Raw genomic sequence first — 114,318 nt, forward strand, 5'->3', positions numbered from 1 at the left:
GATCAGCGCATATTCAATCGCTGTGGAACCGGCCCGGTTCTTCAAAAAACGCGTCATCAATGTCGGCATTGTACGCTCCTTCGCCTCTCCGAAGACGGCTGCCCCATAATGGCCGTCATCAAGTTCGGATGGCTGAAGCATAGTCGGCAGGCATTGTAGGCCCCTTAACAATCAGGGTTAATGAAGCGTTGCCTGATAAATTCCACCTCCAATGGGGCACAAGGGGCAGCTTTGCGGCAAGCTTAATGCTTCTTTCACCAATCCTCTTCATTATTTGCTAGGCATATTACGGGGGTCGTAGAGTGGCGCGTCGGTTTTTCTCTTCGGAAAAGTTGCGGAAGGCATTGGCCTTGGCAGCGATAATGCTGTCTTCGGCCGGAGTTCAGGCCGCGCATGCGGAAGAATATATCAAGCTTGAAACAAGTCGGGCACGCATCCTTCGCCTCGCCCGCCCCGCTGATACGGTGGTGATCGGCAATCCGGCTATTGCGGACGCTGTCGTTCAGGATTCCCAGACCATCGTACTGACCGGCAAGGATTTTGGCGTTACCAATATCGTTGTCATGGACAAGCAGGGCGAGCCGATCATTGATCGGGAACTCGTTGTCTCCAGCAATGGGCGGGGCACCACCCGCGTCTATCGCCGGGCAGAGGTCCAGACCTTGTCTTGCACGCCCTATTGCGAAAAAGCTTCGACCAAGATCGGCGACGATAAATAAGAGCTGTCGCTAAAATCCCGCATGTGCCGTTAATACTCTTTCAGGTTGTCCTGATGTATTCCTACGCCATGTTTTAAACCGGCATGGTTTGGGTGGGGCATGGCATTCAAGAATTCCCGTCGGCACTGGCGAGGAGAAGAATATTCGTGGCTATGTGCCGCCTTTCGGCGCGTGCGGCTGTTTGGCCGGGCGCGCGACGGCGCGACAGCAATCGAATTCACACTTCTGATCATTCCGTTCCTGCTTATCGTTTTTTCGACCATCGAAACGGGTATGAATTTCACTGCCCGACAGGTGTTGTGGAATGCCACGCAGAATGTCGCGCGTCAGATCCAGACCGGGCAGATCAAGGGAAGCGATCTCACGCCGACCAAAATCCAGACCATGCTCTGCGACCAGATCCAGTTCATGGTGAAGGCCGGTTGTGAGGGACTGTCGTTCAATCTTGGCACCTATTCCGGCTTTTCCACGGTGCCGACCACCGGCATTTTGACTGCTGATGGCGATCTGACGCGCACCGGCATCACCGGCACCAACGGCACCTCGACCATCAACCAGCTCAATGTGCTCTATCGCTGGCCGGTTCTGACCAACATTCTCTATCTGACCGACAGCGCCGATGCGAAACGCGGCACCATGCCGTTGTTCTCCACGCTGACATGGCAGAACGAGCCGTTTCCCAACTGACGACGAATATCGGGTTGCGGCCCGGACTGGACCTTTATCGCCATGCGAACAGCACTATTCCGGTTGTTACAAAATTTCCTGCGCGACAGGCGCGCTGTCGGCGCGGTCGAATTTGCGCTGATCGCTCCGGTCCTGCTCGTGATTTATCTTGGTTCGACCGATCTTGCCGATGGTCTCGACGTCAACAAGAAGGTGTCACGATCCGCCAGCAGCCTGGCCGATCTGGTTACGCGGCAGATTTCGGTTTCGGCCAGTGACGTCGACGATATGTTCGCCATTGGTAGCGCATCGCTGCTGCCTTACAGTCGGACAAGCCCGAAGATCAGGGTAACGGCCCTGAAAGTCACCAAGGCGCAATCATCGAACACCTATACCGTGACGGTCGACTGGTCGCGTGCGAATGTTGCAAACTTCGCTGCCTTGGCTGGCAGCAAAGGCGATCTTCCCGCTGCGCTCATCGCGACCGACGCCTATTTTATCAAGGTTGATGTGGAGCTTGACTACAAGCCGCTCAACTCATGGATATCGACCAGCATTCCCATGAGCGAGACCTATTATCTCTCTCCACGCTATACCAACACCATTCCTTGTAGCGGGTGCTGAAGCGTTCTTTCGCGTATTCCCCTTGGCAATAGGGGCAAAACCCAACATATAGAGGGAAAGGCCAGACCTTCCCTTCAGGATTTGCTTTCAATGCCAGAATTGCCAGAGGTAGAAACCGTTCGCCGCGGCTTGCAACCCTTCATGGAAGGGGCAACCATCGAACGTGTCGATCAGAACAGACCCGATCTGCGCTTTCCTTTTCCAGACCATTTTGTGGAACGCCTGACCGGGCATCGGATCGAGGCGCTCGGTCGCCGTGCGAAATATCTGACGCTTCATCTCGATGACGGTCTTTCCATCATCAGCCATCTCGGCATGTCCGGTTCGTTTCGCATCGAGGCCGAAGACGGCGGGGATACGCCCGGCGCTTTCCATCACGAGCGATCTAAGAACAGCGCCCATGACCATGTGGTGTTTCATCTGTCGCGTCCCGGCGGTTCAGGTGCGCGCATCATCTATAATGATCCGCGCCGTTTCGGCTTCATGTTGTTTGCGGAAAAAGGCGCGCTCGACACGCATCCATTTCTGAGCGGTCTCGGTATTGAACCAACCGGCAATCTTTTGTCGGGAGCGATACTGGCGGAACTGTTTCAGGGGCGGCGCACGCCGCTCAAGGCAGCACTTCTCGATCAGCGGCTGATTGCCGGTCTCGGCAATATCTATGTCTGCGAGGCGCTGTGGCGTTCCGGTCTGTCGCCCATGCGCGCAGCCGGGGCCGTAGCGGGCGATGCGGTGCTTATGGAGCGTCTGGCCAGCGATATCCGCACGGTGATTGCCGAGGCCATTGCGGCGGGCGGGTCGAGCCTGAAGGATTACATTCAGGCCGACGGGGCGCTTGGCTATTTCCAGCATTCCTTCTCGGTCTATGGGCGGGAAGGGGAACCATGCCGCAACCCGGCGTGCAACGGTACCGTCGAGCGCGCGGTCCAGGCGGGACGTTCGACTTTTTTCTGTGCGTTCTGCCAGACATAAGACCTTGCCAAACGGGGATGGCCGGTCCACCTTGCCGCCCGGAAATTGAAGCTGTCATGGTATCGGCCTTATGGGCCGTGAACCGGATAGCGATGCCTGATGAAGGAGGAGCAGAATTCCATGGCTTATGAAACGATCATCGTCGAGACGCGCGGCAATGTCGGGCTTATCCGCCTCAATCGTCCGCAGGCGCTCAATGCGCTCAATCGGGGTGTGCTCAATGATTTGACGGATGCGCTCGCGATTTTCGATGCTGATGACAAGATCGGCGCCGTGGTGCTGACCGGTTCTGAAAAGGCTTTTGCTGCTGGCGCCGACATCAAGGAAATGCAGTCCATCGACTTCGTCGATGCCTATCTGCAGGACATGTTCGCCGATTGGCAGAAGGTGGACCGCACGCGCAAGCCGATCATCGCTGCCGTTTCCGGTTATGCGCTTGGCGGCGGCTGTGAGCTGGCCATGATGTGCGACTTCATCATTGCAGGCAGCAATGCCAAGTTCGGCCAGCCGGAAATCACGCTCGGCGTCATTCCGGGCATGGGCGGCTCGCAGCGCCTGACCCGTTTCGTCGGCAAGTCCAAGGCGATGGATATGTGCCTGACCGGCCGCATGATGGATGCGGCGGAAGCCGAGCGCTCGGGCCTCGTTTCACGGGTCGTCGAGCCGGAAGTTCTGCTGGAAGAAACTTTGAAGGCTGCCGAGCGTATTGCGTCCTTCTCGCGTCCTTCGGTTCTGATGGCCAAGGAAGCGGTGAACCGCACCTATGAAATGACGCTGAGCGAAGGACTGCGCTATGAGCGCCGCCTGTTCCATTCGCTTTTTGCGACGGAAGACCAGAAGGAAGGCATGGCGGCATTTGTCGACAAGCGCACGCCATCCTTCAAGAATCGATAAGACGGATAGCGCATCGGGCGGTGGTTACCGCTGCCCGATGCGGTATTCAGGGCTGGATGGAGGCTGGTTCAGAGGGCTTGAAGGCCCGCGCGCAGGCGCAAAACCGGCTTTTTGATTGATAGTCGCGGCAGAATCCTCGTTGACGTGAGGGCAAAGCTGATCTATAAGCCCGCCACGGATCGGCGGCCACCCGGGTTTTCTAGGGATTTCGGCTGCCCTAGAGGTTTTGTGCCCGGCGGTTTAAGCCCCTGGCTAGCTGACAGAAAAAGAGAGGCATTTATGGCCAATACTCCTTCGGCCAAGAAGGCAGTGCGCAAGATCGCTGCCCGCACCGAAATCAACAAGTCGCGTCGCTCGCGCGTTCGCACTTTCATCCGCAAGCTGGAAGACGCTCTTCTGAGCGGCGACAAGCAGGCTGCGGAAGTCGCATTCAAGGCTGCTGAGCCTGAACTGATGCGCTCCGTCACCAAGGGCGTGATGCACAAGAACACTGCTGCTCGCAAGGTGTCTCGCCTTGCCAAGCGCGTGAAGGCACTCAACGCCTAATTATTGCCTATTTTTATAAGCAAGTTCTGAAACCCGGCTCATTGTTAGCCGGGTTTTCTTTTTTTCGGGCTTCTTGCAGCTTTCTGCTCAACGTAAGGTCGCAATTTTTTCGCATATTTTTCAATGTGAAGAGGCAAGTTTACGAGGTTTCAGAATGTTACTACCGGGTAATTTTCGATTGTAATTTCAATCATTTGCGTAACATTTCGCAGAGTTATCCACAGGGGCCGGATGGGACTCGGAAGGCCGTTTGAGTCAAGCAGATTTTTAAAAATTATTTTTCAGGCGGAACAGATCAGGACCATCTAATTTGACCACGTAGAAAACACATTGAATCCAAAGGTGTTAATTCGCTGGCGTCCGATTCCCGGTCTATCGCGCTGCCCTATGCAAGGGGTTTCATGAAAAAAAACTGGCAATCCTAGGCTTGCTCTTTACGGCGGCCCTTCGCTAAAGTCAGGTCATCAAGAGGGGTGGGCCACCGGCCCGGAGTTAGCGCTAATTGCTGTCGAATGTCAGCGTGGATGTTGAATCCGCGAGCGCTATTTTCTGGTCTCCAAGGTCCTCTTTCTTTCGGGTGATTGCTTATCATTCAATGACCGGGCCATTAACTGGCCATTAACCGGAAAGTCGTTTTGGACAGATGGCGGGCAATTGAGTGGTTGTCGTGGAAGGGGTTCCGGGCAATCAGCCTTCGGTGAACAGTTGTATGAGTCGTGCGCGGGTAACCGGAAAGGAGTCTTTCGGTTTGGACCTGTCGGGTCCGATTGAGTTTGTGTTTGGTCCGGTGTTGCGGGCCTGAGTGTATGAGTGAGTACCGCCGGCGTTGAAGGACGACAGATCTGGAACGACGAGCTGGAAAAAATGACAAGCGCCGGAAAATGGCGCGTACGAATGTGAAGGCAGGCGAGACGATGGCAATGACGAGCGGCAAGGCGACGGCAACGATGGGTGATGATGCACATGCGAACCGTATCCATGGATCTTCTGCTACCGGAAATGACAAGAGCCTGACGAACATGGACGCTGCAGTCAGCGAAGAGGCTTTCGAGCGCCTTACGGCAAAGCTGAAAGCCCGTGTGGGCAGCGAAATCTATTCGAGCTGGTTCGGCCGGTTGAAACTTGACGATATTTCCAAGAGCATTGTGCGCCTGTCGGTCCCGACAGCTTTCCTGCGCTCCTGGATCAACAATCATTATTCTGAACTCCTGACCGAACTCTGGCAGGAAGAAAACGCTCAGATCCTGAAGGTCGAAGTCGTTGTGCGCGGCATGAACCGCGTGGTTCGCAGCGCAGCGCCGGCAGAAACGACGGAATCGGCTGAAGCCAAGCCTGTCGTGGCTCCGCGCGAAAAGATGATGTTCCCGGTCGGCCAGTCCTTTGCCGGTCAGCATATCGGCGACAAGCGCGGTTCTGCCGTGGTCGCAGAATCGGCTGCCGCTTCGGGCTCGATTCTCGGCTCGCCGCTTGATCCGCGTTACACGTTCGACAGCTTCGTCGATGGCGCATCGAATCGTGTGGCGCTTGCCGCCGCCCGCACCATTGCGGAAGCCGGTTCCAGCGCTGTGCGTTTCAACCCGCTTTTCATTCATGCATCGGTGGGTCTCGGCAAGACGCATCTTCTTCAGGCCATTGCAGCCGCAGCGCTGCAGCGTCAGGAAAAGGCCCGCGTCGTTTATCTGACCGCTGAATATTTCATGTGGCGCTTTGCGACCGCTATCCGTGACAACAATGCGCTTTCCTTCAAGGAACAGCTGCGCGACATCGACCTTCTGGTCATCGACGACATGCAGTTCCTGCAGGGCAAGTCCATTCAGCACGAGTTCTGCCATCTCCTGAACACGCTGCTCGACAGCGCCAAGCAGGTCGTTGTTGCCGCTGATCGTGCGCCGTCGGAACTGGAATCACTCGACGTCCGCGTCCGTTCGCGTCTTCAGGGCGGCGTTGCGCTTGAAGTGGCCGCACCGGATTACGACATGCGCGTTGAAATGCTGCGTCGTCGTCTGAACACGGCACAGGTTGAAGATCCGAGCCTCAACATTGGCGACGAGATTATTTCGCACGTCGCCCGCACCGTCACCGGCTCGGGCCGTGAGCTGGAAGGCGCTTTCAACCAGCTTCTGTTCCGCCAGTCCTTCGAGCCGAATCTGTCGATTGACCGCGTGGATGAGCTGCTCGGCCATCTGACCCGCGCAGGCGAACCGAAGCGCATCCGCATCGAGGAAATCCAGCGCATCGTGGCGCGCCATTACAATGTTTCGAAGCAGGATCTGCTTTCGAATCGTCGTACCCGCACCATCGTGAAGCCGCGTCAGGTGGCGATGTATCTCGCCAAGATGATGACGCCGCGTTCGCTGCCGGAAATTGGCCGTCGCTTCGGCGGACGCGATCATACGACCGTGCTGCATGCCGTGCGCAAGATCGAAGATCTGGTGGGTGCCGACACCAAGCTGGCACAGGAACTGGAGCTTCTGAAGCGTCTCATCAACGATCAGGCTGCGTGATTAATACGACAGTTGCAAATTCGTCAGGCCGTGGCGAAACGGGTGATTTTCGAGTACCGGAGCGGAGCATACTTAAAGGTACGTGAGCGCCGGAGCACAGGAAATTGCTCGTTGCAGCCCGGCATCACGAAGAATGCAACTGTCGTGTTACAGAAGCTTCCCCGCTATCAACCGCGGTTATCAACAAAAAGCCCGGGCCCTGTCGCAATACGACACGGCCCGGGCTTGCTTTTCTCCTTAAAAATCTGCCACTTTAACGGACCTTTCTGGCGCCTTTGGTGCCTTACCGACGAGGGCCGCTGCCCGTCAGATGCAAGCGCCTTGTCCTAGCGAGCGAGTGCGTTTGAACATGCGTGTTACCCTAGAGCGATCGAACCTTCTCAAATCTCTCAACCACGTCCACCGCGTCGTGGAGCGTCGCAACACGATTCCGATTTTGTCGAACGTGCTTTTGCAGGCCGAAGGAGCAAGCCTTGCCCTCAAGGCGACCGACCTCGACCTCGAAGTGAACGAAGCAACCGCGGCCATGGTCGAGCAGGCGGGCGCGACGACGGTCCCGGCACATCTGCTCTACGATATCGTGCGCAAGCTGCCCGATGGCGCGGAAGTCATGCTGTCCACCAATCCGGATGGCGGCTCCATGTCGGTTATTTCCGGTAAGTCGTCCTTCCGCCTCCAGTGCCTGCCTCAGTCGGATTTCCCGGAACTGACGGCCGGATCCTTCACCCATTCCTTCCGCATCGAAGCGCAGGCGCTGAAGCGCCTTATCGACCGCACCCAGTTTGCGATCTCGACGGAAGAAACACGCTATTATCTGAACGGAATCTTCTTCCATGCTATCGAAAGCGACGGCGCTTTGAAGCTGCGCGCTGTGGCGACCGACGGTCACCGTCTGGCCCGCGCTGAACTGGAAGCCCCATCGGGAACGGAAGGCATGCCGGGCATCATCATTCCACGCAAGACGGTTGCCGAACTGCAGAAGCTGGTTGATGCGCCTGATGTGGTGGCAATGGTGGAACTGTCGGACGCCAAGATCCGCTTTACGGTCGGCTCCGTGGTGCTCACCTCCAAGCTCATCGACGGTACCTTCCCGGATTACCAGCGCGTCATTCCATCCGGCAATGACAAGAAGCTCACCATCGGGCGCCAGGAATTTGCCGCATCCGTCGATCGTGTTTCGACCATTTCGAGCGAGCGTGGCCGTGCGGTCAAGCTTTCCATCGCTGATGGCCAGCTGACGCTGACGGTCAACAATCCCGATTCGGGCAGCGCAACGGACGAGCTGGCAGCGGATTATGATTCCGATCCGCTGGATATCGGCTTCAACTCCAAATATCTGCTGGATATCACCAGCCAGCTTTCCGGTTCGGATGCTGTCTTCATGCTGGCCGATGCCGGTTCGCCGACACTGGTGCGCGACACCGGCGACGAAGATGTGCTGTATGTTCTGATGCCGATGCGCGTCTAGGGCTGGGATATTTCGACTCTGGCGGCCTGCAAATGGCGTGATTTTTCGCTTCCGGTGCTTCACGTACAGTATGTACGCTGCGCTCCGGTTCTCAAATCCCACCATTTTCGGCATGCCATAGCCAAAATCTCGTCAGCCCCGGCATCTCGCTGGAAGAGGCCTCTCAAAGAACCCGATTGTGGATATAAAAGACGATATAACAAGTCGCCCCGACCGGGTTTCGGTCCGGCGGCTTAAGCTTACTGATTTCCGCAATTATGCGGAACTCTCGCTGCCGCTTGGCCCCGGCCATGTGGTGCTGACGGGCGAGAACGGTTCGGGCAAGACCAATCTCATTGAAGCGCTTTCCTTTCTGTCGCCGGGACGCGGTCTTCGCCGGGCGTCTTATGACGATGTGGCGCGGGTCAACGGTCCGGAGGGACAGCAAGACGGCTTTGCCATCCACGCATCACTGGATTGCATGATCTACGGCGAAGCCGAAATCGGCACGGGAACGGCGGGCGGCGGAGAAGGCGGGCGCAAGGTTCGCATCAACGGCGTTGCAGCCTCTGGCGACGAGCTTCTCGATTATGCCCGCATCCTCTGGGTCGTTCCTTCCATGGACGGGCTTTTTACCGGTGGCGCGTCGGACCGGCGGCGTTTCCTCGATCGCATGGTCCTCGCCATCGATACCGGGCACGGCAAGCGTGTGCTCGATTATGAAAAAGCCATGCGCAGCCGCAACCGACTGCTCAGCGAAGGCAATAATGACGACCGCTGGCTCGATGCCATCGAAAGCCAGATGGCGGAGCTTGGCACCGCCATTGCCGCAGCGCGCGCAGAAGCCATGCGGCTGATTGCGGCCATGATAGAGCGCCTTCCGGCGGAAGGTCCTTTTCCGAAGGCGGATTGTTTTCTGGAAGGGTCGCTGGAACAGCGGATCGGCCTCGAGGCGGCGCTCGATCTGGAAGAGGATTTCCGCCGCATCCTGCGCGACGGGCGCATCCGGGATCGCGCGGCAGGCCGCACGCTGGATGGGCCGCACCGCACCGATCTCATCGTGCAGCATAGGCCGAAAGCCATGCCAGCCGCCCTGTGCTCGACCGGCGAGCAGAAGGCATTGCTCATCGGTTTGATACTGGCCCATGCGCGCCTGACGGGCGAATTGTCCGGCATGGCCCCGATTCTCCTTCTGGACGAAATCGCCGCGCATCTCGATTCAGGCCGCCGCGCTGCTTTGTTCGGCATTCTCGACGATCTCGGCGGGCAGGCCTTCATGACCGGCACCGACAGGGCGCTGTTCGATACGCTTGGCGGCGATGCGCAGTTTTTCAGTGTTGCAGGCGGCGTTCTCACCAAGAGCTAAATTATCCGCTGACAGCATCGTCGCGGAGGCATATGTTGGCCATCATGAATGCACCATCCAGACCATTTTCGTCCGAAGAACTTGAACGCTATGCGCGCCATATCGTGCTGCCGGAAGTCGGTGGCCCCGGCCAGCAGAAGCTGAAGGCAGCGCGTGTATTGGTTATTGGTGCGGGTGGTCTCGGAGCGCCCGTGCTGCAATATCTGGCGGCTGCGGGCATCGGGACGCTCGGCATCGTCGACGACGATACGGTGTCGCTGTCCAATCTCCAGCGTCAGGTCATCCACGACACGGAAAGCGTCGGTCAGGAAAAGGTCGAGAGCGCGCGAAACGCCATTGCGCGCATCAATCCGCATGTGACGGTCGAAGGCCATGCCCTGCGCCTCAACGCGGACAATGCCGAAGCGCTGATTGCCGATTACGATGTGATTGTTGATGGCTCCGACAACTTCACAACGCGCTATGTGCTGGCGGATACGGCGGCCAAAGTCGGGCGACCGCTGGTAACTGGCGCGATGGGCCGCTTTGATGGCACGGTGACAGTGCTGATGCCTTATCTGACCGGTTCGGACGGCACGCAAAATCCCTCCTATCGCGATCTCTTCCCGGAAGCGCCGCCGCCGGGAACCGTCCCCACCTGCGCAGAAGCGGGCGTGCTGGGCGTGCTGCCGGGCGTGATCGGCAGCTTGCAGGCAATGGAAGTGATCAAGCTCGTCACCGGTATCGGCGAATCGCTGGTTGGTCGTTTGCTGCTCTATAACGCGCTGTATGTCCGTTTCGAGACCATTCGCTACAAGGCGCGTACGCCCAAATGACCACGCTCCGCATTGTGGCCATCAATCAGGATTTCGCCCGCTGGGACGAGCTTCTGAAACTCATCCGCGACAGCTTTGCCTATATGGACGGCGTGATCGATCCGCCGTCTTCCGCGCATCTTCTGACTGCGGAAGGACTGAAACAAAAGGCCGGGGAAGAGACCGGCTTTGCAGCCCTGATTGGCGAAGAACTGGTGGGCTGCGTTTTCATCAAGGAGAGAAGCGATAGCTTCTATCTCGGCAAGCTTGCCGTTGCGCCCGCCTTCGAGGGGCAGGGAATCGCTCGCGCCCTGATGCAGCGTGCGGAGGCTGAAACTTTCGCGAAGGGCAAGCCGGCGATTGAATTGCAGGTGCGTATCGAACTGACGCGCAATCGGGCGGTGTTTGAAAAGCTCGGTTATTGCAAGATCGCGGAAACGGCGCATCCCGGCTATACGCGCACGACCTCCATCACCTTGCGCAAGGAGATCGTGCAGGGATAGGTGGTGAGACGACCGGCAGCCAGTAGCTGCCGATCCTCCAATCTGAAACGTCAATACTGCGTATTGCGGTCGACGATGTGCTCCAGCGTGCCATTGCGCTCGAAGGCTTCAATCTGCCGGATGATCTGCGGCACCAGTGCCGTTGCTGACGAGCTTGCCGCTGCATGCGGCGTGATCGTCACTCTCGGATGATCCCAGAGCGCGCTTGTGGTCGGCAACGGTTCCTGATTGAACACGTCGAGCGATGCTGCCGAAAGCAGCCCGCGGTCGAGCGCCGCCAGAATATCAGCCTCGTTTTGCAAGCCGCCGCGACCGGCATTGATCAATACTGGCGCGCCGAACGGTCCGTCGCTTTTCAGCTGCGCGAACATCGACATGGACAGGATGCCCTTGGTGTCTGGCGTGAGCGGCAGCAGACAGACGAAAATATCGGCGGTCTTGAGAAAAGCGCCAAAACCGTCACGACCGTGATAGGTTTTCACGCCAGCGATTTCCTGCTGGCGGCGGCTCCAGCCGGTCACGTTGAAACCCAGTGCTTTCAGCTTTTCAGCCGCATCGCGGCCCAGCACGCCGAGCCCCATAATGCCGACCGTCACCTCATGGGCGGCAGGCTGGCGGCGATCTTCATGCCAGACATGGTTCTGCTGCTGCTTGCGATAGCGCGATCCCAGACGGTGATGATCCAGCACCTGCCAGACCACATATTCGGTCATGCGCATGGTCAGGTCGTCGGAGATGATGCGCACCAGCGGCACATCGGGAATACGGTCATCGCGGAACACGTGGTCCACGCCAGCGCCAAGCGAGAAAATGACTTTCAGGTTGGGCAGATTGGCGAGTGAGCCGGGCTTCTGCTTCCATACGAGAGCGTATTTGACGGAAGGATCATTCTCGGCGCGTTCGGTCACCACGGGGCGATCCGGCGCATTGTCCTTGAATGTCTTCAGCCAGATTTCCGGGTCCCAATCGGTGATCGCCAGAAGAATATTGCCCTTATCATTATTGGTCATTGTCTTACTCCTCCCTCGGTCGCCTCCATATGGAAGGCTGCCGCCATCAACGCCTTGGTATAGTCGGTCTTGGGATTGGCGAAGACATCCTTCGCCGTGCCATATTCTACCGCCTTGCCGTTGCGCATCACCAGCACATCATTGGCCAGTGCCCGCACCACTTTGAGATCGTGGCTAATGAAAAGATAGGCGAGATCATGCTTCTTCTGCAATCCACGCAAAAGATCGACCACTTGCGCCTGCACGCTCATGTCGAGCGCCGAGGTTGGCTCATCCAGCATGACGAAGCGCGGGGTCAGCACCATGGCGCGCGCAATGGCGATGCGCTGGCGCTGGCCGCCGGAAAATTCATGCGGATAGCGGAAGCGGGTTTCGGGGTCGAGGTTCACTTCCTGCAGCGCTGCCACGACACGCGCATCGCGGTCGTCGGCGGAGAGCTTAGGCTCATGCACCAGCAAGCCTTCGGCAATGATATCCGCAATGGTCATCCGCGGAGAAAGCGAGCCGAACGGGTCCTGAAACACGATCTGCATTTCACGGCGCAGCGGGCGCATATCCTTGAAGCTGAATTTCGCGATATCGCGCCCTTCAAAGCGAATATCGCCCTTGGATGAAATCATCCGCGAAAGGGCAAGGCCAAGCGTGGTCTTGCCGGACCCCGATTCGCCGACGACACCGAGTGTCTGACCGGCACGCAGATTGACATCAATCCCGTCCACCGCCTTCACATGGTCGACGGTCTTGCGCATGAACCCCTTCTTGATCGGGAACCAAACGCGGATATCCTTGCCTTCCATCACCGTTTTTGCCGCCGGATCGGCAGCGGGCGGCTCGCCCTTCGGTTCGGCGGCAAGCAGGTGCTTGGTATAGGGATGCTGCGGATTGTCGAAGATGTCCTTGGTTGGACCAGCCTCAACGATCTTGCCCTTGCTCATCACGCAGACCTTGTCGGCGATCTTGCGCACGATGCCGAGATCGTGGGTGATGAACAGCATCGACATGCCTTGCGCGGCCTTCAACTCGGCAAGCAGCTTCAAAATCTGCGCCTGCACGGTCACATCGAGCGCTGTGGTTGGTTCGTCGGCGATCAGCAGTTTCGGCTTGTTGGCCAGTGCCATGGCGATCATCACGCGCTGGCGTTGCCCGCCCGAAAGCTGATGCGGGAAGGCCGACAGGCGTTTTTCCGGCTCGCGAATGCCAACCTCGTTCAGAAGCTCCAGCGTGCGCGCCCGCGCCTGGGCGTCGCCCATGCCCTGATGCACACGCAGGATTTCGCCGATCTGCCGCTCGACGCTATGCAGCGGGTTGAGCGAGGTCATCGGCTCCTGAAAGATCATGGCAATGTCATTGCCGCGCACACGCCGCAATTCCGGCTCGGAGGCCTTCATCAAGTCCTTGCCGTTGAAAAGGATTTCACCGGAAGGGTGGCTTGCCGCCGGATAGGGGAGAAGCTTCAGCACCGACAGGGCGGAGACGGACTTGCCCGAGCCGGATTCGCCGACCAGAGCCACGGTCTCGCCTTCGGCAATGTCGAAGGACACACGGTCGACGGAAATGCGCTCTTCGCCGTTCTGGCGAAACGCCACCGACAAGTCGCGGACGGACAGCAGGGTTTTGTTGCCTGATTCGGACAGGGATCCACTCATTGACCCACTCATTGAAATGCCTTTCGCGGATCGAATGCGTCGCGTGTCGCCTCGCCGATGAAGATCAGGAGCGACAGCATGACCGAGATGACCACGAAGCCGGTAATGCCGAGCCAAGGTGCCTGAAGGTTGTTCTTGCCCTGCGCCAGAAGTTCGCCGAGCGAGGCGGAGCCTGGCGGCAGGCCGAAGCCAAGGAAGTCGAGCGAGGTGAGCGTGGTGATCGAGCCGTTCAGGATGAAAGGCAGGAAGGTCAACGTCGCCACCATGGCATTGGGCAGAAGGTGACGCCACATGATGGTGCCGTTCTTCACGCCAAGTGCGCGCGCTGCATTCACATATTCGAAGTTTCGGGCGCGCAGGAATTCAGCGCGCACAACGCCGACGAATGCCACCCATGAGAAGAGAAGCATGATGCCTAGCAGCACCCAGAAGCCCGGCGGCAGGATCGCTGCTATGATGAGCAACAGATAAAGCACGGGGATCGACGACCAGATTTCGATGACGCGCTGGAAGATCAGATCGACCCAGCCGCCGAAATAGCCCTGAACCGCGCCTGCCGTCACGCCGATGATGGCCGAGAAGAAGGTGAGGATCAGGCCGAACAGCACCGAAATGCGGAAGCCGTAAAGCGCGCGCGCAAAGACATCTCGCGCCTGATCGTCGGTGCCGAGCAGGTTGAAATTGCCGAAACGGCAATTGGGATCGCTAACGCCTTGCGCATAGCGCTGGCAGCGCTCCTCGGCGGAATAGAGCCAGAAGGGCTTTGAAGGTGCTGCTTCCGGGATTTCGTTATTCACGGTGTTGTAGGAATAGCGAATGGGCGGCCAGAGCGCCCAGCCATTATTGGCGATTTCTTCCTGTATCACCGGATCGCGATAATCGGTCACGGCATAGAAGCCGCCGAATTTCTCTTCCGGGTAATCGACAAAGACCGGTGTCAGCAACTCGCCCTTGTAGGAAACGAGAATGGGGCGATCATTGGCGATGAATTCGGAGCAAAGGGCGGCGATGAGCAGAAACAGGAAAACCCACAACGACCAGTAACCGCGCTTGTTGGCCTTGAAATTCTGCCAGCGGCGGCGGTTCAGCGGTGATAGCCATGGCCTTTTCACTGGCTTGACGGTGGGGGTGAGGGCAGCGTCTGTCATCACACGTCCCTCCGGTCGAAATCAATGCGCGGATCGATCCACGTATAGGTCAGATCGGACAGAAGCCCGACAAGCAGTCCGATCAGCGAGAAGATGAAGAGATTGGCGAACACAACCGGATAATCGCGGTTGATGACCGACTGATAGCCGAGCAGGCCAAGACCGTCGAGCGAGAAGATGGTTTCAATCAAAAGCGAGCCGGTGAAGAAGGCCGAGATGAAAGCGCCCGGAAAACCGGCGATGACGATCAGCATAGCGTTGCGGAAGACGTGGCGATAAAGCACCTGATTCTCGGTGAGGCCCTTGGCGCGCGCCGTTGTCACATATTGTTTGCGGATTTCTTCGAGAAACGAGTTTTTCGTCAGAAGCGTCGTGGTAGCGAAGGCCGAAAGCACCAGCGCTGTGACCGGCAGAACCATGTGCCAGAGATAGTCGCCGATTTTGCCCCAGAACGACATCTGCGCAAAGTCGGGCGAAGTGAGACCACGCAGCGGAAACCAGTCGAAGAACGATCCGCCCGCGAAAAGCACGATCAGCAGAATGGCGAACAGGAAGCTTGGGATAGCGTAGCCGACGATGATGACCGCGCTGGTCCAGGTGTCGAAGCGCGTGCCTTCCTTGATCGCCTTGCGAATGCCGAGCGGGATTGAGATCATATAGGACAGAAATGTCAGCCACAGGCCGAGCGAGATCGAAACCGGCATCTTTTCCTTGATGAGATCGATCACGCTGATATCGCGGAAATAGCTGCGCCCGAAATCGAAGCGCAGATAGTTCCACAGCATCTGGCCAAAACGCTCAAGCGGCGGCTTGTCGAAGCCGAACTGCTTTTCCAGATCGGCGATGAATTGCGGGTCCAGCCCCTGTGCGCCGCGATATTTCGAGTTGACCGAGCTGCTATCGACAGCGCTTTGACCGAAATCGCCGCCACCGCCGGAAAGGCGATCAAGCGCGTCGCCGCCCTGACCGGAAAGCTGCGCGATCACGCGCTCGACCGGACCGCCGGGGGCGAACTGAACAACGGCGAAGGAAATAGCCATGATGCCGAAGATGGTCGGGATCATTAAGATCAAGCGGCGGAGGATATAAGCGCCCATCAGCTTGGCTCTCTCGTTAGATCCGGGTTTCTCTTATGGCTTACCAACAGCTTTTGCCTTTTCTTCTTCTATCCACCACAGCGTCTCAACCGGAAAGCCATAATCGGGCTTCGGTTCCTTGAAACCGAACCGGTCCCAATAGGCCACGAGATGATTCGCTGTTGTCCAATTTGGAATCCAGTCGCGCCGGATACGCAAGTACCGATCAAGCACTCTGATCGTAGCGACAAGATCGTCCCGGGTCGAAACCTTTCCGGCATCGTCGATCAGGGCGTCGATCACCGGGTCAGCCGTGCCGGGCAGATTATAGCTTCCCGGCGTTTTGGCCGCTTGCGAACCGAACATGCTGGCAAGCGATTCGCTGGTCGGGGTTGCGCCGAACAGCATGGCAAGGCCAACCATGTCGAACTGGAAATCCTGCAAGCGCGCCTGGTATTGGCTCGCATCCACCAGCCGCAAGGTTGCATCAATGCCGATTGCCCGTAGTTTCTGGATGAACGGATTGTAGACGCGGGTGAAGGCTTCGGAATCGCTGAGGATTTCAAGCGCGAATTTTGAACCGTCCTTGTCGTGGAACTGGCCGTTGCGCCGCTCGAAACCAGCTTCTTCCATCAGCTTGATGGCGCGACCGAACTGAGCACGGTCGCGGCCCGTTCCATCCGAAACCGGCATGGTGACAGCCTCGCCGAATACGGCATCGGGAAGCTTGCCGCGATAGCGCTCCAGCACTTTCAATTCATCGGGGGAGGGCAGGCCCTTGGCCTGAAAATCCGACCCGTTGAAGCTCGATTGCGAACGCTCATAGGTCTTGAAGAAAAGGGTCTCGTTGGTCCATTCGAAATCGAAACAGAGACTGATCGCCTCGCGCACGCGCGGGTCGCGGAAACGCTCGCGGCGCTGGTTCACCGCCCAGGCCTGCATCAGCGGGCTTTTCTCTTTCGGGAAGGTGCGCATGATGACTTTCTTCTGCTGAATGGCCGGGAAGTCGTATCCCGTCGCCCAGTTCTTGGACACGCTTTCCGAACGGAAATCGATGTCGCCTTTCTTGAAGGCTTCAAATTCCGGCTGGCGGTCGCGGAAGAACTCTATGTGGATGCGGTCGAAATGGCTGGAGCCGCGCCGGACCGGAAGATCCTTGGCCCAGTAATCCTCAACCCGGTCATATTCGATGAATTGACCGGCGGCGAAATTTCCGACCTTGTAAGCGCCGGAACCGAGCACCGGCTCCATGGTCGTGGCCTCAAAATTGCGGTCCTTGAACCAGTTCTCCGACAATATGGGCAGCACCACCGCATCGAGAATGGCATTGGGGCCGCGATCTGCCGCAAAGCGCAGGCGAATATCGTTTTTTCCGGTCAGCTCCACCTTTTCCAGTCCAGTGAGCGACTGGCGTATGATGGGGTGGCCCTTTTCCTTCAACACCGTATAGGTGAACAGCACGTCTTTTGCCGTTATGGGCGAACCATCGTGGAAGCGCGCTTCCTTGCGCAGCTTGAAGGTGCAGGTCTGTCGATCTTTCGACAGCGTGGCGCTTTCTGCGATCAGCCCGTAGACGGAATCCGGCTCATCGAGAGCGGGCACCATCAGGCTGTCATAGGTCAGCTCCATGCGCGGGGGCGCATCGCCTTTGAAGGTAAAGGTGCTGAGCGTGTTGAAGGTCTGCGTGTTCTGGTTCCAGACCCAGCTTGCCGGGGCAAACTTGAATGTGCCACCTTTCGGCGCATCTGGATTGGTGTAGTCAAAATGGGTGAAATCGCTGCCATATTTCAGTTCGCCAAAAGCGGACAGGCCGTGCAGAGCTTTGCCGGTTGGCACCTCCGCAAAGGCGGTGGCGATGACACTTTGGCCCGGCAGGCAGGCCGCGACTGCAGCGCTGCCCGAGACCCCCAGAAAATGGCGGCGGTTCATGCGAAGCATCGTCATTCTTCGTACGCCTCTATTCGCTGCCGGTCTTGAGCTTGGCTGCCTTCGCGGGATCAACCCACCATGAGAACGGATCGATACCCATATAATCCGGCTGCTTTTCAGGCATGCCGAATTTGTTCCAGTAGGCCACATTGATGTGGTCGGAATACCATTGTGGAATAACGTAATAATTCCACAGCAGCGCACGGTCGAGCGCATGGCTTGCGGCCACGAGTTCATCGCGGTCCTTGGCGTAGATCACGCGGTCGATCAGCTTGTCGATGGCCTCGCTTTTGATACCGGCATAGTTGCGGCTGCCTTTGAAATCGGCGGCCTTGGAGCCCCACATGTCGCGTTGCTCATTGCCGGGAGAGGCGGTTTGCGCGATGACCGAGGTGATGACGTCATAGTCGAAATCACTGACGCGCGCCTGATATTGCGCGGTATCGACAATGCGCACTGTCGCATTGATACCGATCTTGCGCAGGCTCGCTGCGAACGGATTATAGATGCGTTCGTCGGTCGGGTCCTTGCCGAGAAACTCGATGGTGAACGGATTACCCTTTGCATCAACAAGCTTGTTGCCCTGCAATGTCCACCCCGCTTCCGAAAACAGCTTCAAGGCCGTGCGCAGATTATCGCGGGTTGCCTGCGGCGTGTCGTAAACAGGCAGCTTGAATTCCTTGGTCAGGGCATCTGCGGGCAGCGAATCCTTCACCGTTTCAAGAATGGCCTGTTCTGCCGGGGTCGGCGGGCCGCTCAGCTGTAATTCGTTGCCAGCGAAATAGCTGTTGATGCGGCTGTACTGATTGAAGAACAGAAGTCGATTCATGGATTCGAAGTCGAACGCATAGGTCAGCGCTTCGCGGACTTTCGGGTCCTTGAACTTGTCGCGGCGCATATTCAGGAAATAGCCCTGCATGCGACCGACAGCATTGAACGGGAAGGACTTCTTGATAACATCGCCGCGCTGAACAGCCGGGAAATTATACTGCTCCGCCCAGCGCTGGGCGCGGTTTTCGTTGCGATAATCGTATTGACCGCCCTTCTTGAAGGCTTCCCAGGTTGCGTCTTCATTGAAGTAATATTCGTAGACCACGCGGTCGAAATTGTTGCGGCCGACATTCACCGCAACATCCTTACCCCAGTAGTCGTCGACGCGCGCCCAGGTGATGGAGCGTCCCGGCGAAACACTGTCGATCTTGTAGGCGGAAGAACCCAGCGGAATTTCCAGCGTCGGGCGGGTGATATCACGCTGTTTGCCCTGCGCGTCCTTACCTTCCCACCAATGTTGCGGCAGCACTGCAAGCTGGCCCATGATCTGCGGCAATTCGCGGTTGCCCTTTTGGCTGAAGTTGAACTTCACCTCATGATCGCCGGTCTTTTCCGCACTTTCCACGTCGCCATAATATTTGTTGTAGAGCGGGGACTGCTTCTTCAGCACATTGAAGGACCAGATCACGTTTTCGACGGTGATCGGCTGGCCGTCATGCCATTTGGCGTTCGGATTGAGCTTGAACTTCACCCAGGAATAATCTTCCGGATACTGAAGCGCCTCGGCAATGAGCGGATATTGCGTCGAACTCTGATCCAGCGAATCCGTCATCAGCGTATCGTAGAGCATGCCGCCGCCGAAGTCGGACAGGCCTGCTGCGGGAACGCCTTGCACCACGAACGGGTTGAGGCTGTCGAATGTGCCGACCGCGACCTGATTGAGCGTGCCGCCCTTCGGCGCATCGGGGTTCACATAGTCATAATGTTTGAAATCGGCTGGATATTTGGGCTCGCCGAGCAGGCTGGAAGAGGCGCGCCATTTGGGTTCTGCATCGGTCGCATGGCTTGACGACATTGTGCTTGCAAGCATGGCAACCGCAAATGCACCCGCCCAAAACGCTTTCATCCAGTCTCTCCGTTTCTGCTTCGGATCATCTGTATGAGTCTTATGGGTTTTTGCGGAGGAAGAAAGGCACCGGCGCAATAAATTTCAGGCGCAAATAAAAAAGCCGGGTCGAAACCCGGCTTTTCGATGTTCTTGCGATGCTTAGTTCGCTGGTGCGGCTGGCTTTTCGCCTTCCTTGGCTGGCGCTGCATCCGCAGGTTTGGCGTCGCCGCCAGCCGGTGCAGCATCTGCCGTCGGCAGTGGTGCCGGATTGTCGGAAAGCGTGCGCAGATAGGCTATCAGATCGGCGCGCTCATTGTCCTTCTTGTCACCCGCAAAGCCCATGGCCGTGCCCTTGACGAAAGCCTTCGGCGAGGTCAGGAACTTGTTGAGGTGCTCGTAGTCCCACTTGTTGCCACCGGCGCCAAATTCCTTCATGGCGGCCGAATAGCCGAAGCCTTCGACGGAAGCGGCAGGACGGTTCAGCACATCCCAGAGATGCGGACCCACCTTGTTTGCGCCGCCCTTTTCGCCCGTATGGCAGGCCTGGCAGCGCTTGAAAACTGTTTCACCGCGCGCAGGATCGGCGGATTGCAGCAATGTTGCGATAGAAACTTCTTCCTTGGCCGGTGCAGCTCCCCCTTCACCGGTCGCAGCTTCCGCCGCCTCGATTGCAAAGCCGGGCTTCTCCGGTGCAGGCGAGTGAAACAGCGCATCGGACAGGATGCCCGTCGTCATGACAACGAAAACCGTTGCCAGAAAAGCCATGATAAACTTGTTAGTCCGCGTTGAATTCATCGCCGGTCAGCGCTCCCTCTACCAAAACGCTCTCCCCGAGAACGCTCTCCTCAGCCGACATGCGCACCTCATATGAGGTTGCAATTCTCTCCGCGGCATCGGGCGGAAACTAGGTCTTTTACCAGGGCGATGCAACACCTATAAGGGTAACCAGACCCGTGACTTTTTGACACTTTTGCAGCATTTACAGTGCAGATAAAACTCCTCTAAGGACGGTTACGATCCGGCGAGACAACAAGAGGCGAGCATGCTTCAGACCCTAAAGACCCTCACACTTATTCCGGCAAGACTGGCCGCTACGCGCCTGCCAAACAAGCCGTTGGCCGATATTTGCGGCAAGCCGATGATCGTGCATGTGGCCGAAAGGGCTGCCGCCGCGAAGCTCGGGCGCGCCGTTGTCGCGACCGATAGTGAGGAGATTTTCGCAGCCGTTACCGCTCATGGTCACGAAGCCGTCATGACGCGCACCGATCACGAATCGGGTTCGGACCGTATCTATGAAGCATTGTTGAAGCTCGATCCGGCTGGCGAGATCGATGCCGTGGTCAATGTGCAGGGCGATCTGCCGACCATCGATCCGGATATCATCCGTCGTGCATTGCTGCCGCTCGAAGACGGTCCGGCTGATATCGCGACGCTTGGCGTCGAGATCGAGGAAGAATCGGAAAAGACCAATCCGAGCGTGGTGAAGATCGTCGGCTCGCCGCTGGCTGGCAGCTCACGTCTGCGCGCACTTTATTTCACCCGCGCCACGGCACCTTATGGCGAAGGCCCGCTCTATCATCACATCGGCCTCTACGCCTATCGCCGGACGGCGCTGGAGAAATTTGTGAAGCTCGGGCCGTCGCCGCTGGAAAAGCGCGAAAAGCTTGAGCAATTGCGCGCTTTGGAAGCCAGCATGCGCATCGATGTCGAGGTGGTGAAAACGGTGCCGCTGGGCGTCGATACGCCAGCCGACCTTGAGCGCGCCCGAGCAATTTGCAGTCAAATGGGAGCTATTTGACGTGGCATAAAGGCGGCGCAAAAGATTCTTGTCGCAAAGGGTCTTTGACAAGTTTAACAACCAGGAAAGCCCCGCGAGTGAGGGGCGTTTGAGAAAGTACGACGACGATGAAAACCAACCGGATTTCTTTTCAGGGTGAAGCGGGTGCCAATTCCGATACGGCGTCACGCAACATGTTTCCCGGTATGGAGCCTTTGCCGTGTCCGACTTTTGAAGACGCTTTTAACGCAGTCGAAACCGGCGCTGCCGATCTGGCGATGATTCCGATCGAGAACACGCTGGCGGGCCGCGTCGCGGATATTCATTATCTGCTGCCATTGGCCGATATGCATATTGTTGGCGAATATTTCCTGCCGATTCATTTTCAGCTGATGGTGCTTCCGGGCGTCAAGCGCGAAGAAATCAAGACGGTACACAGCCATATTCATGCGCTGGGCCAGTGCCGCAAGGTCATCCGCCAGAATGGCTGGAAGCCTGTCATTGCTGGCGACACGGCGGGCGCTGCCCGTCTTGTTGCCGACACACAGGACCGTTCAATGGCTGCCCTTGCGCCGCGTCTGGCCGCCGATCTCTACGGTCTCGATATTCTGGAAGAAAATGTCGAGGATGCGGAAGATAATGTGACCCGCTTCGTCGTTCTTTCGAAGGAAAAGCAATGGGCCCCGCGCCCGGAAAACGGCGAACGCATCATGACGACGTTCGTCTTCCGCGTGCGCAACGTTCCGGCAGCGCTTTACAAGGCGATGGGCGGCTTTGCCACCAACGGAGTCAACATGACCAAGCTTGAGAGCTATCAGATCGGCGGGCGTTTCATTGCCACGCAGTTCTATGCCGATATCGAAGGGCATCCGGAAGACCGCAACGTGCAGCTTGCTTTGGAAGAACTCGAATTCTTCTCCAAGGAAGTGCGCATTCTTGGCGTCTATAAGGGAAGCGACATTCGCGGCACGCAGTTGTTGGCTGCCGAGTAGTTCAGAAAATATCGGGCGGAATCAGTTTTCCGCCCATGCCTTGATCAGATGGGTTGCGATGGCGCCGGATGGCGGCACCCGCAGCCCATTTTCATGTGTGCCCGCCAGCATGCTGTGGACTTCCTGCTTGCCGAACCAGCGTCCGTCTTCCAGTTCCGAACGGTCGATGGTGAAGTCGTCGGACAGCACTTCGGCATGGCAGCCGATCATCAGCGAATAGGGAAACGGCCAGGGCTGGCTGGCGTGATAGCCGACGCGACCGATGGCAAGCCCCATTTCCTCCTGGCTTTCACGACGAACTGCCGCTTCGATGGTTTCGCCATGTTCGATGAAACCGGCAAGGCAGGAATAGGAACCGGCAGCAAAATGCGGGCTGCGCGCCAGAATGCATTTGTCGCCGCGCACCGGCAGCATGATCGCCACCGGATCGGTGCGCGGAAAATGCTCTGCCCCGCAATTCGGGCATTGGCGCTTGGCGCCACCGGCCCGCATTTCGGTCTTTGTGCCGCAACGCCCGCAGAAACGATGGTTGTTGTGCCAGGCGGTCAGCGCGGCCGCCTGCGCCAGCGCGCCAAGCAGATCGGCTGAAACCAGCCCTTCCATATAGATGCTCCGATAGTCCTGTGCCCGGAATGGCGCTTCCAGAGTTTCAGGATCAATCGGCGCCATCAGGGCGACGAGCGGCGCGCCGTCCTGAAGCCCCAGAAACACCGGCTCATGCAGATCGGGCGCAAAATCCCTGGCTTCGCTGAAGCGGAAGAGTGCGCGGGGCGTCTTCTCATCGGTGTAATCGAGCAGCAGCTTGTTGCCGCCCAGCACCATGACGCGGGTTTCAGGCAGCTCCAGCGCGGTGAAGGCCTGATCGTCGTGACGCTTTTCGGACTGGCGGTCGATGCGGTTGCCGCCAAAGCCGACAAGGCGGCTCGGTTCGATTTCCGGCAGGTCGTAGAGGCGGAAAGCCATGATGCTCTCGAATATATGTTTGATCGGATGGGGGAGGTTACAGCGCCGCGCGAATGTCGGCGATCAGCTTGCGGGCGTCTTTTTCGTCATAGGTCTCACGCGTGCCATGGCCCCAGACGGGGCCGGGCCATCCGGCATCACCTTCGTTGCGGGCGATGACATGCAGATGAAGCTGACGCACGATATTGCCAAGGGCACCAGTGTTGATCTTCTGGCATTCGGTGACCGTCTTCAGCGCCTGTGCCACCAGTCCGGCCTCGAAGGTCAGGATTGTCTGGTCGAGCGGTGTCAGATCGTGAATTTCGGAAAGATTGGCCCTGCGCGGCACGAGGATAAGCCACGGCCAGCGGCGGTCATTCATCAGTCGCAACTCGCAAAGGCCGAGCACGGCGACGGAAAAAGTGTCGGCATCAAGCCGTTTGTCGAGTTCGTACTGTGTCATGTGCTGATTCTTACCAGTTTTTTTCGTTCTGCGCTTGCTTTTTGCGCCGCGATTGACGATATGCAGCGTGGGAGGTTGGTGGTGGACGAGCCACTCGCCAACCGGGTCAGGTCCGGAAGGAAGCAGCCCTAACGAGCCAGGCACGGGTCGCCGTGCCAGCCTCCCACCCTTTTCTCATTCGCCATTTTTCCTGGCTGTCTGGCGGCTTTTGATGGCCCTGTTGATGGACAGTGTCCGTTGTTGACGTCGCTCATAGGTCCGGTCCAAACTGGCGGTCGAGAAAAAAGCGTAACAGGAAGAACGGAAGGGTCGCCATGGATACGAAATCCGCTGGCATAGCTGCCGATGGGGCCTATCGCGTTCTCGCCCGCAAATATCGTCCGCAGAATTTCAACGATCTCATCGGCCAGGAGCCGATGGTGCGCACGCTCAAAAATGCTTTTGAGACGGGACGCATCGCGCAGGCCTGGATGCTTACCGGCGTTCGCGGTGTTGGCAAGACGACGACAGCGCGCATTCTGGCGCGGGCGCTCAACTACAAGACCGATACTGTCGATCAGCCGACCATCGACCTCTCTGTCCCCGGCGAGCATTGCCAGGCGATTATGGAAGGCCGCCATGTCGACGTGATCGAGATGGATGCCGCCTCGCATACAGGCATCGACGATATTCGCGAGATTATCGAGCAGGTGCGCTATCGCCCGGTCTCGGCGCGCTACAAGGTCTACATCATCGACGAAGTGCACATGCTGTCCAATCAGGCCTTCAACGGCCTGTTGAAGACGCTCGAAGAGCCGCCGCCGCATGTAAAATTCATCTTCGCCACCACCGAAATCCGCAAGGTGCCGATCACCGTTCTGTCGCGCTGCCAGCGCTTCGACCTTCGTCGCATCGAATCGGGCACGCTGGCGCAGCATTTGCGCCGCATTGCGGAAGCCGAGCAGATCGAAGTCGACGATGCGTCGCTCGCCATGATTGCGCGAGCCGGTGAGGGCTCCGCCCGCGATTCGCTATCGATCTTTGATCAGGCCATTGCGCATGGCGCCGGTCAGGTCAGCGCGGAAGCCGTGCGCTCCATGCTGGGGCTTGCCGACCGCGCGCGGATCATCGACCTGTTCGAAATGCTGATGCGCGGCGATGTGGCTGCCGCTCTCACCGAGTTTCGTGCCCAATATGATGTCGGTGCCGACCCTTCGGTGGTGCTGACCGACCTGGCGGACTTCAATCATCTCGTGACACGCCTGCGCTTCACGCCCGATGTGGCGGAAGATGTGTCGCTGTCGGAAGATGAACGCGTGCGCGGTCGCGATTTTGCGCAAAAACTGTCGGTGCGCGTGTTGTCTCGCACCTGGCAGATGCTGCTCAAGGGCATTGCGGAAGTCGATACGGCGACCCGTCCGGTGCAGGCTGCCGAAATGTTGCTGATCCGTCTGGCGCATGCGGCTGATTTGCCGACGCTGGACGAAGCCTTGCGCGGCCTCGAAAACGGTTCTGTTTCCGCTGGGCGTCCGCAGCCTTCGGGCAATCCTCGCTCCAATGGCAACGGCGCGCCGGAAGCGCGTTTCGCCGCCGATGCCGTCGGTTCGGCCTCCATGGCATCCGCCTCGGGCGGATCGGCCACGGCCATGCGTATCGTGGAAACGGCTCCGCAACCGGTTCAGCCGCCTGCTCCGCAGCCAATTGCCGAGAGCACGCCGCAGCCTTCCGTGCCGGTCAACAGCCTGAACGACATCGTTGCGATGGCCGATAAGCATCGCAACATGCAGTTCAAGATTCTGGTCAAGAACTGTGTGCGTCTGGCGTCCATCGCGCCTGGACGTCTTGAAATCGGTCTGACCGACGATGCGCCGAAATCGCTGCCGAGCGAAATTGCGCAACATTTGTTGAACTGGACCGGTATTCGCTGGGTGGTGACTGTGGCGCGTGATGTTGCGAGCCAGACCGTTGCCGAAGCGGAAACGGAGCGGCGCGACAATCTCGTGACTGATGCCCGCGCCGATCCGGATGTAGCAGCTATTCTCGCGGCCTTCCCGGGCGCGAAAATCACCGACGTGCGCATTGCCGTGGCGGAACAGAACGATGACGAGGACATTGACCTCGACGCCGTCGCTGAAGTGCCCGGCGAGCCGTCTGAAGACGACTGAATTATCGAAGACTATGGAGTAAACCCATGCGTGACATGATGGGCATGATGAAGCAGGCGAAGGAATTGCAGGCCAAGATGAAGGCCATGCAGGACGAAATCGCCAATCTTGAAGCCACGGCCTCTTCTGGCGGCGGTCTGGTGACGATCACCTTGTCCGGCAAGGGCACCTTGTCGGCGCTGAAGATCGATCCGTCACTGGCCAAGGAAGACGAGGTGGAAATCCTCGAAGACCTGATCATCGCGGCGCATAACGATGCCAAGGCAAAACTGGAAGCTGTGATGGCTGAAAAGACGCAGTCGCTGACGGCGGGGCTTCCGATTCCTCCGGGTTTCAAGCTGCCGTTTTAAGGCAGTAGGGGAATAAGGGAATAGGGGAGTATGTTTGGTCGGCTGATTGCCGCCATGTCGCATATTCCCTCATTCTCCTCCCCCCTACTCACTTATTCCCCTATTCCCTTACTCCCTTAAGAAAATGTCCAAACGAATCGCCGGTCCTGAAATTGAACGTCTGATCCAGCTTCTGGCCCGCGTACCGGGTCTGGGGCCGCGTTCGGCGCGCCGTGCGGCGCTGCATCTCATCAAGAAGAAAGAAGCGCTTCTGGTGCCGCTGGGCGGCGCCATGCAGGAAGCTGCCGAGAAAGTGCGCATCTGTTCGTGCTGTGGCAATGTGGATACGTCCGATCCCTGCACCATCTGCACGGATGAGCGCCGCGATCCCACCACGCTGATCGTGGTGGAAGACGTGTCCGATCTCTGGGCACTGGAACGGGCGGGCACGATGAATGTGCGCTACCATGTTCTGGGCGGTCGCCTGTCGCCGCTCGATGGCATCGGTCCCGACGATCTCAACATCAAGGGGCTGGTGGAGCGCGTCGCAACCGGCGAGATCAAGGAAGTGATTCTCGCGGTCAATGCGACCGTCGAAGGTCAGACCACCGCGCATTACATTACCGATCAATTGGCGAATTTCGAGGTTCGCGTTACGCGTCTCGCTCATGGCGTGCCGGTGGGCGGCGAACTCGATTATCTGGATGAAGGCACGCTGGCTGCCGCCTTGCGAGCAAGAACCACCCTTTAGAGCATTTCCAGCAAAAGTGCGTAGCGGTTTTGCGTAGGATAATGCGTAAAAACAAATGGATAGAGCGGTTCCACGATTCCGTTTTAACCGGAACCGCTCTAGTTATTCAGGAGAAAAACATGGCAGCAAGCCGTTGGAAGCATGCTTTGAAAACTGCTCTGGGTCTTGCCGCCATTCTTGCTGTTTCTCTTGCTGTCGCAGCGCCCTCCAAGGCGCAGGTCGAAGGCCAGTATCGCAACTGGATCGAGCGGGATCTCTGGCCTGAAGCAAAATCAGCGGGTGTTTCCCGCGCCGTCTTCGATCAGGCTTTTGCGGGTGTGACGATCAACTGGAAATTGCCCGATCTGGTCATCCCCGGTGAAAAGCCGTCAACGCCGAAAGAGCAAAAGCAGGCAGAATTCGGCGCGCCGGGCAAGTATTTCAATGCCAAAACCATGGCGTCGGTCACGAGCGGCGGTCAAGCGCGCTATGGCCAATATGCCAGTCTTCTGAAACGCATCGAGCAGAAATATGGTGTACCGGGGCCGATCGTTGTTGCGATCTGGGGCCGGGAATCCGGCTTCGGCACGGTCAAGATTCCCTACAATGTGTTTGACGTTCTGGGCACAAAGGCCTTTATGGCGACGCGCAAGGACATGTTCCGCAAGGAGCTGATCGCTGCGCTCGAAATCGCGTCCAAAGGCTATATAGACGAAAGCGCCATGAAAAGCTCCTGGGCTGGCGCTCTTGGACAGCCGCAATTCATGCCGACGTCCTATCTCAAGCACGCCGTCGATTTCGACGGCGACGGCAAACGCGACATCTGGAATTCCGTGCCGGATACGCTGGCTTCTATCGCCAATTACCTGAATTTGCATGGCTGGCAGAAGGGGCGCGACTGGGGTTTCGAGGTCAATGTCCCACAGAGCGTGTCATGCTCGCTGGAAGGCCCCGATCAGGGTAAGCCGATTGCAGAATGGGCCAAGCTTGGCATCACCCGCGTCAACGGCAAGGCGTTTCCATCGGGTGAAATGAAGGGCGAAAGCTTTCTGCTCATGCCCGCCGGTCGCTTTGGTCCCGCCTTCATCGTGAGCCCGAATTTCTACGTGCTCAAGGACTATAATATGAGCGATCTCTACGCGCTCTTCATTGGCCATGTCGGTGATCGCATTGCTTATGGTGCGGGAGATTTCCAGCAGTCTTGGGGCAATGTCGGCACGATGTATCGCTCGGATATCGCGGCGATGCAAAAGCGCTTGCAGGCCCTTGGTTATGATGTTGGCAAGCCGGATGGATTGCCGGGCTTCAAGACGCGCCGCTCGATTGGTCTTTGGCAAGCAAAGAACGGCGTGGCTTCGACTTGTTTCCCCCAGCCTGAATTACTGCGTCAGATACGCTGACCGGAATCGGCGACGAGCACATCGGCAAAGGCCTGAAGCGCCTTTGTTTTGTAGCGGTCATTGTGCAATAGCATGAGAAACTGGCGTTGCGGCAGGGCAAAGTCCGCCTTGACGAGCGTGCCGGCGGCAAGGTGAGGCGCCGCTACCAGTTCGGAGATGGCGGTGACATAATCACCGGAGCGCACTGCCGAACAAATCGCCTCATTGGACGGTAGTTCCAGCGCTACATTCAATCGTGCGGGGTTGTAGCCGCTGGCGCGCATCGCATCTTCGAAGACGCTGCGCGTGCCCGAACCCTGTTCCCGCAAAATCCATTTTCCTTCAAACAGTCGGTCCCAGGAAAGGCGGCCCGCGCCGCTCCATGCGTGGTCGGGGCGTGCCACCAGAATAAGCTGATCGGTTGCCACCTTGCTGATGGAAAGCGATGCGGCTTGTACGGAACCTTCCACCAGACCGATATCGGCTGCACCCTCTTGCGTCGCCTCGGTCACGCTTTCCGTATTGCCCAGTGTCAGGCGCACCTCGATCATCGGATAGGCGCTGTGAAATCGCGCCAGAAAGGGCGGTAGCCAGTAGCTTGCGATTGTCTGGCTGGCGTGGATCGAAAGAATGCCGCGCTTGCCGCCGCCAAATTCCGACAGCATTCGTTCGGCCGAGCGTGCGCGCGCCAGCGTTGCGCGCGCTTCATCAAGGAACAAACGTCCGTCGCCAGTCAGTTCGATGCGGCGACCGATACGGTTGAACAGTGTCGCGCCATAACGTTCTTCAAGCGTGCGGATCGCGGAACTGACCGCCGAAGGCGTCAGATGCAGCACCTCGGAAGCTCGTGTCAGGTGTTCGCGCTCCGCTACTTCAATGAAAATACGCAGTTGTTCCAGTGTCATAGTCTACACCATTCGATTTTATAGAACGATTTATGCCATATAATGAAATGGATTGAACAGGGAAAGTAAGGCATTAAATCGGAATGGAATTCTCTTTCGATACGAAATGCCGATAATGACATACTCAAAAATCCAAAACATCCTTCCCGGACTTGCACTCAGCATCGGTGTCGCCGCAGTGGCCATCGGTCTTGAGAAAATCGAGGCGCATTATGCCGGCAGAGCGTGGCTCGAAGCGCTGGTGATTGCCATTCTGCTCGGCACGATGGTGCGCACTTTCCTGCGCCCCGGCAAGCAGTTCAGCAAAGGTATCGGCTTTTCGGCAAAGATGATTCTGGAAATCGCCGTGGTGCTTCTCGGCGCATCCATCAGCGTCAGCGCGGTGATCGCCGCCGGTTCCGGTCTAATTCTCGGTATTGCCTGCGTCGTGGTGGTGGCGATAGCGCTGAGCTATGGCATTGGGCGACTGCTGAAGCTGCCGCATCGCATGGCTGTGCTGGTGGCTTGCGGTAATTCAATTTGCGGCAACTCGGCCATTGCGGCAACAGCGCCGGTCATCGGGGCTGAAAGCGAGGATGTTGCCGCCTCCATCGCGTTTACGGCAATTCTCGGCGTGGTCGTGGTGCTGTGCCTGCCATTGTTGGTGCCGCTGCTCGGCTTGTCTCATACACAATATGGTGTGCTCGCAGGGCTGACAGTCTATGCCGTGCCGCAGGTGCTGGCCGCGACAGCTCCGGTTGCGACGATCAGTGTACAGCTCGGTACGCTGGTCAAGCTGGTGCGGGTACTGATGCTCGGTCCGGTTATTCTGGCGTTGGCTGTGCTTGCGGGCAACAAGGATGCGGGTGCAAAGCCGGGCTTTTTTCAGCTGGTGCCGTGGTTCATCCTGGGCTTTCTTGCGATGATGGCCCTACACTCACTGCATCTCATTCCAGAAACACTGCTTCCCGGCATTCAATATGCCTCGACGCTGCTCACCATCATTTCGATGGCCGCGCTTGGTCTTGGTGTTGATGTCCGCTCTGTCGCGCAGGCTGGCGGGCGCGTGACATTGACGGCGGTGCTTTCGCTGTTGTCGCTAGGTGTCATCAGTCTCGGGCTGATTCATATGCTCGGGGTTAGTTTGACGGAAACAGCCCCGCCTCGGTGAGAGACAGGGCTGTTTCCTGAACAGAGGTCAGCTGATCAATCAGAACTTATAAGCGACGCCGAGACGAATATCGTTCGAATTCATCTTCTCGTTGGCCTTGATACCGGGAACGGCGAGATCAAGATTGCGTTTGCCGAAATCGGTGTAACGATATTCGAAGCGCGTGACGATATTGTCGGTGACTGCATAGTCAACACCGCCGCCGATAGTCCAGCCGGTCTGTGTCTTGGACTGCGAGATGAGCTGCGTGCCCAGAATATGTGCCTTGTCACCAATATTGCCGAAAGCCGCACCGCCAGCAATGTAAGGCAGGAACCGGTCAAAAGCGTAACCCACACGTGCGCGAGCGGCGCCAGACCAACGCAATCGTGTCTTACCTGATGTCAGGTCTCCATAGGGGATGGTTTTGCCAACCGATGTCCCCGTGAAGTCACCGTCGATGCCCAGGATTACATCTGTTCCGGTGTCAAAATTATAGCCTGCATAGATGCCGCCCAGAAAACCGTCCATATTTCCTTTGGAAGTGTAGGATGGTTCCATTGAGAATTTGGAAGACGCCCAACCATAGCCGACCTGTCCGCCGATGTAAGCGCCACTCCAGTTGAAGTTCGTGGCAATAGGAGCGGCTGGTGCCAGAGGCGTTTCCGGAATGATGACATCCGCCGCATGGGCGCTAGAGGCCAACAAAGCTAAAATTCCGGACGCGATGATGGAAATCCTTGTACCCAATATATTTCTCCTAAATATAGAATAGTAAGTATAAGCAATAATTTGAGATAAATCGAATTATAGAGAGAGTCAATTGAATTTTAGAGATAATTAAAACAGGATAATTCTGATATTTACTAATTTTCGGAATTTAAAGCCTGTCATAAATTGGGATATTGCATGCTGGTGATGATATTCCATCTTCTGGTGAACATGATTATATTTCTTGGGCGTTCATAATGCGGGCAAGGGTGCTGCGTCCGAGGTCGCTCATGGCTGGATTGGAGCGCCGATAATACCAGACCAGGCCCATGGCTTGCTGGAAAGCCCAGGCTGCGCCACGCTTCCACTCGACAGGTGTCGATTGAAGTCGCGCTCGCGCAATTTCCCGTCTTTTGCTGTCGAAAAGATGCCAGAACGCGATGAGGTCAAGCGCAGGATCGGCGGGTCCGAAGCTTCCGCAGTCCAGCACGCCGACGAGGCGTTCACCTTGCACCAGCAGATTGGCTGGGATGAGATCACCATGATTCATCACATCAGGATCGATTTTGGGCAGCAGGCGAAGACGATCCCACTTGCTTCGTAAGCGCGGCACATCGAGAAGACGCTCGCTGTTTTTGAAGCAGACGTCCATCCAGTCATCGTGATCCGCCAGATTGCCGCCTCTGCCCAGGCGATCGAATGTCTGGCCTTTGGTATCGATGGTCCGCAGCGTTGCGATGAGATGAGCAATGTCGAGCGCGAAAGCATTTGAGGCCGCAAGTCCATCGGGCGTGGCGACATCGCCGTCTATCCAGCTTTGTAACGACCAGTGCATCGGATAACGGGATGTGGGGCGTCCGATTGCGATTGGGCGAGGCGTTGCAAAAGGCGAATGTTCCGCAAACGCCCTCATGGCCAGTATTTCGCTATGCAGCATATTGGCGCTTTCGCTCGTATCCATCATGCGCAAGGGAAAGCGGGCAGCAACGGATGTTCCGATCCGGAAGATTGCATTGACCGTACCAACCGTTCCCACCTGCTCAACAGGGGTGCCGCTATATTCCGGGAACTGGCTGCTGATTGCCGCGCGAGCGATAGTGGCGTCAATGTGGATTTGGTCGCTATGCATTTATCCGGCCACGCTTCTTTTCAAAAGGCTGTGGCGAAGCCTAGCACATCCAAGCCAAGGCGCAGGTTTGGAGCGCAAAGAAAAAGCCCGCCAGAAGGCGGGCTTTTCCATGTTTGTCAGAAGAGAAAAGATTAGTTCTTTTCCTGCTTCTTCAGAGCGGCACCGAGGATGTCGCCGAGCGAAGCGCCGGAGTCGGTCGAACCGTACTGAGCAACAGCTTCTTTTTCTTCAGCGATTTCGAGCGCCTTGATCGAGACCTGCAGCTTGCGGGTCTTCTTGTCGAAAGCGATGACGCGAGCGTCAACCTTCTGACCGACCGTGAAGCGTTCCGGACGCTGTTCTTCGCGATCACGCGAAAGATCCGAGCGGCGGATGAAGCTTTCCAGGTCGTGATCGACCAGGCGAACTTCGAGGCCACCATCGGTAACAGCGGTCACTTCGCAGGTTACAACGGCGTTCTTGCGCAGGTCGCCAGAAGCTGCTGCTTCGCCGACCTTGTCGCCGGAAAGCTGCTTGATGCCAAGCGAGATGCGTTCCTTGTCGATGTCGACGTCGAGAACGACAGCCTTGACCACTTCGCCCTTGTTGTACTCTTCGATAACCTGTTCGCCTGGACGGTTCCAGTCGAGATCGGAGAGGTGAACCATGCCGTCAACGTCGCCGTCGAGACCAATGAACAGGCCGAATTCGGTCTTGTTCTTGACTTCGCCTTCAACAACGGTGCCGGTCGGGTACTTCTGAGCGAACGTCGTCCACGGATTGTCGAGGGTCTGCTTGAGGCCCAGCGAGATGCGGCGCTTGACCGGATCAACTTCGAGCACAACGACTTCGACTTCCTGAGTGGTGGAGAGAATCTTGCCCGGATGGACATTCTTCTTGGTCCACGACATTTCGGAAACGTGGATGAGGCCTTCGATGCCCGGCTCGATTTCCACGAATGCACCGTAGTCGGTGATGTTCGTGACGGTGCCGGTGATCTTTTTGCCGATCGGGTACTTCGCGCCGATACCATCCCAAGGATCGCTCTCGAGCTGCTTCATGCCGAGCGAGATACGATGGGTTTCCTGGTTGATGCGGATGATCTGCACCTTGACCGTCTGGCCGATGGTGAGGATTTCCGACGGATGGTTGACGCGGCGCCATGCCATGTCGGTAACGTGCAGGAGACCGTCGATGCCGCCGAGGTCAACGAACGCACCGTAATCGGTGATGTTCTTGACGACGCCTTCAACAACCTGACCTTCTTCAAGGTTCTGGACGATTTCCGAACGCTGTTCCGCACGGCTCTCTTCAAGAACGGTACGACGCGAGACAACGATGTTGCCGCGACGCTTGTCCATCTTGAGGATTTCGAACGGCTGCGGGACGTGCATGAGCGGGGTGACGTCGCGGATCGGACGGATGTCGACCTGCGAACGCGGCAGGAAGGCAACAGCGCCGTCGAGGTCGACGGTGAAACCACCCTTGACCTGATTGAAGATCACGCCGTCGACGCGCTCGCCATTGGCGAACTTCTGCTCGAGCTTGACCCAGCTTTCTTCACGGCGTGCTTTTTCGCGCGAGAGAACAGCTTCGCCGAGAGCGTTTTCGATACGCTCGACGTAAACTTCAACTTCATCGCCCGGCTTCAGCGTGCCGTCTTTGCCCTTTGCGCCGAATTCCTTCAGCGGTACGCGGCCTTCGACCTTCAGACCGGCGTCGATGATCGCCATGTCCTTTTCGATGGCGACGATGCGGCCCTTGACGACATAGCCTTCAGCAAGATCGTTTTGCGCGAAGGATTCTGCCAGCAGGGACTCGAAATCTGCGCGGGAGGGGTTGGATTGAGACATATATACTCCTGATGCATCCGGAAAGTTCATCGGATGCGGCGCCGGGGGTTCGTGTTGTACACTGTCCGACCTCGGCTCCGTCTTTGCAGACAACCGGCGCGTGGAACGCGAAGTCAGACTATTCATTATTCGGCACGACCTTTCTCGAAAACTGTTTTACAACTTTCGAGGCCATGCTCTATCAGAGCAGCCTATATAGGGCCGATCTGGCATTTTTCCAGCATTTCCGGGGCAAATTCAGCTCAAAGAGCCGTAAAAAGCCTGATCATCATGCCTTGTGACGCGCGAGAGCCTCGTCGATGAGGTTTTTCGCCGCCAGAAATGCCGCTTCTATACTCATTTCGCTTGTATCAAGCAAGTGCGCGTCTTCAGCAGGGCGCAACGGAGAATCAGTGCGGTTGGTGTCGCGCTGGTCGCGCTTCTTCAGATCGGCGAGAATTTCGCCAAGATCGGCAGTGCCGCCCTTCGAAACGATCTCGTCAAAACGCCGCTCCGCCCGCACTTCCGGCGAGGCCGTGACGAACAGCTTTATCTCCGCCTTGGGGCAGACCACGGTGCCGATATCGCGGCCGTCAAGAACGCTGGCCGGAAGGGCTGCCGCAAAATGGCGCTGAGCTTCGACAAGCGCACGCCGCACGGCTGGCATGATCGCCACCTTGGATGCGGCCTCGCCGATATCATGTGCAGACAGGACGGTCTTGTCCATTTCGCGCAGATCGAGATGGCGTGCGGCATCAGCGGCCAGCAGCTCATCGTCGAGCGGCAGGTTCTTGTCGAGCAGCGCCTTGGCGACCGCACGATAGGTCAGCCCGGTGTCGAGATGCGGTATGCCGTAATGCGTGGCGATGCGCCGGGCAAGGGTTCCCTTGCCCGAAGCTGCCGGTCCGTCGATGGCGACGATGAATGGCTTCATTCGGCTTCGCTCGGCTCGATCTTCGCACCCATCCCCGTCATGAGGTCCATGAATTCCGGGAAGGAGGTTGCAATCATCGTGCTGTCGTCAACCGTCACAGGCTTTTCCGATGCGAGGCCCATAACGAGGAAGCTCATCGCGATACGGTGATCGAGATGGGTTGCGACGACACCGCCGCCGAGCCCCTTGCCGTCCGGACGACCGCGAACGGTCAGCGACATTTCGCCTTCCGTGCAATCGACACCATTGACTTCAAGGCCGCGGGCAACAGCTGCCAGACGATCCGATTCCTTGACGCGCAGCTCATCGAGCCCGTCCATTACCGTTTCGCCTTCAGCGAAACTCGCGGCGATGGCCAGCACCGGATATTCGTCGATCATCGAAGGCGCGCGTTCCGGCGGAACGGTGACGCCCTTCAGCCGGGACGATTTCACGCGCAGATCGGCGACATCTTCACCGCCGGCAAGGCGTTCATTGAAGACTTCAATATCCGCGCCCATTTCCTGCAAGGTGAGGATCAGGCCCGTGCGGGTCGGGTTCATCAGAACATTGCGGATGGTGACATCCGAACCTTCGACCAGCAGTGCCGCTACCAGCGGGAAAGCCGTCGAGGACGGGTCGCCCGGAACATCGATGGTCTGGCCGATCAGCTTGCCCTGTCCGGTGATGCGGATATGGCGCACGCCGTTCTTGTCTGTTTCGACGGTCAGGTCGGCGCCAAAGCCTTGCAGCATCTTTTCAGTGTGGTCGCGGGTCATGACCGGCTCGATAACCGTTGTGACGCCCGGCGTATTGAGGCCGGCCAGCAGCACAGCCGATTTCACCTGCGCGGACGCCATCGGCACGCGATAGGTGATCGGATTGGCGACGCTCGGTCCAACGAGGGTCAGCGGCATGCGATCGCCATCGGTCGACTTCACCTGCACGCCCATCTGGCGCAGCGGGTCGAGCACGCGACCCATCGGGCGGCGTGACAGGGAAGCATCGCCGATAAAAGCGGTAGTCATGTCATAGGTGCCGACGAGGCCCATGGTCAGGCGCGCACCGGTGCCGGCATTGCCGAAGTCGAGCGGGGCTTCCGGCTCGAGGAGGCAGCCATTGCCGACGCCATTGATGATCCAGACGTCGCCGTCCTTTTCGATCTTGGCGCCCATCGCCTGCATGGCGCGGCCGGTATTGATGACGTCTTCACCTTCCAGCAGGCCGGTGATGCGGGTCTCGCCCGATGCCAGGCCGCCGAACATGAAAGAGCGGTGGGAAATGGACTTGTCGCCCGGAATGCGAATTTCGCCGACCAGTGCCTCCGAGCGGCGGGCGACTGCGGGTTTCGGGGAAGCGGAATGGGACATGGATTTTTCACTGTCGCATTTTTGGCGCGAACACGCGCCGGGATTAAGAGATAAGCGGGGCTTCACTAGCATAGTAATAGTGAGCGGTCATCCGCGAATACGCCGCTGATACGCTGCCGAACGCAGCTATAAGAAAGAGTCTGCGTCATTCGGAGTCTTTCGCTTTGACAAATGCGCCAAATTGCGTTTATGCACCGAACAACACAGTTAAGGCGCGCACCACCCACTTTTCTCGCTATGCAACGGGCTCCGGGGTATAATAAGAACCATAGTGGTGGCCTGAGAAGCTCAGCAGGCGCGTTTTTGAAATGAATTTATGCCCCCTTTATAAAAGTGGCCACGCGCCACGGGCGTAACGGGAATAAAACTCACGAGGCTCAACGTGGCAAAAGCTGAACTTGGTACCAAGCGCATCGACCCGGAAACGGGCAAGAAGTTTTACGATCTGAATCGCGATCCGATCGTTTCGCCTTACACCGGCATCTCCTATCCGCGCTCCTATTTCGACGCGAATGCAGAAGCGCGCGTCGTTGAAGAGGAAGCCGAAGAGGAAGAACTGGATACGGCAATGGAAAAGCCGGATTTCGTTTCTCTCGAGGATGCCGACGACGAAGCGAAGGGCGGCGGCGACGATCTGCCGGATATGGGCGACGACGACGACGTTGATCTGGGCGACGACGATGACGACACCTTCCTCGAAGAAGAGGAAGATGAGGACGACGATATGTCGGGTATCCTCGGCGGTGGCGTCGGCGGCGACGACGAAGAAGGCTGATCCTTCGGGAATCGCTTCGATTTTTTGGAATTGTGGACAGGGCAGCTCACGAGCTGCCCTTTCTTTTTGGCGTGATGGTTGAGCGCTTTCCACAACCTCCGGCGGCGGAGGTGAGCATTGGGCGAAATTATTTTCGCAGATGTGAAAAGAGTTGCGATTTAGCTCTTGATCTTCTGGCAAACGCCATTTAATAAGCCGCCACACCGGGCAGCAAGTTCTGCCTGGCCCACCTCGAAAGAGGTCTGATGGGGCCATAGCTCAGCTGGGAGAGCGCCTGCATGGCATGCAGGAGGTCAGCGGTTCGATCCCGCTTGGCTCCACCAAATTTCCTCCGAAATGAATGACCATCTTTCGCTCTCTGCCGGAGAGTTTTCTGTCGTTCAGGCTTCGTCTTTCGTCATTTTTTTGTCCGCTAGATCAATTCATGCTCGACTTTATCGTGGAAGCATATACTGACTAATATGTTACAGTATTTTCGCGATGTCATTTAGATGAAACGGTTACCTGATTTCGACGGTCTTCGGTTTGTATTGTGTCTTGGGATCGCATTCTTCCATTATTCTTTCCGGGTATCCGTCGACAATGAGGCGGTGCATTCTGTTATATTAACATTTGCTTATTTTACGGATATCTTTTTTATTCTGTCTGGATTGTTTCTGGCTCTTCGCTCCAATTATGATTGGAATTTCGTCCGCTACGTGTCTTTCGTCGGCAAGCGGCTTGCGCGAATCTATCCGTTACATGTGGCTGCCTTTTCCTGTTTCGCCCTGATGTCGATACTGGCGGCTGCGGGGCTGTTTCACCCGTCGGTGCCGCCAAACATGAACTGGCGTGACGGGCTGGCTCAATTGCTGCTTGTACATAACTGGGGGCTGGGAAAGAGCTTTTCCTACAATTATGTCAGCTGGTCTCTCAGCGCCTTGTTCCTGATGTATCTGTGCTTCCCGCTGTTCGACTGGCTCTGCAAGCGCTTCGGTGACTGGGTGCTAGTCCTGGTCATCGCGGCTCTGCTTGGGGGCGAATATGCGGCGCGGGTGTTAGAAACACCGTCCCTGACGCGGGTGCAGTTTGCCGATCTTGGCGTTTTCCGCGTCTTGCCGTCCTTCCTGTTTGGCATGTGGCTTGCGCGGCAGAAGCATGGCGATTTGCCAAATGGCTTCATCAAACTCGCTCTGGCGGCCTGTCTGGTGATCTTTCTGTTCTATCATCCGGATAGCGGAATTCCGAACACGGCAACGCTTGAAGGGCCATGGCGGCTCGTCTTTCTCTATTTCAGCATCTATGTGCTTTTTGCGGCCAGTCGACAGAATCTCTACACGCCGCTGCAATGGAGCGGCTTCGTGAAAATGTCACGCTACAGTTTCGGCATTTTCATTCTCCACCCGCTGGTCGGCGTGGTGTTTTTCAAGCTGGTTCCCGGTAGTTGGGGGCAAACGACCATCGGTGCGATTGTGCTGATGAGCTTGGCCGTCCTTGCCAGCATCGGTACCGCTATCGTCGCATGGCATCTGTTTGAAAATCCGGTCCATCGCTGGGCGGTGCGACGCATCGATATGTGGGCGGACAACAGAGCGAAAACGCAAGAGTGATGCGCCGACACGACGCATGGCTGTGAAAAAACATGGACCTGTCGGGAAGTCTCTTTTAGAAATCTCAGGCGGCGCGGCTCGTAACCGGACATTGGCTGCGCCTGTGTAGGGAGGAATGATGAGCACTGAGGGAGTTTCCACGCAGTTTTCGCAAGACCATCCGCTGTGGCAGCCCGATGCGCAACGCATCGCAGCCAGCACGCTGGAGCAATTCCGCATTCGCGCTGAACAGCGCACCGGCCTTGACCTGCCGGATTATGCGGCGTTGCATCGCTGGTCGGTGGAAGATCGCGCTGGCTTCTGGACGCTCATCTGGGATTTCTGCAATGTCATTGGCGAGCGTGGCGAAACGGCCCTTGTCGACAAGGGACATATGCGCGAGGCGAAATTCTTCCCCGGAGCACGTCTCAATTTCGCGGAAAATCTTCTGCGCCAGCAGGGCCGGGACGACGCGATTGTCTTCCGCGGCGAAGACAAGGTCGAACGTCGCCTGAGCTGGAACGATCTGCACGCGCTGGTTTCAAAGCTCCAGCAATTCATGCTGTCGGAAGGCGTGGAACCCGGCGACCGCATTGCCGGCATGATGCCCAATATGCCGGAAGCGGTTGCGCTGATGCTGGCTGCCAGCTCCATCGGTGCCGTCTGGTCGTCATGCTCGCCGGATTTCGGCGTGCAGGGCGTGCTCGACCGTTTCGGCCAGATCGAGCCAAAACTGTTTTTTGCTTGCGATGGCTATTGGTACAATGGCAAGCGCATCGACGTGGCCGACAAGGTCGCGCAGGTAACGGCAAAGCTGCCTGGACTGCGGCGATCGGTGATCGTGTCCTATCTAGGCGAGGCGGAAGCCGTCGCGCAGAAAGCCGAAAAGGGCATTGCACTCGACGAAGCGCTGAGCGCCTTTGCCGCCAAGCCGGTGGAGTTCACGCGTCTGCCTTTCGATCATCCTATCTATATTCTGTTTTCGTCCGGCACGACCGGCATTCCAAAATGTATCGTCCATCGCGCCGGCGGGGTGCTGTTGCAGCATCTGAAGGAACAGCAGCTCCATGCGGATATCCGTGAAGGCGACCGCTTCTTCTACTTCACCACATGCGGCTGGATGATGTGGAACTGGCTTGCCTCTGGCATTGGTTCCGGGGCCACCTTGTTGCTCTATGACGGCTCGCCGTTCTATCCCGATGGCAATGTGCTGTTCGATTATGCTCAGGCCGAAGGCATGACCTATTTCGGCACGTCGGCGAAATTTATCGATGCCGTGTTGAAAGCCGGTCTGAAGCCCGGTGAAACACACGATCTTTCGGCACTGCGTACTGTATCGTCCACTGGCTCGCCCTTGTCGCCGGAGGGCTTTGCTTTTGTTTATGACGCCATCAAGCCGGATGTGCATCTTGCGTCCATTTCAGGCGGAACGGATATCGTGTCCTGCTTCGTGCTGGGCGTGCCGACGGAACCCGTTTGGCTGGGCGAAATTCAGGGCGCGGGCCTCGGCATGGCGGTCGATGTCTGGAACGATGACGGCCAGCCGGTGCGCATGCAGAAAGGTGAACTGGTCTGCACGAAGGCGTTTCCGTGCATGCCGCTGCAATTCTGGAACGATCCGGACGGTGCGAAATATCAGGCGGCTTATTTCGAGCGCTTCGATAATATCTGGTGTCATGGCGATTTTGCGGAATGGACAGAGCATGACGGTATCGTCATCCATGGCCGTTCGGACGCAACGCTGAACCCCGGTGGCGTGCGTATCGGTACTGCGGAAATCTACAATCAGGTCGAGCAGATGCCGGAGATCGCTGAGGCGCTCTGCATCGGTCAGGACTGGGACAAGGATGTCCGGGTTGTGCTCTTCGTGCGGCTTGCCGCAGGTGTGGCGCTCGATGACGATCTGAAGGCGCGGATCAAGACCAAGATTCGCACCGGCGCGACACCGCGCCATGTCCCGGCAAAGATCGTTGCGGTTGCGGATATTCCGCGCACCAAATCCGGCAAGATCGTCGAGCTTGCCGTTCGCGATATCGTGCATGGTCGCGACGTGAAAAACCGCGAGGCGCTGGCCAATCCGGAAGCACTCGAGCTTTATCGCGACATTACCGAGCTTCAGGAGGATTGATCTGATCAACCTCCAACTGCTTGGAATTGCCGGATAACATGCGCAACAAAATTGCGTTATCCGGCAATAAATAGCCACAGAACGCCGCGTAAAGCCATTGCCTATTTGGCCGCCACGGGACACTCTGACCAAACATAACCGTCTTGCGAAAGGCGGATACCGGGCAGAACTTGTGGAGGACGAGTATGTTTGCTTCGGGCATGAATTTCGGTCTTGGCGAGGAGATCGAAGCCCTTCGTGATACTGTGCGCCGTTTCGCTGAAAGCCGCATTGCGCCGCTTGCCGCCGAAACCGACCGCAATAACGCATTTCCCATGCATCTGTGGCGTGAACTGGGTGAGCTTGGTGTGCTCGGCATCACCGCGCCGGAAGAATATGGCGGCGCGGGTCTGGGTTATCTTGCCCATTGCGTGGCCATGGAAGAGATCAGCCGCGCCTCGGCCTCGATTGGCCTCAGCTATGGCGCGCATTCCAATCTCTGCGTCAATCAGCTCAAGCGCAATGGTTCGCCTGAACAGCGGGCGAAATATCTCCCAAAGCTCATTTCCGGCGAACATGTCGGCGCGCTCGCCATGTCTGAGCCGGGGGCCGGTTCCGACGTTGTTTCGATGAAACTTCGCGCCGAAAAGCAGGGCGACAGATACGTTCTTAACGGCAACAAGATGTGGATCACCAACGGCCCCGATGCGGATGTGCTGGTGGTCTATGCCAAGACCGATCCGGCGGCTGGCTCGCGCGGGATCAGCGCATTCATCGTAGAAAAAGGCTTCGCTGGTTTCTCCACGGCGCAAAAGCTCGACAAGCTCGGCATGCGCGGTTCCAACACCTGCGAGCTGGTGTTTGAAAATTGCGAAGTGCCTGCGGAAAATCTGCTGGGCGAGGTCGGCAAGGGCGTCAATGTGCTGATGTCCGGTCTCGACTATGAACGTGTAGTGCTGGCGGGCGGTCCACTCGGCATCATGGCGGCCTGTCTCGATGTCGTGGTGCCCTATGTGCATGAGCGCAAGCAGTTCGATCAGCCGATTGGCGAGTTCCAGCTGATGCAGGGCAAGCTTGCCGACATGTATGTGACCTTCAATGCCTCGCGCGCTTACACCTATGCGGTGGCGGCGGCCTGCGACCGGGGTGAGACGACGCGCAAGGATGCGGCGGGCTGCATTCTCTATACGGCGGAAAATGCGACCCAGATGGCCTTGCAGGCAATCCAGTCGCTGGGCGGTAACGGCTATATCAATGATTATCCGACCGGGCGTCTGCTGCGCGACGCCAAGCTTTACGAAATCGGTGCAGGCACGTCGGAAATCCGGCGTATGCTGATCGGACGGGAATTGTTTCAGGAGACCCGTTAATGCCGGTTCTGAAATCCGAGATATCGACGCGCGGCGCGACCTATCAGGCCAACCGCAAAGCCATGCTTGAGGCCATCGATATCGTTGCCGAGGCGTCTCGCCTTGCCATCGATGGCGGTGGTGAGAAAGCGCGCGAGCGTCATGTTTCTCGCGGCAAGCTGCTTCCCCGTGACCGCGTTGCGCAATTGCTGGATCCGGGATCGCCCTTTCTGGAAGTTGGATTGACGGCGGGGCACGGCATGTATGGCGGCGCTGCGCCATCCGGCGGCATCATTACCGGCATCGGGCGCGTATCGGGTCGCGAATGCATGATCGTCTGCAACGATGCGACGGTGAAAGGCGGCACCTATTACCCGGTAACCGTGAAAAAGCACCTGCGGGCGCAGGAGATCGCGGGCGAGAATCGCTTGCCCTGCATCTATCTGGTTGATTCCGGCGGGGCTAACCTGCCCAATCAGGACGAGGTATTCCCGGATCGCGACCATTTCGGACGCATCTTTTATAATCAGGCGCAGATGTCGGCGGCGGGCATTCCGCAGGTTGCCGTGGTCATGGGGTCATGCACCGCAGGCGGTGCTTATGTGCCCGCCATGAGCGACGAGACGGTGATCGTGCGCAATCAGGGTACGATCTTTCTGGCCGGTCCGCCGCTGGTTAAGGCCGCAACCGGTGAAGTGGTGACGGCGGAAGATCTCGGCGGCGGCGATGTGCATACAAGGCTGTCCGGCGTGGCCGATCATCTGGCCAATGACGACGCCCATGCCTTGCAGATTGCGCGCGCCATCGCGGCCAATCTCAACAGCGAAAAACGCTCCTTCATTCCGAAGGGCGACGGTGCTGCTCCGCTTTACGACCCGGAAGAACTGCTCGGCGTGGTTTCTGCCGATACGCGCATTCCCTATGATGTGCGCGAAGTGATCGCGCGGCTGGTCGACGGCTCGGACTTCGATGAGTTTAAGGCGCGCTATGGCACCACGCTGGTTTGCGGTTTTGCCAGCATCTACGGCATGCCGGTCGGGATTATCGCCAATAATGGTGTGCTGTTTTCCGAAGCGGCCACCAAGGGCGCGCATTTCATCGAGCTTTGCTGCCAGCGCAATATTCCGCTGATTTTCCTGCAAAATATCACCGGCTTCATGGTCGGGCGCAAATATGAGGCCGAGGGCATTGCCAAGCATGGTGCCAAGCTGGTGACAGCTGTGGCAACGGCCAATGTGCCGAAAATCACCATGCTGATCGGCGCATCCTATGGCGCAGGCAATTACGGCATGGCGGGGCGGGCCTATTCGCCGCGCTTCTTGTGGACCTGGCCGAACAGCCGCATTGCGGTGATGGGCGGCGAACAGGCGGCGGGCGTGCTGGCAACCGTCAAGCGTGACGGGATTGAACGCACCGGCGGAACATGGTCGGCTGAAGAGGAAGCGGAGTTCAAGCGTCCGACACTCGACATGTTCGAGCGCCAGAGCCACCCGCTTTATGCCTCTGCGCGGCTTTGGGACGATGGCGTTGTCGATCCGCGCAAGTGCCGTGAAGTGCTGGGACTGTCGCTTTCCGCAACGCTGAACGCGCAGGTCGAGCCGACGCGTTTTGGCTTGTTCAGAATGTAGGGAGGTAATCAGATGTTTGGGAAAATACTGATTGCCAATCGCGGGGAAATAGCTTGCCGGGTCATCCGCACTGCGCGTGAATTCGGTATCGCCACGGTGGCGATTTATTCGGATGCGGATGCCAATGCGCTCCATGTGGAGATGGCCGACGAGGCCGTCCGCGTCGGCCCGGCGCTTTCGGCGCAAAGCTATCTCAATATCGAGGCGATCATCAAAGCCGCACTGGAAACCGGCGCAGAGGCAATCCATCCGGGCTATGGCTTTCTCTCGGAGAATGCCGGGTTTGTCGACGACGTCGAGGCGGCGGGTCTCACCTTCATCGGCCCATCTGCAAAAGCCATCCGCGCCATGGGGCTGAAGGACGCTGCCAAGGCACTGATGGAAAAAGCCGGTGTGCCGGTTGTGCCGGGCTATCACGGCGACAATCAGGATGGCGCTTTCCTTAAAAGCGAGGCGGACCGTATTGGTTATCCCGTGCTGATCAAGGCACGCGCATGCGGCGGCGGCAAGGGCATGCGCCGCGTCAATCAGGCGGCGGATTTCGCAGCAGCACTGGACAGCGCGCGCCGCGAGGCGGAAGCCTCTTTCGGTGACAGCGCGGTACTGGTGGAAAAATACATGACCAAGCCGCGCCATATCGAGGTGCAGGTCTTTGGCGATGATCACGGCAATGCGGTGCATCTCTTCGAGCGCGATTGCTCACTGCAACGTCGCCACCAGAAGGTGATCGAGGAAGCGCCAGCGCCCGGCATGACGCCGGATATGCGTGCGGTCATGGGCGAAGCCGCGGTGAAGGCCGCACTGGCCATTGGCTATTCCGGCGCAGGCACGGTGGAGTTCATCGCCGATGTTTCGGAAGGGCTGCAGCCTGACCGGTTCTTCTTCATGGAAATGAACACACGCTTGCAGGTGGAGCATCCGGTGACGGAGGCGATCACCGGCCTCGATCTGGTCGAGTGGCAATTGCGCGTGGCCTCGGGCGAAACCTTGCCGAAGCGACAGGACGAACTTGCCATCCATGGCTGGGCTTTCGAGGCTCGGCTTTATGCGGAAGACCCGGCCCGTGATTTTCTGCCCGCAACGGGCAAGCTTGCGCTGTTTGCTCCGCCTGAGCAGGCGCGCACTGATTCCGGTGTGCGGTCTGGCGATACGATCACACCGTTCTACGATCCAATGATCGCGAAGATCATCGTCCATGGCCGCAATCGCGACGAAGCGCTGAACCGGCTGGACGCGGCGCTGGACAAGACCCGCATTGCCGGTCTTGTCACCAATCGCCAGTTTCTGTCGGCACTCTGCAAGCTGGACGCTTTTCGCAGCGGCGATGTTGACACCGGGCTGATTGCCCGTGAGGCAGGGCAATTATTTGCTGATGAGCCGCCATCGGAAATCGCCTTTGCACTGGCGGCATTGACGGCGCTCGATCTGCTGGATGCACCGGCAAAAGACGATCCCCAAAATGATCCATGGACCAGCCTGCGCGGTTTCCGTCTTTGGGGCGATGCATCGCGGTCGGTCACGCTGGATCATCAGGGTGATCGCCGGACGATCCGCTTCACGATCGATGATCAGGGGCGTTTCGGCTTCGACTTCGGCCTGGTCGAAATCCGCAGTCACGAAAGCGGTGTGGTTCGGTTCGGCCTGGACGGTCGCGTGGCGCAAGCATCTGCTGTGCGGATCGGGCAGGATGTGACGGTGCAGTTCGACGGGCGCGACACCATATTTCATCATGTGCTGTCTGCCGGAGCGGAAGATGACGCCGCCACCGAAAACCGCATTCTGGCGCCAATGCCGGGACTGGTACGGCTTGTGTCCGCCGTGGAGGGCGCCATCGTCACCAAGGGCGATCCGCTGGTGACGATGGAAGCGATGAAGATGGAACTGTCGCTGACCGCGCCGCGCGACGGCAAGGTTGCGACGGTGACGGTCGCAGCGGGCGATCAGATCAATGAAGGCGCGCTGCTTGTCGAATTGGAGGAAGACCATGGCTGACCATGTCGAAATCGTTGAAATGGCGGCACGTGACGGGCTGCAAAACGAGAAGCGCTTTGTGCCGACGGCTGACAAGATCGCGCTGATCGACCGCCTGTCCGGTTGCGGTTATGCCCGCATCGAGGCGACGAGTTTCGTCAGCCCGAAATGGGTGCCGCAACTGGCCGATGCGGCAGAGGTGATGGCCGGTATTCGTCGCGCCGACAGCGTGCGCTATTCGGTGCTCGTGCCGAATATGAAGGGCTATGAGGCGGCGGCATCCGCCAATGCGGACGAGGTCGCGGTCTTCATTTCCGCTTCGGAAGGTTTTTCGAAAGCCAATATCAACTGCACGATTGCCGAAAGCATTGAGCGCCTGTCGCCGGTTATCGGTGCTGCGATCAATGACGGGTTGGCGATACGCGGTTATGTCAGCTGCGTTGTCGAATGTCCCTATGACGGACCGACCGCGCCGCAGGCCGTGGCCGATGTCACCGAGCAACTGTTCTCACTCGGTTGCCATGAGGTGAGCCTTGGCGACACGATTGGGCGCGGTACGCCGGACAAGGTTGCTGCCATGCTGGATGCAGTGTTGGCGATTGCGCCCGCACATAGTCTGGCGGGCCATTATCACGACACGGGAGGCCGCGCCCTCGACAATATCCGCGTCAGTCTGGAAAAGGGTCTGCGGGTTTTCGATGCTTCGGTCGGCGGCTTGGGCGGGTGCCCGTTTGCGCCGGGCGCAAAGGGCAATGTCGATACAGTTTCCGTCGTCGAAATGCTGCATGAAATGGGTTTTGAAACCGGGCTCGATCTGGACAAGCTGCGGTCGGCGGCATTGTTCGCGCAGGCGCTGCGTCAGGATAAAGCTGCATGAGCGACTTTGATACCATCGATGTTGCGATTGATGCACGTGGCGTTGCAACGCTGACGCTGAACCGGCCGGAGCAGCACAATGTGCTATCCGGCCTGATGATCGATGAACTGACCACCGCGACGCTGCATCTCGCCGATAATGCTGCGGTCAGGATTGTCGTTTTGACGGGCGCGGGCAAGAGCTTTTGCGCGGGCGGCGATCTGGGCTGGATGCAGGCGCAGGTGAATGCCAGTCGCGCACAGCGGATTGAAGAAGCGCGCAAGCTTGCCTTGATGCTGAAGGCGCTCCGCGATCTGCCAAAGCCGCTGATCGGGTGCGTCAACGGTCAGGCCTACGGCGGTGGTGTCGGTCTCATTAGCGTCTGCGATGCCGCCATCGGTGTTGCTGGCGCGCGCTTCGGGCTTACCGAGACAAAGCTTGGCCTGATACCGGCAACGATCAGCCCCTATGTCGTGGCGCGCATCGGGCAGGCGAATGCGCTGCGCATGTTCACCTCTGCCAGATTGTTCGACGCGCAGGAGGCAATGCGCATCGGCCTGTTGCATCGGGTGGTCGAGGCTGAACAACTGGATGCGGCGATGGAGGAGGAGATTAAGCCCTATTTTTCCACTGCACCGGCGGCGGTTGCGGCGTCGAAACGGCTCGTGCATGCGCTGGTCGCGCCGATTGACGAAGCCGTCATCGATATGACGCTGACCCGTCTTGCCGACACATGGGAAACACCAGAGGCCGCGGAAGGGATCGCGGCCTTTTTTGCGAAACAATCACCATCATGGAAGGGAGGGAACGCATAAAAGGGAGGAGCCGATTTTCGTTGTAATTGTGGGTACTTGGCCCCTTGCAATCGAAAGCCGGAAATGCATTCTTAGCACATCACGAAAGCGGCTCCCGTTTTGGAGCAGTTTTCCGAAACCGCCGAGGCTGTTTTGGATAATATTATGGCTCCAGTCCCTTTTTGGGTGCGGTGCGGCGCGCTTTTGGATCGACCCTTTGAAATCGTAAGATGAAACAAAAGGGAGGGCCCGGCAATTCGGCAGCATATGAGCGCTGAGAATTGACCGGATGGGTTGCCATCATGGGTTAGATGAGGGCGCGTCCCTGGACGGCGCCCCACCAAAGGAGAAAAAGAATGAACCTGAAACTTCTGTCCAGCGTAGCTTTCGCAGCTACACTCGGTTTTGCCAGCGCCGCTTATGCGGATATCACCATCGGCGTTGTTGCACCGCTGACGGGTCCGGTTGCCGCTTTCGGCGATCAGGTGAAGAAGGGCGCAGAAACCGCTGCCGAAGTCATCAACAAGGCTGGTGGCATCAAGGGCGAGAAGATCGTTCTGAAGTTCGCCGACGATGCCGGTGAGCCGAAGCAGGGCGTTTCCGCCGCCAACCAGATTGTCGGCGACGGCATCAAGTTCGTCGTTGGCCCGGTCACGACCGGCGTTGCCATTCCAGTATCCGACGTTTTCTCGGAAAACGGCGTTCTGATGGTCACCCCGACCGCTACCGGCCCGGACCTGACCGCACGCAAGCTGGAAAACGTGTTCCGCACCTGCGGCCGCGACGACCAGCAGGCTGAAGTCATGGCTGATTTTGTTCTGAAGACCATGAAGGACAAGAAGGTCGCCGTGATCCACGATAAGGGCGCTTACGGCAAGGGTCTGGCCGACGCTTTCAAGGCTGCGATCAACAAGGGCGGTATTACGGAAGTTCATTATGACTCCGTCACCCCGGGCGACAAGGATTTCAGCGCGCTGGTTACCAAGCTGAAGTCGGCAGGCGCTGAAGTCGTTTATTTCGGCGGCTACCATGCTGAAGGCGGTCTGCTGTCGCGTCAGCTGCATGACGCTGGCATGCAGGCACTGGTTCTCGGCGGTGAAGGCCTGTCCAACACCGAATATTGGGCAATCGGCGGCACCAACGCACAGGGCACGCTGTTCACCAACGCAAAGGACGCCACGAAGAACCCGGCTTCCAAGGACGCTATCGAAGCGCTCAAGGCCAAGGGCATCCCGGCTGAAGCCTTCACGATGAACGCCTATGCTGCTGTTGAAGTCATCAAGGCTGGTATCGAAAGCGCCGGTTCGGCTGATGATTCGGCTGCCGTTGCCAAGGCTCTGCATGACGGCAAGCCTATCGAAACCGCGATCGGCACACTGACCTATGGCGAAAACGGCGACCTCAGCTCGCCGAGCTTCGACATCTTCAAGTGGGATGACGGCAAGATCGTCGGCCTCGAATAAGACTTTTCGAGCAAATAAGGAAACGCCGGGCTTGTCCCGGCGTTTTTTGCATTCAGGGTTCAGGTGAGAGATGAACCGTCAGGAATCGTGAAATCCGAGAGCCGGTTCAAGCTCTTCGAAAGTGTCTTCCATCGCGTGGGTGGGGCTGCCCGGAAAACCGAAATGCCCATAGGCGATGGACATTTGCTGTTCTGCCTTGCGCTCGCCTCCCTTGGAGATGGCTGCTACATAAAGCGCTGCCGCGAGACCCGTGCGGTCCGAACCTGACTTACAGTGAATGAGGATCGGCTTTTCTGCGCTCTGCATCAGTGCAATCAATTCCCGCGCGCGCTGGGGCGTAAGCCGTTTGCTGGCCGACATTTCAAAATCCATATGGTGGATACCAAGAGCATCGGAAGTCTCGATTTCCCTGTCATACCAGCGCGACCCCGGTTCCGGGCCGCGCAGATTGATAATGGTCTTGATGCCATAGGTTTTTTGCAGCGCAGCAATCCGCGCAGGATCGGGCTGGTTTGCGCGATAAGCCTGTCCGGGCACAATCGCATGGACATTGCCATTATACTGGATCGTATACAAATAGCCGCCCAGCACACTTGCGCCAATCAAAGCAGCAAGTGCGCCAAGCTTGACGCAATTGAACGACCATCGGGCGTATCTTTTGAAAAAAGTCATGTGAACGCTTTAAAAGAGTTTTGTGAAATAAATACCATCGCCAGTTTTTGCTTGGCTTTATCCGAACATAGAGTAAGAATGAGACTTATTCTTGTTCGGTCTGACTATATTCTGACTGTTTTATAGCGTGCATTTCATAATTCATATTGGGAAACGGCGATAAGCCGTCAGGGGTAAATATTCGCGTCAGTTGCGTGGTGTCAGTCAAAGTTGCGTAAGTTTTCTGTGGCTTAAGCCTCGGTTAACCATAAGTGTCTAGTCTGAAATCATGAAGAGCTGGGGCAGATAGCGGAGCAGGTTTATGCAGCGCTACAGATTTGACGATAAAATGATTCTGACGGAAGCGATTGTCGAGCTTCTTAACCGTGGTGTTGAGCGCGATGATCTTGATCTGGTCTTGAGCCGGATTGGTCCGGTTGATCTCGATTTGATGCATCAGTGTCTGGTCGAGATTTGGAATTACAATCATCCCGAATATGCCGAAACGGCGATGGCGGCCTGATATCAGGCGGCCTGCCTCGGCAGACGAATTTCTACCCGACGGCGGAATTGTTCGGGAATGTCACAAACTTGAAACGGAGAGGGCTTATGTCTAGCTCCGTATCGGGAATTCACTTGGGAAGACGACCGCGGATGAACCGGCGTCAACTCAGGTGAAAGCGGAAGGTCGGGTTCATCCCGGCCTTTTTCGTTTTTGGGCGTTCTTACGATTTGCCTTTTTGCATTTCCGGCAGGCACGAATTGGCGTAAGAAACACTGTTTCCAAACAGCGGTGAACCTCATGATACGTCATATTGTTCTGATTAAGTTCAAGCCGGAACTCGATGGTGCAGCCATTGATCAGGCGCTGGCTTCGGTCGTTGCTCTCAAGGGCAAGATCGATGGCATCATTTCCGTCACCACCGGTGCCAACAACAGCCCTGAACGGCTGGAAAAAGGCTTTCGTCACGGCTTTGTAGTGGATTTTGCCGATGCTGCGGCGCGTGACGCCTATCTCCCGCATCCGGAACACGTCAAGGTCGGCAAGGGTCTCGTCGAAGCTGCCGAGGGCGGTCTCGATGGTATTCTGGTTTTCGACTACGAAATCTAGAGCGCATCCCGAAAAGTGTGAAACGGTTTTCGGACAAGATGCGCGTTATAACAAACTGTTAGAGCGCCGATCTGATCCAATCAGATCGAAACGCGCTCTCAGCAATAGCTTATAACAGAAGACCGCCAACACCCATGCGGGACAGGTCTTTTGAGCTGAGGGCCATGCCTGCCATCAGGCGGTCGAGCACCCAGTCGAGGCTGTTTTCCCGCATGCTGCGGGCCGATCCCGGCGCGGCGACGATATATTGGCCGTCGCGCTTTCCAAGCACGAGCAGATTGCCGGGGTCGACCGGCATGCCAACGCGCAAAATTTGTCCGCCACTTTGCAGGATTGAGCGCGGCACGATGTCGGTGGCGTCGGCGACCGCCGATGCGCTGAAAATCACAAGAATGTCGCAGCCGCTGCTCAGGTCAGTTATGGCGCTGCCGAGCGCTTCCGTCTCGTGGGCGACACGTTTTTCGACAATCAATATGCCGCTATTGCGCGCCGTGCGCTTTTCCATCAGTTCGCGCGTCTTGTCGAGAACAGTCTCGCGGATCGAGGGGAGGCGCGACTGGATCAGGCCGATACGTAACGGGCGAAACGCCTTGACCTCAATGGCCCGGTCTCCGTCGAGTAGGGGGCATATGTCGTCAACCAGGCTTTTCGGTACGGCAAAGGGGATGATCTTGACGGTCGCGACCATCTGACCGGCTTCCACACGCATATGATTGCGGATCGTCGCGAGAGAAATGCGCGCATCATGCGCGTTGACCGCGTCGATACGGGACGGGTCGACGCAAAAGACACCGTCTGCACTGGCGAAAAGATTGATACGTCCGGTGGTCGCCGCGCCGGTATGGATTGTAGCGGAGGCGAGTGTGGTCCCGATTGCCTGTGCGGCTTCGTCTTCGCCGATATCGCCGGGCTCGAAGCGGGCAGCGAGAACGCTTGTGAGGCCAGCCTGTTGCAGGGCCACGCAATATTCGCTGTTCAGCACGGTTCCCTTGCGCAGGACGAGCGCACCTGCCGTTACCGCATAGGCGAGTACGGCGCCTTCGGCTTCATCGAGCGGCAAGTCTGCGAAAATCATGGGGCGCCTTTCTCTCTAGCCAGATTGTCTTAGTCGTGGCTCGGCGACTTCACAATGTTGTTTGTTGTCTCGCCACAGGGCGGAAAAGCCGGGATTTATCCATTGGTCGTACTTGCATGCATGGTGATGAAAGGCTAATTCACCGCCGCGTCGGCGTAAAAGGGGTTCCATTCCCCGTGATCAGGCGCTTGCGGAGATGCCTGTTTCCGCCAATTGGAGTCCGTTTTGCGGGGTTTTGACCGCGACATTACGATCCAGCACAAATCTCGCCAGACAGGTGACAAACGGAATTATTCGATATAACGGTACTTTTGGAATTTTCAGAATTTACCGAAAACTGAAAAACGACATACGTGCCGGATTTGACGCTCGCGACATGATGAACCTCTGCGGTTCCCAATGTCTGGGCAGCCTGGAAGGGATTTCAGGTTCAAAACCACACTGACGACGAAATCGCTCTGGTGCGATCTGAAGAACTGAGACGCCTGACCGCAATCATCTGTGGCAGTGGGTTTCAGATTTTCAGATCGCATCGGTGCAGGATGGAAAGACAAATGAAACTCGGCATCCCTCGGACGATCGCTTCGTTCGCCGTACTGGCCCTGACTGCGTTTCTTGCCGGCTGCGAGAACCAGGTTCTTCTCTCTCCAAAGGGAGAGGTCGGCGTAGCAGAACGCGATCTCATCCTTTTTGCGACCGGCCTCATGCTGCTCGTCGTGCTGCCCGTCATCTTCATGACGCTGTTCTTCGCCTGGAAGTACCGCGCCACGAACGAAAAGGCGGATTATCAGCCCGACTGGCACCACTCCACCAAGATCGAACTGGGCGTTTGGCTCATTCCTCTGGCGATCATCGTGGTTCTCGGCACGGTTACCTGGATCAGCACGCATAAGCTCGATCCGTACCGCCCGCTGGAATCCAGCGTGAAGCCGATCAATGTCGAAGTGGTTGCGCTCGACTGGAAGTGGCTTTTCATCTATCCCGATCTGGGCGTCGCCAGCGTCAATGAAATGGCCATGCCCGTCGATGTTCCGGTCAACTTCAAGCTGACCTCCAGCAACATCATGAACTCCTTCTTCATTCCGGCTTTGGGCAGCATGGTCTACACCATGCCGAGCATGCAGACGAAGCTGCATCTCGTCGCCAACCATGAAGGCGAGTTCGACGGTATTTCCGCCAATTACAGCGGTCAGGGCTTTGCCCAGATGCGCTTCAAGGCGCATTCCTACAATCAGGCCGACTTCGACAAATGGGTTGCCGACGTGAAGGCCAAGGGCGAAGAATTGGGCCGCGATCGCTATGCATCGCTGGTTCAGCCGAGCGAAAAGCATGCGGTGCAGTTCTTCACCTATAATGACCAGACGCTGTTCCACGACATCGTGAACCGCTGCTGGGACGGCAAGTCCGTCTGCATGGATGACGAAATGCACCGTCAGCAGATGATCCGCGAAGCACGCGCAAACCTGCGCAAGTCTTCGCCTGTCGATTTCAGCCAGTGGGCGAGCGACATCATCTGTGCAGTCGCGCCGCAGCGTCTGTCGCAGCTCGAAAACTGATCTGCCTTTGCGCCGTGATCTCGCATGAGGTCGCGGCCATTCGCATTCAATCTTTTGTTTCACGCGGTTCCGGAATGATAGCCGTTATTGGCTTTCCCGGAATTGCTCCAATCGAAGCGTGATAAAAATGTTCGGAAAACTTACGCTGGAAGCGATCCCGTACCACGAGCCGATCATCATGGTCACATTGACCGCGGTGGCTGGCGGTGCGCTCGCTATTCTGGCAGCCATCACCTACTACGGAAAATGGGTCCCGCTCTGGAAAGACTGGCTGACGTCGGTCGATCACAAGCGTATCGGCATCATGTACATCATTCTGGCTTTCGTGATGCTGTTCCGCGGCTTCTCGGACGCCGTGATGATGCGCGCGCAGCAGGCTCTTGCCTCGGGCGCGAATGAAGGCTTTCTCCCGCCGCATCACTACGACCAGGTCTTCACCGCCCATGGCGTGATCATGATCTTCTTCGTGGCGATGCCTTTCGTCGTCGGTCTGATGAACTTTGCAGTTCCGCTTCAGATCGGTGCACGCGACGTTGCTTTCCCATACCTCAACTCGCTGAGCTTCTGGCTCACGGTTGCCGGTGCGGTTCTGATCAACCTGTCGCTCGGTATCGGCGAATTCGCCAAGACCGGCTGGCTCGCTTATCCGCCGCTGTCGGGTAAGGAATTCAGCCCGGATGTCGGCGTGGATTACTATATCTGGGCCTTGCAGATTTCCGGTATGGGCACGCTGCTTTCTGGCGTCAACCTGATCACCACGATCATCAAGATGCGCGCGCCCGGCATGGGCATGATGCAGGTTCCGGTCTTCACCTGGACCGCGCTCTGCTCGAACGTGCTGATCGTCGCGGCCTTCCCGATCCTCACCGTCACGCTGGCCCTGCTGTCGCTGGACCGCTATCTGGATTTCCACTTCTTCACCAATGATGCTGGTGGTAATCCGATGATGTATGTGAACCTGATCTGGATCTGGGGTCACCCGGAAGTCTACATCCTCATCCTGCCTGCTTTCGGTGTCTTCTCCGAAATCATCGCGACCTTCTCCGGCAAGCGTCTCTTCGGCTACAAGTCGATGGTTTACGCAACCGTTGCCATCACGGTCCTGTCGTTCCTCGTCTGGGTGCACCACTTCTTCACCATGGGTGGCGGCGCCAACGTCAATGCCTTCTTCGGCGTGGCGACGATGATCATCTCGATCCCGACGGGTGCGAAGGTCTTCAACTGGCTGTTCACGATGTATAAGGGCCGCGTCCGCATGGAAACGCCGGTTCTGTGGACCATCGGCTTCATGTGCACCTTCGTGGTCGGCGGTATGACGGGCGTTCTGCTTGCTGTTCCGCCTGCGGATTTCGTGCTGCACAACTCGGTGTTCCTGATCGCCCACTTCCACAACGTGATCATCTCGGGTGTGCTGTTCGGCTGCTTCGCCGGTCTCGTCTACTGGTGGCCGAAGGCTTTCGGCTTCAAGCTGAACGAACGTCTGGGCCGCAACGCGTTCTGGTGCTGGCTGGTCGGCTTCATCATGGCCTTCATGCCGCTCTACGTGCTCGGCCTGATGGGCATGACCCGTCGTCTGAACCACACCGAAAATCCGGCATGGCACATCTATCTGATCATCGCCGCCGTCGGCGTTGCGATCATCCTGTGCGGTATCGTGTTCCAGGTTCTGCAGATCGCCGTTTCGATCCGCGACCGCGAAAAGCTGCGCGACAACAATGGCGACAGCTGGGGTACGGGCCGTACGCTGGAATGGTCGCTGGCTTCGCCGCCTGCATTCTACAACTTCGCTGAAGTGCCGCATGTCCGCGACCACGACAGCTGGTGGGATATGAAGCAGAACGGTTATGTGCGCCGCACGGAAAAGTTCGCCCGCATTCACATGCCGAAGAACACCGGTACCGGTTTCATCATCGGCATCATGAACATCCCGCTCGGCTTTGCTCTGGTGTGGCATATCTGGTGGCTGGCAATTGCCGCTGCCGTGGGTGTGCTGGCCGTTGCGATCTTCCACTCGTTCAACAATGACAGAGACTATTACGTCTCGGCCGAAGAAGTGCAGAGCGTCGAAGACCTTCGCACCCGGCAACTGACGGCTCAGGAGGCTTGATCCATGAGCGCTAGCATTTCAACTGCTGGTCCATTCAAGGGCGGCAACGAGCATCCTGCTCACGAGGACCATCATGATGCAGGGTCGACCACGCTGGTCGGCTTCTGGATCTACCTGATGAGCGACTGCGTCCTGTTCTCGGGCCTGTTTGCAACCTACGCCGTTCTGGCGCACCAGTTCGCGGGCGGCCCGACCGGCCGCGAACTCTTCGACCTGCAGTTTGTGTTGACCGAAACCATGCTGCTGCTGGTGTCGTCGCTGACCTACGGTCTGGCGACACTGTCCATGTACAAGAAGAACCGTGCAGGCGTGCTGTTCTGGCTGGGCGTAACGTTCCTGCTGGGCGCCGCGTTCCTCGTGATGGAAGTCTATGAATTCCATCACCTGATTCTCGAAGATGCCGGTCCGAGCCGCAGCGCGTTCCTTTCGGCCTTCTTCGCGCTGGTTGGAACCCACGGTCTTCACATCACGTCCGGCCTGATCTGGATTCTGGTGCTTTCCGCCCAGCTTCTGCGTGACGGTCTGACGGAAAAGAACCAGACGCGCGTGATGTGCCTCAGCCTCTTCTGGCACTTCCTGGACATCATCTGGATTGGCGTCTTTACCCTTGTCTATCTGCTGGGTGTACTGTGATGAGTTCTGCACACGAAACACACGATCATGCCGCGCATGGCAGCCTGAAGTCCTATCTGATCGGCTTCGTGCTGGCGGTTGTTCTCACCGTCGTTCCATTCCTTCTGGCGATGAACGGCTATTTCACGCCTGCCACGACCGCAGCCGTTGTTCTCGGCATCGCCGTCGTTCAGATCCTGGTGCATCTGGTTTACTTCCTGCACCTCGATCCGAAGTCGGAAGGTGGCTGGAATATTCTGGCGCTCATCTTCACGGTCATCATTCTGGCCATCGTGCTTGCAGGCTCCATCTGGGTCATGCATCACCTCGATACCAATATGATGCCGATGTACATGTCGCCTGACGACGTGCGCAACCTGCCTTAAATAGTTCGCGCCTGGCGGGGTTGGTCTTTGACATGCCCCGCTGAGCGACCGTTTCTCCCGTGCGCCGGACCTTGATCCGCGCACGGTTTGAATCGCGGCTTTATCCTCCCTCTCTCCCCCCAAAGCCGCGTGGCGCTCCGGTTCCCTCCGGAGCGCCTCCCTTTTTTTAAAGCGTCTTCATATTTTGCATTTTTCGCTTGAACTGTTTGCCGCTTGCGACCGGGCGTTGCGTAAAGCTGTGGTAACGTTAACACTCCTTTGACTGAATCCGTTCATATCTAGAGACTAATCTTTAGGTTGTTGCTTGGCCCCCCGGCCTCCCTATGGTAATCCCTAAATCGTCCTGGGTGGGGAATAAACGGGACGCTGCCAGGCGACCGCAAAGACAGGAACCGGACAGTAGCGCGTATGACTTGGAGTAACAGGACGATACAGGGAAAAGGCATCGCCATGCTTTTGCTGGCGGCTCATTTTTCCTCCTTTACCGTGTCGCCCGCTTTGGCGTTTGAGCTTTTTGGCGTCCGTCTTTGGGGCGAAGACAAGAAAACCGATCCAGATATTATCGATCCGAAGACCTATGAGGTCGAGGTCGCCACAACCGGTGATCGCAAGAATGCGGATGGCACCGAAGCTGATCTGAAATCCGTCGTCGAAGGCGCATCCGGTCTGGTTACAGATGCGGACAAGCCCGCTTCAGGTTCTGCTGGTCTGCTTGCCAAGGCCCGTGGCGATTATCGGCGTATTCTGGCGGCCCTTTATGGTGAAGGCCGCTATGGCGGCACGATCTCGATTCTCGTCGATGGCCGCGAGGCAAACGACATTCCGCCGGATGCCGATATTCCCAACAATGCCAAAGTGGCGATTTCAGTTGATCCGGGGCCGCAATTCCTGTTTTCGCGCACGGCCATTTCCAATATCGCCCCGCCTGCGACGGACAAGCGCGACGTTGTGCAATCACCCGAGGATGCAGGTTTTGCGCCCGGTAAGGTGGCGCGGTCCGGAACGATCATCAAGGCCGAGCGTCTGGCCGTCGAGGCATGGCGTCAGCAGGGCTATCCCAAGGCGCGGGTGACGGATGAAGATGTGGTCGCCGACCATGACGGTAACACGGTGGCTGCCGATGTTTCGCTCGATCCGGGTCGCAAGGCGCATTACGGGCCGGTCAGCGTGGTTGGCACGGCGCGCATGGACCCGCAATTCATCGCCTGGATGACCGGACTGACGCCCGATAAGGAATATGATCCCGACGACATCGAAAAGGCCAAGAAACGTCTTGGCCGCATGGAAGTATTCCGTGCGATGAGCTTCGAGGAAGCGGAAACCATTGAGCCGGACGGCAGCCTGCCGATGACGCTCAATGTGCAGGAACGCAAACCACGCCGTTTCGGCTTTGGTGCGGAATATTCGACCATCGACGGCTTCGGTGTCACCGGCTACTGGATGCACCGCAACCTGTTCGGTAAGGGCGAAAACCTGCGTTTCGATGCCAAGATCAGCGGGATCGGCGGGTCGCAGGATAATTCCTTCAGCCCGCAGAACTATTCCTATCTTCTTGGCGGTACGTTCAAGAAGCCCGGTGTCTACACGCCCGATACGGATTTCGTTTTGTCGCTCGACGCCAAGCGCGAAGTGCTCGACGCTTATACCGAAACGTCGGTCAACGCCAAGACCGGCTTCACGCAGATATTCAGCGACGAATTGTCGGGCGCGATCTATGCCAAGGCAAGTCAGGGCCGCTACACCGACTATCCTTTCGGCCCGCGCGACTTCACGACTGCGGGTCTGGAGGGCAGCGTGCTCTACGACAGCCGCAACAACAAGCCGGACCCGAGTTCGGGCTTTTATCTGGAAGGCAATATCCAGCCCTTCTACGAATTCCATTATGGCAATTTCGCCACCCGCTTCACCGCAGAAGGCCGCACCTATTACGGCATCGGCGCAAAGGATCGCGTGATTCTGGCCGGGCGCGTGAAAGTGGGGTCGATCGTTGGCGCTTCCATCGAAGACTTGCCGCCGAGCCTGTCCTTCCTTGCTGGCGGCGGCGGCTCGGTGCGCGGCTATGCCTATCGCAATATCGGCGTCGATGCCGGAAACGGCAACATTGTCGGCGGACGTTCGCTGGTGGAAGCTTCGGGCGAAGTGCGTACCCGCATTACCGATTCCATCGGAGCGGTCGCCTTTGTCGATGCGGGCTATGTCGGCGAAAAATCGTTCCCGGATTTCTCCGAACAAATGCGCATTGGCGCCGGTGGCGGTCTACGCTACCTGACCGGCCTCGGGCCGATCCGCCTCGACGTCGCCATACCGCTTAACCGCCGCTCGGGTGATCCGAGCTATGCATTCTACGTGGGCATAGGACAGGCGTTTTGACCAGATTTATCGCAGTTTTCCTTTTCCTGATTCTCGCCGTTGTGGCCGCCGTGCTGGCCATACCGGGCGCATGGGTTACGCTTGTCGGCGTGGATACACAGACCACGGCATCGATTGTCGCGCCCGCACAGGCGCAGGATCAGAGCCAGAGCACGCAGCAGGCCGAAGCGTCTGAAAGCAACGAAGAGCAAAAGTCCTATTTCCTGTCTTTCGTTGAAAGCCAGCTTTCCGCGCCGAACCGCCGCATTTCCCTGTCGGGCATCAGCGGTGTTCTGTCGTCGGAAGCATCTATTGGCTTGATCACCATTGCCGACCGCGAAGGCGTCTGGCTGCGCATTGAAAATGCCAAGCTGAACTGGAGCCGCACCGCATTGCTGCTCGGTCGTCTCAGCATCCAGTCGCTGAGCGCGGAACGGATCGATATCGCCCGCAAGCCGCTACCGGATAACAGCCTGCCATCGCCGGAATCGTCGAGCTTCAGCCTGCCCGAACTGCCGATTTCCATCAATCTGGACCAGCTTGATGTGGCGCGCCTGCATTTCGGACCGGAGATTTTCGGCCTCGAATCGGAAGTCTCTGCAACCGGCAGTCTTTCGTTGGCCGATGGCTCGCTCAATTCCACCTTCAACATCAAGCGCCTTGACGGCCCCGGCGGCAGTTTTGCCCTGCGTGCGGCCTATGCCAATGCCGATCAGAAGGTCGACCTCGATCTGAAAGTCGCCGAACCGGCCAATGGCATCGTGGCCAACCTGCTCAATATTGACGGTCGCCCGCCGGTTGACCTCACTTTGACTGGCGCTGGTCCGCTCGATGAATTGAAAGTGGATCTGGCGCTCGACACCAATGGCAGCCGTACGCTGACCGGCGCATTCACACTCAACCGTCAGGGCGAAGCACCCAATGGGGGACGTGTTTTCGCAGCCCGTTTCAATGGGCCGATTGCCGTTCTGGTGCCGCCGGTGTTCCGCGACTTCTTCGGGTCTGAAACCGTGCTTTCTGCCGATGGCTTCCTGAAAGATGCGGGCGGTTTTCGCCTCGACGATCTGGCGCTGACAAGCGCCGCGCTGAAGCTGAAAGCTGCTGCCGAATCCGGCAATGATCATTTTCTGAACAAGCTCAGCATTGATGCGTCGATTGCCGATGAAAGCAAGGGCCGCGTCCTGCTACCGGTCAAGGGTGCGGAAACCTATATCGACAATGCGCAGTTTCAGGTTTCCTATGGCGACCGTCCGACCAATGACTGGGCGGGCAAGCTCGCCGTCAACGGTTTGAAAAATGCAACCATCTCCGCCTCCAGCGTTGCGCTGGATATGGGCGGTGTTGCCGAAAACCTCAACGATGCCGCAAACCGCCACATCACGTTCAAGGTGACTGGCGGCATGGATGGAATTTCATCGCCGCGCGCGGAGCTGGCGCAAGCACTGGGCAGCAAGATCGCGCTTCTCATCGATGGCGGCTGGCGCGCCGGTTCTCCGGTGGAGCTTGCGCAGGCCAATATCGAGGGCAACGGTCTCAGCCTCGACCTGAAGGGCAATATTGACGACTTCGTCTTCAATGGCGATATCGCCGCCAAGGTCGCAAGCCTTGCGCCGTTTGGCGCGTTGGCGGACAAGGAGCTGGCTGGCAGTATCGACGTCAAGGCCAAGGGCACGGTTCGTCCGATCAGCGGCGCATTCTATCTTGATCTTGACGGCACGGCGCAGAACATGCGCACCGGCACCGAGGCAGTCGACAATATTCTGGATGGTGAAGTGCGTCTGGCCGGTGCAATCGGTCGTAGCGCTGAAGGTTTCTCGGCCCGTGACTTCCGGATCGGCAATGAACTGAGCGAAATCACGGCCAATGGCTCTTTCGCATCGGACAAGGCGAATTTCGATTTCGGCGTGATGCTGTCCGATCTGAAACTGGTTTCAAAGCAGGCCTCCGGTCGCATGACCATCAAGGGCAGTGCGCGCGGCGACGACAAGCTGATTGCGCTGGCCCTGCGCGCCGACGCGCCACAGGGCACGCTGGCAGGCCGCAAGCTTGCGAATGCTGGTCTTGATTTCAACGCTATGCTCGACGGCAATGCCACCACCGGTGCGGCGCTATCCGGCAAACTGGCGGGCAATGCCTTCCTCAATGGTGAGCGCATCGAACTTGGCACGCTGATCGACATCGTCAATGACGAGAAGCGCCTGACCAATCTCCTGTTCAATGCTGGCGGAGCGCATCTCTCCGGCAATGTCACACAGACCGCCAAGGGCTTGCTCAATGGCGCGCTGAAACTCGATGCGCCGGATATCTCCACTGCCGCCGCACTGTTCCTTGCCGAAGCAACCGGCGCGGCCAATGCAGATATCGCGCTGCAAGTCGATGGCGACCGCCAGAATGCGACCGTTTCTGCTGACGCCAAGGGTGTGAAGGTCAATGGCAACCACATTGCGTCCGCCACTATCGCGCTGACCGCACAGGACCTGTTCGGCGTGCCCGTCGTCGACGGCAACGCTGCCGCGCGCGATATCATGGTCGGCACTTTCGGTATCGACACGTTCGATGCCAAGGCCAACGCCACCGGAACCAAGACCGATTTCAGCGCCAATACGAAGCTCAAGATCGGCACGGTGGCTAATGCCGCCGGTTCGCTTGAGCCGAAAGATGGCGGCTTTGAGCTTGGCCTCGCCTCCGCCGATGTGAAGCAGGGCGCGCTGCGCGCCAATCTTGCCGCACCGGCGAATATCGTCATGAAGGGCAGCGAGATTTCCTTTGGCGATATCGTTATCAACACCGGCGCCAATGGCACGCAAGGACAGGTGAAGGTCAACGGCTCTGTCGATGAAAAGCTAGATCTGTCGGTGGCACTGTCCAATCTGCCGCTGGCGCTTGCCAACACCTTCAAGCCAGACCTTGGTCTCGGTGGTACGATCAACGGCACGGCGCGCCTGACCGGCTCCCGCGATGCACCGAATGTCGCCTTCGATATGGCGGCGCGCGGCGTAACGGCAGCGGAACTCAAGAAGCAGGGCATCGCTGCCCTGAATGCCGACGCCAAGGGCACCTCTGCCAATGACCGGCTCAATATCGACGCACGGGTGACCGGGGGTGCGGCAAGCGGCAATGGTATCGACGTCACAGCCAAAGGCGGCGTGCCGCTCGGCAAGGGCGATCTCGCCGTCGACGTGACGCTGGCCAATCTGCCGCTCGGTATTCTCAACGGCGCTGTGAAAGGGCAGGACCTCGCAGGTAATGTCACCGGCACGGCGCGCGTGACGGGCCCGCTGACCAATCCTGCGGCCACCTTCAATCTCAAGGGCTCCGGCCTCGCTGCCAAGCCGCTGGGCGACAACGGCCTTGCCCCGCTCAGCCTGCAGGCAGCGGGCAGCTATGCAGCCAAAGCGGTCGATATTTCATCGCTGACAGTGGACGGTCCACAAGGCCTCAATGTCACCGCAAGCGGCAAGGTGCCGTTCTCCGGTCAGGGGCTCGGTGTCAACGTCAACGGCAACATCCCGCTGGTGCTCGCCAATCGTTTCCTCGCGGATCGCGGCGCGCAGGCCAGCGGGATGCTGACGCTGACCGCAAGCGTTTCCGGTGGTTTCGATCGTCCGCAATTGCGCGGCATGTTCTCCACTAGCGGCGCGACTTTCATCGACCCGGAAACCAATGTCCGTGTGAATAGCATCAACATCATGGGCAGCATGGACGGCGAAACCATCACGCTGCGACAGGTCAATGCTGCATTTGGCAGCGGCGGTTCCGTGTCGGCAAGTGGCACGATATCGACCAATGCGGCGGCGAATTTCCCCGCCGATATCAATATCAAACTCGACCGCGCGCGTTATGCAGATGGCAAGCTGGTCGTCGCAACGGTCAATGGCGGCATCACGATCACCGGACCGCTGGCGGGCGATATGCTGATCGGCGGTCGTATTGACGTGGAGCGTGCCGAAATCTCGGTGCCGGAAAATCTCGGCGGCGGCGCAACCTATGTGCCCGTCGAGCACAAGAACACGCCGAAGAATGTTGCGAAAACGCTGGAACGCGCCAAGGTCGAAACCCGCAAGGGCAAGGCCAAATCGGTGGCGCGGACAAATTCCGCCGGCCCACGCCTCGATGTCGTCGTCAATGCGCCGAACCAGATCTTCGTGCGTGGTCGCGGTCTCGATACAGAACTGGGCGGTCGCGTTCGTCTCACCGGGCCGGTCAGCGATATCAAGCCAGTCGGTTCCTTTGATCTGATCCGTGGTCGTATTGGCATTCTCGGCCAGCGCATCACCTTCGATGAAGGCCATGTCACGCTGGTCGGCGATCTCAATCCGCAGCTCAATTTCGTGGCCAGTTCGGAAGGCAATGAAATCACAGCAATCGTGACGGTCACGGGTACGGTCGATAATCTCAACATCGTCTTCTCCTCGTCGCCAGAACTGCCGCAGGATGAAGTGCTGGCGCAGCTGATTTTCAAGCGCTCCATCAGCGAATTGTCGGCCTTCCAGATCGCACAGCTTGCGGCTGCGGCTGCGGAACTTGCGGGTGGGCCTGGCGGAAATTCGCTCATGAACAAGCTGCGCGCCGGAACGGGGCTGGACGATCTCGATGTCGTGACCGACAGCAACGGACAGACGGCCGTTCGCGCCGGGCGCTATATCCGCGACAATATCTATCTGGGTGTGGAAGCGGGTTCTGGCGGCTCGACCAAGGGAACCGTCAATCTCGACATCACGCGAAACCTCAAAGCGAAGGGCGCGCTTGGTGCAGAGGGTGATTCCAGCGGCGGTATCTTCTACGAAAAAGACTACTGACCGATCCTTTGATTTGATCGAAAAGCCGGGCGTTTCGTCCGGCTTTTTCTTTTCAATCGCTGCATCCTTCGGTTGAGTTTTCACGCCGGTGCTATTCTTTTATGAGCATCGGTACGCCTAGTTTAACGGTTCCTCAACCATAAGACTGCAAATTACGGTTAATACCGAGCGGCATGATGCCTGCTCCCTGTCACCTGTGTTTTGGGCGTTTTGCATGTCAAAGTTGAGTGATGATCTGAGCCGCCGCCGCTTTTTGCTTGGCACCGGGGCCGTCGTTCTGAGTGGTGTTGCAGGCTGCTCGCAGACGATGGACATGTCTGCCTTTCAGGTAGATACGATGTCGACAGGCGGCATCTCGCCGATGCGTCCGCAGATCAGTGTCGATCGCGCCATCACGACGCCGGATGTCATGTATGCATCGGTACAGGAGGGGCCCTATGCGCTGCCTGCCATTCCTTATGACAAGGTGCCGAAGCAGTTCCGCCGCCAGATCGTGCCTGATCCGACGGGGCAGGCGCCAGGCACCATCGTCGTCAGCCTGAAAGACCATTATCTCTATTATGTTCTGCCGGGCGGCGAAGCCCTGCGCTATGGCGTCGGCATCGGCAAGGCAGGCTTTGAATGGCAAGGCCGCGCCAATGTGCAATACAAGAAGCAGTGGCCGCGCTGGACGCCGCCACCGGAAATGATCCAGCGCAAGCCGGAACTCGAAAAATACCGCAATGGTCAGGAGCCGGGTCCGCAGAATCCGCTCGGCGCACGCGCGCTTTATATTTTCCAGAATGGTCGCGACACCGGCTATCGCATCCATGGCTCTCCGGAATGGTGGTCCATCGGCCAGTCCATGTCGTCCGGCTGTATCCGCCTGATGAATCAGGACATTATCGACCTGTATAATCGCGTACAGGGGCAGGCGCCGATTGTCGTCGGCTAACCGGCCCGTCGAGATATATGCTTAAACAAAAGGCCGTCAGAGACGGCCTTTTTTGTATTCTATTCGTAGCGGACCGACTTCGGCATCGCTTCGCCAAGCCTGACGAAATGACGGAACTCGGCGCGCAGTGTGTCGGCCGAAGCCATGTGAATCTGCTTCTGTGGCGCAACGTCGTTTTGCGCAATCTGGGTGGATACGCCGGGCATGACAAATGCTGCTGCGGTCAGTACGAGGGCAGCGGCAATGCCGAGGCGTCGTTCGGTTCTGGCCTGCATTTCTATCTCCTTGCGCCGCGTCGCGACGACTTAAAATCAGGATCGTTATTATTCGCAAAGGGTTCGACTTGTTCAGCTCAGTGAAAAGTCGCGCGATGCGTAATGTTCAAAGCGGTGTCGATGGCGTGAATCGGTATTGGCAGCAAAGTCTGGCCGAAATCGGCCAAAGCTTCGGCAAAATTGCTTGCCGCAGCTGCCACATCGTCGCAGCGCCTTTTGCAGGCAATGGCCTCAAGACACGTGTCGAGCAACAGAGCGTCCTGATTATGCAGGCCGGAAATCAGCCCCAATGTCAGACATTCCTCGCGGCAGACATGATGCGAGTCGAATGGGAACGCACGCAACTGGCAGCTTGCACAATGACGCAGCACGCGGATGAAGTGCGAAAGCTCGCCGACAGCGCGCTTTGCCTCCGATGGTCCGAGCACTTCCGAATAGAGACCCCAGGTCATTTCCCACGGGATAATCGAGCCAGTCTCGAAACCCGCAGTCCAGCGACGATAACCTTCCAGCACCAGCTTTTCCGGCAGGCGGTCGAAATAGCCTGCGGTATTGGCGCCGTTCAGCTGCGATATACGCATATTCATGTGCGCCTCCACGATGAAACATCGGAAGACGGATACGAGACAAGGCATTTGCCCTGCTTGCGCTGAACGGGACGTTCCGTTTCGCCCCATATTATACGCTGTATATTGCAGTATCCGGTCGGCAAAAGACTGAGCTGCCAGGGCAGGCCGTCGATATTTGCGGACCGGCATTCGCCGAGACCAACCATTGGGTCCTCCAATCGAAAGGGTTCAAGGCCCAGACATCAAAGGTGCGCAGGATTGCGCGAAGGGTATAAAAGCCGCAAATTGATCTGGAGTCAATTAGTCAACTTTTAAAAAGCTTAGATATTTCAAGAGAGTAGAATTATTCTAGACTATAATAGTCATGTTTACAGTATTTGAATGATTACGCAACCGCTGTGGGGAGACAGCGGTTGCGGCAAACGGGCGCAATGCCGGTGGAGGGGGGAGAGAAGGCACTGCGCCCCCATGCTCCGGGAATTAGTGGCCAGAATGATCGGATGAATGATCGGATGAATGATCGCCCATCTGGCCATTCTGGGCCGTGACGGGGAAGTTGATCTCGACCTTGCCAGCTTTTTCGAATTGGAGCGTGACCGGCACGGTTTCGCCTTCGGTGTACGGCTTCTCCGGCTGGATGAACATGAGATGATAACCGCCGGACTTCAGTTCGACGGTTTCGCCCGCAGGCACGTCGAGACCGCCATCGAGCTTGCGCATCTTCATCACGTTGTTTTCCATGCTCATTTCATGGACTTCCACGCGCTTCACGCCCGCTGTCGTGACCGATACGAGTTTGTCGGCATCCTTGCCGTTATTGGCGATTGTCAGGAAGCCGCCTGCCACCTTGGCGCCGGGCACCATGGCGCGTACCGAAGGCGAGGTGATGGTGAGATCGCCGAGTTTTACCGGCTCTGCTGCATGACCGGCCTGATCGTGATGGCCCCCGTGTCCGTCACCGTGCCCATCATGGCCTGCATGCTCGTCAGTGCCAGTCGCGGCCAGCACAAGAAGCTGCGGTGCCGGGTTTTCGAGTTCGTGCGGGTTCTGTCCGTCCTTGGCAATCTCTGTCCAGGCGACGGAGGCGTCGCTACCACAGACCTGCGTCACCGGGAAAGACAGCGTGGTATCCTTGTCGAACTTGGCCAGCTGGCCGACGACGGTGAACTCGTCATAGAACTCGGCTGGCAGGCTGCCTTCGGTGAAGCGCACTTCCTTCACACCGGATGTGACATCCTTGCCATGCACCTTGTAGGTCTTGGCATAATCGCCCTTGGTGATTTCGATTTTCCAGCCAGCCTTGGCTTGCGGCTGCGCAGCGATAAAGCCTTCCGGAAGCTCCACTTTCACTTCGGTTGTGGCCTTGCCGTCGCAGCCATGCGGAATGCGGAACGTGGCCTTGTAGAAGCTGCCAGCCTTGGCTTCGCTCTGGTCAAGTGACGAATGGGCATTGGCCATGCCAGCGGAAGCGCAAAGGGCTGCGAGCGAAATTGCGGACGCAAAAAGACGATAGTTTTTCATGTTGAATTACCTGAATAGTCGTGAGGAAGACGCGCCAGCCTTTGTCAGGCGCATTCGTTCAAACGGGACGTGTTCAGGCGAGAGGTGGTGCTTGCGGCGGTGCCGAAGGCGGATAGACCGCGCGGCGCAAAACCGGCTGTGGCGGCACAACGCCATCAGCCATCGCAATATGCGGTGAAGGGCCGGTCGAGCTGTCAGGCGTCGGACAAAGGAAACCGGAGGCGATACGGCAGGCCTCGCAGCTTTCGCTGCTCAGATGCTTGCCATGCCCGTGGTGATCCTGATTTTCACCCTGATCGCTGATGCAGATGACAGGATAGGTTCCATCAGGCAGCTGGTATTGCGCCAGCTGAAAACTGTCGAGAGTATTGAGGTCGACCGGCTTATGCGCGAATGCCACGAGCATCAAAGCCAATACGCTCAACAGGCGTATTGCAAGACTGCTCCGAAACTGGCGCGCGTTGAGCTTCAACCGGGTGCCTCTCATTGTTCTGCGGAGCCTATCTAGTCCAAACCGCGCATCTTTGCCAAGCGCCAAACAGAACCGGCGCGAATTGGTCGCGCCGGTTCTGTTTGCTGCGGTCAGGGGAGAATGTTTTCTGTCGGACTAGATCGTCCGCTTTTTCATCTGCTCGGCAATGTAGTCCGCCTGACGGATGGCAAGCGCCACGATGGTCAGGGTTGGATTTTCGGCACCGCCGCTTGTGAACTGGCTGCCATCCGACACGAACAGGTTCTTGATGTCATGCGACTGCCCATGCTTGTTCACCACGCCGTCCTCCGGCTTTTCGCTCATGCGGTTTGTGCCGAGATTATGCGTTGAGGGGTAGGGCGGTGTCGGGAAAGTGCGAACGGCCCCCACCGCTTCATAAAGCGCCTTGCCCTGCGCATAGGCATGCGTGCGCATCGCAACATCGTTGGGATGATCGCTATAATGCACATCCGGCACAGGCAATCCGTGCTCGTCTTTCACATCCTTGCTCAACGTGATGCGATTATCCGCCTGCGGCATGTCCTCGCCGACGATCCAGAGGCCTGCCATATTGACGTAATCATCCAGTGCCGAGGTGAAGCTGCGGCCCCAGCCGCCCGGATTGAGGAACGCTGCCATGAAGGGAAGCCCGAGCGAAATGGTCTCCATTTCATAACCGCCGACAAAGCCGCGCTTCGGATCGTGGATCGCTTCGTCGCGGATGATACCGGCCATGGTCGTGCCGCGATACATGTGAACCGGCTTTTCAAACGAGGCGTAAACCGAGCCTGTGGTGTGACGCATGTAATTGCGCCCGACCTGTCCCGATGAATTGGCAAGACCGTCTGGGAATTTCGACGAGGCGGAGTTGAGCAGCAGGCGCGGGCTTTCGATCGAATTGCCTGCAACGCAGACAACGCGCGCTTTTTGCAGATGCTGCTTGCCGTCCTTGTCGGCATAGAGCACGCCCGTCACCTTGCCAGCCGCATTGTGCTCGATCTTAAGCGCGGTGGATTCGGGACGAACTTCCAGCTTTCCGGTTTCTTCGCCCTTTGGAATTTCGGTATAGAGCGTCGACCATTTCGCGCCCCATTTACAGCCCTGAAAACAAAAACCGGTCTGCTGGCAGCCCATGCGGTCATCGCGCGGCGCGGAATTTATGGCCATGCGGCCGGTATGGCATTCCTTGTAGCCGAGCTTGTCGGCGCCGGCCTTCAGCACCTTGAAATTGTTGTTGCCGGGCAGGCCTTCAATGCCGTTGGTGCGCGTCACGCCCATCTTGTCCTCGGCCTTGGTATAATAAGGCTCCAGATCGGCAAGGGTGATCGGCCAGTCGAGCAGGTTTGCGCCTTCCAGTTTGCCGTAATTGGTCAGCGTGTGGAATTCATGTTCCTGAAAACGCAACGATGCGCCAGCCCAGTGCGTGGTGGTGCCGCCGACCGCCTTGACGATCCATGCGGGCAGATTCGGGAAATCCTTCGCAACCCGCCAGTCGCCTGATGTGGTGCGCTTGTCCAGCCAGGCGAGCTGCGCAAAGCTGTCCCATTCGTCATTGATGAAGTCTTCGAATTCGTGGCGCTTTCCGGCTTCCAGAATAACGACGTCGATGCCTTTCTGCGCCAGCTCGTTGCCGAGCGTGCCGCCGCCAGCGCCGGAACCGATGATGACGACGACCTTGTCGTCCTTGAGATCATATGGAGCAGCCATGGTTTCCTCCCAATGCTTCGCCGTTTCCGCAAAGCGCATGGCGCTTGCCGGACGGTGATGCCGCTGTGAAATTGGTTCGGTTGAGCTTGATCCGGACTTTTGTTTTTACGCATTATCCCACGCAAAACCGCTACGCACTTTTGCTGGAAATGCTCTAAAGCCACTCGATATCGTCGAAGCCGCGCTTGATGTAACCGCCCTTGGAATAGGATTCGCCTTCGTAGCCGAAGAGCGGCCAGATATCCTTCTGGTTATAAAGGCCGGTCACAAGTCCGCTGCGCACCTTCTGGAAAAAGGGGCTTTCTTCGATATCGTGCAGGATCGCCACGCGCTCTTCCTCCCAGCCCAGACCGAGATATCCTCCGGCTCCGGCCCGTTTGTTCAGATCGGCAACACCGTCCTCGATCAGCTTTTTCAGCGTTTCGTCCTTGGCGGAATCCGCGTCATAGGGTTTGACGGCAATGGCGTAAAACCGGTCGGGAAGCTTGTCATGCGGATAGATATCGCGTGCGAGCTGGATCAGCGTCGCCATGGTTTCGGGCTGGAGCGTCGTTGTCTCAAGCGCCCATGCAAATTGCGGGCAGATAACGGCATTGCCGCTGATGACCAGCATGGCCCCAAGGCTCAGGCCCGCACCGCGCTTCAAGAGGTCGCGGCGGGAGAGCTTCTTCTTTTCGTGGGTGGAAAGACCGTCGAAAACGGTGGTCATTCGGTTCTCCTCCTTTGCTTGCCCATCCGGAATGGATGGGCTGGCTGCGCGCCCCCGGCGAATTGTCGCCACCGGGAACGCTGGCGTCTGTCGTGGCCGCTCCTCTCGGCCATGACAGGCGATACAGGTGCAGGGCGGCTTACTGGTAACGGCCGCCGCGCTGCAGAACTTCGATCTTGTACCCGTCCGGGTCTTCGGCAAAGAAGAAGCGGGCGAGCTGCACGCCGTTGTTCTTGAAATCGACAAGCTTGCCGACCTTGAAACCAAGCGCGGTGAAACGGGCATGTTCGGCGTCGACATCGTCCACGACCACGGCAAGATGGCCGTATCCGTCGCCCAGATTGTATGGTTCGGTGCGACCCTTGTTGACCGTCAGCTCGACTTCGAAGTCGGCTTCTGCATTGCGCAGATAGATCAGGGTGAATGTTTCGAAATCAATGCGTTCTGCAATGTCGAGCTTGAAGGCCTGTTGGTAGAAGGAAACGGATTTTTCCTCGTCGAGAACGCGGATCATCGAATGAATGGCTTTAGCCACAAGGGACTCCTATTTCTTGCATGTCATTTTTGGCAGCGCTTCAGCAAAAGCGGCTTGCGATTGTCTCACTGGTTGTCGATTATGAAAGAAAAAACGACGGCGTGGTGGCAATCGGCTACCACAGCGCAGTTCGTGCTCTCGAGGGAGCGCTTTTCAATCTGGAAACAGATCGGCGCTCTGAAGTTAATTTCTGCGCACATCTTTTCCGAAAACCGTTTCACACTTTTCGGGATGTGCTCTGTAATGGAGGAACCCATGTGCAAGGTTTTCGCCGAGCAGGACCCGGAAGGCTACCGGCAGATCAATCGCTCCGTGCGCATTGGCGGGCATTCCACCAGCATTCAGCTGGAGGCCACATTCTGGCGCCTGCTGGATGAGATCGCGGCCAGCCAGAATCTGACCACGCCCCGCTTTATCTCCACGCTCTATGATGAGGCGCTGGAGGCCAATGGCGCGATCCCCAATTTTGCCTCCATGCTGCGTACCACCTGCGCGCTTTATCTCATGGGGCACCGCCCCGAAGCTGCCGTCTGCGAGGAAGCGGCCTGAATGGGTATTGGCCTCTTGGTGAAATGGGAATAAGGCAGTAACAGTAAGGCAATATGGGAATAGGGGAGTAAGGGAATAGGTGGTCGCGCGGTGTGTTCGTTTCGAGGAACATACTGCCTTACTTCCCTATTCCCTTACTCCCCTAATCAAGGGAATCGAAATGGCAAGCGTAACGCGCGAACAGGTTCTGGAGCGGCTGAAGACCGTGACGGGACCGGACTTCGAAAGCGATGTTGTGTCGCTCGGACTGGTATCGGATATCTTTATTGCCGACGGCAAGGTCTTCTTCTCCATCACGGTTCCGGCGGAACGCGCAGACGGGCTGGAGCCCATGCGGGTTGCAGCGGAAAAGGCCGTGAAGGAAATGCCCGGCGTTTCCGGTGCACTGGTCACGCTGACGGCGGAAAAGCGAGGCGGTCGCACCAGTGACGACGCTCCGCCGCCGCCAAAGCCGCAACCACGCCCTGCTGCCGCCGCACCTGCGCAACATCGTCATCCCTCGCCACCGCAACGTGCGGCGCAAAAGCCTGGCATTCCCGGCGTCGGCGCGATCATCGCTGTTGCATCCGGCAAGGGCGGCGTGGGCAAGTCCACCACCGCGGTCAATCTCGCGCTCGGTCTGCAGGCCAATGGCTTGAAGGTCGGCATTCTCGACGCCGATATTTACGGCCCGTCCATGCCGCGTCTTCTGGGCCTAACCGGTCGTCCGGAAACGATTGAAGGTCGCATCCTGAAGCCGATGGAAAATTACGGCCTCAAGGTCATGTCCATGGGCTTCATGGTTGATGAGGAAACGCCGATGATCTGGCGTGGGCCGATGGTCATGTCGGCGCTGACGCAGATGCTGCGCGAAGTGGCTTGGGGCGAACTTGACGTCCTCGTCGTCGACATGCCTCCGGGCACCGGCGATGCGCAATTGACCATGGCGCAACAGGTGCCGCTGGCTGGTGCGGTTGTCGTCTCGACACCACAGGATCTGGCGCTGATCGACGCGCGCAAGGGCCTTTCGATGTTCCGCAAGGTGGATGTGCCGTTGCTCGGCATTGTCGAGAATATGAGCTACTTCATCGCGCCGGATACCGGCAAGCGCTACGATATTTTCGGTCATGGCGGCGCGCGCAAGGAGGCCGAGCGCCTCAATGTGCCGTTCCTCGGCGAAGTGCCGTTGCATATGGATATCCGCGCCCATTCGGATAATGGCACACCGGTCACGGTGGTCGAGCCGGATAGCGAGCACGCGAAAATCTACCGCGATATCGCCTCGAAGGTCTGGGAAAACATGAAGGGCGGCAACGGGGCCGGTCGGCCAGCCCCGGCGATTGTCTTCGATTAAGGGAGTAGGGGAGTAAGGCAGTAGGGGAATAAGTGAAAAGAGCGCTTGAACAAGATTTCGGCCTTACTAGCCTATTCCCCTATTCCCCTATTCCCCTATTCCCCTATTCCCCTATTCCCCTATTCCCCTATTCCCCTATTCCCCTATTCCCTAACTGATCACGTGACCACCGACGGAGCGTCGCGTCCGCTGCGCTTCTTGACTTCGGCGATCTGTTCCGCAGCGTCGATCAGTGCGGCAAGTGTTTCCTGCGTATCGAGATTGTGCTTGGCGGTGTCCGCTTCATAGCGTTCGATATAGATGCGGATCGTTGCGCCCGACGTGCCGGTGCCGGAGAGGCGAAGCACGACGCGCCCGCCATCGGGGAAATAGATGCGGATGCCCTGATGCTCGCTCACCGAATGGTCGACCGGATCATGATAGGCGAAGTCGTCGGCCTTCTCGATCTTCAAACCGTTGACCGTGGTGCCCGGCAGGCTCGAAAGCTTGCCCCGCAGGTCGGCCACCAGCTTGTTCGCGATATCCGAATCGACCGCTTCATAGTCGTGGCGGGTGTAATAATTGCGCCCGAAGCGCGCCCAATGTTCCTCGACAATGGCCTTCACGCTTTCCTTGCGCACGGCCAGAATGTTGAGCCAGAGCAGCACGGCCCACAGGCCGTCCTTCTCACGCACATGATCGGAGCCCGTGCCGGAGCTTTCTTCACCGCAGATCGTGACCTTGCCATTGTCCAGCAGATTGCCGAAGAATTTCCAGCCGGTCGGCGTTTCATACATGCCGATGCCGAGCTTTTCCGCGACACGGTCGGCGGCGGCGCTGGTGGGCATGGAACGCGCAATGCCCTTGATGCCGCCCTTATATCCGGGTGCCAGATGCGCATTGGCGGCAAGCATGGCGAGCGAATCGGAAGGGGTGACGAAAATGCCGCGCCCGATGATCAGGTTACGGTCGCCGTCGCCATCGGAGGCTGCACCGAAATCTGGCGCGTTGTCCGACATCAGCAGATCGTAGAGATCTTTTGCATAGACGAGGTTCGGATCGGGGTGATGACCGCCGAAATCCGGCAGCGGAACGAAATTGACGACGCTACCATCCGGCGCACCGAGACGGCGCTCGAAAATTTCCTTGGCGTAAGGACCGGTCACGGCATGCATGGCGTCGAATTTGAGCCCAAAACCGCCCTTGATCATGGCGCGGATGGCGTAGAAATCGAATAGGCTTTCCATCAGCTCGGCATAGTCGGTCACCGGATCGAAAATGACGATCTCGGCGTCACCCAGCCTGGTGCTGCCGAGTTTGTCGATATCGACATCGGCCACCTCGGCGATCTTGTACTGATCGATCACCTTGGAGCGTGCGAAGATCGCCTCGGTGATCTTTTCCGGTGCCGGGCCGCCATTGCCGATATTGTACTTGATGCCGAAGTCTTCCTTCGGGCCGCCGGGATTATGGCTGGCCGAGAGTATCATGCCGCCGAAGGCCTTGTATTTGCGGATCATGTTGGACGCGGCCGGTGTCGACAGAATGCCGCCCTGACCCACCATGATACGACCGAAGCCGTTGGCGACCGCGATCTTGATGAGCTTCTGGATCACTTCGCGATTGTAGAAGCGTCCGTCGCCGCCAACCACCAGCGTCTTGCCTTCAAAACCTTCCAGCACATCGAAAACCGACTGGATGAAGTTTTCGGCATAGTTGGGCTGCTGGAATACAGGAACCTTCTTGCGCAGGCCTGAAGTGCCCGGTTGCTGATCTTGAAAAGGCGTGGTCGCGATCGTCTTGACGGTCATATCTTTCCCGTTCGATTCAATGAATTAAGCAGTCAATGTGTTGCCATTTGCGGTCATTGCAAGACAACATAGATCAAACTTATTGTTTGAAAATAACAAAGCGTGTGTTTGTGATGCGATGTGCTACAAATTTATCCGATGATCGACATGAACCACCATGGCCACGACGCCCGCGATGTCATGCGCCTGAAACGCGACGATGCCACCGGACTTGAAGCCGTTGCTGCGCGTTTCCACAGCCATGCCTATGACATGCATTTCCATGACGAATGGCTTGTCGGTGTAACACATGCGGGCGTGCAGGACTTCTTCTGTCGCGGCAAGCGGCGGCAGAGCACGCCGGGCCGGGTGATTCTCATCGAACCGGGCGAATGCCACGATGGGCAGGCGATTGAGGCGGACGGTTTCACCTACAATATGCTCTATATGCGGCAATCGCTGATCCGCGATGCGATGGGCGGCAATGACGCGCATATCGGTTTTCGCGAAACGCTGGCCGATGACCAGCAGTTGTTTCAAGCCATAGCGCGTGCCTGCGAAGCGATCTTTCTGCAAGCGCCGCAGCTGATGGTCGAGGATTATCGCGATCAGGTTACGCAGCGTCTGGCGCGGCATCTCGGGCAGGACGGGCCGAAAACAGGGGCGCCGCCGCATCCCGTTGCCGCCCGTGCGATGGAGTATCTGCGTGCGCGCTTCGATGAAGAGTTCGGACTGGATGAACTGACAAAAGCCGCAGGTGCTGCGGACCGGTTCCAGCTTTCACGCGGGTTTCGGCGTGAGTTTGGCACATCACCCCATGCCTATCTGGTGCAGCTGCGGCTTGCCGAGGCGCGCCGCCTGTTGCGAGAGAAAGTGCCGCCAGCGGAAGCCGCAGCGCTCAGCGGCTTTGCAGACCAGAGCCATATGGGGCGCTGGTTCCGGCGGGCTTATGGCATGACACCGGCAGCTTATCGGCGGGGACGCACAAACGTTCCAGAAATTGCAGCCGCGAAGAGATAGGTCTTTTCTCGAACAGAGGAAGAACCGATGATTTTCGATACCAAAGTAGCCATTCTTGTCCTGAACGATTTGCCTGTCTGGCAGAAACTGAACGTGGCCGCCTTTATCGCAACCGGCATATCCGGTGCCGTGCCTGATGCCATGGGTACTCCTTATGAGGATGCGTCGGGCCGACGCCATGCGCCGCTTCTGGGGCAGCCGATGCTGATTTTCGCCGCAACGCCAGAAATCCTGCAACGGGCATGGCAGCAATCGATCCAGCGCGATCTGGTGCGCGCGCCTTATGTGCGGGCGATGTTCGAGACCGGCCATGACGAAGCCAACCGCGCAGTGTTCAAGACAGAACCGGCAGATGCGCCCGATCTGGTCGGGCTGGCGCTTTATGGTCCGAAGAAGGGTATCGACAAGGCCATCAAGGGCGCTAGCCTGCATCCTTGAACAATACGCTCTGGTCGAACAGATAGCGGTTGGAGAGCGGCAGGCTTGCGGCACCCATTGCCTTGGCGTGTACGCCCACCTTGCCCTCGATGATTTCCGGCGCACTGAGACCCTGAAGATCGAGACGGGAAAGTTCGGCCCGCGTTGCTTCGACAATGCGATGGCGAACACCTTCCGGCAGCCATCCATCGATGATGGCCGCTGGAAAATCGATGATCGACGCTGCCGCCACCGCCGCATGAGCCAACCCGCGTGCGGCGAGTGCAATCCATGCGTCCAGCGGTTCGCCGAAATTGTGCCAGCTTTCGGGCGATAGCCACAGATCGTCGGACGAAATATTCTGCTCCTGCAACAGTCGCTCCAGCACGAAAAGTGAGGCGGTATCGATCAGCTGCAATGTCGCGCGCCCGTCTTCGGCGCTACGCATGCGCATCGGCATGGAACCGAGTGCACCGGCATTGCCCGTGCGGCCCGGATAGAGCGTATTGTTCAGCACCACGCCGCCGCCAATGAAGGAGCCGATGAAGAAATAGACGAAATCGGTAAATTCCGGCCCGCGCCCGAAGGTCAGTTCGGCGCCACAGGCTGCCGTGCCGTCATTCTGGAGAAACACGGGAAATGGAAAGACCGCACCGAAATCGTTGACGAGATCGGCATCGAGCCACGCATTCATGTCGGCGGCGGGGGCGCCCACTTCTTCAACCCAGTTCCACAGTTCAAAAGGCAACGCGATGCCGAGGCCTGCAATACGATCGCGCTTGTCCGGATCAAGTGCGGCGGTGAAAGCGGCAATGCTGTCAAAGGCGAAATGGCGGATTTCGTCGGGCACCGGCCAGCGATAGGTGATGTGCCTGCGTTCGCGGATCGCGCCCAGAAAATCCATCAATATGATTTCTGCGCTGCGTCGTCCGATCTTGAGGCCGAAGGAGAAAACACCGTCGGCTGCAAGCCGCATCGGCATGGAAGGCTGCCCGACGCGCCCGCGCACGCGCTCGCCTTGCGTGATCAACCCGTCTTTTTCCAGAGCGCGAATGATGACGGAAACGGTCTGCGCCGAAAGACCGGTCAGGCGCGCAATATCGGCCCGGGCCAGAGCGCTATGTCTGCGAACGAGCGCCAGAACCAGCCGCTCATTATAGGCGCGCACGCCGATCTGGTTGGAACCGCGATTGATGTTCGCGCCCGGTTCGGCAAATTTCTGCATGGCAGGGCCGGGCGAGCCTGCCGGTCCGTCCCTCGGCTCGGAAACGTCCTGTTCCGGATGATGCCTGACCATTTTCTCTCCCAAATCCCACGCTTGACACGACAGTTGCATTCTTCGTGATGCCGGTCTGCAACGAGCAATTTCCTGTGCTCCGGTGCTCACGTACTTCTAAGTACGCTCCGCTCCGGTGCTCGAAAATCACTCGTTTCGCCACGGCCTGACGAATTTGCAACTGTCGTGTTCGGGCACGGCGAGGTTCCTAACCCATTCATCGCAGGAGAAAAAGCCTTCTTCTTTGGGATATGAAATCAAAACAAAAGCTTATGCAGCAAGCTGCTCGCGCTTTTGAGTGCGGCCTCCAGCCTCCCATGGCTCTCTCCTCCGATGGTGAGAGTGACACAGCACATTAATAAATCAAGTGGATTTATTAATTGACTCTGTTTCAAAGCCGTGTTTTCCTCATGGCATGCCGGGGGAAAAGGACCGGTTTCACTCTGGGAGGAGTTCATGAAGAAGACAGTTCTGTCGGCGGCCTTTGCTGCCTTCACGCTTGGTGTTGCAGCACTGCCTGCGCATGCTGCCGATGTTGGCGCGTGCTTGATTACCAAGACCGACACCAATCCCTTTTTCGTCAAGATGAAAGAAGGCGCTGTCGCCAAGGCCAAGGAACTTGGCGTCAACCTCAAGACCTATGCGGGCAAGATCGACGGCGATTCCGAAAGCCAGGTTGCAGCCGTTGAAACCTGCATCGCCGATGGCGCCAAGGGCATTCTCATCACGGCTTCTGACACCAAGGGCATCGTGCCGACGCTGCAAAAGGCGCGTGACGCTGGTCTTCTGATCATCGCGCTCGACACGCCGCTGGAACCGGCGGATGCGGCAGACGCGACTTTTGCGACCGACAATTTCATGGCCGGTGAGCTGGTCGGCAAATGGGCCGCATCAACGCTTGGCGACAAGGCCAAGGATGCGCGCGTCGCCTTCCTGAACCTGACAGCCTCGCAGCCCAGTGTCGACGTTCTGCGCGATCAGGGCTTCGATGTCGGCTTCGGCATTGACCCGAAGGATAAGAGCAAGCTTGGCGATGAAGACGATCCGCGCATCGCTGGTCGTGATCTGACCGATGGCAATGAAGAAGGCGGCCGCCGCGCCATGGAAAACCTTCTCCAGAAAGATCCGACCATCAATGTCGTGCACACGATCAACGAACCTGCCGCTGCTGGTGCTTATGAAGCGCTGAAGGCAGTGGGGCGTGAGAAGGACGTGCTGATTGTTTCCATCGATGGCGGCTGCCCCGGCGTGAAGAACGTTGCAGCTGGCGTGATCGGCGCAACCTCGCAGCAATATCCGTTGCAGATGGCGTCGCTTGGCATCGAGGCGATCAAGAAATTCGCCGATACTGGCGAAAAGCCGAAGCCGACCGAAGGTAAAACCTTCGTCGATACAGGTGTGACGCTGGTCACCGACAAGCCCGTCGATGGCGTGCCGTCCATCGATACCAAGACGGCGCTCGGCAAGTGCTGGGGTTGATCCGTCGTTGAAATGCCGGTCCGGTGAGTCGTCAGATTTGCCGGATCGTTCTGCGGGTGAAAGCAGGAGACAATCATGAGTGAGCCACAGGCGGCTTCCGCTGCACAAAAACCGTCGATGCAGGCGTTTGAAACAACCCTGTCGCAAAGCGCAACCGACGTCGCCTCCTTCGATGCGGGCGATCGTTCGACCGTTTACCGCATCCGCCAGTTTCTGCATCACAATCCGGCAGCCGTGCCGCTGATCGTGTTGGTTCTGTCGTTGGTGGTGTTCGGCGTCACATTGGGCGGCAAGTTCTTCTCCGCCTTTGCGCTCACGCTCATTCTCCAGCAGGTCGCCATCACCGGCATCGTGGCCGCAGCGCAAACGCTGGTCATTCTCACCGCCGGTATCGATCTTTCGGTCGGCGCGATCATGGTGCTGTCATCGGTGGTGATGGGCCAGTTCACCTTCCGCTATGGCCTGCCAGCGGAACTTTCCATCGTGCTTGGCTTTGCAACCGGCGCGCTTTGCGGCTTCATCAACGGCTTTCTTGTCGCTTATGTCCGCCTGCCGCCCTTCATCGTCACGCTCGGCATGTGGCAGGTGATTCTGGCGACAAATTTCCTCTATTCGGCCAATGAAACCATCCGCGCGCAGGAAATCACTGCGCAAGCGCCGATCCTGCAATTTTTCGGCGAGAGCATTCGCGTCGGCGGTGCTGTGTTTACCTATGGCGTGATCGCCATGGTGCTTTTGGTGCTGTTGCTCTGGTATGTGCTGAACCACACCGCCTGGGGCCGCCACGTCTATGCCATTGGCGATGATCCGGAAGCGGCAAAGCTTTCAGGCGTTTCGGTCAAGCCGATCCTGATGTCGGTCTATGTTCTGGCCGGTATCATCTGTGCTCTGGCCGGTTGGGCAATGATTGGTCGCCTTGGTTCCGTGTCACCGACCGCAGGCCAGTTTGCCAATATCGAATCCATCACGGCTGTGGTGATTGGCGGTATCTCGCTCTTTGGCGGGCGCGGCTCGATCCTCGGCACCATGTTCGGCGCGCTGATTGTCGGCGTGTTCTCGCTCGGCCTGCGGCTTTGGGGCACCGATCCGCAATGGACCTATCTCCTGATTGGCGTTCTCATCATCGCCGCTGTCGCCATCGACCAATGGATCAGAAAGGCTGCCGCATGACAAACTCGGCTACACCTGTTCTCTCGGCAAAAGGTCTGGTCAAGCGTTATGGGCGCGTTACCGCGCTCGACCACGCCGATTTCGATCTCTATCCAGGCGAAATCCTCGCTGTTATCGGTGACAATGGCGCCGGCAAATCATCGCTCATCAAGGCGCTGTCCGGCGCGATCAAGCCCGACGAAGGCGAAATCCAGCTCGACGGCAAGCCGGTCAGCTTCCATTCGCCGATGGAAGCCCGGCATGCCGGAATTGAGACGGTTTACCAGAACCTCGCTCTGTCGCCCGCGCTTTCCATTGCCGACAATCTGTTTCTCGGGCGGGAAATCCGCCGCAAGGGACCTCTTGGCTCGGTGTTCCGTATGCTCGACCGAGGCGCGATGGAGAAGATCGCCCGCGACAAGCTGACGGAGTTGGGCCTGATGACCATCCAGAATATCGGTCAGGCGGTGGAGACGCTGTCCGGCGGGCAGCGCCAGGGTGTTGCAGTGGCGCGTGCTGCCGCTTTCGGGTCCAAGGTCGTGATCATGGATGAGCCGACGGCGGCGCTCGGCGTCAAGGAATCGCGCCGCGTGCTGGAGCTGATTCAGGACGTCAAGGCGCGAGGCATGCCGATTGTGCTCATCTCACATAACATGCCGCATGTGTTCGAAGTGGCTGACCGCATCCATATTCACCGGCTCGGACGCCGCCTGACGGTGATCGACCCGAAGGAATATTCGATGTCTGACGCCGTGGCCCTGATGACGGGCGCAATGCGACCGAAGGCCGAGGCTGCATAGTTTTCTTGAGCGGACCTCTCGAATCGCTGCATCTGTCAGCCCACCCATCGGCAAGGACAGAATACGGAAACCGGACATGACGCCAATCGACCGCGAAGCCCTGCCTTCAGAAATTCTTGCGCGGCTTGCCGAGGATGATGGCCGGTTGATCGTCGCGATTGCCGGCCCTCCGGGCGCAGGCAAGTCTACGATCTCTGAAGAGCTGCGCGCCGCACTCAACAAGGGTGAAGATACTCCGTCCATCGTCGTGCCGATGGACGGGTTTCACCTCGATGATGTGATTCTCGATCAGCGTGGTCTGCGCAGTCGCAAAGGATCGCCACCGACTTTCGATTGCGCCGGGTTTGCAGCGTTGCTCGAACGGCTGAAACACGCGCGGGAGGACGTGTTCATTCCGGTGTTTGACCGTTCGCTGGAGCTTTCCCGCGCGGCGGCCTCGGTGGTTGGCCCCGAGCATCGCGTGCTTCTGGTGGAAGGCAATTATCTGCTGCTCGACCAGCAACCATGGTCGAGACTGGTGCCGTTTTTCGACATGACGATCCGCCTTGATGTGCCTTTTCCGGTACTGGAACGGCGATTGATCGACCGCTGGCTCTCTTTCGGTTTCGACGAGGAGACGGCCCGCAATCGCGCACTTTCCAACGACATTCCCAATGCGCAACTCGTCGTGGGACAATCGCGCCAAGCGGATTTTGTCGTGGTCTCGGACGGGCGATAACGGGGAATTGCTGCTTTCAAGGCTTGCGAGGACGCGCTTGCGTCTGCATGATGGGCGAAACTCGTCGTATTCTGCAATTTCCGATCGGAATAATCCCCAATGACCGATTATGTCTTCGCGCCGCGCCCGCAGCCTTTTCTGCCCGTGAAGGGAACAGACGCGCTTTTCCCCGTGCACCGTATCTATTGCGTCGGGCAGAATTATGCCGATCACGCCATCGAAATGGGCGGTGATCCGACCCGCAATCCTCCGTTCTTCTTCCAGAAAAACCCGGATAGTCTGGTCATCAATGGCGGTGATTTTCCCTATCCGCCCAAGACCGAGGATGTGCATCACGAGATCGAGCTGGTGATTGCGCTGAAGACCGGCGGTATCGATATTCCGGTCGAGAAGGCGCTGGATCACGTTTACGGCTATGCGGTCGGCATCGACATGACGCGGCGCGACCTGCAAGCGGTCGCTAAAAAGGCCGGTCGTCCGTGGGAAGTCGCCAAGGCTTTCGAGCATTCCGCACCATGCTCGGCCATTGCGCCTGTATCGGATGTAGGCCACCCGCAGTCGGCGTCGATTTCGCTTTCCATCAATGGTGAGACGCGCCAGTCCGGTGATCTCAACCAGATGATCTGGAAAGTGGCCGAAACGATTTCCTATCTTTCGTCGCTCTTTGAGCTGCAACCGGGCGATCTTATATTCACAGGCACGCCTGCAGGCGTCGGCCCCGTGCAGTGCGGCGACCGTCTCGTGGGCAAGGTGGATGGTGTCGGCGGCGTGTCCGTAACGGTTGCCTGATATTATTAAGCGCATCCCGAAAAGTGGGAACCGGTTTTCGGATAAGATGCGCGATAAAGCAAAGGACAGAGCGCATCCCGAAAAGTGTGAAACGGTTTTCGGGATGCGCGTTCTATCAAACAGTTAGAGCGCCGATCCAATCAGATCGAAACGCGCTCTAAGCGGAGGAGACAGAATGAGCACCTATCTTCCCGATGATGTGCATGATGCTTTGGAGCGCGTCATCGCTGAGAAGCATCCGGGTCTGAACCTGACAGAGGCCATAACGCTGATTTTGCGCAAATGGCTGGTCCATGAAGGCTATCTGCCGTCGGTGCCTGAACATGGCACGCCGCCGGAAGAACTGAATGCGACCAATGATGATTAGCGCGTCCGAAACAACGCCGAAGCACCAGAGCCGGGGCGACAAGTGACGATGGCAAAGCATTCAAAGCAGGGGGCGGGCCGCAAGGCGGCGCTCGGCAAACGCCTTTTGATTCTCACGATTCTGGCTATTTTGCTGGTCATCGCGCTTATCTGGATGAGCATTTATCTCTTCGATCCAAACGGTGGGCTGGACTTCGACGATCTTGGGATTTTTGCCTTGGATTTCAACGCCATAGATACGATGCTACCACGCATTCTTTGAGCGCGTTAATCCTTTTGTTACCATTTGAAATATTCATTTTGGCGCGACCCCGACGTTTAGAGCTTCCGCTTTTCGTCTTTTGCGTGGTACAGAACTGTCATCGACCGAAAGAATATTGACTGCAACGGGCTTCCTGGAGGCCGTTAAGCCAAGAGGATCTGGATGGCATTCGAGGACATCAAGGCGGAAATTGCGCTGCTGTTTGAGCAAATGGTGAATCAGCCGCAGGACGCCCATGAAATCCGCGAAACGGTTCGCGAAAAGCTGAATACGCTCCGTGCGAACGGTTTGCCGCTGCCTGACGATCTGGTCGAGCTTGAAAAACGCATCGAAAAAGATTTCGATTCCTGAGAACGGGTCCAGCTATGCGTTTCGCGCTTTTTTCTTCTGCATCCGCTTCCCTTGCACGCAAGGGTGTCCTGCTTTTGGGCTGCGCCGTGGCGCTGAGCGCCTGCAATACCACCAATGATGGCAAGCCGGTCAAAACGGCTCTAATTTCCCCAGCTGATACCGCACCGCAGACGAGTGCAGCAGGCGCTGCTGCGCCGCAGGCTGTTGCTGTGGCTGGTACGCCTGCCGCCGCCGCTGGTGCTGCTACGGTTCCGGGGGCTACGCCTGCCGCTGATGCGGCTGTCGGCACGACTGCTACGGCCATGGCTGCTGGTCCGGCTGCAACGGGCGGTGCTGCCGCTATTGCCGCTGCCACCACAACGGACGGCACTGCTGTTCCCGGTGTGCCAGCAGCGGGTGCCGAAGCTGTTGCTTCCGCCGAACCTGCTCTGCCAGCCGTCGTTCCCATTCCGGGCGAACGCGGCGTTTCGCAGCCGATGATGGCCTATGCCGGCGCACGTGCTGCCGCTTCGCCTGCCTCGGTTGCCGCTAACATGGCTTTTGAGACGCCGGAACACGCGCCGAAAGATCTCGATGCGCTGATTGCCAAATATTCCGTCGCTTATGATGTGCCCGAGCGTCTTGTGCGCCGGGTTGTGCATCGCGAAAGCCGCTTCAATCCCGGTGCGCGCAATGGACCCTATTGGGGTCTGATGCAGATCAGCCATCCGACAGCACGCGGCATGGGCTATAAGGGCGCGCCGAAGGGCTTGCTCGATGCCGAAACCAACCTGAAATATGCCGTTCGCTATCTGTCGGGCGCGTATAAGGTTGCTGGCGGCAATGAAAGTCAGGCCGTGCGTTACTATGCACGCGGCTATTATTACGACGCCAAGCGTCAGGGTATGCTGGAAGAAACCGGCATGGATGGCGGTTTCCGCAACGGTCCGACACGCGATGCCGCGGCTTCTATCGAGCCAGCTTCCCTGCCAAGCGGTTCTTCGGCACCACTGCCGGGTGTTGCGCCGATCCAGGCTTCCTACGCGCCTGCCGCGCAGTAAGATTCTACCGGCGGCGCTTGGTCGCCGGTTTAAATCTCGACATCGATTGGCGCATCGGCCCAAAAGTCGGAATCGATTTTTGGAAAACACGATGCGTTTAACTGTCATCTTGACGCTGCAGAGCAATGGCAGTTTGCTGTCTGAAGATCGGACAGGGCGAAGATTATGAAACTGCCAGATACAATCAAATGGCATTACGACCGGGCGGAGCTCTGGGCGGATGGCGTCATCCATGTGCTCGGCGTGGCGCTGGCCTTTGCCGGTGCAATCGCCATGCTGATCTATTTCCTGCCCAACAGTTCCGCATCGACGTCGATTTCTTACAGCGTCTATCTGGTATGCCTTCTGGGCGCACTTGGTATTTCGGCGGTCTATAATATCTGGCCGGTCTCGCCGACCAAATGGTTCCTGCGCCGTTTCGATCATTCGGCCATCTATCTGCTGATTGCCGGAACCTACACGCCTTTCGCCATGCATATGGGCGACCGTGCCGTACCACTGCTTCTCTTCGTGTGGGGCGTGGCTTTCGTCGGCATCATGCTGAAGCTTTTCCTGCCCGGTCGTTTCGACCGGCTGTCGATCCTGCTTTATCTGGCGCTCGGATGGAGCGGCATCATGGTCTACGACACGATTGTGCAATCGTTGCCGCCGACCGTGTTCTGGCTGATTGCCGCGGGCGGCATCGTTTATTCGCTGGGCGTGATCTTTCACGTCTGGCAACGGCTGCGTTTCCAGAACGCCATCTGGCATGGCTTTGTCGTGGTTGGGGCGATGCTGCATTATTGCGCTGTGTTCTTCGTCGGCGCGTGGAACTGAAACTCTCAATGGAAGTCTCGCGACTTCGGCATGATCCGCACATTTCTGGGGTGATGCGCCATTTGTGACGGCGCGACGAGGCGTTGCGCATCGCGCCCGCTGAGATCCAGCAGGGCACCGGAGCGATCCTCGATCTTAGCCGCCACCACATGCACCACGCCTTCCGGGCTGCGCTGGATGCGGCCTTCGATGCGGACGAGACGCGCGCCCATCACCTCGCGGCGAAATGCCTTCATGATCTTCGGCCAGACGACGATATTGGCTATGCCGGTTTCGTCTTCGATGGTGAGAAACACAACGCCCTTCGCGCTGCCGGGGCGCTGACGCACGGTCACGATGCCTGCCACCTTCATCCGGCCACCATTGGCGCCTTCCTGCACGGCGCGACAGGTGGAAACACCTTCCGCTGCCAGCCCCTCGCGCAAATATTGTAGCGGATGCCCTTTCAGTGAAAGCCGGGTCGTCTCGTAATCGGCAATGACATGTTCCGCAGCGGCCATTTCAGGCAGCTTCGTGCGCGGTTCTTCCGCCAGTTCGCTTGTGGACGCAGCCCGAAACAGCGGCAAGGTTTCATCATTGGGCAGGCGGCGCACAGCCCAAAGTGCGGTCCGGCGGTCGATATCGAGCGAGCCGAAAGCATCGGCATCGGCGAGCGCGGTGAAGGCCCGCCGGTCGAGGCGCAGGCGGCGATGCATATCCTCAATGGTGCGATAAGGCTCATGCCGGTCGGCAAGCAGCAGATCAGTGTCTCGCTCGGAAAAGCCGTCGATCTGGCGGAAGCCCAGCCGCACAGCTGGTTGCGGGCCGGGGATGTCTTCGAGAAGATTATCCCATTGGCTGAAATTCACATCGACGGGCAGGACCGTCACGCCATGCTCACGCGCATCGCGCACGATCTGCGCCGGGGCATAAAAGCCCATCGGCTGCGAGTTGAGCAAGGCGGCGGCAAATACTTCCGGGTGATGATGCTTGATCCACGCGGAAATATAGACCAGATGCGCAAAGCTTGCCGCATGGCTTTCCGGAAAACCATATTCACCGAAGCCCTTGATCTGGTTGAAGCAGTTCTCGGCGAAGGTCCGGTCGTAGCCGCGCTTCACCATGCCGTCGATCATCTTTTCCTGCATGGTGTGGATGGTGCCCATCTTGCGGAAAGTCGCCATGGCGCGCCTCAACTGGTTGGCTTCGTCGGGCGTGAACTTCGCCGCTTCGATGGCAATGCGCATGGCCTGTTCCTGAAACAGCGGCACGCCTTTGGTCTTGTCCAGTATCTGCCGCAGCTCGTCCGGTGGGCCATGTTCCGGGGCAGGTGACGGCAAGGTGTTGGGCTCCTGTCCGTTTCTTCGTCTCAGATAGGGATGCACCATATCGCCCTGAATGGGGCCGGGGCGCACAATGGCGACCTGGATGACGAGATCGTAGAATTGGCGCGGGCGCAAACGCGGTAGCATGTTCATCTGGGCGCGGCTTTCCACCTGAAATACGCCAAGCGAATCCCCCTTGCAGAGCATGTCATAGACAGTCTTGTCTTCGCGGGGCAGGGTAGCGAGGGTCATTTTTTGACCGCCATAAAGCTGCGGCTTGTGCTGGTGAATGAGGTCGAAAGCCTTGCGGATGCAGGTGAGCATGCCGAGCGACAGCACATCCACTTTCATCAACCCCACTTCATCGATGTCATCCTTGTCCCATTCGATGAAATAACGGTCTTCCATAGCTGCCGGGCCAATGGGAACAGTCTCGTCCAGACGGTCGCGTGTGAGCACAAAGCCCCCCACATGCTGCGACAGATGACGCGGAAAGCCGATCAGCTCTATGGCAAGTTCCACGGCGCGCCGAATGACCGGATTGTCCGGGTCGAGGCCTGCCTGACGAATATGTTCTTTGTCGATGCCGCCGCCGGATATGCCCCAGACTGTATTGGCAAGCGCCGCTGTCACATCTTCGGTCAGTCCCAGCGCCTTGCCGACATCACGGATCGCACTGCGGGAACGATAGCTGATGACGGTCGCGACAATTGCCGCGCGGTCGGTGGTGTAACGATTATAGACATATTGCATCACCTCCTCGCGCCGTTCATGCTCGAAATCGACGTCAATATCCGGCGGTTCCTTGCGCTCGGCGGAGATGAAACGCTCGAACAGGAGATCGACTTCGGTCGGGTCCACACCGGTCACGCCGAGGCAAAAGCAGACGACGGAATTTGCCGCCGAGCCGCGACCCTGGCACAGAATATCTTGCGAGCGGGCAAAGCTGACAATGTCATAGACGGTCAGGAAATAGGCCGCATATTGCAGCTTTTCGATCAGTGCCAGTTCCTTGTGGATCAGTCCCTTTACCTTTTCCGGAATGGTATCTGCGCCGTAATGTCGGGCAGCACCTTCCCAGGCCAGATCATGCAAATGCTGTTGCGGCGTCTTTCCCGGCGGCACGGGCTCGTCGGGATAATCATATTTCAACTCGTCGAGCTGGAAGGTGATGGGCGCGGTGAAATCGGCGGTCGCGGCGATTGCCTGTGCGTAGGCGCGGAAAAGCCGTACCATTTCCCGCGCAGGCTTCAGATGGCGCTCGGCGTTTTTTTCCAGCAGCCGCCCGGCGGCAAAAACCGTGCTGTGATGGCGGGTTGCGGTCAGCACATCCTGAAGCGCACGGCGGTCGGGGTGGTGATAGAGCACATCATTGGTGGCGAGAAGCGGCACGCCCGCGTCTGCTGCAAAACGGGCGATGCGCTCGGCCCGGCGTCCGTCATGCCCCTGATGCGGCATGGCGAGCGCCAGCCAGACACAGCCTTGCGCCGCCGTGGCGATTTCCGACAGACGCGCCGGAAAGTCAGGATCGTCGTCGTCCGGGGGCATGACGGCGATCTGAAACTGTCTGGCGCGAAACAACAGATCGGCCCAGAGCAGATGGCATTCACCCTTGATGGCAGCGCGCCTTTTGCCCTCGGTCAGGAGGCGGCACAATTGTCCATAGGCAGGCCGGTCGCGTGGATAGACGACCATATCCGGCGTGCCGTCGATGAAAGACAGGCGGCAGCCGATGAAAAGCCGGAAGTCGCTCTTGTCGCGAAAATCCTTCCAGGCGGCATGCGCCCGCACCACACCGGCCAGTGTGTTGCGATCGGCAATGCCGATGCCGGACAGGCCAAGTTCGTGCGCGCGCAATACCAGTTCCTGCGGATGCGATGCGCCGCACAGGAAGGAGAAATTGCTGGCGACAGCCATTTCATAATAAACGGGGTTTTGGCCGATATGGGTCATGGCGCGGGTCATCAGGCAAACAACCCATGCAGAAACCAGCGTGGATGATTGGCGCCGTCATAAAGCCCTTCGCGGAAAATCCAGAAGCGCTGGCCGTTCTCATCCTCCACCCGGTAATAATCGCGCAGCTCCGGTACGTCATGACCGATGGAAAGCCACCATTCCGGTTCGATCCGCTCTGGTCCCTCGGCAAGGCGAATATGATGGCGAACCCGCCGCCACAGGAAGAACGAGGGCGGACTGTCAGGCACTTCCGCCACGCTTTCAATGGGCTGCGGCGGACGAAACAGTTTTATGGGACGCGCTGGCGGATCGCCCGCCAGAACCGGACCGCTTTCATAGTCGGTCTCGTTTGCGTGGCTGCCATGCAGGGCAGGGCGCAGGCCAAAAGCGCGCTCCGGCATATGCGTATCGCGTGCGAAGGGCACCAGCACGCGTTCCGGCCCCAGACGCGCCGAGAGCCGGTCAATGAGTTGGCTGAAACCGGCATCGTCTTCCTCGTGCTGGTCCAGCCCGGTCTGGCGTTGGGTGACCGCGGCGCTGCGCAAGGCGGCAAGCCTGATCATGTCGAAACCAAAACCGGCATCCAGCGGATCGGTAAGGGCATTGAGCCTTTCACGCGCAAGGCGCAGAAAAACTCTGTTATCACGCAGAGGCTGGCCGGTTTCGATATGGATATGGCGTATCGCGCCATCGACCCGGAAGAAGGTCGCTTCGATCAAAAGCGCGCCTTTGCCTTCCGTCTCAAGCCGGGCGAACAGCTCCAGGGCCAGTTCCTGCAAGATGCGCTCCACCAATTCCATGGCGGTCACAGGCTCGGACAGGCGACGTTCAGTCGTTGCGAGCGGCATCATGCGCAGCGGCGAGATGGGCGCGCGCTCCTGCCGTGTCAGACGACCGAGACGGGTGGCGAGATCGGGGCCGAAGCGGGCGGTGAGTGCGGCACGCGGCAGCGCCATCACATCGCCGATCCGTTTCAGGCCCGCACGCTTGAGGCCGGTCTCGACTGTACTGGCCAGTTCAAGTGAGGAAAGCGGCAGGCGCGGCAACACGGCGTCGGCTTGCGCCTTGTTGAAGACGCCGCCTCTCGTGCCACGGGCGAGAAGCCGCGCTGCAAAGCTGTTATCGGCAATGGCCGCCTGTATGTGCAGACCGGCGCGCTCGATGCGCCGGATCACATCGGCATGCAAGGCGGCCAATCCGCCGAAAAGATGCGCGCAACCGGTAATGTCCAGCATCAGCCCGTGCGGCGGATCGAAGGCGACAAGCGGCGTATAGCGTTCGCACCAATGGGCCATTCCTTTGAGCAGGGCGGCATCGCGCTCCGGCTCGGCATTGGCTACATCCAGCCTTTCCACGCGCGCCCGCGCATCGGTCAGCGCCATGCCGGGATAAAGCCCGAGCTTGGCGGCCTTGACGTCGATGGCCGTCAGCCGCAGCGCATTGGCGGTGCGCTCGGTAATGACAAGCGGCAGCGCGTCGGATGCTTGCCCGGAGGACGCATCAGATCGCCCGGCGCGGTGCAGCCTGTCCGTCGGCAGGAACGGAAACCACAGCGCCATGAACGCCATGGAGGACGCCATGGATGCCGACGCTACCGCTTCCTTCCCGTTCTCTGATGCCGAATTCAAGGGTTTCATTGTTCCATTCCATGATCCACTGGCCGCATGTGCCATGCCGGTTGCGCTCCAGAGCGGCCAGAAAGGCCGGTTTCCCGGGCGCATTGGCTCCGCTGGAGCGCGAGGGCGCAGGGGCCACACGCCATCGGCTGACGGCAGCGCTTTGCACGCCGGTGCGATGGCTTCGAAGCAGGATGACCGGCAGTTGCGCGGTCTCCGCTGCCAGCAGCAGGCGACGCGAGGCCGTCAGGTCGAGGCATTTCGGCTGGCCGGTGATCGAGGCAACGATGCCGGAAACCAGATGCGAAGCCTTGCTGCCGGTTCCTGCTTCCAGCACATCATTGGCGGCCTTCAGCACATCCTGCGCATTCGGACAGCGCACGATCAGCAGCCGGTGCGGATCGATGCCGAAAGCATGCAGTCCCGGCGGATAGAGCCCGCCATATTCGCTTGTCGCCGTTTCCTCCTCAATCCAGACGATCGGTCGCTGCTTCTGTGTGGCTCGCAATGCCATGGCGAGCGCAAAGCCCGTTGCCGCCATATGCGCACCGGGATTTTCCGCGAAAACCTCATGCAAGGCATCGCCAGCAAGCCCATGCGGAAAGGCGGTGTCCGCCGCCGCATGGCCAAGCGCGAAGCTGTTTGCGCGCCCGAAACCGGCGCCTGTATCGCCAGAAAAGTTTCCTTGCGGATCGTTGCCTTCAATGGCGGTAACCATGCGCCGCAACGTCGCGATGTCGATGCCGCTCACGTCGAAATTCCTGTAATCTGTCTGTGTTTGATTGCGCGGTTCCGGAGGCAAGCCTGCCTGCCGGTTTTGCCAAAGTCGCTTTCGTTCTCTATTTGTTCCAGTATTGAATCGACTCTGAAAAGAGTCAAGCAGGGAAACGTCCGATCCCTGTTGGCGTGTCGGATTCTTCATAGAAAAGAAAATTCAGGACAAAGAAAAACGCCCTCCGATGAGGGAGGGCGTTTCATATTTTCAATATTGGGTCTGCTTATTTGCGATCACGCGCGGCGAGCGTGCGCAGGCGCAGTGCGTTGAGCTTGATGAAGCCCGCTGCATCCTTCTGGTCGTAAGCGCCCTGATCGTCTTCGAAGGTCACGAGCTTGTCGGAATAAAGCGACTTGTCCGACTCGCGGCCGATCACCATCACATTGCCCTTGTAGAGCTTGAGGGTGACTTCGCCTTCGACGTTCTTCTGGCTGAGATCGATTGCGGCCTGCAGCATTTCGCGCTCCGGCGAGAACCAGAAACCGTAATAGATCAGCTCCGCATAACGCGGCATCAGCTCGTCCTTGAGGTGAGCAGCACCACGGTCGAGCGTGATCGATTCGATGGCGCGGTGAGCTGCCAGCAGGATCGTGCCGCCCGGTGTTTCGTAGACGCCGCGCGACTTCATGCCGACGAAGCGGTTTTCCACGAGGTCGAGACGACCGATGCCGTTGTCACGGCCATATTCATTGAGCTTGGCAAGAAGCGTTGCAGGCGAAAGACGCTCGCCATTGATCGAAACGGCGTCGCCCTTTTCAAAGCCGATCTTGATGATCGTTGCCTTGTCGGGCGCTGCTTCCGGCGAAATGGTGCGCATATGCACATATTCTGGAGCTTCCAGTGCCGGATCTTCCAGAACCTTGCCCTCGGACGAGGAGTGCAGCAGGTTGGCGTCGACGGAGAACGGTGCTTCGCCCTTCTTGTCCTTGGCAACCGGAATCTGGTGCTGTTCGGCGAATTCGAGCAGATGCGTGCGGCTCTTGAACGACCAGTCGCGCCATGGAGCGATGATCTTGATGTCCGGGTTCAGCGCATAAGCGGAAAGCTCGAAGCGAACCTGATCGTTGCCCTTGCCGGTCGCGCCGTGCGCAATGGCATCAGCGCCGGTTTTCTTGGCAATCTCGATGAGGTGCTTGGAAATCAGCGGACGGGCAATCGACGTGCCGAGCAGATAAACGCCTTCATAGACGGCATTGGCGCGGAACATCGGGAAAACGAAATCGCGCACGAATTCTTCGCGCACATCCTCAATGAAGATTTCCTTGATACCCAGCATTTCCGCTTTCTTGCGTGCCGGTTCAAGTTCTTCGCCCTGGCCCAGATCGGCGGTGAAAGTCACAACTTCCGCGCCGAGTTCCGTCTGAAGCCATTTCAGGATGATCGAGGTGTCGAGACCGCCCGAATAGGCGAGTACGACCTTCTTAACGTCTTTCCACTTGCTCATAGTCAACTTCCGATACGATGGATGCCCCATTGTCCGCTCGGGAAGAGCATCCGCAGGGCTTGGGAATTGGATGTTGCTGTCCTTTTATCAGTTGCTAAGCCACGTGCAAGCAGGATGGCTGCGACTTATCGAAAAGACCAGAGAATCCAGTAGCGGCGAGATTTGATTCGCGTTAGAGCATTTCCAGCAAAAGTGCGAAGCGGCTTTGCGTCGGATAATGCTCAAAACAAACTAAATAGAGCGGTTCCGACGATTCTGTCAGAACAGAAACCGCTCTATTTTGCCGCGAATTTTCGGAGCTACGCGCATGTCATTCCTGACAAACCTGACCTTCATTCCCGAATTGACCATTTTCGTCCAGTTCGCGATTGCAACCGCCATTCTTTCCATCACACCTGGCCCGGATATGACGCTGTTTGTCGGGCGCGCCTTGTCTGAAGGCAAGGCGGCCGGTTTTGCCTGCATGGCAGGCGCAAATACCGGCATCGTTATCCATACGACGATGGTGGCGCTGGGGCTTTCGGCGCTGATTATCGCGTCTCCGGCTGCTTTCACTGTGCTGAAGGTGGTGGGGGCGGGCTATCTCGTCTGGCTCGCCGTACAGGCAATCCGCAAGGGCTCGGCGTTCTCGCCGGAAAAGAACGGCGGTAAAAAGCACACGCTGGTTCAGAACTGGGCGACCGGGCTTGGTATCAATCTGCTTAACCCGAAGATCATTCTGTTCAACATGACCTTCCTGCCGCAGTTCGTCTCCGTTACTGACCCGCATGCGATGGGCAAACTGTTTTTCCTCGGCCTGTCTTTCATTCCGCTGGCGCTGCCCTTTACCGTGCCAATGGTCGTCGCAGCCGACAGGTTTGCGGGCCTTCTGAAGAAGAACCCGACTGTGACGCGCATTGTGGATTGGTTGTTTGCTGGCGTGTTTTCGGCTTTCGCGCTGAAAATCATCACCGCGCAGGCAAAATAAGCTTTGTGTCTTGATTACCCTGCCGGGCGGTCGGAAAGCCGTCCGGCATTGCGGCCTGCAATCAGCCAGTAGATGAAGCCGCCTACAATGCCTGCGCCCACGAAGGCCGCGATCCAGAGCGGCATTTCCGGCCAGTCGTCCGATCCGCGAAATGGAATGCTGCTTCCAGCGGTTCCAAGACCGATGATGGCTCCCACAACGCAATAAAACACCGACGAGCGATAACCGCGTGCTTCGGCAAGCAGAATGACGATAGCGGCAGGCAGGAAGCTGATGCCGCCTGCCAGCATGGCCACGACAAAACCACCGACGAAAACGCTGCTCCAGAAACTGGTCGTCGCCCAAAGCGTGGCGGCTTCCATATTGCCGGCGCCGGCCATCATGGCGAAATCGTCCATCAGCGCATCGACGCCGATGCTGCGAAACAGGATGGCAGCCAGAAACCAGCCGGTTGCCAGAAGGCCGCAGCAATAGCCAAAGAGAATAACGACGAAGCGCATTATGTAGTCGAAAGTATCGTTCACGTGCGCTCGCTTGTTCCCGTTTATTCGCCGTGTCCGGCGATCATCATGGCTTCCAGCGCAAGGCGTTCGCTCTTGCGCATACGTTCGGATTCCGACTTCAACTGGCCGCAGGCAGCAAGAATGTCGCGACCGCGCGGGGTGCGGATCGGCGAGGCATAACCGGCAGCGTTGACGTAATCGGCAAAACGTTCGATCTGCTCCCAGTCCGAGCACTGGTAGTTGGTGCCGGGCCACGGGTTGAACGGAATGAGATTGATCTTGGCCGGAATACCCTGCAACAGCTTCACCAGAAGCTTTGCATCCTCAAGGCTGTCATTGATGTCCTTCAGCATCACATATTCGAATGTGATGCGCTTGGCATTCGACAGGCCGGGATATTCGCGGCAGGCCTTGACCAGCTGTTCCAGCGGATACTTCTTGTTGATCGGCACGAGAATGTCGCGCAACTCGTCGCGCACGGCGTGCAGCGAAATGGCGAGCATAACCCCGATCTCATCACCGGTGCGATAGATTTCCGGCACCACGCCGGAGGTCGAAAGCGTAATGCGTCTCTTCGACAGGGAAAGCCCGTCGCCATCAGAGGCGATGATCAGGGCCTTCTTCACTTCCTCGAAATTATAGAGCGGCTCGCCCATGCCCATCATCACGATATTGGTGATCTTGCGGCCTTCGGCAGGCACCATGGCGCCGTCGGGCGTATCCTTGTCCGGGAAGTCGCCAAGCCGGTCGCGGGCGGTCAGAAGCTGCGCCAGAATTTCTTCCGAGGTCAGATTGCGCACCAGCTTCTGCGTGCCGGTATGGCAAAACGAGCAGGTGAGGGTACAGCCGACCTGGCTGGAAACGCACAGCGTGCCGCGACCTTCTTCGGGGATATAGACGCTTTCGATCTCGACCGGGCGACCTGCGCCGCGTGGCGGAAAGCGGAACAGCCACTTGCGGGTGCCGTCCTGAGAAATCTGTTCTTCGACCACTTCCGGGCGCGCAATGGTGAAATGCTGCGCCAGCATGGCGCGCAGATCCTTGGAAATATTGCGCATGTCGGCGAAATCGGAAACGCCGCGTACGTAAAGCCAGTGCCAGAGCTGGCTGATGCGCATCTTCACCTGACGTTCCGGCACACCGGCCTTGACGAGCGCTTCGGCCATCTCCTCGCGCGACATGCCGATGAGCGACGGCTTTGCTTCCAGATTGGCGCGCACATGGCGGGCAAGCTGGTCGCGCGTATCATCAATGGTAAGGTCGAACGAAATAGACATCTGTTTTCAACTGTTAAGGGGCGACCGCGATGACGCGCGCCGATCAATTCGGGCCCGATTGCCCTGATTGCAAGGAGTATATGGGCTCTGCCATCTGCATATGCGAGCCTTGTTCCGCGCGCTCTTAGCATAGAATAAGGCGTCCGTCATCCCGTTCGATAATCCCGGCTGTCATGCAAGATTGGCGGAACTGACACAAAAGAAAAAAGCCGGAGCAAAGGCTCCGGCTCTGAAAAAACAGTCCGTATTCGACGAAAAGTCGCTTACTTGCAGTTCTGGATCGCGGCGAGAGCTGCCGAAACACCCTTCAGCGAATAGGTGTAATTGGTCTTGGTGCCGCGCTTCGACTGCGCCTCGACCTTGAGATCCTGACCGGACTTCATGGCTGCGATGAGCTTTGGCTCTTCAGCGGCATTTTCCATCCAGCCCGACTTGCCGTTCACGAACATGGTGAAACGGTTGCTGCCGACGCTGACGGTAACCTTGGCATTGGGGTTCAGGTCATAACCCGCCATGAACTGCGGCTCGAACGAGATGTTCTGGCCCGGCTTCTGGCTGATCAGGAAGAAATTGTCGCCGTGGTCGACCGAGGCCGGAGCCTTCACAGTCGGAACGGAGAGGACATAGCAAACCTTGCCGTTGCCCGCCTTGTAGCTATAGGCGCCCCAGGCGTCGAACTGTTTAATCTGGGTCGGTGTCTGGGCGAGGGCCGAGCCCGCCATTGCAATCGTAAACACCGAAGCCGCGACGATCGATTTTCCAAGCATGGTCTTTTACCGGTTCTCTTTCGTTTGCTTCAAACTCGAATATCGGGATGCCGCCGTTCTACACGCCGCCCCGCTCAGTTGCCGATTAAAGTGCCTTAATCTGGGTTACCAAACGGTGAAGTTTTGAAAGAAAACTTGAACGAGCAAGGGCTGATCGCCACCCCAGGCTCCACATCAATGCAAAGAAAGCGGCTGGAATATGACAGGAGGGGAGTAGGGCAGTAGGGGAATAAGGGAATAGGGGATAAAGGGCGAAACTGCGGCTTCACAATTAAGTGTCTGATCCAAAAGTCGCTATTCGGGCCGCTAATGACGACAAATACGCTCCGGCTCGCCGCCTGCTTCAAGGGCTTGTACGGGTTCAGGATTGTGAGAACTTACTCCCTTACTCCCTTACTCCCTTACTCCCTTACTCCCTCAGCTTCTTCCAGCGCCTGACGCGCCGCCAACCGGTGCGCAGGCGTAATATGCGTGCGCACAGCGGTAAGGGCTGCCATCAGCACGGCGACATCGTCAGTAAAGCCGATGCCGACCAGCATGTCGGGGATAATGTCGAAGGGCAGCACGAAATAGGCAAGCGCCGCCATCAGCGTCATGCGCACGCGCGTCGGTGTCTTCTGGTCGAGGGCGCAATAATAGGCGGCCACCACTTCATCCATGAAGGGCACCATCCGACCGGCGCGGCGCACGGCCTTCCAGAAACCTTGCTTCACCCGTTCGCTGCGTTTCTTGAAATCGCTTTCGCTGCCGGGTTCAAGGATTTCACCAATTTTGACGCTATCCATCGTCGAGCAAACTCCTGTCAGTCAGATCGCGGCGCATGAGGGGCCGAAAATGACATGATCGAAAATGGGGGGTATCGCCCGGGTTTTCAAGTTTTTGCCCGGTCAGGGCAGGGAGCATCCTGCAAGAACCATCAGCTACAACGGCCATCCCAAATCACCGGATTATAGGTCCGGCCAGCCCAAGGTCAGTTTTGGGTCTGGGTCAGCTTCTTGACCTGATTGAATGGAGACTGTTCATGCATCTTACCGGCTATGGCGAGAACTTTGTCCGTGCTGACCGGACAAGTCAGTTCTATCGCGGAAACCAGCTCGCATCGGCGCAGGATTTAAGCGACCACATCACCGTCGATGTGAAAGATAATGTTTGCTACGACGCAACGGCCTATATGCGCTTTCTTCTGGGGGCAGGCATTTCCGAGCACACCTTGCGCGGAACATCCGGGCAGAACTGGATTCCGCTGCTGAACTTCCGCGCCGGAGAGCAGTGGAACGGCTATTCCGCCATCACCTATGGCCGCGCCATCGGGTTCTACGATGTCAGGGCCGGGCACATCTTCCACTCGGCCATTGCTGTTGGCGATGTCTTTATCCGAAGCATCAATGGCGGCGCACTGGGCCAAAATTGGGGCGATCGCATCGATCTGACCAAAGCGCTGCCCTATTCATGCCGGAACCGCGACGGCAGCTTCAATTACCAGAAGAAGACTATCATGGTTTATATTTCAAAGGTTTAAGCGATTATCATCAGGGTCAGGCAATCGCGTTCATCTTGCGCGCCATTTTGATGTCCAGCTCGGTTACGCCATTTTCGCTGTGGGTCGCAAGCGTGACGTCGACGCGGTTATAGACATTGAACCATTCGGGATGATGGTCGAGTTTTTCGGCGTAAAGTGCTGCCCGTGTCATGAAGCCGAAAGCGGCGTTGAAGTCCTTGAACTTGAAGCTTTTGGTGATCGCCTCGCGATCATCCGCCTTCTGCCAACCTTCTAGTTCGGCCAGCGCCTGTTTCAGTTCGTCTGCAGTCAACCGGTTGCGTGCCATCGTCTTTCGCCTATGTTGCGGTTCTTGAACTAACTTATCATGAGCGCGAGGGTTCCGTGACCATAGAGAAACCGACCAGCATTCTTTTCATCTGCGCCGGCAATATCTGCCGTTCACCGCTTGCCGAGGGCGTGATGGGACATGTTCTTGAAGCGCGCGGCATCCGCAATGTGCTGATCGATTCGGCAGGGACGAACGGTTATCACACGGGGGAAGAACCGGACGAACGGTCCATCAGCGTTGCGGCGCGTCATGGTCTCGATATCAGCGCGCAACGGTGCCGCCAGCTGATCGCCGCCGATTTCAGCCGCTTCGACCTGATCCTTGGGATGGACCGCTACAATATGCGGATGATCGCGCAACGACAGCCTGCAAATGCAAGCGCGCATGTTGGGCTGTTCACCGAGATTGCAGAGGGAAAGGCAGTTGAAATCCCCGATCCCTATTATGGCGGAACCGGGGATTTCGAGTTGGTTTACCGGATGGTTCTGGCGTCTTCGAAAGCGCTGGCCGACCAGTTCTGGCGGGTGGACGCCACCAAAGGCCAGGCTTCTTCAACGATGTAAGGTCCGCCGCCCACGGAATCGCGGGAGGACATCAGCACGAAACGGCCCACCTTGAAGGCTGGCGTCGCGAAATTGCCGCGTGAAGAAAGGTAACGCACGACATCGTCGATGCGAGCGTTGCGAAGCCGCGCAAGCGTCACATGGGGTGTGAATTTGCGCGGGTCAGCGGGAATGTGCAGCCTCTGGCAGATGCGTTCGATTTCCGCCTGCAATGCGTTGAGTTCAGGCGACGGGGATACACCCGCATAAATGCTGTGCGGCTTTTTGGAGCCGAACGCATTGACACCCGACAGGTTGAGCATGAATTCGGGTCGCCGCACACGATCAAGCGCATTGGCAACCTCGTCGGCCACATGGCCTTCCACATCTCCGATAAAACGCAACGTTATGTGGTAGTTTTCGACATCAATCCAGCGTGCGCCGGGGAGACCGCCTCGCAATAATGACAGCGAGAGCGCAGCATCGCGCGGGATTTCGAGGGCAGTGAAAAGACGCGGCATAAGGCATCCTCCTCGAAGCGTTCTGTGTCAGAGCGCTATGCGTCGTGGACGCATAAAGGACACTCTAACCTAGAGAGTCAAAACATCGTACCTGTCAGAAATCGATTCGGCTAAGTCGATGCATTTGTAGCGAATCATCGTTTGAGTCCCGGAGCAAGCTGTTTATGCTCCTAACGGGTTTCAGCCTCCTGATGTCCCCTTGTTTTGCATGTCGGACAGGCTTTTTTCGATAGTGGGCATAAAGTTTGCCACCATTGCTTCGACACCTTTTTCGTTGGGGTGCATTCCATCCTCAAGCAGAAGATCCTTCTTGGTTGCTACGCCGTCGAGGAAAAACGGGTAGAGCGGTACGCCATATTTCTGCGCCAGCTTCGGATAAATCGGGTTGAACTTGGCGGCATAGTCCTTGCCCATGTTGGGTGGCGCGATCATGCCTGCCAGAATGACGGAAATGCCGCGCTCCTTGAGACGCGCCAGCATGTCGTCCAGATTCTTTTCCGTAATATCGGGCTGGATGCCGCGCAGGGCATCGTTGGCGCCGAGTTCAAGAATGACGAGGTCAGTTCCATCGGGGATGGACCAGTCGATGCGCGAGAGGCCGCCGGTGGTCGTGTCGCCCGATACGCCTGCATTTTCAATTGAAACCTCGACGCCCTTGTCGTTCAGCGCTTTTTCAAGCTGCTGCGGAAAGGCGGCGTTGACGGGCAGGAGATAACCGGCCATCAGGCTGTCACCGAAGCCGACAACCTTGACCTGCGAAAGCTGCTCGGTCGGCAGAGCGTCTTCCAGGCCCGTTGGGTCCTCCTGTGCCGGCTCCTGCTGGGCATAGACGCTGCCAGCAAAAACCGATCCGAGGATCGCAAAAATCGAGAGCCATGCCGGAATTGAGAGTTTGAAACGCATCGTTGGCAACCCATATTCGGTAAAAGGGTGAGCGACAGCTCACGTGATTTATTCAATAGTTGGCGCAACATAAGTTCAAATTTGTGGCGCGCTCTTCAGTTCTACTGATTCATATAGGAAGAAAACCGCGTGACGGAACAGGCTGTTGGCCCGATTATCGAACTTGAGAATGTTCATCTGACGCTTGGCCATGCTGCATCATCGGTGCATGTGCTGAAGGGTGTCTCCCTCAATATTGCCAGCGGCCAGTCCGTGGGCATTGTCGGTCCGTCCGGTTCGGGCAAATCCACACTTCTCATGGTTCTGGCAGGGCTGGAGCATGTCGATAACGGAACTGTGAAGATTGCGGGCGAGACGATCAGCCAGATGAGCGAGGATCAGGCAGCTGCTTTTCGCGGGGCCAATATCGGCATCGTGTTCCAGTCGTTTCACCTGATTCCCAATATGACTGCGCTGGAAAATGTGGCGGTTCCGCTGGAACTGGCAGGACGCCGGGACGCATTCGAAGTTGCGGAACGCGAGTTGAAGGCCGTCGGGCTTGGCGAACGGCTGACGCATTACCCATCCGAACTGTCCGGCGGCGAGCAGCAGCGCGTGGCGATTGCACGCGCGCTTGCGCCGTCGCCGAAAATCCTCATTGCCGACGAGCCAACCGGCAATCTCGACACCACGACGGGGCGGCAGATTGCCGATCTGCTCTTCGCCAAACAGCGCGAAAACGGGCTGACCATGGTGCTCGTTACCCACGATCCGTCGTTGGCTGCGCGTTGCGACCGCGAGATTCCCGTCCGTTCCGGTCGCATCGAAGAACCCGCCAAAGGTGGTGCGGTGTTTGAGAAACTGGTGGCTGGAGCATGAAATCTGCGACGTCGCTTTCGCTGGCACTCCGCTTTGCACTGCGCGAAATGCGCGGCGGGCTTGCCGGGTTCTATATTTTTCTGGCCTGTATCGCGCTTGGCGTGGCGGCCATTGGCGGCGTCAATTCCGTGGCGCGGTCGGTCAGCACCGGCATTGCGTCGGAAGGTCAGAGCATTCTTGGCGGTGATGTCAGCTTTGCGCTCAATCAGCGCGAAGCATCCGCCGATGAGCGCGCCTTTATCGAAAAGCAGGGCAGGATGGCCGAAAGCGCAACGATGCGCTCCATGGCTCGTATGCCAGATGGTTCCGACCAGTCGCTGGTCGAGGTGAAGGCGGTCGATGCCGCCTATACGCTCTATGGTACGCTCAAGGTCGCGCCGGAGCAGTCGCTGGCCGATATGACGGCTGTCAAAGGCGATGTTTACGGCGCTGCGGTCTCCCAGGATTTTCTCAATCGCATGGGGCTGTCGCTCGGCGCAAAGGTGCTGCTCGGTTCGCAAACATTCGAATTGCGCGGTGTGATCGAAAGCGAACCGGACCTTCTTTCGTCTGGCTTCAATTTTGCACCGCGTTTTCTCGTATCGCTTGATGGCTTGCGGGCTTCGGGTTTGATCCAGCCGGGCAGCCTTGTCGACCATGTTTATAAGGTCGCACTTCCCAATGGTGCGCCGGATTCGGCGATTGCCGAAGTCAGACGTCTGGCGACCGCCGATTTCCCGGATGCCGGGTGGAATATCCGCTCCCGCGCCAATGCCGCTCCGGCGCTGAGCGCCAATATCGAGCGCTTCTCGCAGTTCCTGACACTGGTGGGCCTGACGGCGCTGATCGTCGGCGGTGTCGGTGTGGCCAATGCTGTGCGCGCCTATCTCGATGGCAAGCGCGGTGTGATCGCGACCTTCAAGTCGCTTGGCGCGCCTGCGCGCTTTGCGGTTCTGGTCTATCTGGTGCAGATCATGGTGATCGGCCTGATCGGTATTGTGCTTGGGCTCATTCTGGCGGCGATTATTCCGTTTGCTGCCGGGATAGTGCTGGCCAATTATCTGCCGGTCGCCGGTGGCGGCGGTTTCTTTCCCGGCGCGTTGGCGCTCGCCGCCGTCTTCGGCCTGATCACCACGCTTGCCTTTGCGATCATTCCACTCGGTCGCGCCCGCGATATTCCGGCGACGGCCCTGTTCCACGAGCAGGGCTTTGAGCAACGCGGTTTGCCACCGCTGCTTTATCTGGGGCTGGCGGTTCTGCTGATTGCGGCTCTCGCTGCTCTGGCGCTTTACGTTGCCTATGACCGGCGCATTGCGGCGATCTTCATCGTCTCGGCCATTGCTGCTTTCGGCGTGCTGCGGCTTGTGGCCGATGGCATACGCTGGCTTGCCCGCCGCGCACCGCGTGTGCGCTCGACGGCGCTTCGGCTTGCAGTCGGCAATATTCACCGCCCCGGCGCCCTGACGCCTTCAGTGGTGCTTTCGCTCGGCCTTGGCCTCACGCTGATGGTGGCGATTGCGCTGATCGACGGCAATCTGCGCCGTCAGGTTACGGAAAATATTCCGGCACAGGCGCCGGATTTCTTTTTCGTCGATATCCAGAACCGCGACATTGACGATTTCACCAAGCTGGTGAGCGGCATCGTGCCGGATGGCAAGCTCACTTCCGGCCCGATGTTGCGCGGGCGTATCGTGGCTTTCAACGGCACCAATGTGCGCGACATGACCATTCCGCCCGAGGCAGCATGGGTTTTGCGCGGCGACCGCGGCATTACATTTGCCGACAAGGTGCCGGATAATTCGACGCTGAGCGAGGGCGAATGGTGGCCTGCCGATTATAGCGGTGAGCCGCTGGTCTCCTTCTCCGAACGGGAAGGCAAGGAACTGGGCCTGAAGCTTGGTGACAAGGTGACGGTCAATGTGCTGGGCCGCAACATCACCGCGAAGATCGCGAGCTTCCGGCAGGTACAGTGGGAAACGCTGGCGATGAATTTCGTCATGGTGTTTTCGCCCAACACCTTTGCCGGTGCGCCAGCGACATGGCTTGCAACGCTCACCATTCCGGACAGCCAGAAAAACCTTGCGCCCGATGTGCTCCGACAAGTCACCAAGACATGGCCCGCTGTCACGACGGTCAGCGTGACCGATGCGCTCAATGTCGCCAATGATCTCATCAGCCAGCTGGCGACGGCCATTCGCGCTGCGGCTTCGATAGCGCTTGCCGCTTCGGTTCTGGTGCTGGGCGGTGCGCTGGCTGCGGGCAACCGCGCCCGGGTGCACGATGCTGTCGTCCTGAAGACGCTGGGGGCCACACGCGGCACGCTGATTGCAGCCTATGTCATGGAATATATGCTGCTCGGTCTCGCGACAGCCCTTTTTGCACTTGCCGCCGGCAGTGCGGCTGGCTGGTATGTCGTGGTGGAAATCATGAAGCTCAAGGCGAGCTTCCTGCCTGATGTGGCGCTGATGACTGTGGCGGTTGCGCTGGTGCTGACGGTCGGTTTCGGATTGGCCGGTACTTGGCGCGTGCTGGGCCAGAAGCCTGCACAAGTGCTCCGGACTATATGAGCGATTTGTAATGTGGAGGGCTCAAAAAGCATAAGCCATTGGATCGTATGGAGAATGCGGTTCGGTTTTTCGCCGTGACCCTCGCGTTTTTTTACAGGCGGTACTTGTACGTGAGGGCCATAATCCCCATAATGTCAGGCAGGCATGCTGGAGTCCCGCCAGCGGCGCCTGGCGGCGGCTCGCCGGAATGAGCGCCCCGACACCGGACGGGACATGGCAAGAGGATTTAAGTCATGGCTGACTTTCGCAATATTCAGGCGCAGCAGAGGCCCGTAGGCGGCGCTCGCGCCGATGCAGGCATCGATCAGGGTCTGCGCAGCTATATGCTGGGCGTCTATAACATGATGGCTATCGGCCTGGCCGTTACCGGCCTTGCTGCATTCGCCGTTGCGGCACTCGCAACGACGACGGACCCGTCCGCAGCCGTCGCGCAGCTTGCTAACGGCAAGATGCTCACGGGCCTTGGCGTCGCGCTCTACACCTCGCCGCTGCGCTGGGTGGTGATGCTTGCGCCGCTGGCGGCAGTGTTCTTCCTGAGCTTCCGCATCGAACGTCTTTCGGTCTCGACCGCTAACGCCGTCTTCTGGGGCTATGCAGCTCTCGTCGGCCTGTCGCTGTCGTCGATCTTCCTGGTCTTCACCGGCCAGAGCATCGTTCGCACCTTCTTCGTGACCGCCGCGTCCTTCGGTGCGCTGTCGCTCTACGGCTACACGACCAAGCGTGACCTGTCCGCTATGGGCTCGTTCCTGATCATGGGCCTGTTCGGCCTGATCCTGGCTTCGGTCGTCAATATCTTCCTCGGCTCCTCGGCATTGCAGTTTGCAATCTCGGTGATCGGTGTTCTGATCTTCGCAGGACTCACCGCCTACGACACCCAGTCGATCAAGGAAATGTATTACGAAGGCGATGCTTCGGATACGCAGGGCCGCAAGGTCGTGATGGGCGCGCTGCGTCTCTACCTCGACTTCATCAACATGTTCACCTTCCTGCTGCAGTTCATGGGCAACCGTAACTAATCAGCAGAAGAAGCTGGAATAAGAAAGGGCAGCGGAAACGCTGCCCTTTTTGCTTTTGTCTGACGGTTTCATGATGCATTCTGGAAATGTGTAAAATCATTTCTCCGGTTCTGCCTCATGCCCATCGTTCGCGATTTCCTCCCCGCCGACATCGACGCCATCACTACAATCTATACAGAAGCCGTGCTGAACGGTTCCGGGTCCTATGAGGTCGAGCCGCCGTCGCGTGAAGATTTGCGACAGCGCTTTGAGGGCTTTGTCGAGCAGGGTTTCCCAATTCTGATTGCGGAAGAGGAGGGTGTGGTTCTGGGCTACGCCTATGCCAGCTATTTCCGCACCAGACCGGCCTATCGCTGGCTTGCGGAGGATTCGATCTATATCGCGCCAGAGGCCAAGAATAAGGGCGTCGGCAAGCTTCTCCTGCGCGAGCTGATCCAACGGGCAACGGCGCTGGGTTTCCGGCAGCTATTGGCCGTCATCGGCGATGGTGAGAACAATATCGGTTCCGTGCGGCTGCATGAAAGCCTGGGCTTCCAGCATTGCGGACGGATCGAGGGTTCAGGCTTCAAGCACGGGCGCTGGCTGGATACCGTGCTGATGCAGCTGTCGCTCAACGGCGGACGCACGCTTGAGCCGGGCAGGATGCCGCTATCCTCATCCTGAGCGCGGCGACGTTCAGGCCTCGACGAGTTTCAGGCTCTTGTCGAAGACGCGCAGCACACGTTCCAGCTCATGGCCGCGCTTCATGATCAGTCCGCTTGCGGCGATAACCGAATAAGCGCCCTGCTTTTGAGCCAGCTTGGGATTTTTCTCGATGCGGAACAGCGGAACCTCGCTGGCGCGCCGGAAGATGGAAAAGACCGCCCGGTCGCTTAAATGGTCGATGGCGTAGTCACGCCATGCCCCGGCGGCAACCATGCGGCCATAGATGTTCAGAATCTTGCCAAGTTCATGCCGGTCGAAACTGATGGTGGAGGGGGTCGGTCTGGCGTGGTCGAGTGAGACGACCTTTGGCGACGCGGACGCGTTGGACGAGGATGATGAATCCTCACTTGCTGCGCTTGAAATATCCATGTCCTTCCTTTCAGCCCTGTGGGTGGCGAAGCGGCAGGCGCGTCTTCGCCGAAACGAAGCGCATGACAGTAGGGTGATGCTTTTGTGAAACAAATTCAAGTGCGGGCAGCGGTCCTGCTGTTCAATTGACCGGGATTTCCCTCATAAAACGCCAGATTCGCCGCCTGTTTGATCGTGCATTAGTTGTTCACGAAAAACGAAAGTCTGTCTGGAATGGTGATCGTCGAACACATTTTCGCCTTGTCAGCTTCGCATTCCAGCCTGATTATGGCTTCAGCATCCACGTGTTGCCTGAGACGGTTCGGTTCGGGTATGTCCGACCCCAAGCCCCCCGCCCAAAGGACTGCCCGAGCCGAACCAACCTTCTTCGTCCGACCGTGCCGCAACACTGATACGGTCTCCAGATCTCCGAGACTGATACCCTTCCCGAAAAGTGACGACTATGTTCGATATCCGACAATGCTGCCGGATTTGAAAACTATGGTTTGTGCTGAAACCGCCGCGGTCAGAGGCCGACTGGCGCTTTTTCCTTGAACATGGCCGCGCCATGGATGCGCCCGAGCGAATTGTCGTCCCGGGTTTCCTGCAGAATCACCGCGCAACCGGAAACATCCTTGCGCTTCAGTTCGGAAGCGGGGAGTTCGATTTTCAGTGCCTTGCCGTCCCACATGCCGATCGTGTTGATCTCGCTCACCGTGTTTCGGTAAGTGATATCCTGACCGGCATTCTCGCCTTCGGTGATCGGTATGGTCACCGCATCGCGGAAATAGAACAGCACCACATGCACCGGCGATTTCGGCTTTTCGCCAGCGCCGATTTCGATGGACAAACGACCATCGTCGAGACGGTTGATCGCAACAGGCACAGTCAGCTTGTCGGCAGCGATCTGTGCGTTGATAGCCCCGCCATCGCGACCGTTGACCTCCGCCCGGCCGTTGATGATGGCCTGCGGCGTATAGATCATGCGCGCGTTGAAGGAATTGCGATAGGCATTCTGTCGGTCGGTATTATCCTGGGTGGCAAGCGTGTCGCGCCACCCAATATAATCCCAGTAATTGACGTGAAACGACAGCGCCAGCACGCTCGGATCATCGGCGAATTTGGCAAAATTATCGTCAGCCTTCGGGCAGGATTTGCAGCCCTGGCTGGTGAAAAGCTCGATAACGGCAGTCTTTTTTGGCGCATCTGCAGCCAAAGCGGAGCCTTGCATGGAGACACAACCGGTGAAAGCCAGCCCCAGAACGGCGCATATATTGCGCCAACCCGGCTGGAAATCGCCGGTCAGCCATGTGGCTGTTCCATAAAAAGAGGGCTGAGCGGTCACTTTAGTTTCATCCTGCACTAATTGATGATGTCATCTATTATGTAGGAATTGCGTCGATCAATGGGAATTCACGTTGCGGTGAGATTTCGGGGCAAGTGTGCTCTATTTGCGTCATATCAATCCCGAAATGTCGAGATTCGCGCGCGAAAACCGCGAAAATGAGAGTTTCGGCGTTGAAACTGCCGGAAAATAAAAAAGCCGCCAGATTGCTCCGGCGGCTTTTTGTTTCAATCAGGCGCTGATTAGGCAGCGAGATCGCGCAGAACGGTCTGCAGAATGCCGCCGTTCTTCATGTAGTCGAGTTCGTCCAGCGTATCGATGCGGCAGATCAGCGGAACCTTCTTCACCGAGCCGTCGGCATAGGTGATGGAAGCGTCGACCTTCTGACGCGGACGCACATCGGCAAGACCTTCGATGGTGACGATTTCGTCGCCCTTGAGGCCGAGCGTCTGCCAGCTTGTGCCTTCCTCGAAGACGAAAGGCACAATGCCCATGCCGACGAGGTTGGAGCGGTGAATTCGCTCGAAGGACTGAGCGATCACGGCCTTGACGCCGAGCAGGTTGGTGCCCTTGGCAGCCCAGTCACGCGAAGAACCGTTACCGTATTCGACGCCTGCGAAGACGACGAGCGGCACGCCCTCGGCCTTGTACTGCATGGCAGCATCATAGATCGAGGTTTCTTCCTTCGACGGGTAGTGGATGGTGTAGCCGCCTTCACGTCCGTTTTCGCCCAGCATGTGGTTGCGGATACGGATGTTTGCGAAGGTGCCGCGCATCATCACTTCATGGTTGCCGCGACGCGTGCCGTACTGGTTGAAGTCGGCAATGCCGACGCCATGGTCGATGAGATATTTGCCGGCAGGCGACTGAGCCTTGATGGAACCAGCAGGCGAAATGTGGTCGGTCGTGATCTTGTCGCCAAAGAGACCAAGAATACGAGCGCCCTTGACGTCGCCGATCTGACCTGCCGACTTGCCCATGCCGACGAAGTAAGGCGGGTTCTGCACATAGGTCGAGTTATCGTCCCACGCATAGGTCTGGCCAGCAGGAACCTGAACAGCCTGCCAGTTGGCATCGCCCTTGAACACGTCCGCATATTTCTCCGAGAAGATTTTGCGGGTGACGTTCTTGGCGATGAATTCCTGGATTTCCTTCGAGGAAGGCCAGATGTCGCGCAGGAATACCGGGTTGCCGTTCTGGTCTTCGCCGAGCGGCTCCTTGGTCAGGTCCTTGGTGACCGTACCGGCGAGAGCGTGGGCGACAACGAGCGGCGGCGAAGCAAGATAGTTTGCCTGCACGTCCGGAGAGACGCGGCCTTCGAAGTTACGGTTGCCGGACAGAACGGCAGCCGCGATCAGGCCCTTTTCGTTGATCGTCTTGGAGATCGGCGCAGGCAGCGGGCCGGAATTGCCGATGCAGGTCGTGCAGCCGAAACCGACGAGGTTGAAGCCGAGTGCATCAAGATCCTTCTGGAGACCAGCGGATTCGAGATAGGCGGCAACGACCTGAGAGCCGGGAGCCAGCGACGTCTTGACCCAAGGCTTGGTCTTGAGACCCTTGGCGACGGCGTTACGAGCCAGCAGACCGGCAGCAATCAGCACGCTCGGGTTCGAGGTGTTGGTGCAGGACGTGATAGCGGCAATCACCACATCGCCATGGCCGAGGTCGAAGTCTTCGCCTTCAACGGCATAACGCGTGGTCTGGCCGGTGGTCTTCTTGTACTCGTTTTCGAGCGAGGTTGCGAAACCGGAACCGATGTTTTCCAGCGGAATACGGCCTTCCGGACGCTTCGGACCGGCCATCGATGGAACGACGTCGGCCATGTCGAGTTCGAGAATGTCGGTGAAAACCGGATCGGCTGCACCCTTGTCGCGCCACATGCCCTGCGCACGGCAGTAAGCTTCAACCAGCTCGATGCGATGTTCGTCGCGGCCGGTGGTGTTCATGTAGTTCAGCGTTTCGCTGTCAACCGGGAAGAAGCCACAGGTTGCGCCATATTCCGGGCCCATATTGGCAATGGTCGCACGGTCGGCCAGCGTCATGTTTTCGAGGCCTTCGCCGAAGAATTCGACGAACTTGCCGACAACGCCCTTCTTGCGCAGTATCTGCGTGACGGTGAGCACGAGGTCGGTCGCGGTGACGCCTTCCTTGACCTTGCCGGTCAGGCGGAAGCCGATAACTTCCGGCAGAAGCATGGAAACCGGCTGGCCGAGCATGGCAGCTTCAGCTTCGATACCGCCCACGCCCCAGCCCAGAACGCCAAGGCCGTTGACCATGGTCGTGTGGCTGTCGGTGCCGACGCATGTGTCGGGATAGGCAACGGTTTCGCCGTCTTCTTCCTTGGTCCAGACTGCCTGGGCCAGATATTCGAGGTTTACCTGATGGCAGATGCCGGTGCCAGGAGGAACAACGCGGAAGTTCTGGAACGCCTGCTGGCCCCACTTCAGGAAGCGGTAGCGTTCGCCGTTGCGCTGATATTCGAGGTCCACATTGGCCTTGAACGCGCTTGGATTGCCGAATTCGTCAACGATGACCGAGTGATCGATAACCAGATCTACGGGCACGAGCGGATTGATCTTCTCCGGGTCGCCGCCGAGCGCCTTGAGGCCGTCGCGCATGGCTGCAAGGTCGACAACGGCTGGAACGCCGGTGAAGTCCTGCATGAGAACGCGGGCTGGGCGGTAGGCGATTTCTGCGCCGGCTTTGCCGCGGTCGGCAAGCCACTTGGCAACAGCTTCGATGTCCGACTTCTTAACGGAGCGGTCGTCCTCGAAGCGAAGCAGGTTCTCAAGAAGAACCTTCATGGAGAAAGGAAGCTTGGAAACACCCTCGAGGCCGTTCTTTTCGGCTTCGGTCAGGCTGTAATAGACATAGTCTTTACCACCTACGGTGAGGGTCTTGCGGCATTTGAAGCTGTCAATGTGTGACACTGCATTCGTCCTTATGCTACTGGCCGGAAAACCAGGACGAACGCCTAGGCTAGCGTTTCAAGGACGCGCCAAGGTGCGGGTGCAGTCATTTCCGCTGTCCGTCCCGAAGCCTGGGTCCCGAACGTTTTATTGCGGGTGCCAGGTGTTGAGATCGGCCAAAAATGGTTTCCACGCCGACCGCTGGCGTGGTAGCTGCTATATAGAGAGTTTCCTAAAACGATTCCAGACTGAATCTCGTGAATTCGCCTGCTTGCGGCGAAATGTTGCGATCCTCCCGGTTGTTCCATCGAGCTGGGAAGCGGTTGGTTTTTGAGGAGAGAAAATGCGGCTTGAGGCCGAAAATCTGGGCGGCGAACGGGGCGGCGAGACAATCTTCTCCAACCTTTCTTTCACGCTCGATAGCGGGGAGGCGCTGGTGGTCACCGGCCCGAACGGGTCAGGCAAATCCACCTTGCTGCGGATCATTTGCGGCTTGCTCGCGCCCGAAGAGGGGCGGATCGAACTGACCGAAGGCGGTGCATCACTGCCGGTGCAGGCAGCCTGCCATTATCTCGGCCATCAGAATGCGATGAAACCGGCCTTGAGCGTGCGCGAGAATCTTTTGTTCTGGCAGCGCTTTAACGGTCAGGACGCCACTGCGCCGCTGCTTGAAGTCGATGAGGCGCTGGAAGCCGTCAATCTGCCCGGCGTTGAACATTTGCCCTTCGGCTATCTCTCCACCGGACAAAAGCGCCGTGTTTCCATCGCCAAGCTTCTGGTCAGTTATCGTCCGCTATGGATTGTCGATGAGCCGACCGCAGGTCTCGACAAGGCATCCGAAGCGCGCTTTGCCGGGCTGATGCACGACCATCTGCAACAGGGCGGCATGATCATTGCTGCCACGCATATTACGCTGGGGCTGGAAGCAATTTCAGGGAAAGTGGAGGCGGGTTTCCCATCAGAAACTGCGATAGTCAGAAATATTTCTATCAAGTCGCTCGATATGGCCGGCTTCTCGCATGAGGCCTTTTGATGCTGGCGCTGTTCCTTCGCGACATGCGCTTGAGCTTTCGCGCGGGCGGCGGTGCGCTGGTCGGCATATTGTTCTTTCTCGCCGTCATTTCGGTGATGCCATTTGGCGTCGGGCCTGACCTCAATCTGCTGGCGCGGATCGGTCCTGCCATGTTGTGGATTGGTGCATTACTGGCGACGCTGCTCGGGCTTGACCGGCTGTTTCAGGTCGACCGCGACGATGGCTCGCTCGATCTTTTGCTGATCGGCTCTGACCGGCATATGCTGGCGCTCACGGTGCTGGTCAAATGCATTGCCCATTGGGCGTCGAGCGTGTTGCCGCTGGTGATCGCGTCGCCCATGCTCGGCCTTTTCATGAATATGGATGCAGCGGCAATAGGCGCTACAACCCTGACGCTTCTGGTCGGCACGCCTGCCATTGCCTTTGTCGGCGCAGTGGGGGCGGCGCTGGCGGTGGCCTTGCCGCGCGGCGGACTGCTTGTTTCCGTCATCGTGCTGCCGCTCACCATACCGGTTCTCATTTTTGGTGTATCTGCTTCTTATGGAGCGACGGTAGACAACGCCCCCTTTGTCGCTCCATTTCTGGTTCTGTCCGCGCTCACGCTGTTTTTCGCGGTGCTGGGGCCGCTGGCCGCGAGCGCCGCGCTCAAGAATTCGGCGGATTGAACATGATCCCGAAAAGTGGGAACCGGTTTTCGGTGGTCATCATGTTCGGCGGATTGACGCAGTTGATTACGGTCAATTGAACGGCATAAGGGGGGAGGTTAAGTATAGGTCATGACGAAAGACGCAGTGAAAACCGCAAGCTGGCTCGATATGGCCAACCCCACCCGCTTCCTTGCCTTTGCGGGCAAGGTTTTGCCGTGGCTGTCGGCGCTTGCCGTTCTGTTCCTTGTTGGCGGTCTCGCCATGGTCTTCCTGTCGCCAGACGATTACCAGCAGGGCCTCACGGTCCGCATCATGTATATCCATGTGCCTTTCGCATGGCTTTCCATGATGTGCTATTCGATCATGGCCGTATCGGCGCTGGGAACGCTGGTCTGGCGGCATCCGTTGGCCGATGTCTCGATCCGGGCCGCCGCGCCGCTTGGTGCCGTGTTCACGGCCTTGGCGCTGGCTACGGGTTCACTCTGGGGCAAACCCATGTGGGGCACGTGGTGGGTGTGGGACGCACGCCTGACCTCGGTTTTCGTGCTGTTTCTGATGTATCTCGGCATTATCGCACTGTCGCGCGCCTTCGCCGATCCGGCCAAGAGCGCCAAGCCGGTTGCCGTGCTGACGCTGGTCGGCTTCATCAATATCCCGATCATTAAATTCTCGGTCGACTGGTGGAACACGTTGCACCAGCCAGCGTCGGTTTTCCGCATGGGCGGACCGACCATCGATGCATCCATGTTGCGTCCGCTGTTCGTGATGGCGATTGGTTTCACGCTGCTGTTCTTCGCGCTGCATATGATGGCGATGCGTAACGAAATCTGGCGTCGCCGCGTGGCTTCGATGAAGAAGCTGGCCGCCCGCAACGCGGATCGCAAGCGCAGCAAACAAATCCAGGAGGAGGGAGCGGTATGAGCAATCATCTCGGCTTCGTCGTGGCTGCTTATGGCATCACAATCGTTGCGCTTGTCCTGACCGTTGGCTGGATATTCATCGATCAGCGTATCCAGAAAAATGAGCTGAAGCGGCTTGAGGCGCAGGGCGTGCGCCGCCGGTCCTCAAAGCCAGCCGGATCAGTACAATGAGCGAGGCGACGCAAAGACCTGCTGCGCCGAAAAAGCGTGCCACATGGGTAGCGCTTCTGCCTCTGCTGGTCTTTGTGGGGCTGGCTGCCATCTTTGCGGTACAGCTTTTGTCCGGCAAGGATAGCTCGGCCATTCCATCCGCGTTGATCGGCAAGCAAGCGCCGCAAACCAATCTCCCGGCAGTCGAAGGCCTGATGCGCGACGGGGTTCCGGTGCCGGGCCTCAACAGCGAAGATTTCAAAACGAGTCCGGGGGGCAAGCTGACATTGGTGAATGTTTGGGGATCGTGGTGCGTTCCCTGCCGTCAGGAGCATCCGCTTCTGATGGAAATCGCCAAGGAAAGCCGCATTCGTCTGGTGGGCCTCAATTATAAGGATCAGCCCGAAAATGCCCGCCGTTTTCTGGGCGATCTCGGCAATCCCTTTGCCGCGGTCGGTGCCGACCGTGCGGGCCGCTCAGCTATTGAATGGGGCGTCTATGGCGTGCCGGAAACCTTCCTCGTCGGCCCGGACGGTAAGATCATCTACAAGCATGTCGGGCCGTTCACGCCGGAGTCGGTACGTGATGATCTGATGCCTGCGGTGGCGAAGGCTGTTCAGTAATCTACGGAGGTTGCTGCGCCGCTCTTTTCCCTCATCCTGAGGAGGGGCCCTGAGCTTGCGAAGGGAACCGTCTCGAAGGGCTGAGGGGGGCGAAGCAACCGGTTTACAACGGGCCAAGATGAAAAAGCCCCGCATGTGCGGGGCTTTTGCTTTTCTTATGATCAAATCAATCCGGCAATTTCCGAACCGCACCCTTCGCAGCACTCGTTGCCATGGAAGCATAAGCCTTAAGCGCGGTTGAAACCTTGCGCTTGCGCTCTTCAAGCGGCTTCCAGCCTGTTGCTTCCTGCTCGGCGCGGCGTTCGGCAAGTGTCGCATCGTCCACGGCGAGGTGGATCTTGCGGTTTGGAATATCGATATCGATGATATCGCCTTCGCGCACCAGACCGATCGTGCCGCCTTCGGCTGCTTCCGGGGAAACGTGGCCGATCGAGAGGCCCGACGAACCGCCCGAGAAACGACCGTCGGTGATCAGCGCGCAGGCCTTGCCCAGACCCTTCGACTTCAGATAGCTGGTCGGGTAGAGCATTTCCTGCATGCCGGGACCGCCGCGCGGGCCTTCATAGCGGATCAGCACAATGTCGCCAGCCTTGATCTTGCCGTTCAGAATGCCGAGCACTGCCGTATCCTGACTTTCGAAGATACGTGCCGGGCCGGAGAACTTCAGGATGGAGTCATCCACGCCTGCCGTCTTCACGATGCAGCCGTCTTCGGCCAGATTACCGTAAAGCACGGCCAGACCGCCATCCTGGCTGAACGCATGTTCCTTGGAGCGGATGACGCCCTTTTCGCGGTCGGTATCGACGCTGTCGAAGCGGCGTTCCTGGCTGAAAGCCACCTGCGTCGGCACGCCGCCGGGCGCAGCCGAGTAGAACTTGTGCACCATTTCGCTGTTGGTGCGGGTCACGTCCCAATGGTCCAGCGCCTTGGCAACAGTCTGGCTGTGCACGGTCGGCAGATCGGTATTGATCAGGCCTGCCTTGTCGAGCTGGCCTAGGATGCCCATGATGCCACCCGCACGGTGCACATCTTCCATGTGAACCGTGTTGTTGGCAGGCGCGACCTTGCAGAGCACCGGCACGCGGCGCGACAGGCGGTCGATATCGGCCATGGTGAAATCGATTTCGGCTTCCTGTGCAGCTGCGAGAAGATGCAGAACCGTATTGGTCGAGCCGCCCATGGCGATGTCGAGCGTCATGGCGTTTTCAAAGGCCGGGAAGCTTGCAATCGAGCGCGGCAGCACGCTTTCATCGTCCTGCTCGTAATAACGGCGGGCGAGATCGACGACCAGATGACCGGCTTCCACGAAGAGGCGCTTGCGGTCGGCATGGGTTGCGAGCGTCGAGCCATTGCCCGGCAACGACAAGCCGAGCGCTTCGGTCAGGCAGTTCATCGAGTTCGCGGTGAACATGCCCGAGCACGAACCGCAGGTCGGGCAGGCGGAGCGTTCAATCGTCTTGACCTGCTCGTCGGTATAGTGATCGTCAGCAGCGGCGACCATGGCATCGACAAGGTCGAGCTTCTTGACCTGATCGTCCCAGATCACCTTGCCTGCTTCCATTGGTCCGCCCGAAACGAACACGACCGGAATATTGAGGCGCAATGCGGCCATCAGCATTCCGGGGGTGATCTTGTCGCAATTGGAAATGCAGACCATCGCATCGGCGCAATGGGCATTGACCATATATTCGACCGAGTCGGCGATGAGTTCGCGCGACGGCAGCGAATAGAGCATGCCGTCATGGCCCATGGCGATGCCGTCATCGACGGCGATGGTGTTGAATTCCTTGGCGACGCCGCCAGCGCTTTCGATTTCGCGCGCGACGAGCTGGCCGAGATCCTTGAGGTGAACGTGGCCCGGCACGAACTGCGTGAACGAGTTCACCACAGCAATAATCGGCTTGCCGAAATCCTCATCCTTCATGCCGGTGGCGCGCCATAGGCCGCGCGCACCCGCCATATTGCGGCCGTGGGTGGTTGTTCGCGAACGATAAGGAGGCATTTTCTGACCTTTTAGGAATTAAACCGGAGCGATTTCATCCGAACCGCCCCATCCATTGATAGTAACCCGTTTCCTGTCACAAAACCGTATCACGCTTTTGCTGGAAACATTCTAACTTCATTGCCGATATGACAGAACCCCTTGCAGCAGGCAAAGCGCAAATTGCCCCATATTGCCAGTGGCGGGACCAATTGCAGGTTTACAAACAACGAAAAGGGTTCCGGTGTGCGACAGCTTTCGCAGGCACAGGCAACCCCAATCTAGCAGGTTCTTGTTATAATGCAAAAGAATTCAGGCTTAAAACGTAACGAAATTGCTTGAACTCAGTTTGCGGCCATTGCCATGGCGGTAT

The 114,318-nt window shown here is 58.1% G+C and carries 105 protein-coding genes, 1 tRNA gene and 1 other RNA gene (2 of these 107 running past the window's edge); 64 read left to right on the forward strand and 43 right to left on the reverse strand.

The genetic code is table 11. The features are described from left to right. A protein-coding gene (locus ACTJKP_RS01370) for a Flp family type IVb pilin (protein WP_440629428.1) crosses the window boundary here: on the reverse strand, positions 1–141 show its 5' portion. 114 nt of this gene lie to the left of the window's left edge; the window shows 141 of its 255 coding nt (coding positions 1–141); its start codon is at positions 139–141; its stop codon lies beyond the left edge, outside the window. Positions 142–362: 221 nt separating this feature from the next. Between ACTJKP_RS01370 and ACTJKP_RS01375 the strand changes: the two genes are divergently transcribed. From ACTJKP_RS01375 to ACTJKP_RS01425, 11 genes are all read left to right on the forward strand, one after another. After that, the gene (locus tag ACTJKP_RS01375; protein WP_078337755.1) at positions 363–719 is read left to right on the forward strand and encodes a pilus assembly protein N-terminal domain-containing protein; all 357 of its coding nucleotides are present in this window, start codon (positions 363–365) and stop codon (positions 717–719) included. A gap of 99 nt (positions 720–818) precedes the next feature. Then, entirely contained in the window at positions 819–1,406 is a 588-nt protein-coding gene (locus tag ACTJKP_RS01380; RefSeq protein ID WP_440629429.1) for a TadE/TadG family type IV pilus assembly protein, read from the forward strand. Between the two features lie 42 nt (positions 1,407–1,448). Further along, complete coding sequence (locus ACTJKP_RS01385) at positions 1,449–2,009, forward strand: TadE/TadG family type IV pilus assembly protein (RefSeq protein WP_440629430.1); 561 nt, start codon at positions 1,449–1,451, stop codon at positions 2,007–2,009. 90 nt (positions 2,010–2,099) lie between these two features. After that, positions 2,100–2,981, forward strand: a complete 882-nt coding sequence (mutM, locus tag ACTJKP_RS01390) for a bifunctional DNA-formamidopyrimidine glycosylase/DNA-(apurinic or apyrimidinic site) lyase (protein WP_440629431.1) — start codon at positions 2,100–2,102, stop codon at positions 2,979–2,981. A 120-nt stretch (positions 2,982–3,101) separates the two neighbouring features. After that, positions 3,102–3,875, forward strand: coding sequence for an enoyl-CoA hydratase (locus ACTJKP_RS01395; RefSeq protein WP_440629432.1), 774 nt, complete (start codon positions 3,102–3,104; stop codon positions 3,873–3,875). A gap of 279 nt (positions 3,876–4,154) precedes the next feature. Continuing rightward, positions 4,155–4,421: a 30S ribosomal protein S20 gene (rpsT, locus tag ACTJKP_RS01400; protein WP_440629433.1), complete on the forward strand. Its 267-nt coding sequence runs from the start codon at positions 4,155–4,157 to the stop codon at positions 4,419–4,421. A 920-nt stretch (positions 4,422–5,341) separates the two neighbouring features. Beyond that, complete coding sequence (gene dnaA, locus ACTJKP_RS01405; RefSeq protein WP_440629626.1) at positions 5,342–6,925, forward strand: chromosomal replication initiator protein DnaA; 1,584 nt, start codon at positions 5,342–5,344, stop codon at positions 6,923–6,925. 349 nt (positions 6,926–7,274) lie between these two features. Beyond that, positions 7,275–8,393 carry a DNA polymerase III subunit beta gene (gene dnaN / locus ACTJKP_RS01410; RefSeq protein WP_078337760.1) on the forward strand — a complete coding sequence of 373 codons (1,119 nt, stop codon included), beginning with the start codon at positions 7,275–7,277 and terminating at the stop codon, positions 8,391–8,393. Positions 8,394–8,571: 178 nt separating this feature from the next. Beyond that, entirely contained in the window at positions 8,572–9,738 is a 1,167-nt protein-coding gene (gene recF / locus ACTJKP_RS01415; RefSeq protein ID WP_440629434.1) for a DNA replication/repair protein RecF, read from the forward strand. Positions 9,739–9,770: 32 nt separating this feature from the next. Beyond that, positions 9,771–10,553 carry a molybdopterin-synthase adenylyltransferase MoeB gene (locus ACTJKP_RS01420; RefSeq protein ID WP_440629435.1) on the forward strand — a complete coding sequence of 261 codons (783 nt, stop codon included), beginning with the start codon at positions 9,771–9,773 and terminating at the stop codon, positions 10,551–10,553. Beyond that, on the forward strand, positions 10,550–11,035 hold the full coding sequence (locus ACTJKP_RS01425) for a GNAT family N-acetyltransferase (RefSeq protein WP_440629436.1): 486 nt from the start codon (positions 10,550–10,552) through the stop codon (positions 11,033–11,035). Before ACTJKP_RS01420 ends, ACTJKP_RS01425 begins: the two co-directional genes overlap by 4 nt. A gap of 50 nt (positions 11,036–11,085) precedes the next feature. Here the strand turns inward: ACTJKP_RS01425 and ACTJKP_RS01430 are convergent, their stop codons facing one another. The 7 genes from ACTJKP_RS01430 to ACTJKP_RS01460 all read right to left on the reverse strand — a co-directional run bounded on the left by ACTJKP_RS01430 (position 11,086) and on the right by ACTJKP_RS01460 (position 20,518). Next, positions 11,086–12,045, reverse strand: a complete 960-nt coding sequence (locus tag ACTJKP_RS01430) for a 2-hydroxyacid dehydrogenase (protein ID WP_078337763.1) — start codon at positions 12,043–12,045, stop codon at positions 11,086–11,088. After that, positions 12,042–13,703: an ABC transporter ATP-binding protein gene (locus tag ACTJKP_RS01435; RefSeq protein WP_440629437.1), complete on the reverse strand. Its 1,662-nt coding sequence runs from the start codon at positions 13,701–13,703 to the stop codon at positions 12,042–12,044. The genes ACTJKP_RS01430 and ACTJKP_RS01435 overlap by 4 nt, the downstream gene beginning before the upstream one ends. Continuing rightward, a complete protein-coding gene (locus tag ACTJKP_RS01440; protein WP_440629438.1) occupies positions 13,700–14,839 on the reverse strand; it encodes an ABC transporter permease in 1,140 nt (379 codons plus the stop codon). The genes ACTJKP_RS01435 and ACTJKP_RS01440 overlap by 4 nt, the downstream gene beginning before the upstream one ends. Next, positions 14,839–15,936, reverse strand: a complete 1,098-nt coding sequence (locus tag ACTJKP_RS01445) for a microcin C ABC transporter permease YejB (RefSeq protein WP_440629439.1) — start codon at positions 15,934–15,936, stop codon at positions 14,839–14,841. Before ACTJKP_RS01445 ends, ACTJKP_RS01440 begins: the two co-directional genes overlap by 1 nt. Before the next feature lie 33 nt (positions 15,937–15,969). Continuing rightward, positions 15,970–17,859 (reverse strand): extracellular solute-binding protein, encoded by a 1,890-nt coding sequence (locus tag ACTJKP_RS01450; protein ID WP_440629440.1) that lies wholly within the window; start codon positions 17,857–17,859, stop codon positions 15,970–15,972. A 13-nt stretch (positions 17,860–17,872) separates the two neighbouring features. Beyond that, complete coding sequence (locus ACTJKP_RS01455; RefSeq protein ID WP_440629441.1) at positions 17,873–19,741, reverse strand: extracellular solute-binding protein; 1,869 nt, start codon at positions 19,739–19,741, stop codon at positions 17,873–17,875. A gap of 141 nt (positions 19,742–19,882) precedes the next feature. Then, complete coding sequence (locus ACTJKP_RS01460; RefSeq protein WP_440629442.1) at positions 19,883–20,518, reverse strand: c-type cytochrome; 636 nt, start codon at positions 20,516–20,518, stop codon at positions 19,883–19,885. 247 nt (positions 20,519–20,765) lie between these two features. Here ACTJKP_RS01460 and ACTJKP_RS01465 point away from each other — a divergent pair, with 247 nt between their 5' ends. Further along, on the forward strand, positions 20,766–21,521 hold the full coding sequence (locus ACTJKP_RS01465; RefSeq protein ID WP_440629443.1) for a 3-deoxy-manno-octulosonate cytidylyltransferase: 756 nt from the start codon (positions 20,766–20,768) through the stop codon (positions 21,519–21,521). A 107-nt stretch (positions 21,522–21,628) separates the two neighbouring features. Further along, positions 21,629–22,492: a prephenate dehydratase gene (locus ACTJKP_RS01470; RefSeq protein WP_138784002.1), complete on the forward strand. Its 864-nt coding sequence runs from the start codon at positions 21,629–21,631 to the stop codon at positions 22,490–22,492. A 21-nt stretch (positions 22,493–22,513) separates the two neighbouring features. On the opposite strand, the gene nudC is transcribed toward ACTJKP_RS01470, so the two are convergent. Further along, positions 22,514–23,455 (reverse strand): NAD(+) diphosphatase, encoded by a 942-nt coding sequence (nudC, locus tag ACTJKP_RS01475; protein ID WP_440629444.1) that lies wholly within the window; start codon positions 23,453–23,455, stop codon positions 22,514–22,516. 37 nt (positions 23,456–23,492) lie between these two features. After that, complete coding sequence (locus ACTJKP_RS01480; protein ID WP_078337773.1) at positions 23,493–23,897, reverse strand: HIT domain-containing protein; 405 nt, start codon at positions 23,895–23,897, stop codon at positions 23,493–23,495. Between the two features lie 70 nt (positions 23,898–23,967). Here ACTJKP_RS01480 and ffs point away from each other — a divergent pair. The 5 genes from ffs to ACTJKP_RS01505 all read left to right on the forward strand — a co-directional run bounded on the left by ffs (position 23,968) and on the right by ACTJKP_RS01505 (position 28,500). After that, positions 23,968–24,064, forward strand: an RNA gene (gene ffs / locus ACTJKP_RS01485) — signal recognition particle sRNA small type. Between the two features lie 147 nt (positions 24,065–24,211). Next, the gene (locus tag ACTJKP_RS01490) at positions 24,212–26,041 is read left to right on the forward strand and encodes a DNA polymerase III subunit gamma/tau (protein ID WP_440629445.1); all 1,830 of its coding nucleotides are present in this window, start codon (positions 24,212–24,214) and stop codon (positions 26,039–26,041) included. A 26-nt stretch (positions 26,042–26,067) separates the two neighbouring features. After that, positions 26,068–26,391, forward strand: a complete 324-nt coding sequence (locus ACTJKP_RS01495) for a YbaB/EbfC family nucleoid-associated protein (RefSeq protein WP_078337775.1) — start codon at positions 26,068–26,070, stop codon at positions 26,389–26,391. 124 nt (positions 26,392–26,515) lie between these two features. Beyond that, entirely contained in the window at positions 26,516–27,121 is a 606-nt protein-coding gene (gene recR / locus ACTJKP_RS01500) for a recombination mediator RecR (RefSeq protein ID WP_078337776.1), read from the forward strand. 119 nt (positions 27,122–27,240) lie between these two features. Continuing rightward, positions 27,241–28,500 carry a lytic murein transglycosylase gene (locus ACTJKP_RS01505; protein WP_440629446.1) on the forward strand — a complete coding sequence of 420 codons (1,260 nt, stop codon included), beginning with the start codon at positions 27,241–27,243 and terminating at the stop codon, positions 28,498–28,500. Here the strand turns inward: ACTJKP_RS01505 and ACTJKP_RS01510 are convergent. Beyond that, the gene (locus ACTJKP_RS01510) at positions 28,488–29,384 is read right to left on the reverse strand and encodes a LysR substrate-binding domain-containing protein (RefSeq protein WP_440629447.1); all 897 of its coding nucleotides are present in this window, start codon (positions 29,382–29,384) and stop codon (positions 28,488–28,490) included. The genes ACTJKP_RS01505 and ACTJKP_RS01510 overlap by 13 nt on opposite strands. A gap of 106 nt (positions 29,385–29,490) precedes the next feature. On the opposite strand from ACTJKP_RS01510, the gene ACTJKP_RS01515 reads away from it, so the two are divergent. Then, positions 29,491–30,534 carry a YeiH family protein gene (locus ACTJKP_RS01515; protein WP_440629448.1) on the forward strand — a complete coding sequence of 348 codons (1,044 nt, stop codon included), beginning with the start codon at positions 29,491–29,493 and terminating at the stop codon, positions 30,532–30,534. Between the two features lie 39 nt (positions 30,535–30,573). Here the strand turns inward: ACTJKP_RS01515 and ACTJKP_RS01520 are convergent, their stop codons facing one another. The 5 genes from ACTJKP_RS01520 to aroA all read right to left on the reverse strand — a co-directional run bounded on the left by ACTJKP_RS01520 (position 30,574) and on the right by aroA (position 36,447). Continuing rightward, entirely contained in the window at positions 30,574–31,263 is a 690-nt protein-coding gene (locus ACTJKP_RS01520; RefSeq protein ID WP_440629449.1) for an outer membrane protein, read from the reverse strand. Between the two features lie 196 nt (positions 31,264–31,459). Beyond that, on the reverse strand, positions 31,460–32,353 hold the full coding sequence (locus tag ACTJKP_RS01525; protein ID WP_440629450.1) for an aminoglycoside phosphotransferase family protein: 894 nt from the start codon (positions 32,351–32,353) through the stop codon (positions 31,460–31,462). A gap of 131 nt (positions 32,354–32,484) precedes the next feature. Continuing rightward, positions 32,485–34,185, reverse strand: coding sequence for a 30S ribosomal protein S1 (gene rpsA / locus ACTJKP_RS01530; protein WP_078337782.1), 1,701 nt, complete (start codon positions 34,183–34,185; stop codon positions 32,485–32,487). A gap of 268 nt (positions 34,186–34,453) precedes the next feature. Then, positions 34,454–35,098 (reverse strand): (d)CMP kinase, encoded by a 645-nt coding sequence (gene cmk / locus ACTJKP_RS01535; RefSeq protein WP_440629451.1) that lies wholly within the window; start codon positions 35,096–35,098, stop codon positions 34,454–34,456. Next, on the reverse strand, positions 35,095–36,447 hold the full coding sequence (gene aroA / locus ACTJKP_RS01540) for a 3-phosphoshikimate 1-carboxyvinyltransferase (protein WP_182514632.1): 1,353 nt from the start codon (positions 36,445–36,447) through the stop codon (positions 35,095–35,097). The genes cmk and aroA overlap by 4 nt, the downstream gene beginning before the upstream one ends. A 382-nt stretch (positions 36,448–36,829) precedes the next feature. Here aroA and ACTJKP_RS01545 point away from each other — a divergent pair, with 382 nt between their 5' ends. From ACTJKP_RS01545 to ACTJKP_RS01590, 10 genes are all read left to right on the forward strand, one after another. Then, on the forward strand, positions 36,830–37,222 hold the full coding sequence (locus ACTJKP_RS01545; protein WP_078337784.1) for a TIGR02300 family protein: 393 nt from the start codon (positions 36,830–36,832) through the stop codon (positions 37,220–37,222). A gap of 247 nt (positions 37,223–37,469) precedes the next feature. Continuing rightward, positions 37,470–37,545, forward strand: a tRNA-Ala gene (locus ACTJKP_RS01550). Positions 37,546–37,713: 168 nt separating this feature from the next. Further along, positions 37,714–38,811: an acyltransferase family protein gene (locus ACTJKP_RS01555; RefSeq protein ID WP_440629452.1), complete on the forward strand. Its 1,098-nt coding sequence runs from the start codon at positions 37,714–37,716 to the stop codon at positions 38,809–38,811. Between the two features lie 118 nt (positions 38,812–38,929). Further along, positions 38,930–40,918 (forward strand): acetoacetate--CoA ligase, encoded by a 1,989-nt coding sequence (locus ACTJKP_RS01560; RefSeq protein ID WP_440629453.1) that lies wholly within the window; start codon positions 38,930–38,932, stop codon positions 40,916–40,918. Positions 40,919–41,118: 200 nt separating this feature from the next. Beyond that, positions 41,119–42,267 carry an isovaleryl-CoA dehydrogenase gene (locus ACTJKP_RS01565; protein ID WP_440629627.1) on the forward strand — a complete coding sequence of 383 codons (1,149 nt, stop codon included), beginning with the start codon at positions 41,119–41,121 and terminating at the stop codon, positions 42,265–42,267. Next, positions 42,267–43,874 carry a carboxyl transferase domain-containing protein gene (locus tag ACTJKP_RS01570; RefSeq protein ID WP_440629454.1) on the forward strand — a complete coding sequence of 536 codons (1,608 nt, stop codon included), beginning with the start codon at positions 42,267–42,269 and terminating at the stop codon, positions 43,872–43,874. The genes ACTJKP_RS01565 and ACTJKP_RS01570 overlap by 1 nt, the downstream gene beginning before the upstream one ends. 12 nt (positions 43,875–43,886) lie before the next feature. Continuing rightward, entirely contained in the window at positions 43,887–45,866 is a 1,980-nt protein-coding gene (locus tag ACTJKP_RS01575) for an acetyl/propionyl/methylcrotonyl-CoA carboxylase subunit alpha (RefSeq protein ID WP_440629455.1), read from the forward strand. Beyond that, positions 45,859–46,722 (forward strand): hydroxymethylglutaryl-CoA lyase, encoded by an 864-nt coding sequence (locus tag ACTJKP_RS01580; RefSeq protein WP_440629456.1) that lies wholly within the window; start codon positions 45,859–45,861, stop codon positions 46,720–46,722. Before ACTJKP_RS01575 ends, ACTJKP_RS01580 begins: the two co-directional genes overlap by 8 nt. Then, positions 46,719–47,516 carry a crotonase/enoyl-CoA hydratase family protein gene (locus ACTJKP_RS01585; RefSeq protein WP_440629457.1) on the forward strand — a complete coding sequence of 266 codons (798 nt, stop codon included), beginning with the start codon at positions 46,719–46,721 and terminating at the stop codon, positions 47,514–47,516. Before ACTJKP_RS01580 ends, ACTJKP_RS01585 begins: the two co-directional genes overlap by 4 nt. Positions 47,517–47,851: 335 nt before the next feature. Continuing rightward, the gene (locus ACTJKP_RS01590) at positions 47,852–48,958 is read left to right on the forward strand and encodes a branched-chain amino acid ABC transporter substrate-binding protein (RefSeq protein ID WP_078337790.1); all 1,107 of its coding nucleotides are present in this window, start codon (positions 47,852–47,854) and stop codon (positions 48,956–48,958) included. 78 nt (positions 48,959–49,036) lie between these two features. Here ACTJKP_RS01590 and ACTJKP_RS01595 read toward each other — a convergent pair whose 3' ends face one another. After that, positions 49,037–49,630, reverse strand: coding sequence for a tyrosine-protein phosphatase (locus ACTJKP_RS01595; RefSeq protein WP_078337791.1), 594 nt, complete (start codon positions 49,628–49,630; stop codon positions 49,037–49,039). A gap of 301 nt (positions 49,631–49,931) precedes the next feature. On the opposite strand from ACTJKP_RS01595, the gene ACTJKP_RS01600 reads away from it, so the two are divergent. Then, on the forward strand, positions 49,932–50,132 hold the full coding sequence (locus ACTJKP_RS01600) for a hypothetical protein (protein WP_078337792.1): 201 nt from the start codon (positions 49,932–49,934) through the stop codon (positions 50,130–50,132). A 279-nt stretch (positions 50,133–50,411) separates the two neighbouring features. Beyond that, positions 50,412–50,720 (forward strand): Dabb family protein, encoded by a 309-nt coding sequence (locus tag ACTJKP_RS01605; protein ID WP_078337827.1) that lies wholly within the window; start codon positions 50,412–50,414, stop codon positions 50,718–50,720. 109 nt (positions 50,721–50,829) lie between these two features. On the opposite strand, the gene ACTJKP_RS01610 is transcribed toward ACTJKP_RS01605, so the two are convergent. Beyond that, positions 50,830–51,795: a molybdopterin-binding protein gene (locus ACTJKP_RS01610; RefSeq protein ID WP_440629458.1), complete on the reverse strand. Its 966-nt coding sequence runs from the start codon at positions 51,793–51,795 to the stop codon at positions 50,830–50,832. Positions 51,796–52,349: 554 nt separating this feature from the next. On the opposite strand from ACTJKP_RS01610, the gene cyoA reads away from it, so the two are divergent. From cyoA to ACTJKP_RS01645, 7 genes are all read left to right on the forward strand, one after another. Then, complete coding sequence (cyoA, locus tag ACTJKP_RS01615; protein WP_113533738.1) at positions 52,350–53,351, forward strand: ubiquinol oxidase subunit II; 1,002 nt, start codon at positions 52,350–52,352, stop codon at positions 53,349–53,351. Positions 53,352–53,478: 127 nt separating this feature from the next. Beyond that, positions 53,479–55,458: a cytochrome o ubiquinol oxidase subunit I gene (gene cyoB, locus ACTJKP_RS01620; RefSeq protein WP_078337795.1), complete on the forward strand. Its 1,980-nt coding sequence runs from the start codon at positions 53,479–53,481 to the stop codon at positions 55,456–55,458. Between the two features lie 3 nt (positions 55,459–55,461). Continuing rightward, the gene (gene cyoC, locus ACTJKP_RS01625; protein WP_078337796.1) at positions 55,462–56,091 is read left to right on the forward strand and encodes a cytochrome o ubiquinol oxidase subunit III; all 630 of its coding nucleotides are present in this window, start codon (positions 55,462–55,464) and stop codon (positions 56,089–56,091) included. Beyond that, positions 56,091–56,456, forward strand: coding sequence for a cytochrome o ubiquinol oxidase subunit IV (gene cyoD / locus ACTJKP_RS01630; RefSeq protein WP_078337797.1), 366 nt, complete (start codon positions 56,091–56,093; stop codon positions 56,454–56,456). The genes cyoC and cyoD overlap by 1 nt, the downstream gene beginning before the upstream one ends. A 408-nt stretch (positions 56,457–56,864) precedes the next feature. Continuing rightward, positions 56,865–58,826, forward strand: a complete 1,962-nt coding sequence (locus ACTJKP_RS01635; RefSeq protein WP_440629459.1) for an autotransporter assembly complex protein TamA — start codon at positions 56,865–56,867, stop codon at positions 58,824–58,826. Continuing rightward, complete coding sequence (locus tag ACTJKP_RS01640) at positions 58,823–63,604, forward strand: translocation/assembly module TamB domain-containing protein (RefSeq protein ID WP_440629460.1); 4,782 nt, start codon at positions 58,823–58,825, stop codon at positions 63,602–63,604. Before ACTJKP_RS01635 ends, ACTJKP_RS01640 begins: the two co-directional genes overlap by 4 nt. 214 nt (positions 63,605–63,818) lie before the next feature. Next, positions 63,819–64,538 (forward strand): L,D-transpeptidase, encoded by a 720-nt coding sequence (locus ACTJKP_RS01645; protein ID WP_078337800.1) that lies wholly within the window; start codon positions 63,819–63,821, stop codon positions 64,536–64,538. A gap of 59 nt (positions 64,539–64,597) precedes the next feature. On the opposite strand, the gene ACTJKP_RS01650 is transcribed toward ACTJKP_RS01645, so the two are convergent. From ACTJKP_RS01650 to ACTJKP_RS01680, 7 genes are all read right to left on the reverse strand, one after another. Further along, positions 64,598–64,813 carry a hypothetical protein gene (locus tag ACTJKP_RS01650; protein ID WP_078337801.1) on the reverse strand — a complete coding sequence of 72 codons (216 nt, stop codon included), beginning with the start codon at positions 64,811–64,813 and terminating at the stop codon, positions 64,598–64,600. Positions 64,814–64,890: 77 nt separating this feature from the next. Continuing rightward, entirely contained in the window at positions 64,891–65,400 is a 510-nt protein-coding gene (locus tag ACTJKP_RS01655; protein WP_171058689.1) for a hypothetical protein, read from the reverse strand. 462 nt (positions 65,401–65,862) lie between these two features. Beyond that, positions 65,863–66,903 (reverse strand): DUF1775 domain-containing protein, encoded by a 1,041-nt coding sequence (locus tag ACTJKP_RS01660; RefSeq protein WP_440629461.1) that lies wholly within the window; start codon positions 66,901–66,903, stop codon positions 65,863–65,865. Positions 66,904–66,976: 73 nt separating this feature from the next. After that, on the reverse strand, positions 66,977–67,375 hold the full coding sequence (locus tag ACTJKP_RS01665; RefSeq protein WP_440629628.1) for a hypothetical protein: 399 nt from the start codon (positions 67,373–67,375) through the stop codon (positions 66,977–66,979). A gap of 135 nt (positions 67,376–67,510) precedes the next feature. Beyond that, positions 67,511–69,082, reverse strand: coding sequence for a GMC family oxidoreductase (locus tag ACTJKP_RS01670; RefSeq protein ID WP_440629462.1), 1,572 nt, complete (start codon positions 69,080–69,082; stop codon positions 67,511–67,513). Positions 69,083–69,236: 154 nt separating this feature from the next. Next, the gene (locus ACTJKP_RS01675) at positions 69,237–69,791 is read right to left on the reverse strand and encodes a gluconate 2-dehydrogenase subunit 3 family protein (RefSeq protein WP_440629463.1); all 555 of its coding nucleotides are present in this window, start codon (positions 69,789–69,791) and stop codon (positions 69,237–69,239) included. Between the two features lie 139 nt (positions 69,792–69,930). Continuing rightward, a complete protein-coding gene (locus tag ACTJKP_RS01680) occupies positions 69,931–70,326 on the reverse strand; it encodes a VOC family protein (protein WP_440629464.1) in 396 nt (131 codons plus the stop codon). 255 nt (positions 70,327–70,581) lie between these two features. On the opposite strand from ACTJKP_RS01680, the gene ACTJKP_RS01685 reads away from it, so the two are divergent. Both ACTJKP_RS01685 and apbC read left to right on the forward strand, forming a co-directional pair. Next, entirely contained in the window at positions 70,582–70,875 is a 294-nt protein-coding gene (locus tag ACTJKP_RS01685) for a ribbon-helix-helix domain-containing protein (RefSeq protein WP_006471202.1), read from the forward strand. A gap of 160 nt (positions 70,876–71,035) precedes the next feature. Then, positions 71,036–72,208, forward strand: coding sequence for an iron-sulfur cluster carrier protein ApbC (gene apbC / locus ACTJKP_RS01690; RefSeq protein WP_440629465.1), 1,173 nt, complete (start codon positions 71,036–71,038; stop codon positions 72,206–72,208). A 158-nt stretch (positions 72,209–72,366) separates the two neighbouring features. Here the strand turns inward: apbC and ACTJKP_RS01695 are convergent, their stop codons facing one another. Continuing rightward, on the reverse strand, positions 72,367–73,998 hold the full coding sequence (locus tag ACTJKP_RS01695) for an alpha-D-glucose phosphate-specific phosphoglucomutase (RefSeq protein WP_440629466.1): 1,632 nt from the start codon (positions 73,996–73,998) through the stop codon (positions 72,367–72,369). A 147-nt stretch (positions 73,999–74,145) separates the two neighbouring features. On the opposite strand from ACTJKP_RS01695, the gene ACTJKP_RS01700 reads away from it, so the two are divergent. Both ACTJKP_RS01700 and ACTJKP_RS01705 read left to right on the forward strand, forming a co-directional pair. Continuing rightward, positions 74,146–74,997, forward strand: a complete 852-nt coding sequence (locus ACTJKP_RS01700; RefSeq protein WP_440629467.1) for an AraC family ligand binding domain-containing protein — start codon at positions 74,146–74,148, stop codon at positions 74,995–74,997. A 27-nt stretch (positions 74,998–75,024) separates the two neighbouring features. Further along, positions 75,025–75,435 (forward strand): DUF2000 family protein, encoded by a 411-nt coding sequence (locus tag ACTJKP_RS01705; RefSeq protein WP_440629468.1) that lies wholly within the window; start codon positions 75,025–75,027, stop codon positions 75,433–75,435. Here ACTJKP_RS01705 and ACTJKP_RS01710 read toward each other — a convergent pair. Then, positions 75,419–76,711, reverse strand: a complete 1,293-nt coding sequence (locus ACTJKP_RS01710) for an ROK family transcriptional regulator (protein WP_440629469.1) — start codon at positions 76,709–76,711, stop codon at positions 75,419–75,421. The two genes, ACTJKP_RS01705 and ACTJKP_RS01710, sit on opposite strands and share 17 nt — an antisense overlap. 435 nt (positions 76,712–77,146) lie before the next feature. Between ACTJKP_RS01710 and ACTJKP_RS01715 the strand changes: the two genes are divergently transcribed. The 10 genes from ACTJKP_RS01715 to trhA all read left to right on the forward strand — a co-directional run bounded on the left by ACTJKP_RS01715 (position 77,147) and on the right by trhA (position 84,460). Continuing rightward, positions 77,147–78,169: a sugar ABC transporter substrate-binding protein gene (locus ACTJKP_RS01715; RefSeq protein ID WP_078339946.1), complete on the forward strand. Its 1,023-nt coding sequence runs from the start codon at positions 77,147–77,149 to the stop codon at positions 78,167–78,169. A gap of 75 nt (positions 78,170–78,244) precedes the next feature. Next, positions 78,245–79,339, forward strand: a complete 1,095-nt coding sequence (locus ACTJKP_RS01720; protein WP_440629470.1) for an ABC transporter permease — start codon at positions 78,245–78,247, stop codon at positions 79,337–79,339. Continuing rightward, the gene (locus ACTJKP_RS01725) at positions 79,336–80,118 is read left to right on the forward strand and encodes an ATP-binding cassette domain-containing protein (RefSeq protein WP_078339948.1); all 783 of its coding nucleotides are present in this window, start codon (positions 79,336–79,338) and stop codon (positions 80,116–80,118) included. The genes ACTJKP_RS01720 and ACTJKP_RS01725 overlap by 4 nt, the downstream gene beginning before the upstream one ends. A gap of 76 nt (positions 80,119–80,194) precedes the next feature. Beyond that, positions 80,195–80,836 (forward strand): nucleoside/nucleotide kinase family protein, encoded by a 642-nt coding sequence (locus ACTJKP_RS01730; protein ID WP_440629471.1) that lies wholly within the window; start codon positions 80,195–80,197, stop codon positions 80,834–80,836. Positions 80,837–80,935: 99 nt separating this feature from the next. Further along, positions 80,936–81,625: a fumarylacetoacetate hydrolase family protein gene (locus ACTJKP_RS01735; protein ID WP_440629472.1), complete on the forward strand. Its 690-nt coding sequence runs from the start codon at positions 80,936–80,938 to the stop codon at positions 81,623–81,625. A 175-nt stretch (positions 81,626–81,800) separates the two neighbouring features. After that, the gene (locus tag ACTJKP_RS01740; RefSeq protein ID WP_440629473.1) at positions 81,801–81,992 is read left to right on the forward strand and encodes a hypothetical protein; all 192 of its coding nucleotides are present in this window, start codon (positions 81,801–81,803) and stop codon (positions 81,990–81,992) included. Positions 81,993–82,040: 48 nt separating this feature from the next. Continuing rightward, complete coding sequence (locus tag ACTJKP_RS01745; protein ID WP_151588799.1) at positions 82,041–82,253, forward strand: hypothetical protein; 213 nt, start codon at positions 82,041–82,043, stop codon at positions 82,251–82,253. A 162-nt stretch (positions 82,254–82,415) separates the two neighbouring features. Then, positions 82,416–82,604, forward strand: a complete 189-nt coding sequence (locus tag ACTJKP_RS01750; RefSeq protein WP_440629474.1) for a hypothetical protein — start codon at positions 82,416–82,418, stop codon at positions 82,602–82,604. Between the two features lie 14 nt (positions 82,605–82,618). Then, positions 82,619–83,644, forward strand: a complete 1,026-nt coding sequence (locus ACTJKP_RS01755) for a transglycosylase SLT domain-containing protein (protein ID WP_440629475.1) — start codon at positions 82,619–82,621, stop codon at positions 83,642–83,644. A gap of 165 nt (positions 83,645–83,809) precedes the next feature. Then, positions 83,810–84,460, forward strand: a complete 651-nt coding sequence (gene trhA / locus ACTJKP_RS01760) for a PAQR family membrane homeostasis protein TrhA (RefSeq protein ID WP_440629476.1) — start codon at positions 83,810–83,812, stop codon at positions 84,458–84,460. 5 nt (positions 84,461–84,465) lie between these two features. Here the strand turns inward: trhA and ACTJKP_RS01765 are convergent, their stop codons facing one another. The 4 genes from ACTJKP_RS01765 to ACTJKP_RS01780 all read right to left on the reverse strand — a co-directional run bounded on the left by ACTJKP_RS01765 (position 84,466) and on the right by ACTJKP_RS01780 (position 91,555). Beyond that, on the reverse strand, positions 84,466–87,729 hold the full coding sequence (locus ACTJKP_RS01765; RefSeq protein WP_440629477.1) for an error-prone DNA polymerase: 3,264 nt from the start codon (positions 87,727–87,729) through the stop codon (positions 84,466–84,468). After that, on the reverse strand, positions 87,729–89,180 hold the full coding sequence (locus ACTJKP_RS01770; RefSeq protein WP_440629629.1) for a Y-family DNA polymerase: 1,452 nt from the start codon (positions 89,178–89,180) through the stop codon (positions 87,729–87,731). The genes ACTJKP_RS01765 and ACTJKP_RS01770 overlap by 1 nt, the downstream gene beginning before the upstream one ends. A gap of 40 nt (positions 89,181–89,220) precedes the next feature. Further along, a complete protein-coding gene (locus ACTJKP_RS01775; protein ID WP_440629478.1) occupies positions 89,221–90,087 on the reverse strand; it encodes an ImuA family protein in 867 nt (288 codons plus the stop codon). 247 nt (positions 90,088–90,334) lie between these two features. Beyond that, on the reverse strand, positions 90,335–91,555 hold the full coding sequence (locus ACTJKP_RS01780; RefSeq protein WP_182519119.1) for an argininosuccinate synthase: 1,221 nt from the start codon (positions 91,553–91,555) through the stop codon (positions 90,335–90,337). Between the two features lie 307 nt (positions 91,556–91,862). Here ACTJKP_RS01780 and ACTJKP_RS01785 point away from each other — a divergent pair, with 307 nt between their 5' ends. Next, entirely contained in the window at positions 91,863–92,522 is a 660-nt protein-coding gene (locus tag ACTJKP_RS01785) for a LysE family translocator (RefSeq protein WP_440629479.1), read from the forward strand. A gap of 14 nt (positions 92,523–92,536) precedes the next feature. On the opposite strand, the gene ACTJKP_RS01790 is transcribed toward ACTJKP_RS01785, so the two are convergent. The 4 genes from ACTJKP_RS01790 to ACTJKP_RS01805 all read right to left on the reverse strand — a co-directional run bounded on the left by ACTJKP_RS01790 (position 92,537) and on the right by ACTJKP_RS01805 (position 95,854). Beyond that, positions 92,537–93,046: a hypothetical protein gene (locus ACTJKP_RS01790; RefSeq protein ID WP_440629480.1), complete on the reverse strand. Its 510-nt coding sequence runs from the start codon at positions 93,044–93,046 to the stop codon at positions 92,537–92,539. 20 nt (positions 93,047–93,066) lie between these two features. Beyond that, entirely contained in the window at positions 93,067–94,302 is a 1,236-nt protein-coding gene (gene rlmN / locus ACTJKP_RS01795; RefSeq protein ID WP_440629481.1) for a 23S rRNA (adenine(2503)-C(2))-methyltransferase RlmN, read from the reverse strand. 263 nt (positions 94,303–94,565) lie between these two features. After that, on the reverse strand, positions 94,566–95,069 hold the full coding sequence (locus ACTJKP_RS01800; protein ID WP_113533733.1) for an invasion associated locus B family protein: 504 nt from the start codon (positions 95,067–95,069) through the stop codon (positions 94,566–94,568). A gap of 401 nt (positions 95,070–95,470) precedes the next feature. After that, a complete protein-coding gene (locus ACTJKP_RS01805; protein WP_078339700.1) occupies positions 95,471–95,854 on the reverse strand; it encodes a YkvA family protein in 384 nt (127 codons plus the stop codon). 236 nt (positions 95,855–96,090) lie between these two features. Here ACTJKP_RS01805 and ACTJKP_RS01810 point away from each other — a divergent pair, with 236 nt between their 5' ends. Then, a complete protein-coding gene (locus ACTJKP_RS01810) occupies positions 96,091–96,588 on the forward strand; it encodes a hypothetical protein (RefSeq protein ID WP_078339699.1) in 498 nt (165 codons plus the stop codon). Between the two features lie 16 nt (positions 96,589–96,604). Here the strand turns inward: ACTJKP_RS01810 and ACTJKP_RS01815 are convergent, their stop codons facing one another. After that, entirely contained in the window at positions 96,605–96,895 is a 291-nt protein-coding gene (locus ACTJKP_RS01815) for a 4a-hydroxytetrahydrobiopterin dehydratase (protein WP_440629482.1), read from the reverse strand. Between the two features lie 56 nt (positions 96,896–96,951). On the opposite strand from ACTJKP_RS01815, the gene ACTJKP_RS01820 reads away from it, so the two are divergent. Then, the gene (locus tag ACTJKP_RS01820; RefSeq protein ID WP_440629483.1) at positions 96,952–97,461 is read left to right on the forward strand and encodes a low molecular weight protein-tyrosine-phosphatase; all 510 of its coding nucleotides are present in this window, start codon (positions 96,952–96,954) and stop codon (positions 97,459–97,461) included. Here ACTJKP_RS01820 and thpR read toward each other — a convergent pair. Beyond that, on the reverse strand, positions 97,371–97,961 hold the full coding sequence (gene thpR / locus ACTJKP_RS01825) for an RNA 2',3'-cyclic phosphodiesterase (protein ID WP_440629484.1): 591 nt from the start codon (positions 97,959–97,961) through the stop codon (positions 97,371–97,373). The two genes, ACTJKP_RS01820 and thpR, sit on opposite strands and share 91 nt — an antisense overlap. A gap of 180 nt (positions 97,962–98,141) precedes the next feature. Continuing rightward, the gene (locus tag ACTJKP_RS01830; RefSeq protein ID WP_078339696.1) at positions 98,142–98,864 is read right to left on the reverse strand and encodes an arylesterase; all 723 of its coding nucleotides are present in this window, start codon (positions 98,862–98,864) and stop codon (positions 98,142–98,144) included. A 129-nt stretch (positions 98,865–98,993) separates the two neighbouring features. Between ACTJKP_RS01830 and ACTJKP_RS01835 the strand changes: the two genes are divergently transcribed. From ACTJKP_RS01835 to ACTJKP_RS01850, 4 genes are all read left to right on the forward strand, one after another. Beyond that, the gene (locus ACTJKP_RS01835; protein ID WP_440629485.1) at positions 98,994–99,722 is read left to right on the forward strand and encodes an ABC transporter ATP-binding protein; all 729 of its coding nucleotides are present in this window, start codon (positions 98,994–98,996) and stop codon (positions 99,720–99,722) included. Then, positions 99,719–102,268 carry an ABC transporter permease gene (locus ACTJKP_RS01840; RefSeq protein ID WP_440629486.1) on the forward strand — a complete coding sequence of 850 codons (2,550 nt, stop codon included), beginning with the start codon at positions 99,719–99,721 and terminating at the stop codon, positions 102,266–102,268. Before ACTJKP_RS01835 ends, ACTJKP_RS01840 begins: the two co-directional genes overlap by 4 nt. A 233-nt stretch (positions 102,269–102,501) precedes the next feature. After that, the gene (locus ACTJKP_RS01845; RefSeq protein WP_078339693.1) at positions 102,502–103,284 is read left to right on the forward strand and encodes a Bax inhibitor-1/YccA family protein; all 783 of its coding nucleotides are present in this window, start codon (positions 102,502–102,504) and stop codon (positions 103,282–103,284) included. A 117-nt stretch (positions 103,285–103,401) separates the two neighbouring features. Then, the gene (locus tag ACTJKP_RS01850) at positions 103,402–103,947 is read left to right on the forward strand and encodes an N-acetyltransferase family protein (RefSeq protein ID WP_440629487.1); all 546 of its coding nucleotides are present in this window, start codon (positions 103,402–103,404) and stop codon (positions 103,945–103,947) included. Between the two features lie 12 nt (positions 103,948–103,959). Here ACTJKP_RS01850 and ACTJKP_RS01855 read toward each other — a convergent pair whose 3' ends face one another. The 3 genes from ACTJKP_RS01855 to acnA all read right to left on the reverse strand — a co-directional run bounded on the left by ACTJKP_RS01855 (position 103,960) and on the right by acnA (position 108,612). Further along, the gene (locus ACTJKP_RS01855) at positions 103,960–104,358 is read right to left on the reverse strand and encodes a DUF2794 domain-containing protein (protein ID WP_440629488.1); all 399 of its coding nucleotides are present in this window, start codon (positions 104,356–104,358) and stop codon (positions 103,960–103,962) included. A gap of 505 nt (positions 104,359–104,863) precedes the next feature. Beyond that, positions 104,864–105,598, reverse strand: coding sequence for a DUF1223 domain-containing protein (locus ACTJKP_RS01860; RefSeq protein WP_440629630.1), 735 nt, complete (start codon positions 105,596–105,598; stop codon positions 104,864–104,866). Between the two features lie 326 nt (positions 105,599–105,924). Continuing rightward, on the reverse strand, positions 105,925–108,612 hold the full coding sequence (acnA, locus tag ACTJKP_RS01865) for an aconitate hydratase AcnA (RefSeq protein ID WP_440629489.1): 2,688 nt from the start codon (positions 108,610–108,612) through the stop codon (positions 105,925–105,927). Between the two features lie 322 nt (positions 108,613–108,934). Here acnA and ccmA point away from each other — a divergent pair, with 322 nt between their 5' ends. From ccmA to ACTJKP_RS01890, 5 genes are all read left to right on the forward strand, one after another. Further along, a complete protein-coding gene (ccmA, locus tag ACTJKP_RS01870; protein ID WP_440629490.1) occupies positions 108,935–109,624 on the forward strand; it encodes a heme ABC exporter ATP-binding protein CcmA in 690 nt (229 codons plus the stop codon). Next, a complete protein-coding gene (ccmB, locus tag ACTJKP_RS01875) occupies positions 109,624–110,289 on the forward strand; it encodes a heme exporter protein CcmB (RefSeq protein ID WP_151588620.1) in 666 nt (221 codons plus the stop codon). The genes ccmA and ccmB overlap by 1 nt, the downstream gene beginning before the upstream one ends. Before the next feature lie 111 nt (positions 110,290–110,400). After that, positions 110,401–111,192 carry a heme ABC transporter permease gene (locus ACTJKP_RS01880; RefSeq protein WP_078339686.1) on the forward strand — a complete coding sequence of 264 codons (792 nt, stop codon included), beginning with the start codon at positions 110,401–110,403 and terminating at the stop codon, positions 111,190–111,192. Continuing rightward, positions 111,189–111,362, forward strand: a complete 174-nt coding sequence (ccmD, locus tag ACTJKP_RS01885; RefSeq protein ID WP_440629491.1) for a heme exporter protein CcmD — start codon at positions 111,189–111,191, stop codon at positions 111,360–111,362. The genes ACTJKP_RS01880 and ccmD overlap by 4 nt, the downstream gene beginning before the upstream one ends. Further along, on the forward strand, positions 111,359–111,964 hold the full coding sequence (locus tag ACTJKP_RS01890; protein WP_440629492.1) for a DsbE family thiol:disulfide interchange protein: 606 nt from the start codon (positions 111,359–111,361) through the stop codon (positions 111,962–111,964). Before ccmD ends, ACTJKP_RS01890 begins: the two co-directional genes overlap by 4 nt. A 166-nt stretch (positions 111,965–112,130) precedes the next feature. Here ACTJKP_RS01890 and ilvD read toward each other — a convergent pair whose 3' ends face one another. Together ilvD and ACTJKP_RS01900 are read right to left on the reverse strand one after the other, a co-directional pair. Continuing rightward, the gene (gene ilvD / locus ACTJKP_RS01895; RefSeq protein WP_440629493.1) at positions 112,131–113,966 is read right to left on the reverse strand and encodes a dihydroxy-acid dehydratase; all 1,836 of its coding nucleotides are present in this window, start codon (positions 113,964–113,966) and stop codon (positions 112,131–112,133) included. A gap of 323 nt (positions 113,967–114,289) precedes the next feature. Beyond that, positions 114,290–114,318 carry the 3' portion of a hypothetical protein gene (locus tag ACTJKP_RS01900; RefSeq protein ID WP_440629494.1) on the reverse strand. It continues 430 nt past the right edge of the window, so only the last 29 of its 459 coding nucleotides appear in the window; the start codon falls outside the window, past its right edge; the stop codon is at positions 114,290–114,292.

Source organism: Brucella sp. 22210, assembly GCF_052045675.1.
Classification (GTDB): domain Bacteria; phylum Pseudomonadota; class Alphaproteobacteria; order Rhizobiales; family Rhizobiaceae; genus Brucella.

Excerpts from the sequence above, each read along its gene's own strand:
- ACTJKP_RS01670 (WP_440629462.1), bottom strand. The coding sequence starts at position 69,082 with ATGGCTGCTCCATATGATCTCAAGGACGACAAGGTCGTCGTCATCATC.
- dnaA (WP_440629626.1), top strand. The coding sequence starts at position 5,342 with ATGACGAGCGGCAAGGCGACGGCAACGATGGGTGATGATGCACATGCG.
- ACTJKP_RS01685 (WP_006471202.1), top strand. The coding sequence starts at position 70,582 with ATGTGCAAGGTTTTCGCCGAGCAGGACCCGGAAGGCTACCGGCAGATC.
- apbC (WP_440629465.1), top strand. The coding sequence starts at position 71,036 with ATGGCAAGCGTAACGCGCGAACAGGTTCTGGAGCGGCTGAAGACCGTG.
- ACTJKP_RS01650 (WP_078337801.1), bottom strand. The coding sequence starts at position 64,813 with ATGCAGGCCAGAACCGAACGACGCCTCGGCATTGCCGCTGCCCTCGTA.
- ACTJKP_RS01695 (WP_440629466.1), bottom strand. The coding sequence starts at position 73,998 with ATGACCGTCAAGACGATCGCGACCACGCCTTTTCAAGATCAGCAACCG.
- ccmB (WP_151588620.1), top strand. The coding sequence starts at position 109,624 with ATGCTGGCGCTGTTCCTTCGCGACATGCGCTTGAGCTTTCGCGCGGGC.
- ACTJKP_RS01570 (WP_440629454.1), top strand. The coding sequence starts at position 42,267 with ATGCCGGTTCTGAAATCCGAGATATCGACGCGCGGCGCGACCTATCAG.
- ACTJKP_RS01440 (WP_440629438.1), bottom strand. The coding sequence starts at position 14,839 with ATGACAGACGCTGCCCTCACCCCCACCGTCAAGCCAGTGAAAAGGCCA.
- ACTJKP_RS01425 (WP_440629436.1), top strand. The coding sequence starts at position 10,550 with ATGACCACGCTCCGCATTGTGGCCATCAATCAGGATTTCGCCCGCTGG.
- ACTJKP_RS01720 (WP_440629470.1), top strand. The coding sequence starts at position 78,245 with ATGAGTGAGCCACAGGCGGCTTCCGCTGCACAAAAACCGTCGATGCAG.
- ACTJKP_RS01380 (WP_440629429.1), top strand. The coding sequence starts at position 819 with ATGGCATTCAAGAATTCCCGTCGGCACTGGCGAGGAGAAGAATATTCG.
- ilvD (WP_440629493.1), bottom strand. The coding sequence starts at position 113,966 with ATGCCTCCTTATCGTTCGCGAACAACCACCCACGGCCGCAATATGGCG.
- ACTJKP_RS01560 (WP_440629453.1), top strand. The coding sequence starts at position 38,930 with ATGAGCACTGAGGGAGTTTCCACGCAGTTTTCGCAAGACCATCCGCTG.
- ACTJKP_RS01725 (WP_078339948.1), top strand. The coding sequence starts at position 79,336 with ATGACAAACTCGGCTACACCTGTTCTCTCGGCAAAAGGTCTGGTCAAG.
- ACTJKP_RS01585 (WP_440629457.1), top strand. The coding sequence starts at position 46,719 with ATGAGCGACTTTGATACCATCGATGTTGCGATTGATGCACGTGGCGTT.
- ACTJKP_RS01705 (WP_440629468.1), top strand. The coding sequence starts at position 75,025 with ATGATTTTCGATACCAAAGTAGCCATTCTTGTCCTGAACGATTTGCCT.
- cmk (WP_440629451.1), bottom strand. The coding sequence starts at position 35,098 with ATGAAGCCATTCATCGTCGCCATCGACGGACCGGCAGCTTCGGGCAAG.
- ACTJKP_RS01675 (WP_440629463.1), bottom strand. The coding sequence starts at position 69,791 with ATGACCACCGTTTTCGACGGTCTTTCCACCCACGAAAAGAAGAAGCTC.
- ACTJKP_RS01855 (WP_440629488.1), bottom strand. The coding sequence starts at position 104,358 with ATGGATATTTCAAGCGCAGCAAGTGAGGATTCATCATCCTCGTCCAAC.
- ACTJKP_RS01565 (WP_440629627.1), top strand. The coding sequence starts at position 41,119 with ATGAATTTCGGTCTTGGCGAGGAGATCGAAGCCCTTCGTGATACTGTG.
- ACTJKP_RS01470 (WP_138784002.1), top strand. The coding sequence starts at position 21,629 with ATGAAAACCAACCGGATTTCTTTTCAGGGTGAAGCGGGTGCCAATTCC.
- ACTJKP_RS01700 (WP_440629467.1), top strand. The coding sequence starts at position 74,146 with ATGAACCACCATGGCCACGACGCCCGCGATGTCATGCGCCTGAAACGC.
- ACTJKP_RS01765 (WP_440629477.1), bottom strand. The coding sequence starts at position 87,729 with ATGACCCGCGCCATGACCCATATCGGCCAAAACCCCGTTTATTATGAA.
- cyoC (WP_078337796.1), top strand. The coding sequence starts at position 55,462 with ATGAGCGCTAGCATTTCAACTGCTGGTCCATTCAAGGGCGGCAACGAG.
- ACTJKP_RS01375 (WP_078337755.1), top strand. The coding sequence starts at position 363 with ATGCTGTCTTCGGCCGGAGTTCAGGCCGCGCATGCGGAAGAATATATC.
- ACTJKP_RS01605 (WP_078337827.1), top strand. The coding sequence starts at position 50,412 with ATGATACGTCATATTGTTCTGATTAAGTTCAAGCCGGAACTCGATGGT.
- ACTJKP_RS01880 (WP_078339686.1), top strand. The coding sequence starts at position 110,401 with ATGACGAAAGACGCAGTGAAAACCGCAAGCTGGCTCGATATGGCCAAC.
- ACTJKP_RS01810 (WP_078339699.1), top strand. The coding sequence starts at position 96,091 with ATGCATCTTACCGGCTATGGCGAGAACTTTGTCCGTGCTGACCGGACA.
- ACTJKP_RS01850 (WP_440629487.1), top strand. The coding sequence starts at position 103,402 with ATGCCCATCGTTCGCGATTTCCTCCCCGCCGACATCGACGCCATCACT.
- ACTJKP_RS01805 (WP_078339700.1), bottom strand. The coding sequence starts at position 95,854 with ATGGATAGCGTCAAAATTGGTGAAATCCTTGAACCCGGCAGCGAAAGC.
- ACTJKP_RS01715 (WP_078339946.1), top strand. The coding sequence starts at position 77,147 with ATGAAGAAGACAGTTCTGTCGGCGGCCTTTGCTGCCTTCACGCTTGGT.
- dnaN (WP_078337760.1), top strand. The coding sequence starts at position 7,275 with ATGCGTGTTACCCTAGAGCGATCGAACCTTCTCAAATCTCTCAACCAC.
- ACTJKP_RS01780 (WP_182519119.1), bottom strand. The coding sequence starts at position 91,555 with ATGAGCAAGTGGAAAGACGTTAAGAAGGTCGTACTCGCCTATTCGGGC.
- ACTJKP_RS01595 (WP_078337791.1), bottom strand. The coding sequence starts at position 49,630 with ATGACTTTTTTCAAAAGATACGCCCGATGGTCGTTCAATTGCGTCAAG.
- ACTJKP_RS01730 (WP_440629471.1), top strand. The coding sequence starts at position 80,195 with ATGACGCCAATCGACCGCGAAGCCCTGCCTTCAGAAATTCTTGCGCGG.
- ACTJKP_RS01525 (WP_440629450.1), bottom strand. The coding sequence starts at position 32,353 with ATGCATAGCGACCAAATCCACATTGACGCCACTATCGCTCGCGCGGCA.
- ACTJKP_RS01430 (WP_078337763.1), bottom strand. The coding sequence starts at position 12,045 with ATGACCAATAATGATAAGGGCAATATTCTTCTGGCGATCACCGATTGG.
- cyoD (WP_078337797.1), top strand. The coding sequence starts at position 56,091 with ATGAGTTCTGCACACGAAACACACGATCATGCCGCGCATGGCAGCCTG.
- rpsT (WP_440629433.1), top strand. The coding sequence starts at position 4,155 with ATGGCCAATACTCCTTCGGCCAAGAAGGCAGTGCGCAAGATCGCTGCC.
- ACTJKP_RS01510 (WP_440629447.1), bottom strand. The coding sequence starts at position 29,384 with ATGACACTGGAACAACTGCGTATTTTCATTGAAGTAGCGGAGCGCGAA.
- ACTJKP_RS01480 (WP_078337773.1), bottom strand. The coding sequence starts at position 23,897 with ATGACACAGTACGAACTCGACAAACGGCTTGATGCCGACACTTTTTCC.
- ACTJKP_RS01800 (WP_113533733.1), bottom strand. The coding sequence starts at position 95,069 with ATGCTTGGAAAATCGATCGTCGCGGCTTCGGTGTTTACGATTGCAATG.
- thpR (WP_440629484.1), bottom strand. The coding sequence starts at position 97,961 with ATGCCGCGTCTTTTCACTGCCCTCGAAATCCCGCGCGATGCTGCGCTC.
- ACTJKP_RS01575 (WP_440629455.1), top strand. The coding sequence starts at position 43,887 with ATGTTTGGGAAAATACTGATTGCCAATCGCGGGGAAATAGCTTGCCGG.
- ACTJKP_RS01830 (WP_078339696.1), bottom strand. The coding sequence starts at position 98,864 with ATGCGTTTCAAACTCTCAATTCCGGCATGGCTCTCGATTTTTGCGATC.
- aroA (WP_182514632.1), bottom strand. The coding sequence starts at position 36,447 with ATGTCCCATTCCGCTTCCCCGAAACCCGCAGTCGCCCGCCGCTCGGAG.
- ACTJKP_RS01600 (WP_078337792.1), top strand. The coding sequence starts at position 49,932 with ATGCAGCGCTACAGATTTGACGATAAAATGATTCTGACGGAAGCGATT.
- ACTJKP_RS01435 (WP_440629437.1), bottom strand. The coding sequence starts at position 13,703 with ATGAGTGGGTCAATGAGTGGATCCCTGTCCGAATCAGGCAACAAAACC.
- ACTJKP_RS01495 (WP_078337775.1), top strand. The coding sequence starts at position 26,068 with ATGCGTGACATGATGGGCATGATGAAGCAGGCGAAGGAATTGCAGGCC.
- ACTJKP_RS01490 (WP_440629445.1), top strand. The coding sequence starts at position 24,212 with ATGGATACGAAATCCGCTGGCATAGCTGCCGATGGGGCCTATCGCGTT.
- cyoB (WP_078337795.1), top strand. The coding sequence starts at position 53,479 with ATGTTCGGAAAACTTACGCTGGAAGCGATCCCGTACCACGAGCCGATC.
- rpsA (WP_078337782.1), bottom strand. The coding sequence starts at position 34,185 with ATGTCTCAATCCAACCCCTCCCGCGCAGATTTCGAGTCCCTGCTGGCA.
- ACTJKP_RS01815 (WP_440629482.1), bottom strand. The coding sequence starts at position 96,895 with ATGGCACGCAACCGGTTGACTGCAGACGAACTGAAACAGGCGCTGGCC.
- mutM (WP_440629431.1), top strand. The coding sequence starts at position 2,100 with ATGCCAGAATTGCCAGAGGTAGAAACCGTTCGCCGCGGCTTGCAACCC.
- ACTJKP_RS01740 (WP_440629473.1), top strand. The coding sequence starts at position 81,801 with ATGAGCACCTATCTTCCCGATGATGTGCATGATGCTTTGGAGCGCGTC.
- rlmN (WP_440629481.1), bottom strand. The coding sequence starts at position 94,302 with ATGTCTATTTCGTTCGACCTTACCATTGATGATACGCGCGACCAGCTT.
- ACTJKP_RS01420 (WP_440629435.1), top strand. The coding sequence starts at position 9,771 with ATGTTGGCCATCATGAATGCACCATCCAGACCATTTTCGTCCGAAGAA.
- ACTJKP_RS01655 (WP_171058689.1), bottom strand. The coding sequence starts at position 65,400 with ATGAATATGCGTATATCGCAGCTGAACGGCGCCAATACCGCAGGCTAT.
- ACTJKP_RS01845 (WP_078339693.1), top strand. The coding sequence starts at position 102,502 with ATGGCTGACTTTCGCAATATTCAGGCGCAGCAGAGGCCCGTAGGCGGC.
- ACTJKP_RS01745 (WP_151588799.1), top strand. The coding sequence starts at position 82,041 with ATGGCAAAGCATTCAAAGCAGGGGGCGGGCCGCAAGGCGGCGCTCGGC.
- ACTJKP_RS01750 (WP_440629474.1), top strand. The coding sequence starts at position 82,416 with ATGGCATTCGAGGACATCAAGGCGGAAATTGCGCTGCTGTTTGAGCAA.
- nudC (WP_440629444.1), bottom strand. The coding sequence starts at position 23,455 with ATGGCTTTCCGCCTCTACGACCTGCCGGAAATCGAACCGAGCCGCCTT.
- ACTJKP_RS01660 (WP_440629461.1), bottom strand. The coding sequence starts at position 66,903 with ATGAAAAACTATCGTCTTTTTGCGTCCGCAATTTCGCTCGCAGCCCTT.
- ccmD (WP_440629491.1), top strand. The coding sequence starts at position 111,189 with ATGAGCAATCATCTCGGCTTCGTCGTGGCTGCTTATGGCATCACAATC.
- ACTJKP_RS01610 (WP_440629458.1), bottom strand. The coding sequence starts at position 51,795 with ATGATTTTCGCAGACTTGCCGCTCGATGAAGCCGAAGGCGCCGTACTC.
- ACTJKP_RS01395 (WP_440629432.1), top strand. The coding sequence starts at position 3,102 with ATGGCTTATGAAACGATCATCGTCGAGACGCGCGGCAATGTCGGGCTT.
- ACTJKP_RS01460 (WP_440629442.1), bottom strand. The coding sequence starts at position 20,518 with ATGAATTCAACGCGGACTAACAAGTTTATCATGGCTTTTCTGGCAACG.
- ACTJKP_RS01465 (WP_440629443.1), top strand. The coding sequence starts at position 20,766 with ATGCTTCAGACCCTAAAGACCCTCACACTTATTCCGGCAAGACTGGCC.
- ACTJKP_RS01445 (WP_440629439.1), bottom strand. The coding sequence starts at position 15,936 with ATGGGCGCTTATATCCTCCGCCGCTTGATCTTAATGATCCCGACCATC.
- ACTJKP_RS01505 (WP_440629446.1), top strand. The coding sequence starts at position 27,241 with ATGGCAGCAAGCCGTTGGAAGCATGCTTTGAAAACTGCTCTGGGTCTT.
- ACTJKP_RS01515 (WP_440629448.1), top strand. The coding sequence starts at position 29,491 with ATGCCGATAATGACATACTCAAAAATCCAAAACATCCTTCCCGGACTT.
- ACTJKP_RS01580 (WP_440629456.1), top strand. The coding sequence starts at position 45,859 with ATGGCTGACCATGTCGAAATCGTTGAAATGGCGGCACGTGACGGGCTG.
- ACTJKP_RS01785 (WP_440629479.1), top strand. The coding sequence starts at position 91,863 with ATGTCATTCCTGACAAACCTGACCTTCATTCCCGAATTGACCATTTTC.
- trhA (WP_440629476.1), top strand. The coding sequence starts at position 83,810 with ATGAAACTGCCAGATACAATCAAATGGCATTACGACCGGGCGGAGCTC.
- ACTJKP_RS01890 (WP_440629492.1), top strand. The coding sequence starts at position 111,359 with ATGAGCGAGGCGACGCAAAGACCTGCTGCGCCGAAAAAGCGTGCCACA.
- ACTJKP_RS01710 (WP_440629469.1), bottom strand. The coding sequence starts at position 76,711 with ATGGTCAGGCATCATCCGGAACAGGACGTTTCCGAGCCGAGGGACGGA.
- recR (WP_078337776.1), top strand. The coding sequence starts at position 26,516 with ATGTCCAAACGAATCGCCGGTCCTGAAATTGAACGTCTGATCCAGCTT.
- ACTJKP_RS01635 (WP_440629459.1), top strand. The coding sequence starts at position 56,865 with ATGACTTGGAGTAACAGGACGATACAGGGAAAAGGCATCGCCATGCTT.
- ACTJKP_RS01555 (WP_440629452.1), top strand. The coding sequence starts at position 37,714 with ATGAAACGGTTACCTGATTTCGACGGTCTTCGGTTTGTATTGTGTCTT.
- ccmA (WP_440629490.1), top strand. The coding sequence starts at position 108,935 with ATGCGGCTTGAGGCCGAAAATCTGGGCGGCGAACGGGGCGGCGAGACA.
- ACTJKP_RS01450 (WP_440629440.1), bottom strand. The coding sequence starts at position 17,859 with ATGACGATGCTTCGCATGAACCGCCGCCATTTTCTGGGGGTCTCGGGC.
- ACTJKP_RS01590 (WP_078337790.1), top strand. The coding sequence starts at position 47,852 with ATGAACCTGAAACTTCTGTCCAGCGTAGCTTTCGCAGCTACACTCGGT.
- ACTJKP_RS01645 (WP_078337800.1), top strand. The coding sequence starts at position 63,819 with ATGTCAAAGTTGAGTGATGATCTGAGCCGCCGCCGCTTTTTGCTTGGC.
- ACTJKP_RS01735 (WP_440629472.1), top strand. The coding sequence starts at position 80,936 with ATGACCGATTATGTCTTCGCGCCGCGCCCGCAGCCTTTTCTGCCCGTG.
- cyoA (WP_113533738.1), top strand. The coding sequence starts at position 52,350 with ATGAAACTCGGCATCCCTCGGACGATCGCTTCGTTCGCCGTACTGGCC.
- ACTJKP_RS01455 (WP_440629441.1), bottom strand. The coding sequence starts at position 19,741 with ATGAAAGCGTTTTGGGCGGGTGCATTTGCGGTTGCCATGCTTGCAAGC.
- ACTJKP_RS01840 (WP_440629486.1), top strand. The coding sequence starts at position 99,719 with ATGAAATCTGCGACGTCGCTTTCGCTGGCACTCCGCTTTGCACTGCGC.
- ACTJKP_RS01385 (WP_440629430.1), top strand. The coding sequence starts at position 1,449 with ATGCGAACAGCACTATTCCGGTTGTTACAAAATTTCCTGCGCGACAGG.
- ACTJKP_RS01755 (WP_440629475.1), top strand. The coding sequence starts at position 82,619 with ATGCGTTTCGCGCTTTTTTCTTCTGCATCCGCTTCCCTTGCACGCAAG.